Origin of the sequence: Stenotrophomonas sp. CFBP 13718, from assembly GCF_014842145.1 — a bacterium.
Classification (GTDB): domain Bacteria; phylum Pseudomonadota; class Gammaproteobacteria; order Xanthomonadales; family Xanthomonadaceae; genus Stenotrophomonas.
In genome coordinates, this window is the sequence record NZ_JACYVC010000002.1 from 227,139 (window position 1) to 342,481 (window position 115,343).

Below are 115,343 nucleotides of genomic sequence, written 5' to 3' on the forward strand. Positions count from 1 at the left end.
CGTGGAATGGTGTACGCAACTACCAGGCGCGCAACTTCATGCGCGACGGCATGCACGTCGGCGACGGCATCCTGTTCTACCACTCCAATACCAAGGTGCCCGGCATCGTCGGGGTGGCCACCGTGGCAAGTGCCGCCTATCCCGACGACACCCAGTTCGATCCGACATCGGACTACCACGACCCGAAGAGCACCCGCGAAGAACCGCGCTGGATGCTGGTGGACGTGGCCTTCGAACGAAAGCTGGCCCGGGTGATCGCGCTGGACGAGATCAAGCAGCACACCGATGAACTCGGCGAGGGCTTCCCGCTTACCGCCAAAGGCAATCGCCTGTCTGTGTTCCCGGTGACGGCCGCGCAGTGGAAGCTGCTGTTGTCGCTGGAAAAGAAAGCCTGACGCCGCCCCGCCTGCTGCGACCTGTCCGCCTCCCTCCCGCCATTCCCCTCCTGAGATTCTCCGCATGTCCGAAGCCAAGCGCCTGGCCGCCGAAAAAGCCATCGAGTACGTTGAAGACGGCATGATCGTCGGCGTCGGCACCGGGTCTACCGTGGCCTATTTCATCGACGCACTGGGCCGTATCCAGCACCGTATCAAGGGCGCCGTGTCCAGTTCCGAGCAGAGCACCGCGCAGTTGCGGAAGCATGGCATCGAGGTGATGGAACTCAACCACACCGGCACGCTGTCGCTGTATGTGGATGGTGCCGACGAGTGTGATCCGGGCAAGTGCCTGATCAAGGGCGGTGGTGCCGCACTGACCCGCGAAAAGATCATCGCCGAGGCCAGCGAGCGCTTCATCTGCATCGTCGACCCGAGCAAGCAGGTGCCCGTGCTGGGCCGGTTCCCGCTGCCGGTGGAAGTCATCCCGATGGCGCGCAGCCTGGTCGCCCGGCAGATCCGCGACATGACCGGCGGGCAGCCGACGTGGCGCGAAGGCGTGGTGACCGACAACGGCAACCAGATCCTGGACATCCACCATCTGCAGATCACCGATCCGGAGAAGCTTGAGCGCGAGCTCAACCAGTTGCCGGGCGTGGTGTGCGTCGGCCTGTTCGCACGGCGCCGTGCCGACGTGGTGATCATTGGCGGCGAACCGCCCGTGGTGCTGTGAATCCTGCCCGCTCCCCCGAAAAGGTAAACACGATGTCGATCCGTACCCTGCTCCTGCTGCCCCTTCTTGCCTTGGCCGGCTGCGCCACCGGCGCGCCCCAGCACTGGGTGGAACTGGAAGGTGCCCGTTACCAGGTGGAGCTTGCGCAGAACGACGAGACGCGTGCGCGCGGCCTGATGTTCCGCGACAGCATGCCCGAGGACCACGGCATGCTGTTCATCCATGACCGCGAGGAACAGCAGGCGTACTGGATGAAGAACACCAAGCTGGGCCTGGACATCCTGTACTTCGACAGCGCGCGCAGGCTGGTCAGTCAGCAGCGCGATGTGCCGCCCTGCTCGGCGGGCGACATGTGCCCGCCGTACCCGAGCACCGGGCCCGCACGTTACGTGCTGGAGCTCAATGCGGGGCAGGCCGAAAAGATGAAACTCAAGGATGGCTCGGAACTGAAGTTCGGTCCCGGCATCCCGTAACCGCGGTTGCGGCGCGGCCTGATTTCACGCCGCGCAGCTTGAATACCGAGGGCGATGCCTCCAGTCTGTCTGCATGCAGGACTGGATGACATTGCCCGACTGGGATTCGCTGGCCGAACTCGATGACGAGTCGTTGCCCCTGTTGCCGACCGCCCTGCTGATCGCCCGCGATGAGTATCCTGGGCTGGATCCCGCACGCTACGACGCCACCCTGCAGGGCTATGTCGAGCATCTGCAGGCGGAGGTGGACACGATTACCGCCGCGCCGCTGAAGATGGCCGCCATCAACCGCCATCTGTTCGACGAGCTCGGCTTCAGCGGCGACCACGACGAGTACTACGACCCGCGCAACAGTTACCTCAACGAAGTGTTCGAGCGTCGTCTCGGCAATCCCATCTCGCTCGCCCTGGTGCAGATGGAAGTCGCCCGCCGGCTGGGCATTACCCTGGATGGGATTTCGTTCCCAGGACACTTCCTGGTCCGCCTGCCGATGGACGAGGGGGTGCTGGTCATGGATCCCTTCAACGGTGGCCGGCCCCTCAGCGTGGAGGAGCTCCGCGAGCGCGCCAGTTCGCATCTGGGTGGCCAGTTGCCCGATGACCAGGTGCTGGCGCAGATACTGGATCCTGCCCCCAGCCGCGCGATCCTGATGCGCATGCTGCGCAACCTGCACGGCGTCTATGCCGAGAACCATCAGTGGGATCGCGCCGCCCGCAGTGCGGATCGCCTGCTCAAGCTCGCGCCGGACAGCGGTGACGCCCTGCGTGACCGCGGTTTGGCGTACCTGAAACTGGATTACCTGGCCGGTGCGCGTCGCGACCTCGGCCGCTACGTCCAGCGCAACCCGGACGCGGGCGACGCCCAGGCCTTGCGGGAGAAACTGGTCGACCTGGGCGGGCCGCGCACGCGGCTGCATTGACCGCCGCCAGGCTGGGCGCGCAGCGTCGCGTCGCGTCGCGTCGGGGCTCAGTCGATCTCGACCATCTCGAAGTCATCCTTGCCGACGCCGCAGTCCGGGCAGGTCCAGTCTTCCGGCACGTCGTCCCACGCCGTTCCCGGGGCAATGCCCTCTTCGGGCAGGCCATCCACTTCGTGGTACAGGAAGCCGCAGACCACGCACATCCACGTGCGTGCCGCGTTCGGGCGACCCTCGCTCATCGCACGTTATCCTTAAAGATCACATTACCCTTCAAGATATGGCCTTGCCTCTGCATCCTGCGGCCATTGTCCCACTGCGGCCGCACAACCGGTAGCCATCCATGACCCGAGCCCCTGTGGCGCCTCGCGGCGTCTATCTGATCACCCCCGACGAAGCCGACACAGCGCGCCTGCTGGTTCGCGTGGCCCCGTTGCTGGCGGCGGGTGCGTGCTGGCTGCAGTACCGTAACAAGTCCGCCGATGCAGTGCTCCGCCACGAACAGGCCGCCGCCCTGCAGGCCCTGTGCGATGCGCATGGCGTGCCGCTGATCATCAACGATGACGCGGTGCTGGCCCAGCGCATCGGCGCTGCAGGCGTGCATATCGGCGAAGACGACGGCGACATTGCCGCCGCGCGCGCCCTGCTGGGCCCCCGGGCCATCATCGGCGCCTCCTGCTATGACGACCTGGGCCTGGCCGAACGTGCCGTGGCAGCGGGCGCCAGCTACATTGCCTTCGGCGCCTTCCATCCCAGCAGAAGCAAGCACACCACCCGTCGTGCACACCCGGACCTGCTGCGGCAAAGCGCCGCACTGGGTGTACCGCGGGTGGCGATCGGCGGGCTGACGCCGGACAATGTCGGTCCCGTCATCGCCGCCGGCGCCGAGCTGGTGGCCGTGATCAGCAGCGTGTTCGAGGCCGACGATCCGGTCGCCAGCCTGCACGCCTACCTTGCATGTTTCCAGGATTCCCGCGCATGAACCACGATCAGTCCCACGCCCTGTTTACCCGCGCCCAGGCGCTGCTGCCCGGCGGCGTCAATTCGCCGGTGCGCGCGTTCAAGTCGGTCGGCGGCGAGCCGTTCTTCGTCGAGCGCGCTGATGGCGCTTATCTGTACGACGTCGATGGCAATCGCTACATCGACTACGTCGGCTCGTGGGGCCCGATGATCGTCGGCCACAACCACCCGGCAGTACGCCAGGCGGTGAAGAAGGCAGCCGACAGCGGCCTGTCGTTCGGCGCGCCCTGTGCGGCCGAAGTCACCATGGCCGAGACCCTGACCCGGCTGGTGCCGTCGTGCGAGATGGTGCGCATGGTCAACTCCGGTACCGAAGCCACCCTGTCCGCGATCCGGCTGGCCCGCGGTGCGACCGGCCGCAGCCGCATCGTCAAGTTCGAAGGCTGCTACCACGGCCACGGCGATTCGTTCCTGGTGAAGGCCGGCAGCGGCATGCTGACCCTGGGCGTACCGACCTCACCGGGCGTCCCCGCCGGCCTGAGCGAGCTCACCCTGACCCTGCCCTACAACGACTTCGATGCCGCCACGGCGTTGTTTGAAACGCAGGGCGAGCACATTGCCGGCCTGATCATCGAGCCGGTGGTCGGCAACGCCAACTGCATCCTGCCGCGCGAGGGCTACCTGGAGCACCTGCGTGCGCTGTGCACGCGCTTTGGCACCGTGCTGATCTTCGATGAAGTGATGACCGGCTTCCGCGTGGCGCTGGGCGGCGCGCAGGCGCATTACGGCATCACGCCCGACCTGACCACCTTCGGCAAGATCATCGGCGGCGGCATGCCGGTGGGCGCTTACGGCGGCAAACGCGAACTGATGCAGCAGATTTCCCCGTCGGGCCCGATCTATCAGGCGGGCACGCTGAGCGGCAACCCGGTGGCGATGGCCGCCGGCCTGGCGATGCTGGAACTGGTGCAGCAACCGGGCTTCCATGCCGACCTGTCCGCCCGTGCCGCACGCCTGTGTGCCGGTCTGGAGCAGGCCGCAGCCGATGCTGGCGTACGCGTCACCACCACGCAGGTCGGCGCAATGTTCGGCCTGTTCTTCACCGATCAGAAGGTGGAGACCTACGCCCAGGCGATCGCCTGCGACATCCCCGCGTTCAACCGCTTCTTCCATGCGATGTTGGAGCAGGGTGTCTTCCTCGCCCCGTCTGCCTATGAGGCTGGCTTCCTGTCCAGCGCGCACGACGACGACGTGATCGACGCCACCCTCGCCGCCGCCCGCATCGCCTTCAACGCCTGAGCAAAAAAGGGGACGGAGGGGATTAAGTCGCATCCGGCCTGCTGTTGGGCCGGATGCGACTTAATCCCCTCCGTCCCCTTTTTTATCAGCCGAACGTCAGCTTGCCTTTCATCATGGCGAAGTGGCCGGGGAAGGAGCAGAAGAAGGTGTAGTCGCCGCCCTTGCGCAAGAGCGTGGTGGGGAAGCGGAGGGTGGTGCTCTGACCGCCGCCGATCACCTTGGTATGGGCGAGTACGCGCGGGTCGGCCTTTGGCACGTAGCTGTCGGCCAGGGTGCCGCGCATGCCGACCATCGCCACTGCCTGGTAATCCGCCGTACGGGTCAGCACCCAGTTGTGCCCCATCGCCGTCGCAGCCAGCTTGCCGGTGTGGCGCAGGGTCAGGTTGACCTCGCTGCAATCGGCCGCCAGCTTGATCTCCCGGCTGCTGAAGGTCATCTGGTCGGTACTGTCGATGCTCACGGCACATACCCGCGCCATGGCGGCCGGCGCCATCAGCAGCGCCCCCATTCCTGCGATCCACACCCACGCACTGCGCATCCGTCTACTCCCGTTCTACCCAGCCTGCATTGTAGGAACTCCGGCATGACGGTGGCTGCGACAGGGGGTCGCAGCTGCGCGCTGGAGTCAGGCATGCTGCTGTGATGAATCCGCTTATCGACGTGCTGCTGCTGGATGTGGACGGCGTGCTGCTGGACTACGACGGTGCGCGGCGAATACGCCATCTTGCCGACGCCCTGCGTGTGCCTGCCCTCCGTGTTTCGCACGCGCTGCAGGAGGGTGGGCTGGACGCTGCTTACGATAGTGGCGACGTGGACACCGTCGGCTACCTGCAACGGCTGAGCACGGCGCTGGATGCCGACGTCGACGCCCCGACCTGGGTCGCTGCCCGCGTCGTGGCTAGCCGACCGTGTGATGCGGTGATACAGCGCGTGCTGGCCCTTCCTCCCACGCTGCGGATCGGCCTGCTGACCAACAACGGACCGATGATGACCGAGGTGCTGGCGCAGTTGCTGCCGACGCTGTGTGTGCGGGCGCGTGGCCACATTCTGTGCAGCGCGATGCTGGGCGGCCGCAAGCCGGATCCGGCGGTGTACCTGCGTGCCTTGGATTGGGTGAAAGCAACGCCGCGGCGGACGTTGTTCATTGATGACCTGTTCCGCAATGTGCGCGGCGCACGCCTGGCGGGCCTGCATGCGGAGACGGCAGACGATGGCCGCAGCCTGGGGCGTGTGCTCAAGCGCTACGGGCTGGCGTAGCGCTGGGCATGCAGGGGGGGTGTGGCACTGCGCCATCCCGCGCGGAGGGCTGCGCGGGATGGCGCTTCGCGGGCGGCGGGGCTGCCGGGGGGGGCCACGCGGGCTGCGGCGGGGCTGCGCGGGCGGACGGGGGGGCCGGGGGTAGAGCCGACTTTAGTCGGCTGTTTTCCGATGTTGAAGCAGCCGACTGAAGTCGGCTCTACCGGTCGGCTTTACCGGTCGGCTCTACCTCGCGTCAGCGGGCGGCGATGTAGCTCGCTACCGCCGCGTGCAGGCGCTTCAGGCCCTCGGCGATTTCTTCGTCGGTGATGTTCAGCGCGGGCACGAAGCGCAGCACGTCCGGGCCCGCCTGCAGGGTCAGCAGGCCGTGCTCGGCGGCGTGGTCCAGGATCACCCCGGCCTGGCCTGCATGCGCCTTGGACAACACGGCGCCCAGCATCAGCCCACGCCCGCGCACTTGGCCGAACACGCCGAACTCGGTATTGATCCGCTCGAACCCTTCGCGCAGTGCGTGCGACTGGCGGCTGACGTTGCTCGCGATTTCAGGCGACGCCAGCTTGCGCAGTGCCACGCGGGCCACCGCGGCCGCCAACGGATTGCCACCAAAGGTCGTGCCGTGCGCGCCGAACTGCATGGTGTCGGCCACCTTGGGACCGGCCAGCATCGCGCCGATCGGGAAGCCGCCACCCAGCGCCTTGGCCAGGGTCACCATGTCCGGCACCACGCCATCCTGCCAATGCGCGAACAGCGTACCGGTGCGGCCCATGCCGACCTGGATCTCATCCAGCACCAGCAGCGCGTCGTGCTGGTCGCACAGGTCGCGCACCCGCTTCAGGAACCCGGGTTTGGCCGGCATCACACCGCCCTCGCCCTGCACCGGCTCGAGCATCACCGCCGCCACGTCGCCGGCGGCCATCGCGGTCTCCAGCTGCACTTCATCGTTGAAGTCCACGTAGCGGAAGCCCTGCGGCAGCGGCTCGTACCCTTCCTGGTACTTCGGTTGGGCAGTCGCCGTCACGGCTGCCAGCGTGCGGCCGTGGAAACTGCCGCGGAACGTGACGATGACCCGTTTGTCGACCGGTCGGCCCTGCGAGGAGGCCCACTTGCGCACCATCTTGATGGCCACTTCGTTGGCTTCTGCACCCGAGTTGCACAGGAACACGCGCTCGGCGAAGCGGCTGGCCTTCACCAGTTCCTCGGCAAGATGCAGCGGCGGCGCGCTGTAGAACACGTTGCTGGTGTGCCACAGCTTGCCGGCCTGTTCGGTCAATGCCGCCACCAGGTCCGGATCGTTATGGCCCAGGCCACATACCGCGATGCCAGCGGCCAGGTCGATGTACTCGCGGCCCTGCGAATCCCATACGCGCGCGCCCTGGCCGCGCTCGAGCACGACCTGGCGCGGCTTGTAGACCGGCAGGTAATAGTGCGAAAGAGAAATCAGCGGATCGGTGGCAGCGGTCATGGCAGTCCGGAGAGCTTCGGAAAGTGCCCATTCTCGCCCCGCGACCCGTGCTGCACAATGGACCATGCGCCCCTTCTCCGCCCCCCAGCTCAATCCTGCCGCCGCGTCCGGCTGGCGTCGCTACTGGTTCGACATCATCTACCGGCACGACACGCCACCGTCGCGCAACTTCGACCTGTTGCTGGTGCTGGCCATCATCGGCAGCGTGATCGTGGTGATGATCGACAGCGTGCAGCACCTCCACCTGCGCTGGGCGACCGCGCTGTACGCGCTGGAATGGGCGTTCACGATCCTGTTCTCGATCGAGTACGTGCTGCGCCTGATCGTGGTGAAGCGCCCGCTGCGCTATGCGGTCAGCATCTGGGGGATCATCGATCTGCTGTCGATCCTGCCGGCCTACCTGTCCCTCTTCATCCCCGGCGCGCAGACCCTGCTGGTCGTGCGTGCGCTGCGCATCCTGCGGGTGTTCCGCATCCTCAAGCTCACGCGCTATGTCGAGGAAAGCGGCGTGCTGATGCTGGCGCTGTGGCGAAGCCGGCGCAAGGTGCTGTTGTTCCTGTTCACCGTCATCACCATCACCATCATCGCCGGTGCCTTGATGTATCTCATCGAAGGTCCCAACCACGGCTTCACCAGCATTCCCAGCAGCATGTACTGGGCCGTGGTGACGATGGCCACGGTCGGGTTCGGCGACATCGTGCCGCAGACGGTGCTCGGACGTTTCGTCACGTCGATCCTGATCCTGATCGGCTACAGCATCATCGCGGTGCCCACGGGCATCTATACCGCCGAGCTCGCCAGCACGCTGCGCGATGCCGGACACGAGCAGAAGCGCGATGCGCGCGGCTGCCCGCGCTGCGGCGTGGAGGGCCACGAACCCGACGCGCGCTACTGCCGGCAGTGCGCCGAGCCCCTGCCGGAGATCTTCAACCAATGACCGGGTGACGACATACCGTCGTCACCCGACACGCAGCGCGATCAACGCGCCATGCGGTTGCTCATGTCGACCAGATCGTTGTAGCTGGCCAGCACGGCCTGGGGGGTGCCACCCGGTGCCAGCGACGAGCCGCTCTCCAGCAGCATCTGCTCGCTGCGGTTCAACGGCTGCCCGGACTTCAGCCGCTCGATCCGACGGCCGCCTTCGCTGGCCAGTTTGTCGGCCGCGCGCTCCATGTGGCCCCACATTGCATCGCCCTGGCCCACCTTGGCCTTCTGCGCCTCTTCCAGGGTGGCCTGGTAGCGCGACAGCTGCGCGGTTGCCGCAGCGACGTCCGGTGTTTCGGCGTTGAGCAGCTTCACCAGCTGCTTGCCATCGCCGATGATCTTCAGGTGGTAGTACGAGGCGTTGCGGCCCTCTTCCTTCTCGATGGCTTCAATCTGCGCCAGGCGGCGCGTGTCTTCGTTCTGCTCCAGCGCTGCGTCCATCGCATCGCTGGCTTCGAAGAAGGCCGCGTACGCCTGCATCAAGGGCGCATGGCGCTGCTTCAGCCCTTCACCGCCGTCGCGCTTGTAGTCCTCACGGGTGTAATAGCGCCCCGCGTCCTCGATGCGCTCGTTGAGCGTGGCAAAGCGTTCCTGATAGGTCTTCGCCACCGGATCCAGGAGGGGGTTGGCCGGTGTCTGCGCCAGTGCGGCGGTCATCGGCGCGCCGCACATTTCGACACGGTGCGACAGCACGGTACCCGGCGCACGGATGGTGCTTTCCTTGCCGGTCGGCCCCGTTTCCGGATTGGCGATCCAGCTGACGTAGGTCTCGTAGCTTTCCTGGATGGGCTGTTGCACGCCATTGAAACAGGCGATGTAAGCGTTGATCTTCTCGGTGCCGTCGACCGCAGCGGCATCGGCGCCGTGCTTCTGGCAGCCGGCAAAGAGCGTGGCGAAGGCGATGGCCGCAGCAAGCGGCAGCAGGCGGGTCGAAGCAGTCATGGAATAGTCCCTACGGTATGAAAAATGAACGACAGGCGCCGATTTACTGGCGATTGCTCTGGAAGACAAGGTCGTTATAGGTGCGCAGCAACCGACCGGGAGATCCTTCCGGCGCCAGCGTGGGACTGTCCAGCCACCCCTTCTCCATCTGCGTGTAGGCGGTCTTTTCGCTCACGCGCTTGACCCGCGCCTTGCCTTCGCGACGGAATTTCTCTGCGGCCGTTTCGAAGCTGTTCCAGTCCAGCTTGCCCGGCTCGGCGTCAGCCACCTTGGCGTGCGCTTCGTCGGACAGTTGGTTGAAGCCTTCCAGCAGCGCCGTGGCGCGCGCGACATCGAAGGCGTCCTCCTGCAGCAGCCCCACGATCACCTTGGCGTCGAGCATCATCGCCAGACGGTAATACTCGCGGGTACGCCCCTCCGCCTGCTCGAGTATCTTCAACTGCGCACGCTGCGCCGCGTCGTTCTGTGCATCCAGCTCCGCACTGAAGGCTTCACTGGCCTCGACGAACGACGACAGCGCGCGCATCAGCGGGTCATGCAGCTGCTTGCCCTTGGCGAACTGGTCGTCTTCGTGGTCCTGCCGCTCGTAGTAATCGTGCACCTGGTGGCTGAGCGGCTGCAGGGTCATCAGTGCGTCGCGATAGCGTCCGGCGGCCGCGTCAAGCGCTGGCAACGCCGGTGTCGCGGCGATCGCACCCGACAGCGGGGCATCGCACAGCTTCATGTCGTGGTCGCTGATGTCATACGGCGCATAGACGGTGGCCTCCTTGCCGGACGGTCCCTTAGCCGGGTCATCCATCCAGCCCGTGTAATGCCCTGCGCCGGTGTGCACCCGCGCATCCACCTGGTTGAAACACGCGATGTAGGCATTGAGCTTGGCGGTCAGCGCCTGGTCTGCATCGGCTTGCGGCGCGGCGACATCGGCCGTGGACGCGGCAGGTGCGGTACCGGTATCACCGCTGCAGGCAGCCAGAAGTGTAGATACGGCAGCAGCCAGCACGGCAATGCGAAGGGTCGGGAGCATAGGAAACATCCTTGTTGAAAACGATTTCAGCCGCGCACCATAGCAAAAATCGTTGTCGACGCCCCGTGTAGTCAGTCGAGGAACAGATCCGGCAGCAACGGCTGCGCGGGATCCACCGCATAGCCGGAAAGATCAGTGATGCCGGCATCGGCCAGCACCTCGTCGTCCAGCAGGAAGTGACCATGGAACCCCGCGGCCTCACGTACCAGCACCGCATGTGCGGCATCGGCGACGATCTGCGGCGTGCGGCAGCCGGCCACGTCCACGCCGGGAATCATGTTGATCGCATCGGTGGCGATCACGCTGCGCGGCCACAACGCATTGACCGCCACGCCCCGCGGACCGAACTCCGCAGCCAGCCCCAACGTGACGAAGCTCATGCCCATTTTGGCGAGGGTGTAGCCGGTGTGCGGCGACCACCACTTCGGGTCCAGGTTCGGCGGCGGCGCCAGGCTGAGGATATGCGGTTTGGGTGCTTCCAGCAGATGGGGCAGGCAGGCCTGCGCGCACAGGAAGCTGCCACGCGCATTGACCTGCTGCATCAGGTCGAAACGCTTCATCGGCGTCTCCAGGGTGCCGCGCAGCCAGATCGCGCTGGCATTGTTGACCAGGATGTCGATGCCGCCGAAGGTATCCACGGTGGCCGCCACGGCCGCGCGCACCTGGTCCTCCTCGCGGATATCGCACTTCAGGGCAAGCGCCTGGCCGCCAGCGGCGGTGACTGCCTGGGCGGCACTGTGGATGGTGCCGGGCAGCTTCGGGTTGGCCACCGATGACTTCGCCGCGATCGCCACGTTGGCACCGTCACGCGCGGCACGTAGCGCAATGGCCAGACCGATGCCGCGCGACGCACCGGTGATGAAAAGGGTCTTGCCCTGCAGCGTGGCCATCGTCTTTTACCCGCGAACCGGCCGTAGCCTGATGGGGCATTATGCCCCGCCTCGACGCGCGCTTAACCGCGGTCGCCGATACTCCCGCTGTCCCGTGCAAAGGCAGCGTGCCATGCAGATTCGGTATCAACGGCTTCTCCTGCCTGCCTGCGTACTGCTGCTGGCGGCGTGTCAGGACCGCACGCCCCCGTCGCCGCCGTCCGCGCCTCCCCCCGCTGCGGACGCCACGGCAGGCGGCGCCCAGCCGGCCGCAGCGACTCCATGGAGCAGTCACAGCGTGTGGAACGGCGATCTCAATGCCTGCCGGCAGGGCGACGCAGCCGCGACCCGCGACTGCCTGGTGCAGGCCATGCGCACCGCCGGTGCCGGTGCGGCGGCGATCAGCGCCGCCGAGCAGGTCTCCAGTGGTGGCGAGCTCGGCCATGTGTCGGCCTGGCACCCGCACGAGGGCATCGGCGTGGCAACGGTCGAGTATCCATTCCGCGCCAACACCAACCAGAGCACGCGCCTGGTCGATGCAGCCGGCAAGCGGATCGATGTCGATGCCGATCCCACAACGGGCGAGCTCGCGGCGGCCCCCGCATTGCGCTCGCTGCTGGCGTCGCATCCGGGTGCAACCCTGTTCGCTCCGGCACAATCCGTGGGCAGCGCACCGCTCGACGGCGGCGGCGTTCGCCTGATCTACCAGACGCCGCTACGCGACTGTCATGCGTGTGCGGATGTGGCGATGCTCAAGGTGGGGTATGACTTCGACGCGCAGCGGCGCTTCGTGGGCAAGGCGCTGGTGGAATGAGCGGTTGGGCATGACCGCCAACGGACCTGATCTGCGCGGGTGCGCGCTCAGGGCTTTGGCCCCTGCCCTTCGTTGTCTTCCCAGTGCAGGATGCGCCGTGTAACGAAGCGATAGACCGGCTTGCCCGTGGCGAACCAGACCTCGCGTACCCACGACGTCCGCTTGAGCAGGCGTTTTTCCACCGGCGTCAGCGCCTCACGGCAGTACATGCGTTTGTGTTTCAGCAGATGGCGCAGGTCTTCCCGCGCCAGCAGACGCATCCAGCGGGAGCGAGGCGCGCCGATCACCGCCAGCTGGAAGTCGATCAGCGCCGGACGGCCGTCTTCCGTCACCAGCCAGTTCGCTTCCTTGGCCAGGTCGTTGTGCGCGACGCCACGGCGGTGCAGCGTCTGCAGCAGCCGGCGCGCGGCGCGGAACCAGGCCAGATCGCCGCGTGGTGGCCGCTGGTACATCGCATCGCCGGCCATGAAGCTGCGATCCAGCCACCGCCCATCCCACGCCAGCAGCCGTGGCACGTCGTGCATGCCCTCGATGTGCTGCAGCGCGCGTGCTTCGCGTCGCGCCAGCCACCAGGCGGGCACCCGCAGCCACCAGGGGGTGGCGCCCAGGTCACGCCGCACGAAGCGACGCCCGCCCTCCTCCACCAGCAGGATGCGGCCGAAGCTGTCGGACTTGAGCGCATGCTGCGCAGAGTGGGGGTGATCGGCCATGGCCCATTCTATTTGATAGATCGGCTCATCGCCGGGGGACTACGGGCAGGCACCCAGTCACCCATGGCCCTCTATAATCGGGCGGATGGACTCTTCATGGATCGACGCCACGCTTGCGTGGATTGCCGCCCATCCGGTACTTGCCGGCGCGGCCATCTTCCTCATCGCCTTCTGCGATGCGGTCATCATTCTGGGTGCGATCGTGCCCGCCCTGCCGCTGTTGTTCGCTGTGGGTGTGTTCATCGGCCTGGGCCAGATCTCCGGACCGTACGCCGTGGCCTGCGCGGCAGTGGGTGCACTGGCCGGCGACGGCATCAGTTACTGGATCGGACGCCGCTGGGGTGACCGCCTGCGCGGCGTGTTCCCCTTCAGCCGCTATCCGCAGCTGCTTGATCGCGGCGAGACCATGTTCCGCCGCAATGCCTTCAAGAGCATCCTCGTCGCCCGCTACGTCGGTGCCATCCGTCCCTTCGTGCCGGCCATCGCCGGCATGATGAAGATGCCGGTGAACCGCTACCTGCAGGCCAGCGGCATCGCCAGCATCTCCTGGGCAGTGCTGTTCCTGCTGCCGGGCTGGGTCCTGGGCGGCGCCTACGATGCGGTCGCGGCGGTTGCCGGTCGACTGGTCGTGGTGGTGGGTCTGCTGGCCGTGATCCTGGGGCTGGTGTGGGCCATCGTGCTGTACGGCTACCGCTGGTCGGCCGCGCGCATGGACAGCTGGTTGGCGCGCCTGCTGGCCTGGTCGCAGCGCCATCCCACGCTCGGTCGATACTCCGTGTCCGTGTTCGATCCACAACGCCGGGAATCCGTGCCGCTCGCCATGCTGGCGCTGATGCTGCTGATGCTGGGCTGGGGCTGGTTCGTGCTGCTGACGGTGGTGGTCGCCCATGGTGAGCCGCTGCGTATCGATCTGGCCGTGCACCAGGCCATGCTGGCGCTGCGCAATCCCTTGGCCGACTACCCGATGGCCGCCTTGGCCTCGTTGGGCGCATGGCAGGTGCTGCTGCCCGCCACTGCCGCCGGCATGGGCTACCTGCTCTGGCGGCGGCGCTGGATGGCCGCCGCGCACTGGCTGGCCGCTCTGGCCTTCGGCCTGGCGCTGACCCTGCTGCTGGGCGCCACCGTGGATGTCGTACGCCCGCCGGACGCCAGCAGCGGCTTCGGCTTCCCGTCGGTGTCGGTCACCATGGCCACCATCACCTTCGGTTTCTTCGCGGTGTTGATTGCCCGTGAGCTGCCCGGCCGCACGCGGGTATGGCCGTACCTGGTGTCCGGTTTCGTGGTCAGCCTGATCGGCTTCGCGCGCATCTACCTGGGCGCCCACTGGCTGAGCGATGTCATCGGCGGAATGCTGTTCGGCATGTTCTGGCTGCTGGTGCTCGGCATCGCCTACCGTCGCCGCTTCAACCGCTCGTTCTGGGTCAAACCGGCCGCATGGCTGTTCTATGGTGTCTTCACCATCGCCGCCTGCTGGTACGCGCCACGCAACATCCCGGTCAAGCTGCAGCGGTTCGAACCGCATCAGGCCGCACCGGTCGCCTTGCCGTACACGCAGTGGTGGGAGCAGGACTGGAAGGCGCTGCCGTCGCGCCGCAACGAGTTCGATGATGACCAGCGCTGGCCGCTGGACGTGCAGGTAGCCGGCCCGCTGGCGCCGCTGCAGGCCCGCCTGGAAGCGCAGGGCTGGAAGGTGCAGGCCCAGGCTGGCTGGGAAGAAGCGCTGCTGATGCTGGACCAGGACACCGGTCCGGACCAGCTGCCGGTACTGCCGGCCACGCTCGACACGCAGGTGGAGAGCCTGCTGATGGTGCGCGACGGCGAGCGTGCCGACGAACGCCACGTACTGCGCCTGTGGCCTGCCGCGAAGGTGTTGCAGCCTGGCAATGTGCCGTTGTGGCTGGGCAGCGCGCAGACCCTGCGTTTCACCCGTCACTTCGAATGGATCGGCATGTGGCATCCGCTGCGGGGCGTGGACCCCGCGCTGGCGGCGGTAAAGACCTCAATCGACGGCATGCCGATGCAGGAAGACGTGCATCCGGAGAGCGGCCTGCCCGTGCTGCGCCTGCGCAGCGAATGAGCTGACAGCGTCCGCAGGGCAGACGCCGGGCATGGCGCGGCGTTACCGGGTCTTCGCTGATTGCATTAGCTGGGGGCCGTGCCCGGCGCGGTTCGTCGGATGGATCAAGGCAACCAGCCGAGCATCCGGTCCAGCCGCTCGTGCACGTCGTCCAGCTGCAGCAGCTGCAATCGCTGGGGTTCTTCCAGCGGCAACAGCTGCGCCAGCCGCCAGCCGACCCACGCAGCCTGGTCCAGCTGCGCCGGCGAGGTCGGCGCGTAGTCGCTGCCGGCCTGTTCGATGATGTGCTGCAGCAGCGTGGACAACAGCGCGTGCTGCGGCCTCAGTTCGTCGTCGTCATCTGCAGGGCACCAGCGGACCTCACCGACCACCAGACCGTTGTCACGCACGCGTGTCTGCTCCACATGGAAACGCCGGGCGCCGCGCAGTCGCAGCTGCAGTACGCCGTCGCGGCCCATGTCGAAATCCTCGACGCGCGCTTCCACGCCGAACGCGGCAGGCAGCGCCGCTGCACCCACTTCCTCGCCCTGCAGGATGAGGCACGAACCAAAACTGCTGCCTTCGCGGCTGCAGTCACGCAGCATGTCGAGGTAGCGTCGCTCGAACACCCGCAGGCCGATGCTCGCGCCCGGCAGTAACACCGCGTGCAGCGGGAACAGCGGTAGTGCAACACGCCCGCTCATCGTGCCTGCAACTGCGCAAGGAAACGACGCGGCGCGGCATCAAAGCCGCCGTTGGACATGAACACCACATGGTCGCCGGGCCGGGACGACGCCTGCAGACGTGCGAGCAGGGCATCGGTGTCAACCACGGCATGCGCCGTGCCGCGCACCGCTTTCACCACGCTTGCCGCATCCCAGGCCAGCTCCGGCCGGTGCAGGAATACCACTTCATCTGCCAGCGCCAGCGACGGTGCCAACGCATCCGCGTGCGCGCCCAGCCGCATCGAATTGCTGCGCGGCTCCATCGCCACGACGATCCGTGCATCGCCTACCTTCGCGCGCAGACCCTCAAGCGTGGTCGCGATCGCCGTCGGGTGATGGGCGAAGTCGTCGTACACGGTGATGCCGCTGGCCTGTCCGATGACCTCCAACCGGCGCTTCACACTGCGGAAGCCCGACAGCGCCGGCAGCACCGTCGCCAGCTCTACGCCGACGGCATGGGCGGCGGCCAGGGCAGCCAATCCATTCAGCACGTTGTGCCGCCCCAGCAGCGGCCAGTGCACCTCGCCGACGCGCTCGCCATGATGATGCACGGTGAACGCACTGCCATCGGCGCGGATCAGCTCGGCGTGCCACTCCAGTGCCGGATCGAATCCAAAGCGCTCCACCGGGGTCCAGCAGCCCATCGCGAGGACTTCTGCCAGGTAGGCGTCTTCACCGTTGACGATCAGGCGACCACGCGCCGGCACCGTGCGCACCAGATGGTGGAACTGCCGCTGGATCGCGGCCACGTCCGGGAAGATGTCGGCATGGTCGTACTCGAGGTTGTTGAGCACGGCGACCAGCGGGCGGTAGTGCACGAACTTGCTGCGTTTGTCGAAGAACGCCGTGTCGTACTCGTCAGCTTCGACAACGAACTCGCGGCCTTGACCAAGGCGGGCCGATACCCCGAAGTCTTCAGCCACCCCGCCGATCAGGAAACCCGGCGAACGGCCCGCCGATTCCAGCAGCCAGGTCAGGATGGTGGTGGTGGTGGTCTTGCCGTGCGTACCGGCGACCGCCAGCGTATCGCGGCCCGGCAGCACCTGTTCGCTGAGCCACTGCGCGCCGGAGATATAGCGCTGTCCCGCATCGAGTACCGCCTCGACAGCCGGGTTGCCGCGCGAAAGCGCATTGCCCACCACCACCTCATCGGTACGCGGCGGCACGCTGTCGGCGCGATAACCCTGGTCCAGCTGGATGCCCAGCGTTTCCAGCTGCGTGGACATGGGCGGATAGATCGCCTGGTCGCTACCACTCACTGCGTGGCCGAGTTCCCGCGCCAGCGCCGCCACGCCGCCCATGAAGGTACCGGCAATTCCGAGGATATGTAGGTTGCTCATGCATGACATTGTCACCGATCATCTGGCGCTGCGTGCAGGGGGTCAGGCGGTCATGGGTAAGAAAAATCTGACCTTTCGGTGAGGAAAAGCCAAGCACATGTCAGGGAATTCCCGATAGCGGCAAAGTATGAACACGGACACAATTCATCTCGCCAGCCGCAGTTCCCAACCGGTCCTACTCCCCAAGTGACCATCCCCATGGGAGCTCACGCTGCGGGGCCCTGAGCAAGCCCACCTGCTGGCACCTCAAACGACACAGGCCTGGTCCGAACGGACCAGGCCTGTGTTTTTTGGATCGGGCGCGGTATGAACGACGGAAAGGCTGACGGGCGATCTGCTGACGGGCGATCTGCTGACCGTCGATCCGCTGGCGGTCGCTCGGCGGACGGTCGATCTGCCATCGGTCGATCTGCTGGTGGTCGCTCCGTGGACGATCGATCTGCCATCGATCGATCTGCTGGTGGTCGATCCGTGGACGGTCGATCTGCCATCGGTCGATCTGCTGGTGGTCGATCCGTGGACGGTCGATCTGCCATCGATCGATCTGCTGGTAGAGCCGACTTCAGTCGGCTGCTCCACCGCACGGCAGCCGACTGAAGTCGGCTCTACCATGAGCTCCAGCATCAGGCAGCCGACTGAAGTCGGCTCTACCATGAGCTCCAGCATCAGGCAGCCGACTGAAGTCGGCTCTACCGGCCACTCTGCCGTTGGCCCTGCCCTCGTGCGTCAGGCCTTTGGCAGCGCAGCGTGGATGCGTGCTTCCACTTCATCCAGTTCGCCGATGCCGTTCAGCCGCGACAGCGTGCCGCGTGCCGCATAGAAATCCACCACCGGCGCGGTCTGCTCGGTGTAGACCTGCAGGCGCTGGCGTACCGAATCCGGATTGTCATCGGCGCGGCCCTGCTCCTTCGCACGTCCGGCGAGGCGCTCGATCAGCTGATCAGCGTCCACGTCCAGTTGCACCACCGCGTCCAGCGGCTGCTTGATGTCGGCCAGCACCCCGTCAAGGGCCTGCGCCTGCGCCACGTTGCGCGGATAGCCATCCAGGATGAAGCCCTTGGCCACGTCGTCCTGCGCCAGTCGCGAACGCAGCATGCCCAGCAGGATGTCGTCGGACACCAGGTTGCCTGCATCCATCACTGCCTTGGCCTGCTTGCCCAGATCGGTGCCGGCAGCGACTTCAGCGCGCAGCAGATCGCCGGTGGAGATGTGGGCGATGCCGAGCTTTTCCTTCAGGCGGGTGGCCTGCGTACCCTTGCCCGAACCGGGCGGCCCCAACAATACCAATCGCATCGAGCTGACTCCAACGTGTTGAAATTCATGAAAGTGCGAGGACCGGACGGGCCGGTATCGCTGCACTGCAATACCCGCACTTTACCGCATCCGGGTAATGTCCCTGCAATGTCCCTCCCCCGATATGGAGTTTCCATGCGCCAAGGCACCCTGCTGTACGCCCAGTCCGGCGGCGTTACTGCCGTCATCAATGCCACCGCATCGGCGGTCATCCAGGAAGCCCGCGCCCGCGGCATCAAGGTGCTCGCTGCCCGCAACGGCATCCTCGGCGCGCTGCGGGAGGACCTGATCGATACGTCGCGCGAGTCGATCGCCGCCATCCGCGCCCTCGCCCACACCCCCGGCGGCGCCTTCGGTTCGTGCCGCTACAAGTTGAAGTCACTGCAGGATGATGGCGCCCGCTACGACCGCCTGCTGCAGGTCCTGCAGGCCCACGACGTGCGCTGGTTCCTCTACAACGGGGGCAACGACTCGGCCGATACCGCGCTGAAAGTGTCGGAGCTTGCCCGCTCGCGCGGCATCGAACTGACCTGCGTGGGCGTGCCGAAGACGATCGACAACGACCTGGCGGTCACCGATACCTGCCCGGGCTTCGGCTCGGCCGCCAAGTACACCGCGGTGTCGGTGCGCGAGGCCGCACTGGATGTGGCGGCGATGGCCGAGACATCCACGCGTGTCTTCATCTACGAAGCGATGGGCCGCCACGCGGGCTGGCTTGCCGCCTCCGCCGGGCTGGCGGGCACGGGTGAAGACGACGCGCCGCACCTGATCCTGCTGCCCGAGCGCGCGTATGACGAGAAGGCGTTCCTGGCCAAGGTCGATGCCGTGGTCAAACGCGTGGGCTACTGCGTCGTGGTCGCATCCGAAGGCATCGCCACGGCAGACGGCACCTTCGTCGCCGATGCCGGCGGCGGCAAGGATTCGTTCGGCCACACGCAGCTGGGCGGGGTGGCGGCGCATCTGGCCGCACGCGTCAAGGCCGGACTCGGTTACAAAGTGCACTGGACCCTGCCTGACTACCTGCAGCGCTCGGCCCGTCATCTCGCTTCGAAGACCGACTGGGACCAGGCCCAGGCCGTAGGCAAGGCGGCCGTGCGCTTGGCGCTTTCAGGCCAGAACGGGGTGATGCCGGTGATCGTGCGCACCAGCGACAAGCCGTACCGCTGGAAAATCGAAGCCGCGCCGCTGGCGAAGATCGCCAATCATGAAAAGAAAATGCCGGCCGGCTTCATCCGTCGTGATGGCTTCGGCATCACCGAAAAAGCACGCGCGTACCTGCAACCGCTGATCAAGGGCGAAGCGCCACTTCCCTACGGCCCGGATGGACTGCCGAAGTACGTCACCCTGAAGAACCTCGCGGTGAAGAAGAAACTGGACGCGTTCGCCGGGTAAGCATGCGGGGGCGTCGCCGCCGAGCATGGCGCGGCGCTTACCCGTGCATCAGTTGCAGGCCTTGCCTTCCATGCTCAGCTGCGCGGCGAACATCGTCACCGGCGGCACCTTGCCGCTTGCGGCCAGCTTCTTCGCGTCTTCCAGATAGATGCGCGACTGGCCCTGGCCGTCGCGCTCTGCAGTCGGCGTCACCGGCAGGCGCCACACGCGGACCACCGCCTGCCGCGAAGGACAGGCCGCCGCCGGCACCCGGATCACGTCATTCAGCTTCCAGCCCTTGTCGCTGGTGGGCTGCGCCTTGGCGTAGTCGACGAACCGGGCACGTGGCTGGCACTGCTCACTGGTACGCACCGGGGCGAATCGATAGGGCTGCGCCGCGTCACCGGTGAAGGTGCCTTCCAGCCGTGCACAGGCTTCGGGGATCTGCCGCAGTGTATGCACCGCGCCCACCGCCTGCGCCGCGCCGACCGCACGCTGCAGCTCGGGCGTTTCAGCGGCCAGCACCGGCAGGGACGGCAACAACAGGGACATCATCAACAAAGTCAGGCGCATTGGCGTTCTCCACGGCAGGAATGGCCGAACAGTCGCAGCCTCCGGCTTAACGGCGCGCAAAGACGCTGGCGCCCCCGCACGGCGGCCCGCATACTGCGGCCACCAGGGAATGCTGAACACCGCCATACGTCGGACGACCGCCAAGGTCGGCACGGGTCGGTTCCAACGTTGCAGCCCGTCGTCCCCCTCGTGGTGAAGTTCACCACCGCTGGATGCCTATCATCCACCTCGGAGGGGTCATGCTCGAACGTCATGGACTGTCATTGGCGCTGGTCTGCGCCGTCATCGCCATTCTTTACGGCATCATTTCGGCGCGCTGGATCCTGCGCCAGCCCAGCGGCAACGCGCGCATGGCCGAGATCGCCGAAGCCATCCAGGAAGGCGCGCGCGCCTACCTCAATCGCCAATACCTGACCATCGGCATCGTCGGTGCCGTGCTGTTCGTCCTCGTCGGCTTCTTTCTGAGCTGGTACACGGCAATCGGCTTCGCCCTCGGCGCGGTGCTCTCCGGTGCAGCGGGCTACATCGGCATGAACGTGTCGGTCCGCGCCAATGTGCGTACCGCCGAAGCGGCGCGCCACGGGATCAGCGCCGCGATGGATGTCGCGTTCCGCGGCGGCGCCATCACCGGCATGCTGGTGGTGGGGCTGGGCCTGCTCGGCGTGGCCGGCTACTACGCGCTGCTGCTGCGCCTGGGGCTGGATGTCGCCCAGGCCCTGCATGCACTCGTGGGTCTGGCGTTCGGCTCGTCGTTGATCTCGATCTTCGCCCGCCTCGGCGGCGGCATCTTCACCAAGGGGGCCGATGTCGGTGCTGACCTGGTGGGCAAGGTGGAAGCGGGCATCCCCGAAGACGATCCGCGCAACCCGGCGGTGATCGCTGACAACGTCGGCGACAACGTCGGCGACTGCGCAGGCATGGCGGCCGACCTGTTCGAGACCTATGCCGTCACGGTGATCGCGACGATGCTGCTGGGCAGCCTGATGATCAGCGAAGCCGGGCGCAATGCCGTGTTGTACCCGCTCGTGCTGGGCGCGGTATCGATCCTCGCATCGATCGTCGGCGCGATGTTCGTCAAGGTGAAGGACGGCGGCTCGATCATGGGCGCGTTGTACAAGGGCGTGATCGTGTCTGCGGTGCTGGCGGCCATCGCGTTCTACCCGGTCACGACCGCGTTGATGGGTGACAACGTGCATGGACCCTACGCGCTGTACGGGTGCGCGCTGATCGGCCTGGTGCTGACAGGTCTGATCGTCTGGATCACCGAGTACTACACCGGCACCCAGTACAAGCCGGTGCAGCATGTTGCGCAGGCATCGACCACCGGGCACGGCACCAACATCATCGCCGGCCTGGGGATTTCGATGAAGTCGACCGCCTTGCCGGTGATCGCGGTATGCGCCGCGATCTGGGGCGCGCATGCGCTGGGCGGGCTGTACGGCATTGCCATCGCGGCCACGGCGATGCTGTCGATGGCGGGCATGATCGTGGCACTGGATGCCTACGGACCGATCACCGACAACGCGGGCGGCATTGCCGAGATGGCCGAACTCCCGCCCGAGATCCGCGCCATCACCGATCCGCTGGATGCCGTGGGCAATACCACCAAGGCAGTGACCAAGGGCTATGCGATCGGCTCTGCCGCACTGGCGGCGCTGGTCCTGTTCGCCGATTACACCCACAACCTGCAGGCGGCGAATCCCGGCCAGGAGTTCCGTTTCGATCTGTCCGACCACACGGTGATCATCGGCCTGTTGATCGGCGGGCTGATTCCCTACCTGTTCGGCGCGATGGCGATGGAAGCCGTGGGACGCGCAGCGGGTGCCGTGGTGGAGGAAGTGCGTCGCCAGTTCCGCGAAATCCCCGGCATCATGCAGGGCACCGGCAAGCCCCAGTACGACCGTGCGGTGGACCTGCTTACCCGCTCGGCGATCCGGGAGATGATCCTGCCGTCGTTGCTGCCCGTGGTGGTGCCGGTGGTCGTCGGCCTGCTGCTGGGGCCGCGTGCGCTGGGCGGGCTGCTGATCGGCACCATCGTCACCGGCCTGTTCGTCGCCATTTCGATGACCACCGGAGGCGGTGCCTGGGACAACGCCAAGAAGTACATCGAAGACGGTCACTTCGGCGGCAAGGGCAGCGAGGCACACAAGGCAGCGGTGACCGGCGACACCGTCGGTGACCCCTACAAGGACACCGCAGGCCCAGCAATCAATCCGTTGATCAAGATCATCAACATCGTGGCGTTGCTGCTGGTTCCGCTGCTGTAACCCCGTCAGATGCCGGGCGACGGATGGCTGTCCGCCGCCCGGCACTGCGCACATCCGTCACATCACGGCGTCGCGGCCGCCCGGCATAATGCGGGTCGATACTGAAAATGAGACTGACGCCACGATGATCACCACCGAACCGAACATGACCAACCTGTTCCTGCAGCTTGGACTGGATGAAAGCGAAGAAGCCATTGCGGCGTTCATCGTCGGCAATCAGCTGCCCTCGGACGTGAAGGTCACCCAGGCATCGATCTGGAGCGAGAGCCAGCGTCAGTTTCTGTCCGAGTCGCTGAAGTCCGACGCGGCGTGGGCCATCGTCGTGGATGAATTGAACGAAGCGCTGCATTCCGATGCAGACAAGGCGTCATCCGGGCACTGAACGCCGCTGGCGATCACAGGCAATCCGTCAACGCGTCGTAGGTACTGATATCGCGACCGGGCAGACGCGTGTCCAGCGCATCGCGTCCGCTGAGCGTGCTGAGCAGCACCGGCAACGGCGTTCCCGGTGCAAGCGGCACACGACAGATCCACGTTCTGGCCTCCACCACCGGCAGCGGATCGTTGTCGGTGACGGCGGCATGGCTGCCCGCGAAGCTCCACGCGCACTCCGCTACGATGCCGCTCCGGGCGGTGACGGCACAGCGCAGTTGCAGCGCGCGCAGATTGCCGTAGTCGCCTTCGCAGAACGTGTCGCCACAGATGTCATCGAACCCGCGCACCAGGGCCTGCTCCATGGCCGCAAAGGCCGCGGCGCCCTGGCCAGGCAGAGGGTAATCTCGCGCGTCCACATACGCCGGTGACGGCGACATCGCGGCGATGACCAGCATCAGCAGGGGCGTCATGTGCGGCTCCCCGGCGCCGCCAGGCAGTCCTGCACGCCCTGCCGCAACGTGGCGGATGCCCCGGGCAGGCGTACCGACAACGGGTCCTGCACCTCCAATGCCGCATGGAACTGCTCCACCGCGATGGATGTCGGCAGCGGCAGCAGGCACCGCCAGACGATGACGTCGGGCGTGATGCGGCCCGCCGCGCTTACCGTCAGATGGCTTCCTGCAATGACCCAGGCGCAGGCGGCCACCGTGGCCTGCGGCGTCTGCACCGAGCAGCGCAACTGCATCGGCCAGAGGAAACGGCGCGGCGCACAACCGCCATCGGCACAGGCGTCATGGAAAGCGCCGGCCAGGCGATCTTCCAGCGAATGGAAGCGGTCCCAGTTGGCCTCCTGGGTCGGGTAGTCGATGAGGTCGACGAACGCGACGGGGGAACCGGCCGCTGGCACGATCGGCGGCGAAGGGGCGATGGCGGCCAGCAACGCCACCCCGCCCATCCGCTGCAAGCCTTTGAACGAAAACATGAAATAGCCCCCTCTGCGGTGACTGTCAGCATCCCCCTTGCAGAGCCGCAGCACGATCGGCACAGGGCCCTGCGCGCCGTGGGTGCCGCGCACCCGACGCTGTCGGACGTTGCCACGACACGTGGCGCGGCAAAGGCATAAAATGGAGCTCTTTCGCCCCCCGTAATCGGAGCACCGCAATGGGTCTGGAACTCGTATCCCCCGGCAAGAACCCGCCGGAAGAAATCAACGTCATCATCGAGATCCCGAAGGATTCCGAGCCGGTCAAGTACGAAGTGGACAAGGACACCGGCGCGATCTTCGTTGACCGCATCCTGTCCACCCCGATGCGCTACCCGTGCAACTACGGCTATGTGCCGAGCACCCTGTGTGGCGATGGCGATCCGGCCGACGTGCTGGTGGTGCTGCCGCTGCCGCTGATCCCCGGCTCGGTGGTCCGCTGCCGTCCGGTCGGCGTGCTGAAGATGAGCGATGAAGCCGGCAGCGACGAAAAGATCCTGGCCGTGCCGATCTCCAAGGTGTTCAGCGGCTACGCCCACGTGGAAGACATCGCCCAGGTGTCGAGCCACTGGCTGGAGCGCATCGGCCACTTCTTCGAGCATTACAAGGACCTGGAAAAGGGCAAGTGGGTCAAGCTGGACGGCTGGGCAGGCGCGGCTGAAGCCAAGGCCATCCTGGTCGAAGCCCACCAGCGTTACCTGGACGGAAAGGCCTGATCGAACGGCCTGCAGGCGCTCTGGCGGACCCCGCCAGAGCGATGCAGCGCACGTTTCGGCCTTGTGGCACATCCCCCGTCACGCAGGATCGGTTAAATTGCGACACTTCACATCGACCATGGCCGTTGCCATGGTCCGCCAGGGGAACGTGTCGTGCGCATTCTGTTTGTTGGGGACGAAGCCAGCCTGCCGGCTGAGCTGAGCGAATTCATTGCCGATCTTGGGGAAGACTGGCACACCACTACGGTGACCGATGGGCATGCGGCGATGGCCGCGGTGTCGGCTACCGCGCTGGATGCGGTGATTGTCAGCCCGTACCTGCCCGACATGGACGCGACCATGCTGCTGGGGCAGATCCGTACCCTGCGGCCGCAGACCATCCGTGTGGCACTGATCGATGCACAGCAGGGCACCCGTCCGCCGCCGGCGCGATTGATCGGCGTGGCCCATCGTTTCCTGCCGCTTCCGCTGGCCCCTGAGGTCCTGCTCGAAGCGCTCAGCAGCCTGGAAGAGCTGCGCGAACTGCTGGACAGCCCGCGCCTGCGCGATGCCATCGGCCGCATCGAGAAACTGCCCTCGCCGCCGCACCTGTACATGAGCCTGACCCGCGCGCTGGAGCATGACGACGACGCCGACACCGCCGAAGTCGCCAAGCTGGTCGCCGCCGACCCCGCGATCGCGGCCAAGGTCCTGCAGTTGTCCAATTCGGCGTTCTTCAGCAGCGGCCGTACGATTTCCGACCTGCGCTCCGCCGTCACTCGGCTGGGCTTGGCCACTCTGCGCGATCTGGTGCTGGCCAGCGAAGTGTTTTCCACGCCCACGCTGCCGGTGTCGGAGCGCAATGCGCTGCAGCAGCGCGCGCTGATGGCCTCACGACTCACCGCGCGCCTGCTGCCGGCCTCCAGTGCCGAACTGGGTGCCACCGCTGCGCTGCTGGCCGACATCGGCCTGCTGCTGCCGGGTGTCCGCAACGAGCGCACCGAGCCAGCCGGCGACGAGGATGCGCGGCCCGGCCACGCCGAGGCCGGTGCCTACCTGCTGGGCCTGTGGGGCTTGCCGATGCCGATCGTGGAAGCCGTGGGTTTCCACCTGCAGCCGCAGCGCTCCAACACACGCAGCTTCTGGGTGACCGGCGCGGTGCATGTCGCACTGGCGCTGGTGAACGGCGAAGCGGTGGACGAAGACTATCTGCAGCGCGCCAACGTCCTGCACAAGCTGCCTGAGTGGCGCGAGCAGGCGAACGCCCTGATGGGGTTGAGTACGGCCGAGGCGTGATCGGCTGAAGCGGGCCAAGGGCGCGGCGCGGTGTAACCGCGTACGGCCCGCTGCGCTCGCCGACCATGGGTCGGCGCTACCGGTTCCGGACGCTGTTGTAGCGCCGAGCCGTGCTCGGCGGAAGGTAACCGCGGACAGCCCGCTGCGCTCGCCGACCATGGGTCGGCGCCACCGTTTCCGGACGCTTCTGTAGCGCCGAGCCACGCTCGGCGGAAGGTATCAGCGGGCAGCCCGCTGCGCTCGCCGACCATGAGTCGGCGCTACCGGTTCCGGGCGCTCCTGTAGCGCCGAGCCACGCTCGGCGGAAGGTATCCGCGGACAGCCCGCTGCAAACGAACAAAAAAAAGGGCGGGCCTTGCGGCCCGCCCTTCTCATTCATGCACCACTGCTTCGATGGATCAGAAGCGCTGGGTGTACTTCATGTACATGAAACGACCCACGTCGAAGCCGCCGTAGTAAGCGAAGCTGCTGTTCGGTGCGGTGTACTGCAGCGCACCGCGGTGGTCGAACACGTTGTTGGCACCAACGGCGATCGTGGCATTCCACGGCGCGTTGTAGCTCACCTGCAGGTCGTGGAAGGTGTTCGAGCCGGTCTTGCGGATCGGCGCGGTCTCACCATTCTGGAAACGATCCGGGTTGGTGCAACCGATCGCGATGCAGTCTTCCTGGATGCCCGAGTAGTAACGCGCGGTCCAGTTGACGCCCAGGTCACCCTTGGTCCAGCTCAGGGTGGCGTTGGAACGAACGCGGAACAGGCCCGCTTCGCCCACGCGACCGATGGTGATGGTGTCACCGGCGCTGTTCTGGCCTTCTTCGTCATACGACGACAGGTAGCTGGTCTGCCAGTCGATGGCGAAGTTGCCGACCGCGAATTCCGGCAGACGGTACTTCACGCCCAGATCCCAGCCCTGCGTTTCCAGCTTGCCGAGGTTGGCAGTACCGTAGGTCAGTGCGGTGATGTTGCCGGCCGGACCGCGGACGACGCTGGCGCAACGTGCGGAATCACCCAGCACGTAGCAGTCACGCAGGATGCGGTCGACGCTGTCAGCGATGATCATGTCGCTGATTTCGTACTTGTACCAATCCAGCGACACGTCCAGGCCCTGCACCCAACGCGGGCTCCAGACCAGGCCGGCGGTGGTGCTCTTCGACGTTTCCGGGTTCAGTTCCGGGTTGGCGCCGGAGATGAACTGGTCGTTGGTGGCGCACGGCAGGGTCAGGCAGGGCTGGTTGCCCTGGCCGAGCTGCGCGTAGTTGGCCGGCACGCCAGCGGCGAGGCAGGCGGCATTGCCTGCAACGCTGCCCGGAGCGCCGACGCCGCACGGATCGGTGTAGCTTTCGAAGCTGGAGCTCAGGCCGCCGTACAGATCGCTGATGGTCGGGGCACGGAAGCCTTCGGCGTACGTACCACGGACCAGCAGTTCATCCAGCGGACGCCAGGTGATGCCGAACTTGCTGTTGACGGTGTCGCCGAAGTTGCTGTAGTCCGAGTAACGGCTGGCCAGGTTCAGGCTCAGTTCCTTGGCGAACGGCATGTCCGACAGGATCGGCACGTTCAGTTCGAGGTAGACCTCGTCCAGATCGTACTCACCGCGGGTCGGCTTCTGGCCCAGGCCGGTCGACTGACCCGACTGTGCGAACGCGTCCGGCACGTAGCTGCCTTCTTCCTCACGGTGCTCCACGCCCACGGCGAAGCCGAGGTCGCCGGCCGGCAGGGTCACGATGGAACCGGCCAGGTTGGCGGTGAAGCTGGTGGTCTTGGTCTCACCACGGGTGGTGAAGGTCGGGAACAGGTATTCCTGCAGCGCCGGGTCAGACAGCGAGCCCTGACCCGCGACGCCGAACGGCAGCAGCGGGTTCCACGGCACGCAGTCGGCGATCACCGGGCCACCGGCAACACCGCAGGTCGCCACGCCGGCGCCATTGATGTACGACGGGCCCAGGGCCTGTGCGGTGGAGATCAGGCTGGCATCGCCACGGCTGGTGACGATGGTCTCGTTGCGGTTGTACAGCGCGCCGACATCCCAATCGAAGGTCTTGCCGGCGAAGTCGAAGAAGCCGCTGACGGTCGGCGCGAAGCGCGTGGTCTTCAGCTGGCTGTCGGTGGTGCGCGGCACTTCCCACAGGCGGCGACGGAACTCGACGTTCTGGCCGACAGGGTTGAACGCACTGTCAGCCGACAACGGGGTGTCGAAGGCCTGCGACTGGTACGGATAGCCGGCCAGCTGAGCGAAGGTGTTGCGCTCGTTGTACAGGAAATCGGTGTTCAGGCTGATCGAATCGGTGAAGTCGTAGGTGCCGTTGATGTAGACGGACTTACGTTCGACACCGGTCAGTACGGTCATCTGCTCATTGGAGTTGGCGAACTCGCTCGGCGTGATGACGTGGTAGTCAGCCGGGTTCCTCGGATCGCCGCCCGCATTGAGGGTCTGCCACACCGAGGTGGTGGAGGTCGGCGAGCAGTCATAGACCAGCGGGTTGCAGAAGCTGCCGTTCTGGCTCAGTGCGCTCCAGGAAGCCGGGGTGGAGTTCGGACCACGGTTGCCGTCACGGCTGTACCAGCGGTTCTTCGCCCACACCGGATCGGCCTTGGAATACTCAGCCGCCAGGGTCACGCTGCCGCGCTCGCCGGTGGAGCCCAGGGTCATGGAGTACTGGCTGGTGTCGCCGTCGCCTTCGCCGTACTGGCCGAAGTACGCGGTGGCTTCGCCACCTTCAACATTCTTGCGGGTGATCACGTTGACCACGGCGGCAATCGCGTCCGAACCGTAGATGGCCGAAGCGCCATCCTTCAGGACTTCGATGCGCTCCACGGCGCCGATCGGAATCTGGCTCAGATCCTGCAGGCCCGAGGTGCTGGCACCCAGGCGCTTGCCGTTCATCAGCACCAGGGTGCGCTCGGCGCCCAGGTTACGGATATCGACGTAGTAACCGCCGACGTTCTCGCCAGATGCCAGTGCGTCCGAACGCGAGATGGCCGGCGAGCCGGCCGAGGTCAGGTTGTTCAGCACTTCGGCGACCGAGGAGAAGCCCTGCTTTTCCAGGCTTTCGCGGCTCAGGGTCAGCACTGGCTGCTGCGTTTCGACGTTGGCTGCGCGGATGCGCGAGCCGGTAACCGAGATGCGGTCCAGGTCGGTGGTGCCTGCTGCGGCTTCCTGCGCCGAGGCAAAGCTCGGGCTCAGCGCCAGCGCAATGCCGGCAGGCAGCATGCCCAGCCGCACGGCGGGGTTACGAAAATTCATGTCTCTCTCCAAGGTACGTTAGTGGCGTGTTAAAGCGCCCCCAAACGTTACGATTGTGTTGCGGTCCTTGGTTTGCGTGAGGCAGCGAGAGACTTTGCCGACTGTGGCGACAGCTTGTCTGCGTTCACACGGAAGTGGGACGCTGACGTACCAAAACGGGCACGAAACGCCCGCGCAAAGCTGCAACAGTTGTCAAAACCGCTGGCTGCAGCCACTTCGCCGATCATCATGTCGGTATCACGCAACAGGTCAGCTGCGCGCTCCAGGCGCAGGCGTGCGGAAAGCGACTGCGGGCTTTCTTCGTACAGACTCTGGAAGGTCTTGGAGAGGTACCAGCTGGAGAAGTTGGTCAGCTCGGCCAGTTCACCGATCCGCACCACGCGGTGGCTGTTGCCTTCCAGGTACAGGCGCGCGCGCTGCATGCGGCCGAATACCTGGCGTTTGCGACTGCGCGAACGGCCAGGGCAGCGCTGTACGGTACCGGCCATCGTGCGCTGCAGTGAAGCCAGATGCAGCAGCATCGGGCGCAGGGCCTGCGCTGGCAGGCCGCTGTCCAGTGCGTCGCGCCACAAGCGCAAGGCGACCCGCAGCTCCGAGCGGTTCATCTGCCCGCGTCCGGCATACAGCCCGCAATCAGCCAGTTCCATCAGCATGCGCAGGGCATCGGTATTGAGCGCAAGGCCGACGCACAGGCCATCGCGTCCGGCCTGGACCAACGGCCGCGATTCCTTCTCGAAGGCGATCCACTCGCCGCGCCGCAGGCGGAAACGCCCTTCCTTGGCCTCCACCCATGCACTGCCCCGCACCTGGATCCAGACCGTGAAGCAGCTGCCGGCCGTCTGCAGGCTGCCCAATCGGGCGACGCTCAGGCAGATCGGCGTGGCGTCGTCGAGCGACTTGTCGAGGGAGAGGGACTGGCCGCGATCGGCGAGGGCGAGCTGACGCATAGGGGCACCACGGGTTTGCCAATACAGGGCATCCGTTTTGCCAAATGAGCTGCCAGCGGTCAGGACGTTGCGACGACTTCGCCACGAAATCGACACGAGGAGCCGACGAAAAACTTACGAAAGAAACTAGTCTTTCAGAATCAATGGCTTGATGAAGGCGGGGAACACTTCACCCGTCAATTCGGGCAGCTGCATCACGCCGACATCCGCACCATCGGATACCGCGAGGGCCACGTACAGGTCACTTCCGTCAACGCTGGTACTGAATCCGTTGCCTGAACTCAGGCGACGCGCATCCAGGCAGCGCGTAAGTGGCTCGGCGCCCGTGGTGAGGCGCTGCAGGCCGGTACTGCATCCCGCCCATGCGTCCACATAATCGATGCTGCCATTGCCGGCCACGCTCCACGTGCGGTAGCGCCAACGCGATGGCCTGTCCGCGCTGACCTGCTGCACGCTGGCGGCGGTCAGAGCATCGTCCACCGACCACAAACCGCCCGCCCCGAAGCGGGTGAACAGCACACGCCGACGTGCCGCGTCGAACCGCGCCTGCGACACCCCATCCAGAGTGGCCAGCCGCTGCCACGGCGTACTGCGCCGGTCGTACAGGATGAGTCGCGTGCGCTGCTCGTCATCGCGCTCGATCACCAGTACCCGGCCAGGATCGGCCGTATACAACGCCTGAAGGGGGCGCGACGCGGGAACCGGCAGTTGGGTGACCTGCTCGTCCCGGGGGGTGATTTCGTACACATGCGGCTCGCCATGGTCGTCACGCCCCAAGGCCAACAGGTGGCGGCTGTCCGGCGACCAGTCCGGTGGCTGGCGCGCCTCCGGCCGCAGGCCTTCGATCGGGCGCAGCGACTGTGGGTGCTCTTTGTCTGCCCACCACAACGCATAACTGCCGGAGCGATCGGAGGCGAACACCAGATGCCTGCCGTCCGGCGCCAGCATCGGCTGGCTGTCACGGCCATTGGAGGCGAAGATCCGCTCGGCCTTGCTCACATCCTGCAAAGGCACTTTGTAGAGGGCGAACTGGGCCTTGCGATGGACGAAGGCCAGCATGTTGCCGTTACGCGCCACGGCGGGCCACTGTGCATCGTCCAGGCCGACATCGCGCAGCAGGCGGCTTTCAGTATCCAGGCGGTACAAGCGGACTTCACTGTCCACGCGCCGCCCGAACACGATCTCCCGGCTGTCGCTGAGCCAGGCCCAGCCGCGGATCTCGGCGGAATCATCGGTCAACTGCTCCAGTGGTCCTCCGCCGGCCGGCATCCGCCACAAATCACCGACCTGCGGATTACGTACGAACACCAGCCAACGACCATCCGGCGAAATCCGTGGCGCATAGTCGAAGTCATCGTCCCGGGCGGCGTACGCCAGCGGCTTCCACGCACCGGTGGCCAGGTCCAACAGGCGGATGCCGCGATGCGCGTAGGCGCCGACCATGCTGCCGAAGACCAGCGAACGGCCGTCCGGTGCCCAGTCGAAGCTGAGCAGCTCGGTGCCATCGCAGCGCGTGGCCTGGCGCAGGTTGCCACCGGTCGCGCTGGAAATCAGGACTTCGCAGCGGCCGTCGTCGAAGAAGCGGGCGAAGGCGATCTCGCGACCGTCCGGCGACCAGCTCGGGAACCGGTCCGTTGCCCCTGGCGGACGCTCGACCAGGTCACGCGCCGGGGCATTGCCCGAGGTCTGCACCTTGATCTGGCCGCCCTCCTCCTCATCGCTGGCCTCGTAGGCCACCTGCGATCCGTCCGGCGACAAGGTCGGATAGGTCTCAAACCCGGCCGTAGCGGTGATCAGTCGATAGGGCCGCTGCGGGCTGCCGATGACACGCGTCCCGTTCTCCACGGCCGCATCGACGGGTGACTGCTGCGGAGTGCGCTGCAGCAGCCACGCCATCACACACAGGGCCACCAGCATCGCGACCCCTATCGCCAACAGCACCCACCGGCGCACGCGCCGCCAGGTACCCCGCCGTGAAGCGGGGACCGGCGGCGGCAGATCGGCATTCGGGCGCGTTGCAGCGACGGGCTCGCCTACGGCGGCACCCTCCAAGGCGACGGCGCGTAATTCGGATGGCGCGTCATCGATGATCGCGGCAGGTTCTTCGGCCTCTACCACGCTCACGGCGGCCAGCAGGCGATACCCGCTTTTGGCGATGGTCTCGATATAGGCGGTGGCGCCGTCCTCATCACCACTGAAGGCCTTGCGCAGCTGGGTCACCGCCTGCGTCAGCACATCGTTGGTCGGCAGCGTATCGGGCCACACTTCGGCAAACAGCTCATCGCGGGTGACCACGCGGCCACCGCTGGTCACCAGCACACGCAACACCCCTGCTGCCTTCGGCGTAAGCCTGCGCAGACGACGCACGCCCGGCACCTGCACTTCACGCGACGAGAAGGTCACGGTGCATTCGCCTATGCGCAGGATGTCCGCGTCACGCAGGGAGTTGTTGCTGATGTTCATGTATCTCGAACGTAGGGGCGCACGGGTCGCGGTACAGCCGTGCAGTCATTCCAGGACGTGGAAACCGAACGGCCAGACTCTGCACACACCATGGACGCAAACCGCAAAAAAACTGGAGCGCGCGAATACTAGCCTATGCAGGTTGACCGCACATGCAGCGTCAAACATCCGGCACTCTCTCGCCTACGTATTCAGATAATAAGTTTCATCATTCGCGCTCTCCGGGGCGCGATTTTTTTATCTGGCATTCATTTTCGAGGGTGCTGCAGCATGGTCAATCCCACCAGCCGGGATACCACCAATGCCACGTACATCACCCCGGAAAACTGCGCCAGCATTACCAATGCGCGCGCCTGCGGGTGCACGGGAACCACGTCACTCAGCCCGACCCCGGACAATAAACTGAAGCTGAGATAAAGCAGCTCCATCCACGTGCGGAAATCCGTGCTGCTCGCCGCCAGGAAACTGCCGGGGTACCACTGCTGGCACACGGAAAATGCGAACGCGAACGCCCACGCCAACAGAGTGAACGTGGCACCTGCGGCGAACAGTTCATCGCGCGTGACTTTATGGTCCTGCAGCATGTAGGCGATCAAGGCGCCTGCCGTATAGAAATACAGCAGGCTCTCCAGCAACTGCGCCGCCGTGCCCAGGCCTGTATTGCCCAGCAGCACCGCGGCGATGGAAAACACCACCGACGGCACCGCCAGCAACAGCGCCAGCCAGGTTCCCAGCGGGCTGCGCTGCACCACCCACAGGGCAAGGCCAAGCACCGCGATGCCGAAGGTGCCCACCGCCGCACGCCCTGCGGCTGTCTCGTCCATCGCCGGATACATCAGCACGCCGAGCAGTTGCACGCCGAGCAGCCACGCAGAGGGGTGGCGACGGGCAATGGCCAGCCAGCGAAGGGTGGGCGGAATGGGCATGGGCGGGCCTCTCGGAGCGATCGCGGCAGCATACCCATGAAGGGCGTGATGGGGTCATCCAGCCTGGTCACGCACCTCCTGGCTGATCTTCATCGAGCAGAAGTGCGGCCCGCACATCGAACAGAAATGCGCACTCTTGTGCGCGTCCTTCGGCAGGGTCTCGTCATGGAAGGACTTCGCCTTCTCTGGATCCAGGCCGAGATTGAACTGGTCCTCCCAGCGGAACTCGAACCGCGCCTTGCTCAAGGCGTTGTCGCGCACCTGGGCACCGGGATGGCCCTTGGCCAGGTCGGCGGCATGCGCGGCGATGCGGTACGCCATGATGCCGTCACGCACGTCCTCGCGGTTCGGCAGTCCCAGGTGCTCCTTCGGCGTGACATAGCAGAGCATGGCCGTGCCGTACCAGCCGATCATGGCCGCGCCGATCGCACTGGTGATGTGGTCATAGCCCGGAGCGATATCGGTGGTCAGCGGCCCCAGGGTGTAGAACGGCGCTTCGCCGCACACCTGCAACTGCCTGTCCATGTTCTCCTTGATCAGGTGCATCGGCACGTGGCCCGGCCCTTCGATCATCGTCTGCACATCATGTTGCCAGGCGATCTTTGTCAGTTCGCCCAGCGTGTCCAGTTCAGCGAACTGCGCCGCATCGTTGGCGTCGGCGATACAGCCCGGGCGCAGGCCGTCACCCAACGAGAACGTCACGTCGTAGGCTTTCATGATCTCGCAGATCTCTTCGAAGTGCGTGTAGAGGAAGTTCTCTTTGCCATGCGCCAGGCACCACTTGGCGAGGATGCTGCCACCGCGCGAGACGATCCCGGTCACCCGGTTGGCGGTCAGCGGCACATGGCGCTGTAGTACCCCCGCGTGCACGGTGAAATAGTCCACGCCCTGCTCTGCCTGCTCGATCAGCGTGTCGCGGAAGATTTCCCAGCTGAGTGCTTCCGCCTGTCCGTCGACCTTTTCCAGTGCCTGGTAGATCGGCACCGTGCCAATAGCTACCGGCGAGTTGCGGATGATCCACTCGCGGGTCTCGTGGATGTGCTTGCCGGTTGACAGATCCATCACCGTATCGCCGCCCCAGCGGATCGCCCAGACCAGCTTCTCCACCTCTTCGGCGATGCCCGAAGACACCGCACTGTTGCCGATGTTGGCGTTGATCTTGGTCAGGAAATTACGGCCGATGATCATCGGCTCACTTTCCGGATGGTTGATGTTGTTCGGCAGCACCGCCCGCCCGCGTGCGATCTCGTCGCGGACGAACGCCGGGGTGATGCTCTGCGGAATCGAGGCACCAAAGGCCTGCCCGCGATGCTGCTGCAGCAATCCGGCATCCCGCACCTCCTGCAGCCGCTGGTTCTCGCGGATCGCCACGAACTCCATCTCCGGGGTGATGATGCCGCGCCGTGCGTAGTGCATCTGGGTGACGTTGGCGCCGACGACCGCGCGGCGCGGTGGGTTGCGGGAGCCGAAGCGAACGGCATCCAGGCGCGCGTCGAGCTCGCGCGAACGACCGAAGGCGGAGGTGACGCGGCACAGCGCTTCCGTATCGCCGCGCTCTTCCACCCAGCCCGCCCGCAACGCCGGCAAGCCCTGGGACAAGTCGATGCGCACATCGGGATCGGTGTAGGGACCGGACGTGTCATAGACCGTCAGCGGCGCATTGTCCGCGCCGCCGAACATCGCCGGGCTGGGTGCCAGCGTTATTTCGCGCATGGGCACCTGCACATCGTCGCGGGACCCCGCGACGTGCACCTTGCGGGATCCGGGAATGGGCCGGGTTACGGCGGCGGAGAGCTGCTGTGCCTGCTGCTGCAGGCTGTCATGCGGTGCGTTCATCGGGCATCGTCCAGTAAGGTCAGGGACGAAGCGGCGGCGCACTGGCGCACGCGCACGGACACGCCAGGGCGGACTCCACGCACGGTCGGCATTGCGAAGCTTCCCTACGCCGGTATCAGCCGGATCAGGTTCCAAGGGACTATCTCAACCGCAGCCCTATGGCCGCGGTACCCCCGCTTCGGCGCGCATTACAGCACACAAGCGCTGTCGCCAGCGACACTGACAGCGCCGTGACGATGCAGCACGTACACTGCGCCCGCGCGTTCCTGCGCCTGCCCTCTGGTCCCAACCGCTGGCAATCCGTCTGCATTGCTGGCTTTTCGCTGGCATTGCGCTGCAAGCTTCTGCTCGCTCCCTCATGTCCTGAACGGAGAAGCCCCTTCATGGTGTTTCGAATTTCCATCGCACTGGTCGCCGTACTGGTGCTGCTCGCCGGCCTGATGCCCGGCCCTTTCAATTCCGTCGTACAGACGGTGCTCGCTGAAGTAGTGCGCGGGGCGGGCTGGCTGTACCTGCTGGTCGTGTTCCTTACCCTCTCCTTCCTGCTCTATCTCGCGTTTGGCCGGTTCGGCGCTCTGCGTATCGGCGGAGAAGACGCGGAGCCGGATTTTTCCCGCGCCAGCTGGATGTCGATGCTGTTTGCCGCAGGCATGGGCATCGGTCTGGTGTTCTGGGGCGCTGCCGAGCCGGTATCGCACTTCGTCAAGCCACCGGAGGGCCTGGAGCCGCTTGGCATGGAGGCCGCACGCGCGTCGATGCGCTACTCCTTCTTCCATTGGGGCCTGCACCCGTGGGCGATCTACGCGCTGATCGGCCTGTCGATGGCGTGGTTCCAGTTCAACCGCAACGGGCGCGGTCTGGTCAGTGACATGCTGCAACCGATCATCGGCCACCACCATCGTGGCTGGATCGGCCAGATCGTCAACATTGCCGCCGTCGTGGCGACCGCCATCGGCGTGGCGACCACGCTGGGCTTCGGCACCATCCAGATCGCCGCCGGGCTGGAGCGGGTGTTCGGCATTCCGGCCAGCATCCCGACCCAGATGGTCATCATCGCCGTCGCCTTCGTGCTGTACATGGCCTCGACCATGAGCGGCGTGGACCGCGGCATCAAGTGGTTGTCCAACTTCAACCTGGGCCTGGCCGCCCTGCTGCTGGCCATGGTGCTGGTGCTGGGCCCGACCGGCTTCATCTTCGATACGTTCACCACCACGCTGGGTTCCTACCTCAACCAACTGGTGACGATGAGCCTGCGCATGTCGCCGTTCTCGGGCAGCACGTGGGTGGCGGACTGGACGATCTTCTATTGGGCGTGGTGGATCGCCTGGGCGCCCTTCGTGGGCTCGTTCATCGCGCGCATTTCCCGCGGCCGCAGCGTGCGCGAGTTCGTCATCGGCGTGGTGATCGCGCCGACCGTGCTCGGCTTTGTCTGGTTCTCCGTCTTCGGTGGCACGGCGTTGTGGTCGCAGTTGTTCGGCCACGTGGACCTGGTGGCAGCATTGGGCAACGGCTACGAGACCGTTCTGTTCACGATGTTCGACAGCCTCCCGATGCCGACGGTACTGGCCAGCGTTGCGCTGGTGCTGCTGATGATTTTCTTTGTGACCTCGGCGGATTCCGCCGTGCTGGTGCTGGCCAGCATGTCGACCGACGAAGCCGGTGATCCGCCGCTGAAGCGGAAGATGGCGTGGGGGGTGGCGATTGCCTTGATCGCCGGGGCCCTGCTGCTGGCCGGTGGGTTGTCGGCCCTGCAGGGCATGATCACCATCGCCGCGTTGCCCTTCGCCCTGCTGATGATCCTGGTGATGATCTCGCTGTACCGCGTGCTGGACCAGGAATGGACACGTGAGCGGCGCAAGGCACAGCGCGCGCGGCACATGATCGAATCCTGGATCGAACGCGAGATGGCCGCACAGGAAGAGACCCGCGAAGAGTCTGCACGGGCCGCAGCGCGCGACTGATCGGTGTGGGGGTGGGTGCCGGGCTTGCAGCCCGGCGGCCCGCTTGAAGCAACGGCCACTGCAAGTGCAACTGCAACTGCTGTGCAGTGCTGCTTGCTGGCGGGGCGGGGTGGGTTGGCGGGGGGCGGCAGAAGCCGCATCCTGCGGGCCTCGTTTCGCGCCATCCATGGCGCGGGTCCACGTCATCGCTTCGCGCTGCCGCTCCCACGCTTTGCTTCGCAAACCGTGGGCCCCGTCTCACCAGCACCCACACCCCGCCGCTTCGCGGCCGCCCCTGACTCAGGGGCTCCCTCCACCCGACGCGGTCAACGAGGCCTGCGGTAGCGCCGAGCCGTGCTCGGCGGAATGTTTCCGCCAACGGCCCGCTGCGCTCGCCGACCATGGGTCGGCGCCACCGCTTTTCTCTTCTTTACTACGCGGCTGGCGGCCACGGAATCTGTCAGGGCCGGGTGGGGGAGGCTGGGCGGGGGCGTTGAGTGCCATGGATGGCACGAAACGAGGCACGCATGGATGCAGCTCTTGCCGTCCCCCGACCAGCCTCCCCCAACCGGCCCAAGCTCAGCTGTGGCTCTCCCGCCCGCCACGAGGGGGTCTCACCCGTTCGACGTCAGTAACCCGCCGCCTGCCCGTCCTTGCGGCTCTCCGACGCGCCGTAATACACGCCGGTATCGGGGTCGCGCATGATCGCCTGGTAGCCACCGTACGGACCGTCTGCGAACACGACCCGATGGCCCTTGCGCATCAACGCCCGGATCGTGTCATACGCAAATCCGGTCTCCAAGTTCACCTCGCCCCCGTCGATCATCGCCGTCGCCTGGCCCGTCGGCTCGGTTGACCCTTCGTGCTGGATCCGCGGCGCATCGCCGGCTTCCTGCAGGTTCATGCCGAAGTCCACCAGGTTCATCACGATCTGCGCATGGCCCTGCGGCTGCATCGCACCGCCCATCACCCCGAAACTGGCGTACGGCTTGCCGTCCTTGGTGATGAAGCCCGGAATGATCGTCTGGAAGGGCCGCTTACCCGGCGCATACCCGTTGGGATGGTCCTTCTGCAGCACGAACATCTCGCCACGGTCCTGCAGGATGAACCCCAGTCCCGGCGGGGCCATGCCGCTGCCCATTCCGCGGTAATTCGACTGGATCAGGGAGACCATCATCCCGTCCGCATCGGCGACGGTCAGATAGATCGTATCGCCTTCCTCCAGTTGCTTCGGCGTGCCCGGCTGTACTTCCTTCAATGCCTTGTCCATCGAAATCAGCGCGCGTCGCTCGGCCGCGTACTCCTTGGAAATAAGCCTGGCCACCGGTGCGGCGGGCTGGAATGCCATGTCGGCATAGAAGCGCGCGCGATCGGCGAACGCCAGCTTTTTCGCTTCGACGAACAGGTGCACATGCTCGGGCGAGCCAAACGGAATCTTCGAGAAATCGTAGCCTTCCAGCACGTTGAGGATCTGCAGCGCGGCGATGCCCTGGCTGTTGGGCGGCAGCTCCCATACATCGAAGCCGCGATAGTTGCTGCTGACCGGCTCGATCCATTCCCCGTGGTGCGCGGCCATGTCATCGAAGCTCAGGTAGCCGCCGTTGGCCTTGAAATAGGTACCGATGGTGCGCGCGATGTCGCCCTTGTAGAACGCATCACGCCCGCCGTCGGCGATCGTCTGCAGCGTGTCGGCCAGGTTCGGGTTTTTCCACATGTCGCCCTTGCGCGGGGCATGGCCGTCCACCGTGAACTGTTCCTTGAATCCCGGGTACACGGACAAGCGCGGCACGGAGCGATCCCAGTAGTAGGCGATCACTTCAGCGACCGGATGGCCTTCGCGCGCGTAGCGGATCGCCGGCGCCAGGTTGTCCGCCATCGGCTTGCGGCCGAACCGTTCGTGCAGCGCGAACCAGCCATCCACCGCACCCGGGACCGACACCGGCAACGGACCCGTGGCCGGAATTTCCTTCAGTCCACGGCGCTTGAACTCCGCCAAGGTGAGTGAACGGGGTGAACGCCCCGAGCCGTTGTAACCATGCAGTTTCTGCGTTTTCGGATCCCACACGATCGCAAACAGATCACCGCCTACCCCATTGCCGGTGGGCTCCATCAGGCCCAGCGCGGCATTGGCCGCAATGGCCGCATCGACGGCGCTGCCGCCGTTCTTCATCACATCCAACGCAATCTGCGTCGCAAGCGGCTGCGAGGTGGCGGCCATCGCGTGCGGGGCGATCACCTCCGAGCGGGTGGCAAACCCCTGGCCGGTAATGCGATCAGCCGCCAACGACAGTGTCGGCAAGGCAGCGAGCAGGGCGGCGGCGAGCAGGCCGCGGGCAATTCGTCGGGTCACGTCGGGGGCATCCATGAGGAAGATGATCGATAGTCGCGCGTCTGCGCGCTGCTGCCTATGCGGCATAGGTCACCCTGGGAAGGTGGGCGCTGGGGATATCGCGCGGATGACGCGATCGACGTTTGCGAGACCATGGCTCACAGGTCGTTTCAGGCGCAACAATGCAGGCCCGACAAGGGTTTCGCATGGATGCACGGGTAACCAATCCGCGTGTTCCGCGAAGGGTTGACAGACCCCGTCGCGCATGTTTTCCTCGAACCCATGTTGCAGCGCCACACGCCACCGCCGACGAACTCCGAGCCCGCCATCACCGGCGCCGCCTCGCTGCGTTCGCTCCTCGTACTCGTACTTATTAGCCAGCCCACCGGAGCGGGACGAGCCAGCGTGTAAGCAACAGACACACAGGTACTCGATCAAAACCCGCACCGGTCCCGGCGCGGGTTTTTTCGTTTCAGAACATGGCAACACCCTCCCTCCTTACCCAACACCTCTGCAAGGAACCACCACGATGAGCACCAACGACCTGCCCCAGACCAAGATCGCTGTCGTCGGCTACGGCAGCCAGGGCCGCGCGCATGCGCTGAACCTGCGCGAATCCGGCTTCGACGTGGTGGTGGGCCTGCGCCCCGGCGGTCCGACCGAAGTAAAGGCACAGGCCGATGGCTTCACCGTCAAGGCACCGGCGGAGGCCGTCAAGGACGCTGACCTGGTCGCCGTGCTGACCCCGGACATGGTGCAGAAGAAACTCTACGAGGACGTGCTGGCGCCGAACATGAAACAGGGCGCGGTACTGCTGTTCGCGCATGGCCTGAACGTGCATTTCGACATGATCACCCCACGCGATGACCTGGACGTGGTGCTGGTCGCGCCCAAGGGACCGGGTGCGTTGGTCCGTCGCGAATACGAGATCGGCCGCGGCGTACCGTGCATCTGGGCCGTCCACCAGGACCGCAGCGGTAACGCCGCCGCGCATGCGTTGGCCTATGCCACCGGCCTGGGTGGCGCACGCGCCAATCTGATCCAGACCACGTTCAAGGAAGAGACCGAGACGGATCTGTTCGGCGAGCAGGCCGTGCTGTGCGGCGGTGCCTCGGCGTTGGTGCAGGCAGGATTCGAGACGCTGGTGGAAGCCGGCTACCAGCCGGAGATCGCGTACTACGAGGTGCTGCACGAGCTGAAGCTGATCGTCGACCTGTTCTACGAAGGCGGTATCTCGCGGATGTTGGAGTTCATCTCGGAGACGGCGCAATACGGTGACTACGTCAGTGGCCCGCGGGTGATCGATGCCGGCACCAAGGAGCGCATGAAGGAAGTCCTGAAGGACATCCAGGATGGCACCTTCACCAAGAACTGGGTGGCCGAGTACGAAGCGGGCCTGCCGAACTACAACAAGTTCAAGCAGGCCGACCTGGATCACCCCATCGAAAAGGTAGGCAAGGAACTGCGCGCCAAGATGGTCTGGTTGCAAGGTCAGGCCGCGTAACCCGCGCGGCCCTCCCCCACCCGCTCTGCAAGGTTTCCCATGAACAACCCCGCACCACGCAGCGCGCCGCCCAACGGCGCGCGCTGGCTGACCCAGGCCCTGGAGGCCGAAGGCGTGCAGACGCTGTTCGGCTACCCCGGTGGCACCATCATGCCGTTCTACGATGCACTGGTGGATTCGCAGCTGAAACACGTGCTGGTCCGCCACGAACAGGGCGCTGCGCTGGCTGCCAATGGCTTCGCCCGTGCCAGCCGCCGCGTCGGGGTGTGCATCGCCACCTCCGGACCGGGTGCGTCCAACCTGATCACCGGCATCGCCGATGCGATGCTGGATTCGGTCCCGATGGTCTGCATCACCGGCCAGGTCGCCACGCCGCTGCTGGGCACCGACGCATTCCAGGAACTGGACGTGTTCGGGCTGACCCTGCCGATCGTCAAGCACAGCTGGCTGGTCCGCAGCGTCGATGATCTGCCGCGCGTGGTCGCCGATGCCTTCCGCATCGCCCGTGAGGGTCGCCCCGGGCCGGTGCTGATCGACCTGCCCAAGGATGTGCAGGTCGCCGACGCCAGCCATCTGCCGGCGCACGTGCCGGCCGCCGTGGAGCCGCCGCCGGCTCCCGCCGAGCAGGCCATCGCCGACGCCATTGCCGCGATCGCCGCGGCGGAAAAGCCGGTGATCTATGCCGGCGGCGGCATCGCCCTGGGTGATGCGGTGCAGGCCCTGCGCGATTTCGCCGAGGCCAGCGGCATCCCTGCCGTGCTGACCCTGCGCGGCCTGGGCGCCCTGCCCGCCGGCCATCCACAGTCGCTGGGCATGCTGGGCATGCACGGTACCCGGGCGGCCAACATGGCCACCCAGGAAGCCGATCTGCTGCTGGTGCTGGGCGCACGTTTCGATGACCGCGCCACCGGCAAGCTGGGGGAGTTCGCACCGTTCGCCCGGGTCGTGCACATCGACGCGGACGCCTATGAAATCTCGAAGCTGCGCACGGCTGACATCGCCGTGCCCGGCAACGTGGCCCATGCAATCCGTGCCCTGCACGCGGCCTTCCCGGCGCCGCTGGCCAACCACGCCGCATGGCGCGCGCGCTGCGCGCAGAACCGCGAGAAGTTCATCGCGCGCTACGACGCCCCTGGCAAGCACATCTACGCTCCGGCGCTGCTGAAGCGGCTGAGTGAACTGGCGCCGGCCGATGCAGTGATCGCCTGCGATGTCGGCCAGCACCAGATGTGGGTCGCCCAGCATTGCCGCTTCAACCATCCGCGCAACCACCTGACCAGCGGCGCCCTGGGCACGATGGGCTTCGGCCTGCCGGCGGCAATGGGCGCGCAGTTCGCCTGCCCCGACCGCACCGTGGTGCTGGTGTCCGGTGACGGCAGCTTCATGATGAACGTCCAGGAGCTGACCACCATCGCCCGCTGCCGCCTGCCGGTGAAGATCGTGCTGCTGGACAACAGCTCGCTGGGCATGGTCCGGCAGTGGCAGGAACTGTTCTTCGCCGAGCGCTACAGCGAGATCGACCTGTCCGACAATCCCGATTTCGTCGCCTTGGCCAAGGTGTTCGGCATTGCCGCCACACGCATCGATGCGCGTGACGATGTCGAAGGCGGCCTGGCCGCGCTGCTCGCCGAGCCGGGCCCGGCGCTGCTGCATGTCGGCATTGATGCGCGCGCGAATGTCTGGCCACTGGTGCCACCGAACACCGCCAACAGCACGATGCTGGAATCCAACCCCGCCCATGTCAGCCAGGAGACCCCCAATGCAATACCGGCTTGATCTGGTGCTGCACCCGGCCGAAGGTGCCCTGCTGCGGGTGATCGGCATGGCCGAGCGCCGTGGCTTCGCACCGCGCGCCATCCATGGCGCCCCCGATGCGCAGGACCAGGGCCGCTGGCACCTGCAGTTGGTGGTGGACGGTACGCGCCCCCCGGAGACGCTGTGCCGCCAGATCGAAAAGATCTACGACTGCGTATCGGTGCAGGTCACCGCACTGGGAGTCGCCGCATGAACGCCCGCACCTCCAATGGGGTGCTGGCACGGGGGCGTCTTCTTCGCCGCCCGCCGCCGTCACCGTTCGCGCCGCGCGTGGATCGTCATGCCCGCCCCTGACCGCGCTGCCAGCGAGCCCGACGTAGGCGATGTAACCGTCGCCGACGTGCTGGCCGCGCAGGCCCGCCTGCGCCGCTTCCTGCCGCCGACGCCGCTGCACCATGCAGAACGCTTCGGCACCTGGCTGAAGCTGGAGAACCTGCAGCGCACCGGTTCCTACAAGGTGCGCGGCGCACTGAACGCGCTGCTGGCCGGGCGCGAGCGCGGCGACGCACGGCCGGTGATCTGCGCGTCGGCCGGCAACCATGCCCAAGGCGTGGCGTGGGCCGCTCACCGGCTGGGCGTACAGGCGATCACCGTGATGCCCCATGGCGCACCGGCCAACAAGATCGCGGGCGTGGCCCATTGGGGCGCCACCGTCCGCCAGCACGGCGACAGCTACGACGACGCGTGGGCGTTCGCCGTGGAGCTGGCCAAGCAGCACGACTATCGCTTCCTGTCTGCGTTCGACGACGCCGATGTCATCGCCGGTCAGGGCACGGTCGGCATTGAACTGGCCCCCTATGCACCGGATGTGGTGATCGTCCCCATTGGCGGCGGCGGCCTGGCCTCCGGCGTCGCACTGGCACTGAAGTCGCAGGGCGTGCGCATCGTCGGCGCACAGGTCGAGGGCGTCGATTCGATGGCCCGCGCCATGCGCGGTGACATCCGCCCCATCGCACCCGTTGCGTCACTGGCTGACGGCGTGCGGGTGAAGATCCCCGGCTTCCTGACCCGCCGCCTGTGTGCCTCCCTGCTGGACGACGTGGTGATCGTGCGCGAAGCCGAACTGCGCGAGACCTTGGTGCGGCTGGCCCTGGAAGAGAACCTGATCGCCGAAGGCGCCGGTGCGCTCGCGCTGGCTGCTGGCCGCCGCGTCGCCGGCCGACGCAAATTTGCCGTCGTCTCCGGCGGCAACATCGATGCCTCCGTGCTGGCCGGCCTGCTGACCGACGTGCGCCCACGCGCGCCGCGCAAGCCGCGCCGCCGTCGCCCTGAAACCCTGCGAGCGCCTGCCATGGCCGTCGCCCTTCCCCCTTTGAAACCTGCTGCTTCCCCTTCCCATTTGAACGCCGCACTGCCCGTTGTCGAGGAGACCTCCCCATGAACACGCCGACCATCGAACGAATTACCCCGCCGCGCATCCGCATCTTCGATACCACCCTGCGCGACGGTGAACAGTCCCCGGGCTGCAGCATGAGCCCGCAGCAGAAGCTGGTGATGGCGCGCGCGCTGGACGAGCTGGGCGTGGATGTGATCGAAACCGGCTTCCCGGCCAGTTCGCAGTCCGACCGCGAAGCAATGACGATGATCGGCCGTGATGTGCAACGCCCCATCCTGGCCGTGCTGTCGCGCTGCCTGGCCGCTGACATCGAAACCTCGGTACGCTCGCTGGATTCGGCGGCGCATCCGCGCCTGCACGTCTTCCTGTCCACCAGCCCGCTGCACCGTGAGCACAAGCTGCGCATGACCCGCGAACAGGTGCTGGAGTCGGTGCGCAAGCACGTGGCGCTGGCGCGCTCGTACATCGACGATGTCGAGTTCTCCGCCGAGGATGCAACCCGCACCGAACTGGATTACCTGATCGAGGTATCACGCGTCGCCATCGCCGCCGGGGCCACCACCATCAACCTGCCCGACACCGTGGGCTTCACCACCCCGGAAGAGATCCGCGCGATGTTCCAGCAGGTCATCGCCGGTGTAGCCGACGTCACCGGCGCCGACCGCGTGGTGTTCAGCACCCACTGTCACAACGATTTGGGACTGGCCGTGGCCAACTCGCTGGCCGCCATCGAAGGTGGCGCACGCCAGGTGGAGTGCACGGTGAACGGCATCGGCGAGCGCGCCGGCAATTGTGCCGTGGAAGAAATCGCCATGGCGCTGAAGGTGCGACAGGCCTTCTACGAGCAGGACACCGCGATCAACACCCAGCGCATCGTATCCACGTCGCAGCTGCTGCAGCGGCTGGTCGGCATGCCGGTGCAGCGCAACAAGGCCATCGTCGGCGCCAACGCGTTCGCGCATGAATCGGGCATCCACCAGCACGGCATGCTGCGTCATCGCGGCACCTACGAAATCATGCGGCCCGAAGACGTGGGCTGGGAGGATTCGCAGATGGTGCTGGGTCGCCACAGCGGCCGCGCGGCCGTCGAGCAGCGTCTGCGCGCACTGGGCTTCTGGCTGGAAGAAGACGAGCTGAAGCTGGTGTTCGAGCAGTTCAAGGCGTTGTGCGAGCAGCAGCGCGTGGTCACCGACGCGGACCTGCAGACGCTGATGCAGGGCGGTGCCAGCGCCCCCGGCTATCGCCTGGCCTCGATGACCATCAGCGATGTCGGCAGCCGTGCCAATGCCCTGGTCGAACTGTCCGACGCCGATGGCAACCGCGTGGCCGAGACCGCCCAGGGCGACGGGCCGGTGGATGCACTGTTCGGCGCGCTGTCCTCGGCCACCGGCGTCAGCCTGCAGCTGGACAGCTACCAGGTGCACAGCGTGGGCATCGGCGCCGACGCGCGCGGCGAGGCCAACCTGAGTGTGCGCAACGGCGATGAGGTCTTCGAGGGGACCGGCACCAGCCGCGACATCATCGAAGCCTCCGCCCTGGCGTGGCTGGACGTCGCCAATCGACTGCTGCGCCAGCGCGATGCCGTTGTGGCCAGCAACGAAGCCCCCCACCCCGCCACGGCCTGAGGACACTTCGATGAACGCTTTCGACACCGCCGCGCCACCTGTGGATGCCGGCCAGCGCTGGAACGCGCAGGACTACGCCATCGATGCCGGGTTCGTTCCGGTGCTCGGCGGTGCCGTGGCACGCCTGCTCGATGCGCGCAGCGGCGAACGCGTGCTCGACCTGGGCTGCGGGGACGGCGTGCTCAGTACCGAACTGGCGCTGACCGGCGCCCGGATCACCGGCGTCGACGCATCGCCCGAGCTGGTGATCGCCGCCCGTGCACGTGGCCTGGACGCGCAGGTGATGGACGGCCATGCCCTGACATTCGACGGAGAGTTCGATGCGGTGTTCAGCAATGCAGCACTGCACTGGATGCGCGAGCCGGACCGCGTGCTGGCTGGCGTGCGCCGCGCGTTGAAGCCCGGCGGACGCTTCGTCGCCGAATTCGGGGGACAGGGCAACGTGGCCACCATCGTCGGTGCCATCCAGGCCGCACGCGTGGCCCACGGTCATGGCGAAAGCCCGTTCGCCTGGTACTTCCCTACCGCTGACACCTACAGCGACCGCCTGCGCCAGCATGGATTCCATGTGCAGTTCGCCGAACTGATCGAGCGCCCCACGCCCCTGCCCACCGGCATCGAAGGCTGGTTGCGCGTGTTCGCCAGCCCCTTCCTGGATGACCTGCCGCCTGGCGCCGCCGCGCGCGTGCGCGAGGGCGCCGCCGCACTGCTCAGCGAACTGCCCCGGGATGCGTCCGGACAGCCGTTGGCCGACTATGTGCGCCTGCGGGTGCTCGCGCGTCGCCGCTGACCTTGACCGCTTCCCGTTCTGCCTTGATGTTCACCACCGTATCAACCTGCCAGGCCATCGCATGACCCCCGCACCCCGCACCCTGTACGACAAACTGTGGGACACCCACGTGGTCGTCCCCGAATCCGACAGCGCACCTGCCGTGCTGTACATCGACCTGCACCTGATCCACGAAGTCACCTCGCCGCAGGCATTCACCGAGCTGCGCGAACGCGGTCTGTCGCCGCGCCGGCCCGACCTCACCAAGGGCACCATGGACCACTCCACGCCGACGCTGCCCGCGCGCGCCGATGGCTCCCTGCCCTACGCCAGCGCCGCCTCCGAAGCCCAGGTGGCGATGCTGGCGCGCAACTGCGCCGAGTACGGGGTTGAACTGTTCGACATGGCCTCGGCCAGCCGCGGCATCGTGCATGTCATCGCGCCGGAACAGGGCTTCACCCAGCCCGGCATGACCATCGTCTGCGGCGACAGCCATACCTCCACGCACGGCGCCTTCGGTGCGCTGGCCTTTGGCATCGGCACCAGCGAAGTCGGCCACGTGCTCGCTACGCAGTGCCTGCTGCAGCGCAAGGCCAAAACGATGGCGATCACCGTCGAGGGCGCCCTCCCCCCCGGCGTAGGTGCCAAGGACGTGGTCCTGCACATCATCGGCGTGATCGGCGTCAACGGTGGCACCGGCCACGTGCTGGAGTTCCGCGGCAGCACCATCGCCGCCATGGACATGGAGCAGCGCATGACCCTGTGCAACATGTCCATCGAGGCCGGTGCACGCGCCGGCATGGTGGCCCCGGACCAGATCACCTTCGACTGGGTCGCCGCCACCCCGCGCGGGCCCAAGGGGGCTGATTTCGATGCCGCCGTGGCGCGCTGGTCGCAGTTGCGCAGCGATGAAGGCGCACGCTTCGATGCCGAGGTGTCGATCGATGCAGCGGACATCCGCCCCACGTTGACCTGGGGCACGCATCCCGGCACGGCCATCGCCGTGGATGCACCCATTCCCGCCGCCCACGATGCCGCCGCGCAGAAGGGCCTGGACTACATGCAGTTCCATGCCGGTGACACCCTCGAAGACACGCCGGTGGACGTGGTCTTCGTCGGCTCCTGCACCAATGGCCGCCTGAGCGACATGCGCGAAGTCGCGCACGTGCTGCAGGGCCGTCGCGTGGCCGACCGCGTGCGCATGCTGGTGGTCCCCGGTTCGGAGATCGTCAAGCGCCAGGCCGAAGCCGAAGGCATCGACGCGATCGTGCGTGCGGCCGGGGCCGAGTGGCGCGAGCCAGGCTGTTCGATGTGCATCGCCATGAACGGCGATCTGGTCGCGCCGGGCCAACTGGCGGTGAGTACCAGCAACCGCAATTTCGAGGGCCGCCAAGGGCCGGGCTCGCGCACCCTGCTGGCTTCGCCGATGACCGCCGCGTGGGCGGCGGTGAACGGCCACGTTGCCGACGTCCGTGACCTGTTCACCCAGGAGGTGGCGTGATGCCCGGCTTCCGTACCCTGAGCTCGGCCAGCGTCGTGCTGCGCCAGACCAACATCGATACCGACCAGATCATCCCGGCGCGCTTCCTGTCCACGACCGAGCGTGCCGGCCTGGGCCGCAATGCCTTCAATGACTGGCGCTGGACCGCCGACGGCACGCCCAATCCGGATTTCGCCTTCAACCAGCCAGAGAATGCAGGCCGCAGCATCCTGCTGGCCGGCCGCAACTTCGGCTGCGGCTCCTCGCGCGAGCATGCGCCGTGGGCCCTCACCGATCTCGGCCTGCGCGCGATCATCAGCAGCGAGATCGCGGATATCTTCCGGGGCAACGCGCTGAAGAACGGCCTGCTGCCGGTAGTGCTGGACGAGGCCGACGTGCAGGCGCTGATGCAGCGCCCGGACGATACCCTGACCCTGGACATCGCCGCGCGCGAGGTCCGCACCCCCGATGGTCGCGTCTACACGTTCCCGCTGGACGGCTTCTCGCAGACCTGTCTGCTGGAAGGTGTCGACCAGTTGGGCTACCTGCTGGGCCGTGTCCCCGACATTGAACGTTATGAGAGTGAACATGCACGCTGAGATCGTCGTATTGCCCGGTGATGGCATCGGCCCGGAAGTAGCTGCTGCCGGTGTCGCCGTGCTGGAAGCCATTGCCACCCGTTTCCATCACAGCTTCAGCTTCAAGGAACACGACATCGGCGGCATCGCCATTGATCGCCATGGCGCGCCGCTGCCGGCCAGCACCCTGGATGCCTGCCGTGCCGCCGACGCGATCCTGCTGGGTGCCGTCGGCGGCCCGAAGTGGTCCGATCCCAACGCCACCGTGCGACCCGAGCAGGGCCTGTTGGCAATCCGCAGGGCGCTGGGCCTGTACGCGAACCTGCGCCCGGTACGCACGCACGAAGCCGCGCTGCACGCTTCGCCGATCAAGCCCGAGCTGCTGCGCGGCGTCGACTTCGTGGTGGTTCGCGAGCTGACCGGCGGCATCTATTTCGGTGAGAAGACCCGCACCGCGGATGCGGCCAGCGACCTGTGCAGCTACAGCGTGGTGGAGATCGAGCGCGTGCTGCGCAGCGCGTTCCAGCTGGCACGCCAGCGTCGCGGCAAGGTCACGTCGGTGGACAAGGCCAACGTGCTGGAAACCTCCCGCCTGTGGCGCGACGTCGCCACCCGTCTGGGCCGCGACGAGTTCGCCGACGTGTCGCTGGAGCACCAGCTGGTCGATTCGATGGCCATGCACCTGCTGGCCAAGCCGCGCGAGTACGACGTGATCGTGACCGAGAACATGTTCGGCGACATCCTGACGGACGAAGCGTCGATGCTGGCCGGCTCACTGGGCCTGCTGCCGTCGGCATCGCTGGGTGAACCCGGCGCGGTCGGCATCTACGAGCCGATCCACGGCTCGGCACCGGACATCGCCGGCAAGGGCATCGCCAATCCCTACGCGACGATCTTCAGCACGGCGATGCTGCTGCGCCACTCGTTGGGGCTGGACGCGGAGGCCGCTGCGGTGGAAGCGGCGGTGCACGCGGCGCTGGATGCCGGTGTGTTCACGGCGGACCTGGCAGCGGCCGGTGCGGCGGTGTCGACGCAGCAGGCTACGGCGGCGGTGGTCGCACGACTGCAGGGCTGAGGGGGTTGCCGGGCTGCGCCCGGCACCCGCAGAGGCAACTGCAAGTGCAACTGCAACTGCAAGTGCAACTGCAACTGCAACGTCAACGTCAACGTCAACGTCAACGTCAACGTCTGCAGGGTCGTGGGTTGGTGGGGCGGGGTGGGTTGGCGGGGGACGGCAAGAGCTGCATCCATGCGGGCCTCGTTTCGCGCCATCCATGGCGCTCAACGCCCCCGCCACCCCACCCCACCCCACCATTGACAGGTCCATGGCGGCCACGGAACGTTCGGGCCTGCGGCCATCGGTAGCGCCGAGCCGTGCTCGGCGGAATGTTCCCGCCAACGGCCCGTTGCGCTCGCCGACCATGGGTCGGCGTTACCGGTGACAGTAAATCGTCTGGTGGGGGGAGCCCCTGAGTCAGGGGCGGCCGCGAAGCGGCGGGGTGTGGGTGATGGTGAGACGGGGCCCACGGTTTGCGCAGCAAAGCGTGGGAGCGGCAGCGCGAATGCGATGACGTGGACCCGTGCCATGGATGGCACGAAACGAGGCACGCATGGACGCAGTTTTTGCCGTCCCCCGCCCAGCCCCACCGCCCGGCCCACCCGCAGATGCAACTGAACGTAGCCAACCGCGAGGGGGCTCAGCCCGTTCGACCGTCTTCCTTCCGCACCCGGAACCACGCCGCGTACAACGCCGGCAGGAACACCAGCGTCAGCACCGTGCCGACGATCAGTCCGCCCATGATCGAAATCGCCATCGATCCGTAGAACGCGCTGCGTGACAGCGGAATCATCGCCAGCACCGCCGCCAGCGCGGTCAGCACGATCGGCCGGAAGCGGCGAACCGTCGCATCCAGGATCGCATCCCAGCGGTCATGCCCAGCATCGATGTCCTGCTGGATCTGGTCGATCAGGATCACCGAGTTGCGCATGATCATGCCCGCCAGTGCGATCGTACCGAGCAGCGCGACGAACCCGAACGGCACCCGGAAGATCAACAGGAACAACGTCGCGCCGATGATGCCCAGCGGTGCGGTGACCAGCACCATCGCCGCGCGGGAAAAGCTCCGCAACTGCAGCATCAGCAACGTCGCCACCACTACCAGGAACAACGGCATGCCGGCCTTGATCGAGTCCTGGCCGCGTGCCGAATCTTCCACCGTACCGCCGGTTTCCAGCAGGTACCCACTGGGCAGCTCGCTGCGCACGTCATCCAGGGTGGGCAGGATCTGCTGCACCACGTCCAGCGGCTGCATGCCATCGCCGATGTCGGCGCGCACCGTCACGGTCGGCAGGCGGTCGCGGTGCCAGATGATGCCATCCTCGAAGCCCTGCTCCAGCGTCGCCACTTGCGACAGACTGATGCTGCCGCCGCTGGCGGTCGGCATCGACAGGCTGGCCAGCAGCGCCAGATGGGCACGCTCGTCGGCCGGGCCGCGTACCAGCATTTCGATCTGCCGGTTGCCCTCGCGGTACACGCTCACGCTCTGCCCGGCCAGTGAACTGGCCAGGAACTGGCTGACCTGCGCACTGCTCACCCCCAACGCGCGGGCGCGGTCCTGATCGATCACCAGCCGCACCACCTTGCTCGGCTCGCTCCAGTCCAGGTTGACGTTGATCGTATGCGGATTGGCGCGCACCTTTGCCTCGACCTGGCGGGCCAGCGCTTGTACCTGGGCCACATGTTCGCCCGACACACGGAACTGCACCGGGTACCCGACCGGCGGACCGTTCTCCAGCCGCGTCACCCGCATCTGCACGTCCGGGAACTGCGGGATCACCTCGTCCATCAACCAGTCCCGGGTGGTTTCGCGCGCTTTGGTGTCGTTGGCCAGCACGACGAACTGGGCGAAGTTGGTGGCCGGCAGTTGCTGGTCCAGCGGCAGGTAGAAGCGCGGTGAACCGGTGCCGACATAGGCCACGTAGTTGCGGATGCCCTCACGACCCGCCAGCAGCTTCTCCAGCTTGATGGCCTGGTCACGGGTGGCGTTCAACGACGCGTCTTCGGCCAGTTCGATGTCCACCATCAGCTCCGGCCGGGTGGAATCCGGGAAGAACTGTTGCGGTACGAAGCGGAACAGCACCAGCGAGCCGACGAACAGCAGCGCGGTGGCGGCGATGACCCACCAGCGGTGGCGCAGGCAAGCGTCGAGGAAGCGGCGGAAGCGCACATAGAACGGCCGCTGGTAGGGATCATGGTCGTGCCCGTGCTGCGGCGGCGCGACCAGGTTCGATACGGCCGGCCAGCGGTCCGCCCACGCCTGCCGGCGTGCATGCCAGCGCGCGGTGAAACTGCCCGGTTTCGGCGGCTGGCGGTTGAACAGGTCCGGCAGCATCTTGTCGCCGAGGTAGGGAATGAACAGCACTGCTGCGATCCACGACACCACCAGCGCGATGGTCACCACCTGGAACAGCGAACGGGTGTACTCGCCGGTGCTGGAGGCCGCCGTCGCGATCGGCAGGAAGCCGGCCGCGGTGATCAGCGTCCCGGTCAGCATCGGGAAGGCGGTGGACTCCCACGCAAAGCTGGCCGCACGCAGGCGATCGTAGCCCTGCTCCATCTTGGTGGCCATCATCTCCACCGCGATGATCGCATCGTCCACCAGCAGGCCGAGCGCCAGCACCAGCGCACCCAGCGAAATCTTGTGCAGGCCGATGCCAAAGTAATGCATGACGAAGAAGGTCATCGCCAGCACCAGTGGAATGGTCACGCCTACCACCAGCCCGGTGCGCAGGCCCAGCGAGAAGAAACTGACCAGCAGCACGATCACCACCGCTTCGGTCAGCACCTGCACGAACTCACCCACCGACTCTTCCACCGCCTTGGGCTGGTCGGACACCTTGCGCAGCTGCATGCCCGCCGGCAGGGTCTTCTGCAGTCGTTCGAACTCCGCATCCAGATGCGCACCGAGGGCGAGGATGTCGCCGCCATCCTTCATCGCCACCGCCAGACCGATCGCATCGGCGCCCATGAAGCGCATCTTCGGCGATGCCGGATCGGCGAAGCCCCGCTTCACCTCGGCGAGGTCGCCCAGGCGCACGGTACGTTCACCGGCACGGATCGGAAACGCGCGTATCGCCTCGATGCTGTCGAACTGCCCGCTCACCCGCAGCTGCACGCGGTCGGTGGCGGTTTCGAAGAAGCTGGTGCCGGTGATCGCGTTCTGGTCGGCCAGCGCCTGCTGCACCTGCTGCATCGACACCCCCAGCGTGGCCAGCTTGGCGTTGGACAGCTCGATCCAGACCTTTTCATCCTGCAGCCCGACCAGGTCGACCTTGCCCACGTCCGGCACCCGCTGCAGCTCCAGCTGGATGCGGTCGGCGTAGTCGCGCATCACCGCATAATCGAAGCCTTGGCCCGTCAGTGCGTAGATGTTGCCGAAGGTATCGCCGAACTCATCATTGAAGAACGGACCGACGATCTCCCGTGGCAGCGTGGCCTGGATGTCGCCCACGCGCTTGCGTACTTGGTACCACAGGTCTGGGATCTGCTTGGAGCGCAGGTCGTCGCGGGCCATGAAGATCACCTGCGATTCGCCGGGGCGCGAATACGAGCGGATGAACTCGAACTCGCCGGTGTTCATCAGCGCTTTTTCGATCGGCTCGGTCACCTGCCGCGACACCTGCTCGGCCGTGGCACCGGGCCACAGCGTGCGCACCACCATCGCCTTGAACGTGAAGGGCGGATCTTCGGACTGACCCAGATGCTTGTAGGACCACACCCCGATCAGGGCGAAGGCCAGCATGGCGAACAACACAAGCGGGCGGTTGGCCAAAGCCCATTCGGAAAGATTGAAACGGCGCACGGGCTTACTCCTTGCCCTTCGGCGCAGGGGCAGGACCGCGGACGGCCGGCTTCAGGACCGGCTGGTTCTGCCGGTCCACGGCCACCACCGGTTGTCCGGCGCGCAGCAGATGGCCTCCGGCGGCAACCACCCAGTCCTGCGCGGTGATACCGCTCGACACGGGCACGCTGTCGCTGCCGTAGGCACCGGTGGTCACGCTCACCGCCTTCAAGGTGGCGGTGTCGGGATCCACCACCCACACGCTGGCACGGCCGTCGGCACCGCGCTGCAGCGCGGCCAGCGGAAGTTGCAGGGCACCGGCACCGGAGCCCGAAGGCGCCACATGCACGCGCGCGCTCTGCCCCAGGCTCACCTCGGCCAGCGCATCCGCCGCCAGGCTGACGCGCGTGGCATAGGTGCGCGACTGCGGATCAGCGGCGGCGGCGATCTCGCGGATGGTGCCCGGCAACATCGACCCGGCACGGTTCCACAGGTCCACCTGCACGGCCTGGCCCACGGCAAAGTCACGCAACGTCGCTTCCGGCAGATCGATCAATACCTCGCGCCCCCCATCGGCGGCCAGGTTGAAGATGGTCTGCCCGGCCGTCACGACCTGCCCGGCTTCGGCCTCGCGGCTGGCAATCACCCCGTCCGTCGGCGCGCGCAACTGCGCATAGCCGGCCTGGTTGCGCAGCACATCGAGATTGGCCCGCGCCGCATCCGCCTGGCCCTGCGCCGCTTTCAACGCAGCGGACTGCTGGTCCAGTTCGGAGCGGCTGACCAGCTGCTGCGCGGCCAGTGCCTCATAGCGCCGATGGTCGTCGCGTGCGCGCACCAGGTCGGCCTGGGCGGCGGCCAGCTGGGCCTGCGACGCACGCGCCTGCAGGGCGAAGTCGGCCACATCGAGCTCGGCCAGGACCTGGCCTTTGCTGACGCGTTGGCCGGCATCGACGTCGCGTTTGACCAGGTTGCCGCCCACCCGGAACGACAGCGCGCTTTCCTGCCGCGCGCGGACTTCACCGGGGAACACGGTGCCGCCCTGACCGGTCACCACGCCAGGATGCACGACGAGCACCGGAACGGCAGCAACCGCCTCCTCCTTGTTGCCCGAGCAGGCAGCGAGCACAGCCACACCCAAGGCAAGTCCCATCCAGCGCACGATCTTCATCGATAGTCGTCCTGATAACGCGTTCAAAGTGGTGGCGGCCACGCGGTGCGGGGCGCCGGGCGATTAGTAAACCCGGCGGTATAGTATAAATATCGAACCGATTGGTCTAGTATTAGCGTGATGATGTGTCCCTTCTCCCCCAAGCGTGGCGCGAAACCTGCTGGCAAGACGGCAGGTCCCGGTCGTCCCAAGGACCTGGGCAAGCGCGCCGCGATCCTTGATGCCGCCAAGGCGCTGTTCGTCGAGCAGGGCTACACCGGTGTCAGCATGGATACGATCGCCGCCCAGGCCGGTGTCTCCAAGCTCACCGTCTACAGCCATTTCGGCGACAAAGAAGCCCTTTTCACCGAAGCGGTGAAGTCCAAGTGCATCGAGATGTTGCCCGATACCCTGTTCGTGGCAGAGGCCGAAGGTCCCCTGCGCGACCAGTTGCTGGGGATCGCCCACGCCTTCTTCGACATGGTCACCTCCGATGCGGCGGTGTCCGTGCAACGGGTGATGATGGCGCCGGAGACCGACGACCGGCTGCGCGAAATGTTCTGGCAGGCGGGCCCGAAGCGCACCACGGATGCGCTGGCCGAGTTCCTGCGTGCCCGCGCGACGGGCGGTGAGCTGGAGATCGACGACTTCCCGACGGCCGCGCTGCAGTTGATGACGCTGGTCAAAGGTGAGCTGCATACGCACCTGATGTGCGGCCTGATGCCGGCGCTGGCGGCCTGCGATGCCCGCACCCATGTTGCGGCCAGCGTGGACTTCTTCCTGCGTGCCTACGCGCCGCGCCCCGTGGCCGCGGCACCCGGCGGTGGCTGATCCGTACAACCTGAACAAGCCGGAGGTCGCGATGACTTCCGGCACTGCGTCCCCGGCCGCCCTGAATACATGCTCTGGGCGCGCCGACGGCCTCCGGCACCGGTAAAATGGCCGGCCCACTGCGCTGGATTGGAACCTCATGACGATTGACTACGCACACGCCCGTGAACTGATGGTGGAACAGCAGATCCGTCCCTGGGACGTGCTGGACATCAAGGTGCTCGACGTCCTGGCCCGCCTGCCGCGCGAAGCCTTCGTGGCTGAAGCGCACCGCGCGCTGGCTTATGCGGACATCGAGCTGCCGCTCGACGGCGGGCAGAAGATGATGAAGCCGGTGGTGGAAGGCCGCACGCTGCAGGCGCTGGATCTGCAGCCGGGCGACGAAGTGCTGGAAATCGGCACCGGCAGCGGCTACCTCTCGGCCTGCCTCGGCGCGCTCGCGCGCGACGTACTGAGCCTGGAGATCGACCCGGAGCTGGCCGCCACCGCGCGTGCGCGACTGGACAGCACCGGGCTGGGCACCAATGTGCGCGTGGAAGTGGCCGACGCCCTGGCGTGGCAGACCGAGCGCCGCTTCGATGTGATCTGTGTCACTGGCGCAGTGGACAAGGTGCCGTCACAGTTCGCCTCGTGGCTGCGTCCCGGTGGTCGCCTGTACATCATCCACGGCCGTTCGCCGGTGATGGAAGCGATCCTGGTCAACGCCGATGGCAGCACCGAATCGCTGTACGAAACCGATATCGATTACCTGCGCGGTGCCGCGCCGGCCCCCCAGTTCCACCTCTGAGTCCAAGGAAGCCGCAATGATCCGCCGAACCCTCGCTATTGCGCTGGCCACCGTCCTGCTGCCGTTGTCCGCCCATGCCGCCGACCTGCTGCAGGTCTACGAAATGGCCCGCAATGGCGATCCGCAGCTCTCGGCTGCCGAGTCCACCCGGTTGTTCGACAAGGAAGGCGCCGTGCAGGCACGCGCCGCCCTGCTGCCGCAGATCAACGGCGTCGCCTCGTTGAACCGCTCGCGTACCGAAGACCGGGGCAACAACACCGGCACCTTCGAAAGCCGTCGCCGCACCTACACCATCGATGGCAGCCAGACCCTGTTCAACTGGAGCCAGTTCAGCACGCTGCGTGCGCAGCGCGAGCTGAGCAAGGCGGCTGATTTCACCCTGGATTCGGCCAACGACAACCTGATCGTCCGCACCTCGGCCGCCTACTTCAACGTGCTGGTGGCGATCGAATCGCTGAACGCGGCCAAGACCAACGAAGAAGCGGCCAAGAAGCAGTTCGATTTCGCCGACAAGCGTCTGGAAGTCGGCCTGGCACCGATCACCGACGTGCATGAAGCGCGCGCCCAGTACGACCAGGCACGTGCCAACACCATCGTCTCGCAGAACACCCTGGCCGATGCCTACCAGGCGTTGACCGAACTGACCGGCCAGCCGGTGACCAACCTGCGCGGCCTGCCGGAAGACTTCCGTCCGGAAGTGCCGGCCAACCGCGGCAACGTCGACCAGCTGGTACAGAGCGCCGTCGCGCAGAATCCGGCGCTGAAGGCGCAGGAACTGCAGGTCAGCGCCTCCGAAGCCAGCGTGCAGTCCGCACGTGCCGGCCACCTGCCGACGCTCGCGCTGGGCGCCAGCGTGGGCCAGGGCGCAACGTGGGGTGACAGCGTCGGTTCGGGTGGCCTGAGTCCGGACACGCGCACCAACAGTGTCGGCCTGACCTTGAACGTACCGATCTTCTCCGGCGGCGCCACGCAGTCCGCGGTGCGCCAGGCGCTGGCCCAGCGTGACATCGCCCAGGACGGCTACGAGCAGCAGAAGCGCGCGCTGGACCGCAACACGCGTAATGCCTACCAGACCCTCGTGGCCGGCATCAGCGAAGTCGAAGCGCGGCGTCTTGCCGTGGTGTCCGCGCAGAGCGCGTACGACGCCTCGCAGGTCGGCCTGGAAGTGGGTACGCGCACCGTGCTGGACGTCATCCAGAACCAGCGCATCCTGTTCTCCGCGCAGCTGGACTACGCGAACGCGCGTTACACGTTCCTGCAGAACCGCCTGCTGTTGAGCCAGGCCGTGGGTGGTCTGGACATCGCCGAGCTGCAGGAGATCAACCGCCTGCTGACTGTCGATGCCGGCAACCCGAGCACCACCGTCGGCAACTGATCACCGCTGCGGTGTGAAAACACGAAAGCCACCCGCATGCGGGTGGCTTTTTTCGTCATGACGGCTGCAGGCCGTCAGCCCATCACCAGACCATGTTCACCGCGACCTGCGGCACGACCACCGCACTGCTGTTGCGTCCGGCAAGCGACACCTGCGCGCCGGCCACCAGGGCGACATTGTCGTTCCAGTGATACTGCACCGCCGGCACGACCGAGAAGCGCCAGCTCGACGGGTCACGCCGATGGAATTCCTCGCGCCCGGCCGCTGCCGGCTGCGTGCCATGCAGACTGCTCTCACTCTCACGCTCGTGCAGCAGTTCGCCCGCCAGCACCCAGGTGCGCGACAGGCTGTACTCGGCGGCCAGCAGACTGGTCATCGCCGCCCCCATCCGCACCCGCCCATCGAAACCGCTCGGGGTACCGAAGGCGCTCTGGCCGCGGACACCGGCGTTGGCACCTGGCGTGCGCCACAACGTGCTGGCGCGCAGGCGCAGATGGCCATCGACGAAATACGCCTGGCCGTGCAGACCGAAACTGGTAGCCCCCACGCCGGTACCGCTGGCCACCGAAATAGGGCGCTCTTCCAACCGGTCGTGATGGCCGGTGGCGATGCTCTGGCGCACGGCGAGGGTCAGCGTCGGGCGGTTCGGGCCGTCGCCTTTGTACAGCCCGATCAACGCCGACAAGGTCGTATCGCCGATGTCGAACGCACGCGAGTGATCGCCATCGCGGTTGTACGACGCGTTGAAACTCGCGGCGACGGTGACCCGCTCGTGCAGGCCGTATTGCACCGGCACGGCCAGGTACCACCCGTCCGGACCACTCGCATCGTGTCGATCACCTTGCCCGTCATACACACCGCGCAACTGGCTGTTGATCAGGTACGGCTCGATGTTGAGCATGCCCACCGGCAGCGGGGGCGCAGGACTCAGCAGAGGACCGGCGAAACGGGGCGACGATTCGGCGAAAGCGGCAGGCGTCGTCATGACGCTGCCCAACAGCAGCAGGCAGGCGCGTGACACGTGCTGCCGGGTGGTTCGTTCGTGCATGGTGTTCCTCTCTCCAAATCAGGCGTTTTTGCCTGCGCTGACGACGCTAGAGCGCGAGGCGCCGGGCGGACATGGGGAAAGTTGGAATATGAAAATACGAACTCTATCGAAAGGCACTAAACCGAACGTCACCGCTATCGACGGCATCCCACAGCGCAGACAGCATGGCGCTGCCATGTCGTATATGACGCCTCGCGACAGGTGGCAGTGGCCTGCCATTACGCAGATTCGTGCCGCATCGCACGGATATGCGCGCTTTGCAGGGTTTCTGCTTGACCTGCGCTGGTCCAACTGACCACCATGCGCGCACTTCATCGCCCCGGGGGCCCCTGCTTGGACAGTCACAGTAGATTCTGCTTTTACTGAGCGGATCCGACACTGCCAGGCAGGTCGCGTCCGCCAGGACGAGGCCCTGCGCCGTCCCTTGCCGACGGCCTGATCTTCGAACATCGCATTCTTTACCTTCGGCCCAAGTGGGAGCCGCTGGCGTATCCGTTTTGTTTTCCGGAGTACGACCATGCGCTTCACCTCTCTTCGCCTTGCCCCGCTGTGGGCGACCCTCACCGTCAGCGGCCCCTCGCTCGCTGCGGCCAGCCTGCTGGTGGACGACGCCGGCACCACGCCCGAATCCAGCTGCCAACTGGAAAGCTGGATCCGCAACACCACCGGCCATAGCGAACGCACCGCCGTGCCGGCGTGCACCGTGGCAGGCACGGAGTGGTCCTTCGCGCTGAGCCATCTGCGCGGTAGCGGTGATACCCCGTGGGCCATTGGTGCCAAGCGTACGCTGCGCGGTTGGCACGCTGACCGGATCCAGTTGGCCGGTGCCCTCCAGACCGGGGGTGACCTTCGCCACGGTGGGGCCCGCGGCTGGGCAGTCAACGTCCCGTTGAGTATCGCGGTGGATCGGCAAGGTGACGTGTTGATCCATGCCAACACGGGCTGGGTGCGATCACGCACCGAGCGCGGGCTGACCTTCGGCGCCGGCACTGAAATCCGGATCGCACCGCGCTGGTCCGTGCTGGCCGAGCAGTACCGCGATGCCGCTCGCCAACGCAGCAGCCAGTTCGGCGTGCGCCGCCTGCTACGCAACGACGCCTCGCTGGATCTGCTCGTCGGCCGCCAGCACGGCGCGGCCTCTGATTCGTGGCTCACGGTGGGTCTGAACCTGCCACTGAGCCGATAACCCTTCCCCATCAACGCCGCTGTTCGCGGCTACCTGCCTATCGCACCCTGTCCAGGAGACTTCCCATGAACCGCGAAGAGATGATGTTCGCCGTCCGCCGTTTCGCCCACGCCCCCGATCGCGCGGGCTTCGCCGAACTGGTCCGCACCTGCCACCCGTCCGATCTCGCCGATGCCCTGCAGGCGATCAGCGTCCGCCCTGCTTCGACCTTGCTGCAGCTTCTGGAGACGCCACAGCGCGCGATGCTGTTCTCGCACTTCGACGCCGAACGGCAGGATGCGCTGGTTGCCGTGCTGCCGGCCAAGGAGCTTTCCGAGCTGTTCGCGCAGATGCCAGCCGACGACCGCGCCGACCTGTTCAACCGGCTGGATGCCCCGGGAAAATCCGGGCTGTTGGACGGCCTGGATGAGATCGAGCGCGATGACGTCCTGGCATTGTCCGCCTACCCGGAATCCGCCGTCGGCTCCGCGACGACGTCGGACTTCGTGGCCATCGGCAGCAGCATGACCGTCAGCGCAGCACTGGACCATATCCGCGCGACGGCGCCGGACAGCGAAACGGTCTATGTGCTGTACGTGCTCGATGCCCAGCGGCACCTGCAGGGGACGGTGTCCCTGCGCGACCTGGTGGTGGCGAAGCCCGACACCCGCGTGGCCGGACTGCTGCGGCCGGATGCGGTTTTCGTGCGTGCGGCGTGGCCACGCGTGCAGGCCGCTGACCTGATCCGCCGTTATGACCTGCTCGCGGTACCCGTGCTGGATGACAAGGACCGCATGATCGGCATCGTGACCGTGGACGATGCGATGGACATCGACAAGCAACAGGATGCCAATCAGCTCGCACGCTTTGGTGGCACGTCCACCGGCAAGGGGGGCGACCTGGATGTGATGACCACCCCCCTGCGCAGGATGTTCAGCGTGCGCGTGTTCTGGCTGGCCGTGCTGACCTTCTTCGGCATCATCACCAGCACCTTCGTCGCCGCCCAGGAGGAACTGCTGAGCCAGGCCATCGTGCTGGCCGCCTTCATCGCCCCCATTGTCGACATGGGCGGCAATACCGGCAGCCAATCCGCCACGCTGGTGATCCGCGGCATGGCGCTGGGTGAGCTGGGATTGAACTGGCGCCACGTGGGGTTCGTGATCCGCCGTGAACTGCCGGTGGCGGCCATGCTCGGCATCACCATCGCCCTGCTGGAAGCCGTGCTGGCGTACTTCAGCAAGGGCGTGGGCACGGACGTACTGCTGGTGGTGGGCCTGAGCATGCTGGTCTGCACCGCACTCGGCGGCGTCATCGGCGCACTGCTGCCGTTCCTCGCGCGGCGCTTGGGCACCGATCCGGCGACGCTGTCCTCGCCGCTGATCACCTCGGTCATGGACCTGATCGGCGTGTTCGTCTACTTCGGCTTTGCGTGGGCGTTCCTCGGTGACCAGCTGACCGGGGCGGCGGGCTGATGCGCCTGTTGCAGCACCTGGACGTTACCGCCACGCTGGATACCGTCACCAGCCTGTCCTTGGCCTTCCTGCTGGGGGGCCTGGTGGGCCTGGAGCGGCAGTATCGGCAACGCACTGCCGGCCTGCGCACCAACGTGCTGGTTGCCGTCGGTGCGGCGCTGTTCGTCGACATCGCGATGCGTTTCCACGCACATTACGGCGGTACGCCGAACCCGCTGCAGGTGGTGGCCTATGTCGTATCGGGCGTGGGCTTCCTGGGGGCCGGCGTGATCATGCGCGAGGAAGGCAACATCCGCGGCATCAATACCGCCGCCACGTTATGGGGGTCGGCCGCGATCGGCGTGGCCGCAGGCACCGGCATGCTGGCAGAGGCCGTGCTGGGAACGGTATTCGTGCTCGCCGCGAACACCCTGCTGCGGCCGATCGTCAACGCGATCAACCGCCGTCCACTGGATTCGGACACGGTGGAAGTGACCAACATCGTGCACGTGATCGTAGGACGCCACCGCCAGCGCGAACTGATGGCGGCGCTGGAAAGCGCGCTTGAGCGGCACGCCTATCCGGTCACCGATCTGCAGGTGACCGCGTTCGGCGAAGAGGACGTGGAGATCGAAGCCGTCCTCACGGCAACGTCCGTGGATGCCGATGCCATGGACGGCATGGTGCATGCGTTGCAGTCGCTGCCTGGCGTGCGCCAGGCATTCTGGAGTCCAAGCACGAGTGGCTGATGGGCGCCGCGCCGCTACCTTCATGGCAGCGGCGCGGCCGGCATGGCGGGGATCAGAACGCGACGTTCAACGCAACCTGCGGCGCCACGATGGCACTGGCGTTGCGCCCGGCAACGCCCACCTGCACGCCTCCGATGACGCCGACCTGGTCGCTGAAGTGGTACTCCACCGCAGGCAGTACAGACAGCCGCCATGAGGTGGGATCCCGCCTGTCCAGCGCCTCGCCCTCAGCCATCCGTCCGCTTACATGCGCGCCACGATCCTGTTCGTACAGGGCCTCGGCCACCAGGGTCCAGTGCGGATGCACGCTGTATTCGGCTGCGACGCTGGAGCTGAAGGTGCTGCCCAGCCGCGCCGAACCGCTGAATCCGGCGGCAGTACCGTATACGCTCTGCCCGCGGATGCCGGCGCGGCTGCCTGGAAGGCGCCAGCCTGCCACGGCGCGTGCGCGCAGCATGCCGTCCAGGAAGTAAGCCTGGCCCTGCACGGAAAGCGCCGTGGTCTGCGCACCACTGCCACTGCCTGCGCGGTCGGTGTACTGCAGGCGATCATGGCGCCCGGTGGGCAGGCCACGCTGCGCGGTAACCGCCCACGCCGTGCGGTGGCCCCCTGTACTGGCATACACCGCGTACTGGGCTTTGACTGACGTATCGCCAATGACCAGATCACGCCGTCCATCAGCGCCCTGATCGTACTGGCCAGCGAGGGTGGTGCCGAGGGTCAGTCGATCGGTGACGCCCACGTTCATCGGCACGACCAGGTCCCACTGCGCGGGCGCATCACGGTCGAGCCGATGACCGTCCGCATCGAAGCGGGACGACGATGTGCTGTTGATCAGATAGGGTTCGATATTGACCATCCCTTTCGGCACCGGCTGGCCGCCACTGGCCAAGGGACCGAGGAATCGGGGGTGTGCGTCGTCGTTGCGATCCTGCGCCAGCAGTGAGGCGGGCAGCAGCAGGGCAGACAGCACGCCGATACGGACGTGCGACACGGGTGAGAGGTACATCGGCTTCTCCGGGAGACGCAGCCGGTGGCTGCTCTCCCGAAGCTAGGCAGGACGCGTGGACCAGAAAATCGGAAAAAGCCTAAAAACGCGGTAATCGAGCCGATTACAACTCAAGTGCTGGCGGCAGGTGGGGTTCCACCAACGCGATCGTCCGCTTCAACGCACCGCGTCCATTGCTCACCAACGCACAACCGGCCTGCGCCATGTCTTCACGTGCCGCCGCGTCAGCTAACAGGTGATGCAGGTGATCACCCACCGCCTGCGGGTCATTGCCGACAAGCAGCGCGCCGGCTTCAAGCATGCGCCGCGATATCTCGGCGAAATTGTGCAGGTGCGGCCCGGTCACCGCCGCTGTGCCCATCGCGGCCGGCTCCAGCAGATTGTGGCCGCCGATGGCCTGCAGGCTGCCGCCGACGAAGGCCACCTGCGCGCACGCATAGAACGACATCAGCTCACCGAGTGTGTCGATGACGAAGACGTCGTCGCCTCCGCCGGGCCACTGCTGCGCGCGGCGGGTGGTCACCTGCCAGCCCTGGTCGCGGGCCAGCGTTTCCACCCGGGCGAAACGCTCTGGGTGGCGCGGGGCCCAAAGCAGCAACAGCCCGGGATGCTGCAGGCGCAACTGTCTGTGCAGTTCGATCACGGCCTGCTCTTCGCCCTCGTGCGTGCTTGCCGCGATCCACACCGGCCGATCACCGGCAACGGACTGCTGGAAGCGTTCGACGAATGCCTGCACGTTGGGCGTGGCGATATCGAACTTCAGGTTGCCCAGCGCCTGCACCTGCGACGGCGACGCGCCCAGCTGGATGAAACGCTCTGCATCGTCATCGGACTGGGCTGCAACGCAGGTGACCGTGCGCAGCGCGCGGCGGATCAACGCCGCCAGTACCCGGTACCCGCGCAGCGAACGCGCCGACAGCCGGGCGTTGAGGATGTAGACCGGAATGTCGCGGCTGCGGCAGCCGAACAACATGTTCGGCCACAGCTCGGTCTCCAGGATCAGCGCCAGGCTCGGCTGGAAATGATTGAGGAAGCGGCCCACGCTGCCCGGCACGTCGTAGGGCAGATAGACGTGGTCCACCGCCTCGCCCCACAGCGAGCGCACCCGCTCCGACCCGGTCGGCGTGATGGTGGTGATCACCCAGCGGATGTCCGGGCGCAGCGCCCGCAGCGCATTGACCAGCGGCGCCGCCGCGTTGACTTCCCCGACCGATACCGCGTGCAGCCACACACGGGGCTGGCAGCTGGAGTGGGGATAGGAGGCATACCGCTCGTCCCAGCGCCGGAAGTACTCGCGGACCCGGAAGCCGCGCCAGACCAGGTGGTACACGGTGATCGGCAGCAGCAGGTAGAGCACGGCCGAGTACAGGCCGCGCAGGATCCATTCGACGGGGTCTTTGCGCATCGCCAAAGGATACGGGAGCCCTACCGGAAAGACACGCAGCGCGCCCGCAGCGCCTTGCTAGAATGCGGGTCATGTCTGATGCCACCACCGCCCCCCGTCCGTCGCTGCGCGAACCGCGCAACTGGCCCATGTTCGCCGCCATGTTCGGTGCCTTCGCGATCGCGCGGCTGCCGTGGTTGCTGCAGCGTGCGCTGGGCCGCGGCGTCGGCTGGGTGGCCTGGCGGCTGGCCGGCAGCCGTCGGCGCGCGGCCGAAGTGAACCTCGCTCTGTGCTTTCCCGAAAAAGATGCGGCGTGGCGCCAGCGCCTGCTGCGCGACAGCTTCGATGCGCTGGGCGTGGGCATCTTTGAATTCGCCCGCGCCTGGTGGGGCAGCATCGATGCGATCCGCCCGCGCGTGCACGTGGAAGGGGTTGAACACCTGCATCGGCTGAAGGCCGAAGGCCGCGGCGTGCTGCTGGTGTCGGGACACTTCATGACCCTGGAGATGTGCGGGCGCCTGCTGTGCGACCACGTCGAGCTGGCCGGCATGTACCGCAAGCACCGCAATCCGGTGTACGAGTGGGCGGTGAAGTTCGGCCGCCTGCGCTACGCCAGCGCGATGTTCGCCAACGAAGACATCCGTGCGAGCGTGCGCCACCTGAAGAAGGGGGGGTTCCTCTGGTACGCACCGGACCAGGACATGCGGGGCAAGGACACCGTATTCGTGCCGTTCTTCGGCCATACCGCCTCCACCATCACGGCCACCCACCAGTTGGCGCGGATGACCGGCTGCGCCGTGGTGCCGTACTTCCACCGTCGCGAAGGCGGCGATTACTACCTGAAGGTGGGCGCGCCGCTGGAAGATTTCCCGACCCAGGACGTCGAGGCCGACACCGCGCGGGTCAACCAGGCCATCGAACAGATGGTGCGCGAAGCACCTGACCAGTACCTGTGGATCCACCGGCGCTTCAAGCGACAGCCGGGCGGCCGCAGCGATTACTACCAATCATAGGTAGAGCCGACTTCAGTCGGCTGCCGCTGCTCGGTAGAGCTGACTTCAGTCGGCTGCCTTCGCTCCGGTAGAGCCGACTTCAGTCGGCTGTCTCCGCTCCGGTAGAGCCGACTTCAGTCGGCTGCCTCTGTTCCGGTAGAGCTGACTTCAGTCGGCTGCCTTAGCCAATGCAGCCGACTGAAGTCGGCTCTACCCCCGCCCGCCGCCCCCCCGCCCGCCCGCCGCATCTACCGTGCGCTTGGCGCCTCTTCGTCCCGTGCCAGCAGGCTGCCGGCATACAGGGCCGCGAGCAGCACCGTCAGGCCGCCCCAGAACGTGGAGTGGAAGGCCAGGTGGGTGTTAAAGGGGAACACGGTAACCGCCAAGGCCAGCATGGCCGGACGCGCCCGTTCGCGCGCCTGCGGTGGGGCAAATCGCCACGCGCGCCACGCCTGCGCGAAGGCGGCCAGCCACAGCAGCAGGCCGATCACACCGGTTTCGGCAAGGATTTCCAGGACGATCTGATGGGCGTGCAGGGCCGGACCTTCGCCCCAGACGCCCTGCGTCCCGGCCTGCGGATCACAGGCGGGATAGGCATCGCGGAACCCCCGCGCGCCGACGCCGTTGATTGGATGCGCCCGGATCATGCAGCCCGCCGCGGACCATATCCGTCCGCGCCCGGACAGCGCCTGCTCCACGCCATCGTCGTTGCCTTCCCAGGCCTGCGCGGTGCGCACCACGCGGTCGCGCAGCTGCGGCACGCTGTACGCCAGCCCCGCGGCCAACACCGCCCCCAGCGCACCCAGCAACACCAGCTGTCGTCCGCCCAACACGCGCCAGCCGCTGTACACAGCGACCAGGCCGAAGGTGATCCATGACGCACGCGACCCGGCCAGCAGCAGCACGATACCCACCGCGCCTGTGGCCAACAACCAGCCGGGACGCCCGAAACGCGCAGCGACCGGCAACAGAAGGAAGGCGGACAGACTGGCCAGCACCTGGCCGAACTTCAGATTGCAGGGACCCAGTGCACCGCTGAGGCGGTCGGCCAAGGCCGCTTCCGCCGGGCTGCACAAGCCGTGCCCGCTGACCAGCTGCTTCACCTGGTCCAGCGACCAGAACCACGGGCTGGTACCGGCCACTGCCTGCACCACCGCATCCAGCGTCCACGCCGCGGTGATCACGGCGAGGCCACCGAGGGTCAGCGCGCGTCGTTGCGGACTGGCCACGGCAATCGCCACCAGCCACATGAAGGGGAGATAGCGCAGCCCGGCGGCCGCCTTGGTCCAGGCCGCGGCGGGGTCCACGGCATCCGGTGCGGAGATTGCCTGCGGCAGCCAGTACCCCAGGAACAGGATGCTGGTCAGGGCCCATGCCGCTGTACTGAGCAGGTGCGGTTGGCCGCGCAGGCGTCGCATCACCATCCGCGTGGCGGCGTAGATCGCCCCCAGCGCCAGTACGCCTTCGGCGATGCCGGGCAGCGGCCACAGGGCCACGAACGCCAGCACCACCCACGGGGCCCAGCGACCGGCGCGGTCGTCGATCAGGGCAGAGCGGGAGTCAACCGGCGAGGTCGGCATAGAGTCGGAGCGTGTCGCGTTGCATGGCCTGCAGCGTAAACGGGATGCGGCTCGGCAGCGACGGGGGCTGTGCAAGCAACGCAAGCGCGCGTTCACCCAATGCCTGCGCGTCACCCAGCGCGACCGCGCCCGAGGGCTGAAGCTGACGCAGCAGTTCGCCCACCCCGCCGTGGTCCCAGCCCAGCACTGGCCTGCCCACTGAGAGGGCTTCCACCACGGTGCGACCGAACGCTTCGGGCTTGTCCGACAGCTGCAGGACCAGGTCGCAGGCGGCGTAGGCCTGGGCGATGCGCGAGGTGGGCGGGCTGATGTGCAGCGCCGCCTCCACGCCCAGCTGCTGGGCCTGTGCACGCAGTTCGGTCAGATACGATTCCCGCCCGGGTTCATCGGTCCCCAGCATCCACAACCGTGCAGGCACGCCGGCCGCGCGGATCCGCGCCAGCAACGCCAGTGCATGGACGTGGCCCTTCAGGCGGGTGCCCCGTCCCGGCAGCAGCAGCAGGGGGCCCTGTTCTTCAAGCAGCCACGGGAGGTCCTTCGCCAGCGCCTGGCGGGGCCGCAGGTCGTTGCGCGCCACGCGCGGAAACTGGGCGGTATCCACACCGCGCGGTATCACCTGCAGGCGTTCGGCCGGCACCGCGGGGTAATGCTGCTGGACGAAGCGGCGTACGGTGTCCGATACACAGATCACGCGCTCGCCGGTGGTCATCACCGCGCTGTAGCGACCCGGCGTGTTGAGCCCATGCACCGTCGTTACCCAGTGCGGGCGACGGTCCACGGGCAGGCCGCGCACCGCATGCAGCCCCAGCCACGCCGGCAGTCTGGAGCGCGCATGGACGATGTCCGCTCCTGTTTCGGCGAACAACCGCCGCAGGGTCGGCATGTGCCGCAGCGTCAACAGCGACTTGCGGCCGATATCCAGGGTGAGATGTTCGGCGCCACTGTCCAGCAGCGGCTGTACCAGGCGTCCTCCCGCCGACACCACCACGGCGCGGTGGCCGGCGGCGACCAGCGCGGCGGCGATTTCCAGCGTAGAACGCTCTACCCCGCCGGAGTGCAGCGCCGGCAGCAACTGCACCACGGTCAATCGACGCATCGGTGCGCGCTTCCGCTCAGTCGGCCAGCACGAAGACGGCGCCGCAGTAAGCGCACTTGGCCTCGCCGTTGGGTTCGTCTTCGATCGGCAGGTAGACGCGCGGATGTGAGTTCCACAGCGCCATCTCCGGGGTCGGGCAGCTCAGCGGCAGGTCGCCGCGGTGCACGGTGTAACGCTTTTCAGCGTTGGCGGGAGCAGTGGCGGTATGGCTCATGGCAGGCATCGTGAAGGGAAGTACGAGGACGATGATTCTAGCATCCGCGTCGGCGCGAGGCCGTCCCGCTTGCCATGCGGTCCGCAACCCCGAATCGACACATGGATCGATCCATATGGCGCGCCGCAGCATCCGCTTGAAACAGCAACGCAGCGATTTGGATCGAACCAAATGCACTTGTCAGCGCCAACTTGCCTGTAGCAGGATGGTCCGCGTTGCTCTGGGAGGAGAACGCAATGCCCCTGTCTGTGCCCCACCGTGCGCGCCGTGCGCCCCTGTTCGTTGCACTGGCCCTTGTGCTGGTTCCGGTGGCTCACGCTGCCCCGTTGCTGACCTCGTTCGAGCCCGGCCAGCCATCGCTGGTGTCCGGCCAAGCCGGTCCGCTGCAACTGCGTGTCGGCGCGGGCCCCCGCGATCCGTACGCGGCCAAGGCCGGAATGGGCTACACCGGGCTGCACGCAGTGCACTACGCCAGCCCCGGCGGCGCGGCGCGGCAGGTACTGCTGCAGACCGACCAGGTGATCGAGGCGGACACCACGCTGAGTTGGCTGGTGCTGCCGGAGATCGTCGACGGCGACACGGTGTCTTCCACCTACGCGTCGCTGGACCTGCTGTTGGACGATGGCCAGCGTGTATCGGCCAGCGCAGCGCGGGACCAGCATGGGGTGGCGCTGGGCGCGCGTGCACAGGGCGACTCCAGGACGTTGTATCCGCAGCAGTGGGCGCGCAAGGCGGTGCGGTTGGGCGATGTGCCCGGCCTGCAGGGACGCCGCGTGGTCGCCGTGGAGCTGGAAGTAGCCAGCGCCGCAGGTGCGCCGGTGTCGGGCTGGATCGACGACGTGCAGCTGGCGCCGCAGCCCATGCGGGCCCCGCAGCGCCCTTCGGACTGGGTCCTGACCACGCGCGGCACCCAATCGAACGGCCGGTTCTCGCGCGGCAACAACATCCCCGCGACGGCGGTACCGCACGGCTTCAACTTCTGGACGCCGGCCACCGATGCCGGCGTGATCAACTGGCTGTACCGCTGGAACGAGCACAACGACACCGACAACCGGCCCCGCCTGCAGGCCCTGTCGCTGAGCCATCAGCCCAGCCCGTGGATGGGTGACCGCCAGACGTTCCAGGTGATGCCGTCCGCCAGCCGCGGTGTGCCGGAGGCAGACCGCCGCAAGCGCGCGCTGGCCTTCAGCCATGACCAGGAAACGGCGCGCCCGCATCGCTATGACGTGCGCTTCGACAATGGCATCGGCGCGTCCATCGCGCCGACCGACCACGCGGCCCTGTTCCGCTTCGAGTTCCCTGCAGAGGGGGATGCCAATCTGTTGTTTGACAATGTGGATGCGCGCGGCGGGTTGACGCTGGATGCCGCCACGCAGACGCTTACCGGCTACACCGACGTGCGCAGCGGGCTGTCCAACGGCGCCACGCGGATGTATGTGGTGGCCAGCTTCGACCGGCCATGGCGCAGCAGTGGGGCGATTGAAACCGGACGTCCCACCGGCTACATCAAGTTCGATCCGGGCAGCGAGCGGCGCGTGCACATGCGCATCGCCACGTCGTTGATCTCGGTGGAGCAGGCGCGACACAACCTCGCCCTTGAACTGGCCAGCGACGATGACATCGAGCGCGTGGCCGGACGCGCGCAGGATCTGTGGGATGCACGGCTGGGCGCCTTCGACATCGGCGATGCCAGTGCGGACCAGAAGACCACGCTGTACTCCAACCTCTACCGGCTGTACCTGTACCCGAACTCGGGCCACGAGAACGTGGGCAGTGCGCAGTCGCCGGAATGGCGTTACGCCAGCCAGGCCAGCGCTGCGGAAGACAATACCGATGGCAGCGCGGTGCGCAGCTTCGCGCCCATCCGCGATGGCCGGGTGTACGTCAACAACGGCTTCTGGGATACCTTCCGCACCACGTGGCCGGCCTACGCCCTGTTCCGCGCCGACGACGCCGGCAACCTGGTGCAGGGGTTCCTCGAACAGTATGCCGCTGGCGGCTGGGTGGCCCGCTGGTCTTCTCCGGGCTATGCCGACCTGATGGTCGGCACCAGTTCCGACGTGGCCTTCGCCGACGCCTGGCTGAAGGGCGTACGCGGTTTCGACGTCGATCAGGCCTATAACGCGGCGCTGAAGAACGCGACCGTCGTTCCGCCGGACCGCCATGTCGGACGCAAGGGCATGGACCGCTCCACGTTCCGTGGCTTCGCCAGCAGCGATGTGCACGAAGGCATGTCATGGACCATGGAAGGCGCGCTCAACGATTTCGGCATCGCCAACATGGCGAGCGCACTGGCGACGTCTGCCAGCACGCCAGCGCAGCGCGAACGCCTCGCCACCGAAGCGGACTATTTCCGCCACCGCGCGGCAGGCTACGCGACGATGTTCGATGCCACCGCAGGTTTCTTCCAGGGCCGCCGTGAGGATGGCAGCTGGCGCGTGCCATCGAAGGACTACGATGCCCGCGTCTGGGGCCACGATTACACCGAATCCAACGGCTGGACGTTCGCGTTCACCGCCGCGCACGATGGCGAAGGACTGGCTGCGTTGTACGGTGGACGCGAAGCCCTTGCAGCGAAGCTGGATGCATTCTTTGCTACCCCGGAGACTGCGGATCCCGCCCTGGTCGGCTCGTACGGCGGCGTCATCCACGAGATGACCGAGGCCCGCGATGTACGCATGGGCATGTACGCGCACAGCAACCAGCCTTCTCACCATATCCCCTGGATGTACCTGTACACCGGGCAGCCGTGGAAGACGCAGAAGCATGTGCGCGAGATCCTTGCACGCTTGTACGTGGGTAGCGAGATCGGCCAGGGCTATCCGGGCGATGAAGACAACGGCGAAACCTCCGCGTGGTACCTGTTCGCCTCGCTCGGCCTGTATCCGTTGCGCATGGGTGCGCCGGAGTATGCGATCGGCTCGCCGCTGTTCCGCCATGCGAAGGTGACGCTGCAGGATGGCGCGGTGTTGACGGTGAATGCCGCCGACAACTCACCGGAGAACGTCTACGTGCAGTCGCTGAAGGTCAACGGCAAACCATGGACGAAGACCTGGCTGCCGCATGATGTCATCGCTGCCGGCGCAACGCTGGACTTCCAGATGGGCCCGCAGCCCTCACGCTGGGGAACCGGCGCGGGCGATGCGCTGCCCTCGCTGACCCCGCGTGGTGCCCGCCCTGCCCTGCTGCACGACCTGCTGGCACGTGGTGCGAAGGCCGCGCTGGAAGACGGACGCGCGCTGGACGCCCTGCTGGATGATGATGCCGGCACCGCGGTTCCGCTGGGTGCGAAGGCGTCCGTGGTGTTCACCGGTGCGGCAACGGGTGTGCCGTCGATGTATACGCTGACCAGCGGTGACGGCGCGATCCGCGGTGGTGAGTGGACACTGGAAGCGCGTACCACGAACGGCCGCTGGACCACGCTGGACGCGCGCAAGGCGGAAGATTTCGCCTGGGCTCGACAGACCCGGCCATTCCGCATCGCCAAACCCGGTCATTACGCCGAGTACCGGCTGCGCATCAACGCACCCGGTCGCCTGCAACTGGCCGAGGTGGAACTGCTGGCACCGGGAGCCACGCCGTGATCCGCGTCGCGCGTGCTGCCCTACCGCTCAGTCTGGCTACGTTGGCCCTGTTTGCCTCTGGGGCTGCGTACGCATTCGAGGCGACCCAGCGCCAAGGCGACGTGACCCTGCACTATCAGGACGCCAGCGACGCTGTTCCGGAGGGCGTCCGCACGCGGATCATCGATACGTTCTTCAAGGCGTATCTGCCGCAGCGCGCGGACTTCCATCCGCACGCCGCCTCCGAGTTGGCAATCGTCATCGATCCGGCTTACGACGGCATCGCCTACGTCGGCGAGAAGGCCAAGGCGTCGACGATCACCCTCAATCCGGCCTGGCTGTCCAAGCATCCGGGTGACACTGATCTGGTCACCCATGAAGCCATGCACATCGTGCAAGGCTACCCGGAATACGCCAACGCACGCGTCCCGGGCTGGCTGGTGGAAGGCATCGCCGACTACGCGCGTGACCGCTACGGGGTCGACAACGCCGCCGCCGGATGGGCACTACCGCTGACGGTGAAGGAAGGACAGACCGCCGAGACCGGTTACCGGGTGACGGGCGCCTTCCTGAAGTGGAGCGAAGCCGCCCACCCCGGACTGGTGAAGGCCCTGGACGGCGCACTGCGCAGCGGGCGCTACACCCCCGCCCTGTGGCAGACGCACACCGGCCACACCCTGCCGGACCTGTGGACCGCGTACGCCAAGGCGGCCACGCGGTAGAGCCGACCGGTAGAGCCGACTTCAGTCGGCTGCGCCCAGCGGACCGAATACCTGAAGCCAGCCGACCGGTAGAGCCGACTTCAGTCGGCTGCGTCCAGCGGATCGAATACCTGAAATCAGCCGACTGAAGTCGGCTCTACCTTCCCCGTCCAGCGGATCGAATACCTGAAGCCAGCCGACCGGTAGAGCCGACTTCAGTCGGCTGCGTCCAGCGGATCGAATACCTGAAGCCAGCCGACTGAAGTCGGCTCTACCGGTTCCGCTGCGAAAAAGGCCGTCAGGCCTTTTTCTCGGCTTCCAGCTGCTTGCGGATCTGTGCATCCACCGCCGCAATCGCGGTCATGTTGAGGATGCGGCGCGAGGTCGCGCTGCTGGTCAGGATGTGTGCCGGCTTGGCCACGCCCATCAGGATCGGGCCGATCGCTACGCCGTCGGTGAACACGCGAACCAGGTTGTAGGCAATGTTCGCCGCTTCCAGGTTCGGCAGCACGAACAGGTTCGCACGACCGGTCAGCGTGGAGCCCGGCAGCAGCTTCTGGCGCAGCGCTTCATCCCACGCGGTGTCGCCCTGCATCTCGCCATCCACGTTCAAACGCGGGTTGCGCTTGAGCAGCATCTCGCGGACCTGGCGCATCTTCAGCGCGTCCTTCGAATCGTGGCTGCCGAAATTGGAGTGCGACAGCAGCGCGACATTCGGCTCGATGCCGAACAGCTTCATGCGGTAGGCCGCCTGCAGCGTGGCTTCGGTCAGCTGCTCGGCCGTCGGATCTTCCTGCACGTGGGTGTCCACGAAGAAGAACACGCCCTGCTGGTTGATCACACCGGTCATCGCCGAGGTCGAGGTGACCTTCGTTTCCAGCGGCAGCACGCTGCGCACATAGCCCAGCTTCTTGTGGAAGCGGCCGACCACGCCGGTCAGCAGCGCATCGGCTTCACCGCGCGCCACCATCACCGCAGCGATCAGCGTCGGCCGCGAGCGCATCAGGTTCTTCGCCGCCGCCACGGTCACGCCACGGCGACCCGTCAGCCCGTGGTAATACTGCCAGTACTCGTTGAAGCGCGGGTCGTCATTGATGTTGGTGACCTGGATGTTCTCGCCGATCTTAAGGCGCAGGCCCAAGCGCTGGATACGCGCCTCGATGACGTCCGGGCGGCCGATCAGGATCGGGTGCGCCAGGTCTTCGTCCACCACGTTCTGCACGGCCTGCAGCACGACTTCTTCTTCGCCTTCGGCGTACACCACGCGCTGCTTGTCGGTGCGCGCGCGGTCGTACACCGGCTTCATCATCAGGCTGGTGCGGTACACGAACTCCGACAGCTTCTGCCGGTAGGCGGACATGTCGGCGATCGGCCGCGACGCTACACCGGAATCCATCGCGGCCTGGGCCACCGCGGCGGACAACTCCACCAGCAGGCGGCGGTCGAACGGACGCGGGATCAGGTACTCACGGCCAAAGCTCGGCGTTTCACCGCCGTACGCCGAGCCCATGTCGGTGGCGGCACGGCGTGCCAATGCGGCGATGGCGCGCACGCAGGCGATCTTCATTTCTTCGTTGATCGCGGTGGCGCCCACGTCCAGCGCACCGCGGAACAGATACGGGAAGCAGAGAACGTTGTTGACCTGGTTCGGGTAATCCGAACGGCCGGTGCCGATGATCGCGTCGGCGCGTACCGCGCGCACGTCTTCCGGCATGATTTCAGGCGTCGGGTTGGCCAGCGCGAAGATCACCGGATCCGGCGCCATCGTCTTGACCATGTCGGCAGTGAGGATGCCCGGCGCCGACAGGCCCAGGAAAATATCCGCGCCGTTGACGATTTCAGCCAGCGTGCGCTTGTCCGTGTCGCGCGCATAACGCAGCTTTTCCGGATCCAGGTCGGTACGACCGGTATGGATCACGCCCTCACGGTCGAAGGCCAGGATGTTGTCCGGCTTCAGGCCGAGCTGCACCAGCATGTTGACGCACGAGATGCCAGCCGCGCCCATGCCCGTGGTCGCCAGCTTCACTTCTTCGATCTTCTTGCCGGTGATCGCCATGGCATTCAACACCGCTGCACCGACAATGATCGCGGTGCCGTGCTGGTCATCGTGGAACACCGGGATCTTCATCCGCTCGCGCAGCTTGCGCTCGACGATGAAGCACTCCGGCGCCTTGATGTCTTCGAGGTTGATGCCGCCAAAGGTCGGCTCGAGCGAGGCGATGATGTCGACCAGCTTGTCCGGATCCATCTCGTCCACTTCGATGTCGAACACATCGATGCCGGCGAACTTCTGGAACAGCACGCCCTTTCCTTCCATTACCGGCTTGCCGGCCAACGGGCCGATGTTGCCCAGGCCGAGCACGGCGGTGCCGTTGGAAATCACAGCGACGAGGTTGCCGCGCGCGGTGTACTCGCTGGCCATCGCCGGATCGGCCTTGATGGCTTCGCACGCATACGCGACGCCGGGCGAGTAAGCCAACGACAGATCACGCTGGGTCAGCATCGGCTTGGTCGCCGTGACCTTGATCTTGCCCGGCGGCGACATGCGGTGGTAATCGAGGGCGGCCTGCTTGAAATCTTCGTTGGACATCGACGTTGGGCACATGAATGGGCAAGAGGGACAGGGGATCATACCCCCGTTGTACGTTGCGGACCTGTCGCTGGGCTGTCGCTGCGGATGCTGCAGCGCACCACCCGAGGGATTCTGCCCGCATGCCGCGCGTGGTCCGGCGCGGCGGGTCAGCTCTGAAAAAAACGGCGGGGCCACGTCATCACTGACGGGCCCCGCTTCCTGACGTGGAAGGGGTCAGATGTTCGCGGTCACGGCGGGCAGGGGCGCATCCACCGGCGGCGGCAGCTCGCTTTCGCGGCCGTCCAGCGCCAGTTTCAGGCGGTCGCGATCCAATGCGCCTTCCCAGCGCGAGACCACTACCGTCGCCACGGCATTGCCGATGAAATTGGTCAGCGAGCGACACTCGCTCATGAAGCGGTCCACCCCCAGGATCAGGGCCATGCCGGCCACCGGCACTTCCGGCACCACGGCCAGCGTGGCCGCCAATGTGATGAAGCCGGCGCCGGTAACGCCTGCGGCGCCCTTGGAGCTGAGCATCGCCACCAGCAGCAGGGCGATCTGGTGACCCAGGGTCAGTTCGGTATTGGTGGCCTGCGCGATGAACAGCGCCGCCAGGGTCATGTAGATGTTGGTGCCGTCCAGGTTGAACGAGTAGCCCGTGGGGACCACCAGGCCGACCACCGACTTGCTGCAGCCTGCACGTTCCATCTTTTCCATCAGCGAGGGCAGCGCCGACTCGGAAGAAGACGTGCCCAGCACCAGCAGCAGCTCGGCCTTCAGGTAACGGGCCAGCTTGAAGACCGAGAAGCCGCACAGGCGCGCCACCGCGCCCAGGATCACCGCCACGAACAGGAACGCGGTCAGGTAGAACGAACCGACCAGCCAGGCAAGGTTGATCAGCGAGCCGACGCCGTACTTGCCGATGGTGAACGCGATGGCGCCAAACGCACCGATCGGGGCGGCCCGCATGAGGATGTGCACCAGCTTGAACACCGGGGCGACCAGTGCTTCGAGGAAGGACAGCACCGGCTTGCCCTTCTCACCGACCAGGGCCAGTGCGATACCGAACAGCACCGCCACGAACAGCACCTGCAGGATGTTGCCATCCACGAACGCGCTGACCAGCGTTTTCGGGATGATGTCCATCGCAAAGCCGACCAGGGTCAGGTCGTGCGACTTTTCCACATAGCTGTTGACCGCGCTCTGGTCCAGGTCGGCCGGATTGATGTTCATGCCGGCACCGGGCTGCACCACGTGCGCCACGATCATGCCCACCACCAAGGCCAGGGTGGAGAAGAACATGAAGTACGCCATCGCCTTGGCGAAGACCCGGCCCACGGTGCGCAGGTGGGTCATGCCGGCGATGCCGGTCACGATGGTCAGGAAGATGACCGGCGCGATGATCATCTTCACCAGGTTGATGAACGCATCACCGAGCGGCTTCATCTTTTCGCCGACCAGCGGCTCGTAATGGCCAAGAACGGCGCCCAGGACGATGGCGACCACCACCTGGAAATACAGTTGGCGATAGAACGGCAGCGGCTTGGTGGGCACCGGTGTGGCGGTGGGAACGTGCATGACGAGCTCCGGTAGGTGAAAATGGCGCTTCCGGCACGTTGCGTGCGTGGCGCGGCATCTGATGGCGCTCTTTGTACGCGCCCGGGGCCCGGTAGCAGATAGCCTATTGGTACTACCCCCCCGGTTCAGGAAGATTCCCTGCCGGTTCTGCCCCTACACTGCGCCGGTCGCGACGTACCCGCCCACGCGGATGACGTGTTGTTCCACTTCCCGAATAGAGATCCGCCGTCCCATGCGAATGACCCCTACCCTGCTTGCCCTGTCCCTGGCCGCGAGCCCCCTGCTGGCCAACGCGGCCGGCTTTGACAACTGGCCGACCAAGGTGGCGTTCGCTGACGGCACCGAGTTGGCCGCCACCGGCAACATCGCCTACGACTGGAACAACTTTTCCGGCGACATCGAAAACGCCGACGCCGTGCGCCGCAAGGAATTCGGCGCCACGCTGAAGAAGAAGGGCCTGTACGACGCCATGGTGTACTACGACTTCCAGTCCGACACCTGGCTGGACGTGTTCCTGCGCGTGGAAAGCAAGGCCTTCGCTGGCCAGGATATCGGCAAGTTCCGGGTCGGTTACATGAAGACCCCGGTCGGCCTGGATGCGGTGACCAGCTCGCGTGCCGGCAGCTTCATGGAGTACGCGATGCCGGTGCAGGCGTTCTATGCCGGCCGTCGTACCGGTCTCGACTGGGTGCTGGAACGTCCGGCCTACCTGCTGCAGGCAGGCGTGTACGGTGGCAAGGATCTGCAGGGCGACAACCCCGGCACGATGCAGGCCGTGCGTGCGGTGTGGACGCCGGTGAAGGCCGAAGCCAACGTGTTGCACCTCGGCTTGGCGCTGTCGCAGGAAAACCCGCGCGGCTGGCGTGATGGCCGTGATGTGCACCATGAGGCCACCGCCCGTTTCCGCGCGCGTCCCGAGGCGGGCCTGACCGATCTGCGTCTGGTGGATTCCGGTGCGCTGGTCACGGCGGACAAGGTCAATCGTGCAGGCCTGGAAGGCATCTGGATCCGCGGACCGTTCTCGGTGCAGGCCGAGGCGCTGCAGGCCACGATCACCCGCGAGGGCAAGCCGGATTACACCGGCAACGGCCAGTACGTGATGGGCAGCTGGGTGCTGACCGGCGAGTCGCGCCCGTACAGTGCCGGCAGCGTGTCCAACATCAAGCCGGCGCGCGAATACGGCGCGGTTGAACTGCTGGCGCGTTACAGCCGACTGGACCTGGACGATGCCGACGTGCTGGGTGGCCGTGAACACAACTGGACCATCGGTGCGAACTGGTACCTCACCAGCCACTTCAAGTTCCAGGCCAACTACGTGAAGGCCGATGCCAGCCGCCGTGGCGTGCACACCACCCCGGAGATCTTCGAAGTCCGCGCGCAGATGCATTTCTGATCCGATGCCGACGGGCAGGTCGGGTCAACGACCTGTCCTGCCCGTAGACTCGGCACATGTACCGGCTCACCCGCTACCGCAAGCTGGCCATGACCCTGCTGGTGCTGATCGGTGGGACCGTGCTGTGTGCGGTCTCCGCCGGCCATTTCGCAGGCCAGCGCGCGCTGGCGGGCGAAAGCGCGCAGGTACAGCGCCAGCTGCAGTTGTACGCCCAGGGCCTGCAGCAGCGGATCGATCGCTTCGGCACCCTGCCGCAGGTGATGGCGCTGGACCCGGATCTGCTGGACGCGCTGCGCCACGCGCCCGACGATGCAGACCGCCAACGGCTGAACCTCAAGCTTTCGCAGGCCAACCAGGTCACCCGCGCGTCGACGCTGACCCTGGTCGGCCGTGACGGCGTGGCGGTTGCAGCGAGCAACTGGGACCAGCCGTCCAGCAATGTCGGCGAAGACTACAGCTACCGGCCGTATTACCGGCAGGCCATGGCCACCGGACACGGCCGGTTCTACGGCATCGGCATGACCACCGGGGTGCCTGGCTACTTCCTGTCCCACGCCATCGACGATGCAGACGGCATCCGGCTGGGCGTGGTGGTGATCAAGATCGAACTGTCCGCGCTGGAACAGGAGTGGCTGACTACCTCCGATATCGTGCTCGCCAGCGACAACCATGATGTGGTGTTCCTCGCCAACCAGGACGCTTGGCGGTATCGCCTGCTGCGTGAGCTGGGGCGCGGTGAGCGCAGCGAAATGCTGGCCAGCCGACAATATGCCGACCGTGCGCTGCAGCCGTTGCGCGCGCGTACCGAGCGCGTGCTGGACGACGGCGGCCGCATCGTGCGCATGGCCGACCCGGCCATGCCGCGCTCGCTGCTGTGGCAGACCGTCGACCTGCCGGAAGAAGAGTGGCACCTGCACCTGCTGCATGACGCCAGTGCGGCCAGCGCCGTGGCCCGCAGTGCCGCGATAGGCGGCGGCGCGGCCTGGATGGCGCTGGGCTTCCTGGCGCTGTTCATCCAGCAGCGACGACGCCTGTCCGCGCACCGCCAACGCAGCCGCCGCGAACTGGAGACCCTGCTCAAGCAGCATGCGCAGGAGCTGCGCAGCGCGCAGGACGGGCTGCTGCAGGCGGCGCAGGATGCCGACCGCGGCTTGAGCCGCAGCCTCGAGCACTTGCCGCAGGGTGTGGTGATCATCGACCGTGAGCAGCGTCTGGTCGCCTGGAACTCGCGCTATCTGGAGCTGTTCCGCTTTCCCTCCGGGCTGATCCAGGTGGGTCGCCCCATTGAAGAAATATTCCGCTTCAACGCGCGTCGCGGCCTGCTGGGACCAGGCCCGATCGACGAAGCCATCGAACGCCGGCTCAACCACCTGCGCAGTGGGCGGCCGCATATGCGCGAGAGTGAAAAGGATGACGGCACCGTGCTGGAAATCCGCGGCAACCCGCTGCCCGACGGCGGCTTCGTCACCAGTTACGCCGACATCACCAGCTACAAGAACGCCGCACGCGAGCTGCGATCGCTGGCCGACGCCCTGGAGCATCGCATCGTCGAGCGCACGCACGACCTGGACGAGGCGCGCCGCGAGGCGGAACAGGCCAACCGCTACAAGACCCGCTTCGTGGCCTCCGCCGTGCATGACCTGCTGCAACCGCTGAACGCCGCGCGCATGTTCGTGTCGGTGCTGCGCGGGAAGCTGGCGGACGCCGAGCAACACCAGACCGTTGATCACATTGAAGCCGCGTTGTCGGCACAGGATGCGATCCTGGTCAGCCTGCTGGACATCTCCCGGCTGGAATCGGGAAGCCTGCAGACGCGGGTACGCTCCTTTGCGCTCAATCCCCTGCTGGAAACCATGGCACGCGAGTTCGGCATCGCCGCTGAAGGCCGCGGGCTGCAGCTGCACTGGGTGCCCACCCGCGCCGTGGTGGTCAGTGATGAAGACCTGCTGCGGCGCATCCTGCAGAATTTCCTGTCCAACGCCCTGCGCTATACACCGCGCGGCCGCGTGCTGCTGGGATGCCGCCGCGACGGCGCGCGGCTGTGGATCCAGGTGCATGACCAAGGCCCGGGCATTCCGGAGAGCCTGCACAAGGAGATCTTCGAGGAGTTTCGACGGCTGCATGACGGACAGGAGCGCGGCACTGGGCTGGGCCTGGCCATCGTGGAACGCATTGGCCGCCTGCTGGGGCATCCGATCCGGCTGCGCTCGGTACTCGGCAGCGGCACGATGTTCGAAGTCGCGGTGCCGTTGGGCCACTCAGGCGATGTCGTGGAATCGGCGGTGACCCGCGCGCCGGTGGTGCTGGAAACTACCGCAGACAGTCCTCTGCGCGCACGCCGTGTGTGGGCCATCGATGACGATGCGCATGTCAGCGCCGCTACCCGCGCGCTGCTGGAGAAGTGGGGCTGTGAGGTGGAACAGTCCGATGGACCGCAGGCGGCGCTGGAGGCTGCACGCGCGGGGCACGCGCCGGAACTGCTGCTGCTGGACGTGCGGATGGGCGAGTTCCATGGGCCGCACCTGTACGAAGCGTTGTGTGAGCGGTGGGGCAGCCGCCCCCCCGTGGTACTGGTCACCGCCGAGCGCGATGATGCGCTGAAGGCGCTGGCGTCGGCGAATGGCTGGGGGTTCCTGTCCAAGCCGGTGCGCCCCCCTGCGCTGCGCGCCCTGATGACCCAACTGCTGCTGCGGCACCAACGGTAGCGCCGCACCATCGTCGTCCCATTTCTGGCGCGGGAACGGACGGTTTCCGCCGAGCATGGCTCGGCGCTACCACGGCGTCAGGCATCAGGCATCGGCTTCCCCGGTAGCGCCGAGCCACGCTCGGCGAGCGCGCAGCGCGGCATCAGGCATCAGCTCCTCCGGTAGCGCCGAGCCACGCTCGGCGAGCGCGCAGCGCGGCGTGTGCCTGCACCCTGCACGCCCCTACACCAGGCTGGCGTCGCCTTCCGGCTCCAGCGCCTTCACCAGCACGGCAGCCTGCGTGCGGCTGTGGCACTCCAGCTTTCTCAGGATCGCGGTGACGTGCACCTTCACGGTGTTCTCGGCCAGCCCCAGGGTGTAGGCGATCTGCTTGTTCAACAGGCCATCGGCCAGGCACAGCAGCACCCTGAACTGCTGCGGCGTCAGCTGGGCCAATCGGCTGGCCAGCAGTGCATCGGCATCGGAGCGCTCAGCAGCCATTGCCGGAAACCATAAGCCGCCATCCAGGACGGCCACTACCGCTTCGCTGATCGTTTCCGGCGGCACCGACTTGGGAATGAAGCCGGCTGCACCGAACTGCTGCGCCCGCCGGATCACCCGCGGATGGTCGTTGGACGACAGGATGACCACCGGGATGTCGGGGTGCGAACCGCGTACATGCAGCAGCGCCGAGAAACCGTGCGCGCCCGGCATGGTCAGGTCCAGCAGCACCAGGTCAACGTCCGGCTGCTGATCCAGCGCCTGTTCCAGCGCCTCGGCACTGGCCACCTCGCGCACGTTGACGTGCGGCATCCCCTGCCGCAGCGAATGCACCACAGCGGCACGCAGCAGGGGGTGGTCATCGGCCACCAGCAGGTTCAGTTCGCTCATGCCACCATTGTAGAGCCGACTTCAGTCGGCTGCCTCCACAGGCTGCCTGCAAAGGCTCCCTCCAAAGGCTGCAGTCAAGGACTGCCCCCAGCGCATCGTCTACCGCGCCGGACGCACGCTGCTGTTCCATGCATCCAGGAACTGCCGGCGCTTGAGCGCGTCCAGGTACACCAGCAGCCCGGGGCCGAGCTGGATCGGCCGCAGGCTGCGCTCCGGGCTGCCATTGCCGATGCCGCCGCCGCGCACGATGGGCATCAGCCGCGCCTCGCGGGACAGCACCTGCTGGCCGCGCGGCGACAGCAGATAGTCCAAAAAGCGGCCGGCCTCGGCGCTGTTGCGTGCGGTGCGCGGGATCAGCGCGGTGCGCAACATCACCAGCGTGTAGTCCTCCGGCTCGACAATGCCGAGCGGCTGGCCATCGTCGATGCGCGCCTGCGCGTAGGACCCCAGCACGTTGTAGACCAGCGACAGTTCGCCGCTGCTCACCTTGTCCAGCAACACACCGGTGCGTTCTTCCAGCACGACGCGGTTGTCACCCAGCGCACCCAGCAGCGCACCGGCGATGCTGCCGCGCTGGGCATCCTGCGTGGCCAGCAGATAGCCCACGCTGCTGCGGTTGATGTCATAGGTGCCTACCCGCCCGCGCAGTGGCGCATCCGGCGCGCGCAGCAGGTCCAGCAATTGCCGCCGCGTGCGCGGCACGCGCGATGCAGGCAGCGTGCGGGTGTTGTAGACGATCGCCACCGGCTCGTAGCTGATGCCGAAGGCTTCGTTGCGCCATTTCGACCACGCGGGAAGTGTGTCGGCCTGCGCCGAACGATGAACCAGCGCGTGGCCGTCGTTCACCAGCTTGGCCTGCAGGTCCATGCCACTGGAAATCAGCAGATCGGCGGACGGCGCGCGCGTGCGCTCACCCAGGTAACGCGCGTGCAGGTCCTGGGTGATGATGTCTTCGTAGATCACCTCCGTGCCCGGATGCAGGCGCTGGTAATCAGCGATCACCACGGCGAACACCTCGATGTCCGTGCTGCCATGGATGCGCAGGGCCGCCGTGGCAGGCCCGGTCGCCGGGAAGCGCTGCACGTCCCCCGGCTCGGCGTGCGCGGCAAGGGGGCTGAGCAGCAGCAACAGGGCAGCCAACAGACGGCTCATGCATGACTCCGGGGCAGGGTGATGGTGGCGACCAGCCCGCCTTCGCGGCGGTTGGCCAGGTCGATGTGGCCGCCATGGGCATCGACTACCCGCTTAACGATGGCCAGGCCCAGCCCGGCACCACCCGCGGCAGCGCCTTCCCCGCGGGCGAAGCGCTCGAAGACCCGCTTTGCATCGGCAGCGGCGATGCCGGGGCCATGGTCGGCGATCGTCAGCACAGCACTGTTTCCCTCGGTCGTCAGCGCCACCTGCAATGGCGCGGCCGCACTGTACTTGATGGCGTTGTCGATCAGGTTCTTGATCGCCTCGCGCAGCAGCAACGCATCGCCCTGCACCCACACCGGTCCAGCGGTGACCAGCAACTGCACCCGCGGAATCGGATCCACCTGTGGCACTGCCTCATGCAAAGCCTGGTGCACGGTCTCGGCGAGATCAACCGGCGCGTAACGCTGCAGGTTCGACCGGTGGATGACGCTGGCGTCACTCAGCAGCTGGTTGAGCAGGCGGCTCATGTGGCTGGCGTTGCGCTCGATGGCCTGCAGACTCCGACGCATGTCTTCCGGGTCGTCATCGTCCAGCGCCAACTGCGCCTGCGCGCGCAAGGCGGCCAGCGGCGTGCGCATCTGGTGGGCGGCCTCGGCCATGAAGGAGCGCAGCGTTTCGTTGCTGCTGGACAGGCGTTCCATGAAGCGATTCAGCGCCGCGACCATCTGGTCCATCTCGCGCGGCACGTGCGCATCCAACGGTCTCAGGTCGGAGGGCTCCCGGCGCGACAGCTCGCGCTCCACGCGCACCAGCGGACGGAATGCACGGTGTACGCCTACGCCGACCAGGGCCAGGGACAGCAGCGACAGCACACTGATGGCCAGCAGGGCACGGTTGACCATTTCCTGTGCCAGCGCTTCGCGCGCACGCCGCGTCTGCCCTACCTGCACGCGTACTTCTCCCTGCGCGGACGGCGAAGACAGGGTGCGTGCCACCACGGCGAAGCGCACGGTCTCGCCACTGTAGGGGGCATCGAACAGCTGCGGCGCCGGGCCTTCCCGCGTGGCACTGCGTGGCGCCGGTGGCAGGTCGCCGTAGCCGGTGATCAGGCTGCCGCGGCTGTCGGCCACCCGATAGAACACCCGGTCTTCCGGTGCCATGGCCAGCAGGTCCAGGGCGGCATAGGGCAGGTCGACCTGCCACTGGCCATCCACCAGCGCCACCGAATCGGCGATGGACAGCGCCGAGGACACCAGCAGGTGATCATAGGATCGGTTCGCTGCGCGTTGGCCATAGTCACGTGCAGCGAACAACAGGGCCACGGCGAACACCCCCAGCAACACGCCCAGGTACAGCGTCAGCGTGCGGCGCAGCGAAGGCGGCGCCGTTCGCTCACGGCGCTTCATCGATGTCCCCGGTGGCGGACTGGGCCGCCTCGAGCATGTAGCCCACGCCGCGCACGGTGACGATCCGCAGCGGCGCGGCCGCCAGTTTGCGGCGCAGTCGTCCGATGTACAGTTCGATGGCGTTGGGTCCGGCTTCGTCGTCGAAACCGAACAAGCCGTTGCCGATTTCGTCCTTGCCCACCACTTGTCCCCTCCGTCCGACCAGGATCTCCAGCAGGCGGAACTCACGGTTGGGCAGTTCGATGAGCTCGCCGTCCAGGCTTACCCGGTGCGCGGCGTTGTCGAACTGGAAGCCGCCGATCTGCACCAGTTCGCTGGCCTGGCCGCGGCCCCGTCGCAGCAGGACGCGGCAGCGGGCCTCGAACTCGCGGAAATCGAACGGTTTGCCGAGGTAGTCATCGGCGCCCACATCCAGTGCCTGCACGCGGTCTTCGATGCCATCGCGTGCGGTCAGCATCAGCACGGGCGTGCTGTCGCCGCGTTCTCGCATGCCCGCCAGCACGCGCAGTCCGTCCAGCTTGGGCAGGCCGATATCCAGCACCACCAGGTCGAAGGCCTGGTAGCGCAGGACGCTGGCCGCGGCCAGGCCGTCAGCCTGCCAATCCACGGCGTGCCCGTTGCGGCGCATGCGGCGGATGATGGCATCGGCGAGGTCCGGGTTGTCTTCGACCAGCAGCAGGCGCATGCGGTTGTCGGGTGCGGGGGAGTTGAGATGCTAACGCACGGGGAGTGGGTCGAACGGGTGAGACCCCCTCGCGGCTGCCCTGAAGCTGGACTACGGGTTGGCGACGGGCGGGGTGGGTATGCGGGGCACGCGCAAGTACGTCCATGTAGCTCTTCGCGGCTCCTGCCGCTCAAGGCCCCGCATACCCACCCCGCCCGTCGCCCTGACGGTTTCCCGGTTGCTGCCGGCCGCGTATGAAGAAATGAAGAAAAGCGGTAGCGCCGAGCCGTGCTCGGCGGCGCGAATGCGGGGAGTTCGCTGCACTGCACAAACCGCTGACAGGCGCATGACAGCTTGCGGGGAAGAGACTGCGGCCTCGCACCTGTTTCGGGTGCCCACGTTGGCCGCGCGCCGGGCGCGCACCTGGGAGGGTTTGTGGAAGAGTTTTCTGTTCGTTGGGCGGGCTTCGGTTGTCGTGCGCTGGTCGGGGCGGCGTGCTTGTCCGCTGCTGCACCGGTGTTTGCTGCGGATGATGAGCGCCCGGTCACCGCTGCAATCGGTGGCCGTCTGCATCTGGATTTCGCCACGTTCGACAACGATGGGCGCGGCACGCCGAACAAGGACGACACCGAAGTGCGGCGCGCGTGGATTGACGTGTCCGGCAAGTTCTTTGTCGTCGATTACAAGATGGAAGCCGACTTTTCCGGCGACCGTGTCGAAGCCAAGGATGTCTACCTGAGCCGCGGCTTCGGCGATGCCGGCCGGCTCACCGTCGGTCAGTTCAAGCAGTACTTCTCGCTCGATGACCGCACCGGCTCCAACTACGGCAGCTTTCTGGAGCGCGGCAACGCGGGCACCTCGCTGGCGCCGTTGTATCGCCGGGGCGCGTCCTGGCAGGCCAATCCGGGTGACTTCACCTGGGCGGCCAGCCTGTACAGCCTGGAGAGCATCGACGCGTGGCAGGTCAAGGGTCGCGCCGCCGGCGGCCGTGCCACGTGGGCGCCGAGTCCTGCGGCCGGCGACGTCCTGCACCTGGGTATTTCGCTGGCGCGCGAGCTGTACGACAACCCCGGTGCCAGCGGCGCCCCGGGGCTGCGCATCCGCCCACGCCCGGCAGGCCACCTGTCCGATGAAAGCCGGTTGACCCTGGTCGACTTCTCCGCCGGACGCGATACCGATGTGGACAAGTGGTCGCTGGAGTATGCGCAGGTGCGCGGTCCGTGGTCGTGGCAGGGCGAGTTCAGTGGGGCCACGTTCGACGACGGCCTGCAGCACGGCAAGGTGCTGGCCGGCTACGGGATGGTGAGCTGGTTCGTCACCGGTGAGTCGCGCGGCTACGACCGCAAGACCGGGCGCTTCGCGCGCATCCAGGATATCCGGCACAAGGCCGGCGCGTTCGAGCTGGCACTGCGCTATGACCAGATGCGGGGTGACCAGCATCTCATCGGCTTGCCCGACCTGCGCGATGGCAGCACCGAGGCATGGACGCTGGGCGGCAACTGGTACCTGCGCGACAACCTGCGCTTCATGCTCAACCTGATCGAGAGCCGCAACCGCGATCGCTTGGCCGACGTCACCGTCGACCGTACGCGCGCGGTTACCGGGCGCCTGCAGTTCGACTTCTGACCCCTCCCCTTCCCTTCCCCTCCCGCCCTTTTCCGCAAGGAGTCCGCAGATGATGCTCAGCATCCTCGGCTTTGGCATGGTCATTACGTTCATGTACTTGATCATGAGCAAACGACTGTCGCCGCTGGTCGCCCTGATCACCGTCCCGATCATCTTCGCGTTGCTCGGTGGCTTCGGTGCCGGCATCGATGAAATGATGCTCGACGGCATCAAGAAAATCGCGCCCACCGGCGTCATGCTGATGTTCGCCATCCTGTACTTCGGGGTGATGATCGACGCCGGCCTGTTCGATCCGCTGGTCCGCATCATCCTCAACGTGGTGAAGGGTGATCCGCTGAAGATCGTCATGGGCACGGCCGTTCTGGCGATGCTGATCTCGCTCGATGGTGATGGCTCGACCACCTACATGATCACCGTCTCGGCGATGCTGCCGCTGTATCGGCGGTTGGGCATGAACGCATTGAACATGACCTGCGTGACCATCCTGGCGGGCGGCGTCATGAACCTCACCCCGTGGGGCGGCCCGACCGCACGTGCCGCCACCGCGCTGCATGTCGACCCGGCCGATGTGTTCGTCCCGCTGATCCCTTCGATGGTCATCGCCTGCGCCGGCATTCTGGTGCTGGCCTGGTACCTGGGCATGAAGGAGCGCCGCCGCCTGGGCGTGGTGTCGCTGCCGCAGGGCGGCTCATGGATGGATTCCAGCGTGTCCGATGATGGCGATGCGCTGCCCACTGTTGAAGACGCCGAAGACATCAAGCGGCCGAAGCTGTTGTGGGTGAACTTCGGTCTGACCGCCGCGCTGATGGCCGCCCTGATCATGGGCCTGCTGCCGATGCCGATCCTGTTCATGGTGGGCTTCGCCATCGCCCTGGTGATCAACTACCCGAACCTGGCTGAGCAGCGCCGCCGGGTGGTCAACCACGCAGGCAACGTGCTGTCGGTGGTGTCGCTGATCTTCGCGGCCGGCATCTTCACCGGCATCCTCAACAACACCGGCATGGTGGAAGCGATGTCACACAGCTTCCTGGCGATCATTCCGGAGAGCTGGGGGCCGTACCTGGCGGTGATCACGGCGCTGGCCTCGATGCCGTTCACGTTCTTCATGTCCAACGATGCCTTCTACTTCGGCGTGCTGCCGATCCTGTCCGAGGCCGCCGGCAACTACGGCATCACGCCGGTCGAAATGGCACGCGCTTCGCTGGCCGGCCAACCCGTACATCTGCTCAGCCCGCTGGTGCCCTCAACGTACCTGCTGGTAGGACTGGCCAAGGTGGAGTTCGCCGACCATCAGAAGTTCACCCTGAAGTGGGCGGTGTTGATTTCCCTGCTGCTGATGGCGGGTGGCCTGTTGTTCTCGCTGTATCCGCTGTCCGCCTGAGGCGGCCCGTATTCCGCAACCTGGAGAAACCAATGACGCTTCGCATCGCATACGTCACCAGCGGCATGGGCAGTGTCGGCACCGCGATCTGCCAGACCCTGGCACGCTCGGGCCACACGGTGGTCGCAGGCTGCGCGCCGAACTCGCCGCGCAAAGCCGGTTGGTTGCGTGAACAGCGCGATCTCGGCTTCGATTTCATCGCATCGGAAGGCAATGCCACCGACTGGGCCTCCACCGCGACTGCGTTCGACAAGGTGCGAGCCGATGTTGGCGCGGTGGACGTGCTGGTCAACAACTCGGGCGGCAGCCGCGATGTGCTGTTCCGGCAGATGAGTGCCGATGACTGGAACGCGGTCATCGCGTCCAACCTCAACTCGCTGTTCAACATCACCAAGCAGGTCGTCGACGGCATGACCACGCGTGGCTGGGGGCGCATCATCAACATCGGCTCGGTCAGCGCGCACAAGGGGCAGATCGGCCAGGTCAACTTCGCCACCGCCAAGGCCGCCATGCACGGCTTCAGCCGTGCACTCGCCGCAGAGACCGCAGCGCGCGGGGTCACGGTCAACACCATCTCGCCCGGTTATATCGCCAGCCAGGCGATCAGCAGTTTCCCGCCCGATGTGCTGGACCGGCTGGCGGCCTCGGTGCCGATCCGCCGCTTGGGCAAACCGGAGGAAGTGGCGGCGTTGTGCGGCTGGCTGGCCTCGGACGACGCCGCGTACGTGACCGGGGCGGACTATCCGGTCAACGGCGGTCTGTACATGGGGTGATGCGATGCGGTGGCACGCGGGGGGTGACGACGGGTGGTCGTCACGCCCTTTCCGCTGCGCTCGCCGAGCATGGCGCGGCGCTACCCTGGGTGCCAGCGTGCGTTCCCGTTGCATAAAGCGAACAGCGTCGCAGTTACAACGAACGTTCGCTTTACCGTCAAAAAGCCGTCATTTCCGCTTTGCATAGTGGTTGGTGACCTGCAGCACGCAGGCCTTCCCCCATGCAACGGACCGACATGCAGACCCGACACCTGACGATTGCCGTGGCGATCGCGCTTTGCGCCGCCAACGCCCACGCCGCCGGCGAAACCCTCGCCGATACCGCCGTCACGGCGCAGACCCTGGACGCCGTTTCGGTGATCGGTCAAGGCGAAACCCGCCAGGTGCAGCGCATAACAGCCGTGGACAAGCAGGTACTGCCGCCCGGCACCAGCGGACAGAAGATCCTGGATCGCCTGCCCGGCGTGTCGGTGCAATCCAACGATGCGTTCGGGGCCAATGAGGAATCACAGACCATCAGCCTGCGCGGGTTCGACAAGAGCCGCCTCGGTTACACGCTGGACGGCATCCCGCTGGGCGACAACAGCTACGGCAACTACAACGGCCTGAGCATCGCCCGTGCACTGATCGCCGAGAATCTTGCCGGCGCCGAGCTCTCGCAGGGCATCGGCTCGCTGGGGGTCGCGTCCACCAGCAACCTGGGCGGCGCCATCCAGTACTTCTCGATGGACCCCTCCACCGAGTTCGGTGGTCGTGCCAGCATCACCGCCGGCGATGACAACCAGCGTCGCGGCTATCTGCGCGTGGACACCGGCGACCTCAACGGTTTTTCCGCCTATGTGTCCGGTGTGCACCAGGACGCCGACATGTGGGCCGCACCGTATCAGAACCAGACCACGCGCCAGTTCAATGCGAAAGCCGTATGGCAGGTCGGCGACAACCGTTTCGGCGCCTTCGCGGCGACCTCGCGCGCCAGCCAGGCGAACTATGCGTACCTGTCCAAGAGCATGCTGGAACGTGGCTTGGGCTATGACTGGAACATCTACGCGCCGGACTGGGACCGCGCGGTTGCCGCCGCGTACTGCGCACCGGCCACGCGCGATCCGGCACGCTGCGCCTTCAGCGGCGGCGTCAACAGCATCGATGATGCGTACTACCAGAGCCGTGCGCTGCGCGACGACAACCTGTACGCGCTGGATGCCGACGTCAAACTGGGCGAAGCGGCCGGGTTGAAGCTGCTGGCCTACCACCACGAGAACCGCGGCCAAGGCCATTGGTGGGCGCCGGGCCAGCCCTCCCACCCCGGCACCGATCGTGCGCTGCCGATATCGATCCGCAGCACCAATTACACCATCAACCGCCAGGGTCTCACTGCAGCGCTGACATGGCGCGTGGGTCTGCATGAGCTGGAGGCCGGCCTGTGGTACGAGAAGAACGACCACAACGTCGAACGCAACTTCTACTACATCGATGGCCCGTTCCTGGACGACACGTACCTCAACCATCCGGATCGCCGCCTGTTCGACCAGGACTTCGACATCCGCACGCGGCAGTTCTACGTGCAGGACCGCATGCGCTTCATGGACGATCGCATGACCGTCGATGTCGGCATCAAGAGTCCGAACACCCGGATGACTGCACGCGCCAAGCCGGGCACCGAATCGCTCTATGCCTCCGGCACGTTGACCGCAAAGGAATCGGTGCTGCCGCAGGCCGGCATCAGCTTCAAGCTGAGTCCCCAGCAGGAAGTGTTCGCCTCGTATGCAGAGAACATCGCAGCCTTCGTCGGCGGCGGCAGTGGCGGTCCCCTGCAGGTATCCCCGGAGTCCTTCGCTGCCAGCGTGGATGACCTGGAGCCGGAGAAGTCACGCACGTTCGAGGCAGGGTTCCGTCGCTTCGGCGAGAAGTACCAAGCGTCCCTGGCGGCCTACCACGTGATGTTCGACAACCGCCTGCTGTCGCTCAACCCGTGCACCAGCATCGAAGTCGGCACGCGGCCGGAATGCATCACGCGCTTCATCAACGTCGGCTCGGTCAAGAGCCAGGGCGCCGAGTTGACCTTGATCTTCAAGCCGATCGACGGCCTGCAGTGGTACAACGCGCTGTCCTGGAACAAGACCACTTACGAAGACGACTACACGTCCGGCGGCGCCATCGTGCCGGTGGCCGGCAAGATCACCGTCGACACCCCGCAGCGCATGGCCTCCAGCGAACTGAGCTGGAACCGCGACGGCTTCTTCGCCAGCGTACGTGCCAAGTACACCGGCAAGCGCTACTACACCTACACCAACGACCAGTCGGTGCCGGGCGTGACCACCTTCGATGCCGGACTGGGCTATTCCTTCGGACCGGGCATGGGCCTGCGCGACATCAAGGTATCGCTCAACGCGACCAACCTGACCAACAAGCGCTATGCCGGGCAGTTGAGCTCGTTCGCCCCGACCGATCCGACCGGAACCCGCTACGCGATCCACGCCAGCGCACCACGCCAGGTGTTCATGACAGTGGGTGTGGATTTTTAACCTTCGGCGGGTGTTTGGTTTCGTGGGTTGAGGCGGGGCGAGGGAACCATGCAGGACACGCCGCAAGTACGTCCATGTAGGCTCCTTTCGCCCCGTCCGGGGGCTCAAGGGTCCTGCATGGCTCCCTCGCCCCGCCTCCGGACAGTAGGCCGCCCCCGCCGGGTTGGGGGAGAGAGAAGAGCAAAAGCAAAAGCAAAAGCAAAAGCCGCCGAGCATGGCTCGGCGCTACCGCTTTTCTTTCTTTTTTAACGTGGCGGGCGGCCACCGGAATCTGTCAGGGCCGGGCGGTGGGGCTGGGCGGGGGCGTTGAGCGCCATGGATGGCGCGAAACGAGCGCTACATGGACGTACTTGTGCGCGTCCCCCGACCAGCCCCACCGCCCGGCCCACCCACGGCTCCTGCTCGAAAGCCCGCCACGAGGGGGTCTCACCCGTTCGCCGCACTCACTCCGGCAACAGCTGATCCATCCGTATCCGATTGGCGAACAGGGAAAACGCCAGCATTCCCGCCAGCCCATTGGCGCGGCTCACCCACTGTGGCAACCAGCGCGGCGGCTGCAGAATGCCCGCCTCGAACAACGGTGCGAAGGTGATCGCATCGGTCAGCGTCATCTTGCCAGCGAACAACCACCGGCAAACCTGTAGGCGATCCTCGGCCAGCATGTGGCGGAAGAACGTGTGCACCGACACCAGCCCGCGCAGGTACACCGTGTCCTTGGTGAAGGCCATGCCACCGCTGGGCGGTACACCGCGGAACACCCGCTGTGCAGAGGCAAAGCTCTCTTCCGCGTTCTGCCCCGCCGCGCAGAAGTAACGGTAGACCTCGATGAAGTCCGCGCCCTCCCGTGCCATCGCAATGGCCTCCGTCCGCAGGCTGATGCGCTTCAGGCGCTGGATGTCGATGCTGCCGGTGATCTGCTCGGCAAAGGTCGCCAAGCCTTCCTGGGTGGCGGTGACGCGCGGCGAGGACAACGCCAGGCTGGGCAGCACAGATTGCTCACGCCCGTTGAGCGCGGTCAGTGAATGCACCAGCGCTTCATGGTGGAACAACTGCGCGCGGTCATAGGCACTGAAGCGCGCACTGGTCCGCAGGCGGAGGCGGGTAGCACCGGCAGCGGCCTTGGAAACCAGCTGCGGATCCAGTTGCACCTGGATGATGCGCGACTCGAAGAAGGCATCCAGATCGCCCTGCAGCTGCAACTGCAGCGCCGTCGCCGAGACCGGCACCTGTTCTTCCGGCGCCAGCAGTTCGTGATCCAGTTCAGTGGCGATCTGGATGAAATGCCGGGCCGCGTCGCGGGTGCTCGGTCCGTTTCCCGGCAGCGGCTGCTCGGGCGACCCGAACAGCCGCACCGAGCAGGCATCGACCGCGGCCGTGCCCAACCCTTCCAGCAGCTGCGCGGCAACATCCCAGCTCTGCGCCGACTCGGCGACATAGCGACCCAGCGGATGATCGGCATCGCACTCGGCGGTCAGCGCGGCCAGCGTACGTCGCGCATCGCTGAAATCCAGCGTGGGATACTCCACGTGCGGCAACCGCGGCTGGCCACTGGCCATGCTCGCCAGGAACGGGGATTGCAGGGCGGCGGGCCAGCTGGTGAGGCTCAGCAGCCGGATGCCACCGACGGCCTCGACCAGCCGCGCATCAAGCGCAGCGTGGTGGGCCACTTCGCGATCCAGCGTCGTGCTCTGGTCCATGAGCAGACTATACGGCAGTGATGGCCGCTGGCCATCAACAGGAGGGGCTGACGGCCAGCGGCCGTCACCATCCCAACGGGCGTCAGCGCCGGCGTGGTTTGCCGGCGCCGCGGCGTGCGGCCGTACGTCGTTCCTGCGCCGTCTCCGCTTGGCGTACCGCCAGCTTGGCGGCGGCGGCAGCCACTTCGTCCTTCAGCTTGAAGTAGTTCAACACGCGGGTTTCTTCGATCGTGCCGTCCTCGATCGCCGCGCGTACCGCGCACCCGGGCTCCTGCTGGTGCAGGCAGTTGCGGAACCGGCACTGCTCGGCCAGGGCCTCGATATCGGCAAAGCCCCCTTCGGCCAGCGTCTCTTCGCCGGTCGGCTTGAGCTCGCGCATGCCAGGCGTATCGATCAGGCAGGCGCCCATCGGCAGCGGCATCAACGCGCGGTGCGTGGTGGTATGGCGGCCGCGCGAGTCATTGGAACGCACGCTGTTCGTCTTCATCCGCTGCTCGCCCAGCAGCGTGTTGGTCAACGTCGACTTGCCGGCTCCGGAGGACCCGACCAGCACCACCGTGTGGCCCGCGCCCAGCCACGGATGCAGCGTGGCGACACTGTCCGCATCCAGTCCGTTCACCGCACGCAGGGCGATGCCCTGCGCTTTCAGTTCATCCAGTACCGCCAGCGCATCTTCGCTGTACTCGGTCTGGTCGGCCTTGGTCAGCACCACCACCGGCACGGCCCCGCCTCCACCGACCAGCAGCAGATACCGTTCGATACGGCGTGGATTGAAATCCGAATCCAGTCCGCAGACGATGAACACCGTATCGACGTTGGCGGCGATGACCTGCTGGTGATAATGCTCGCCCGCCGCGCCGCGCTTGATCGCGGTACGACGCGGCAGCAGCGCGACGATGCGCACCCCCTCCAGCAGGACCCAGTCGCCGACGGCGGGCCGCTCATGGCTGGGGAAGCGCGGGCGCTGCCATTCGGGAAGCGATTCGGCCTTGATTGACGCATCGGGACCGTCTGCCACCACATAGTGCGTCCGGTGCTGCTCGATCACACGCGCCGGCCGCGCCTGCGGATGCGCCTCCATCGCGGTGTACCAGTCGGCCTGGTCGTCCGCCGTGGGTGCTCCCGGCCAGGGCCAGCCAATGGTCTGCAGGGCGTTGTAATCAGGGGTCTCGGTCATCCTGCGCATTCTACCGGCAGCGGGGCATGCGGGCGCGGCGTCAGGCGCCACGCCCCCTTGCCATGCGCTGCAGCAATTCAGCTAGTATGGGCTTTCCATGCCCATTGACGGCCCGTCTGCCATGTCCACCCCCACGCCCAAGCCCCTGGCCATCCGTGAACGCCTTTCCGAAGTGCGCTACGAGATCCGAGGAGAGCTGGCGCGACGAGCGCGGGAACTGGAAGCGCAGGGCCGCACGCTGATCAAGTTGAACATCGGCAACCCGGGCAATTTCGGTTTCCGTGCACCGCAGCACCTGCAGCGCGCGATTGCCGATGACATGGGCCGCACCGACCCGTATACCCACCAGCAGGGGCTGCCTGTGGCCCGCGAGGCGATCGCCGCGGCCTACGCCCGCCGTGGTGCACCCGATGCCCACCCGGACCGCGTATTCGTCGGCAATGGCGTCAGCGAACTGATCGACCTGTCCCTGCGCGCCCTGCTCAACCCGGGCGATGAAGTGCTGGTGCCCTCGCCGGACTATCCGCTGTGGTCGGCCGCCACCATCCTCAACGACGGTCGCCCGGTGTATTACCGCTGCGCGCCGGAAAACGGCTTCCAGCCCGATCCGGACGAGATCGAAGCCCTGGTGTCTTCGCGCACCCGCGCCATCGTGCTGATCAACCCGAACAACCCCAGCGGCGCGAGCTATCCGCGTGAGCTGCTGGAGCGCATCGTCGCCATCGCGCGCAAGCACAACCTGCTGCTGATGGTTGATGAAATCTACGACCAGATCCTGTACGACGACGCGGTCTTCCAGCCGGTGGCCCCGCTCGCCGGCGACCTGCCCTGCCTCACCTTCAGCGGCCTGAGCAAGGTGCATCGCGCCTGCGGCTGGCGGGTGGGCTGGGCGATGCTGTCCGGCGAGGCGGAACGGCTGGGCGACTTCCGTGCGGCGATGGACCTGCTGAGCGCGTTGCGCCTGTGCGCGAACGTGCCGGGCCAGTACGCGATCGACGCGGCCGTGAACGGGCCCGATACGATCAGCCCGCTGTGCACGCCGGGCGGCCGCCTGTACGAAACCCGTCGTGCGGTGATCGACGCCTGTGCCGCCAGCGAGCATCTTTCGCTGGTCGCTCCCGCCGGCGCGCTGTATGCCTTCCCCGCCATCGTCGGTGATGCCGCGAAGGGGGTGGATGACCATGAATTCGCGCTCGATCTGATGAACAATGAAGGGGTGCTGGTGGTACCAGGCTCCAGCTTCAACGTGCCGTACCGCCATCATTTCCGGGTCACCCTGCTGCCGGAAGCGGCAGTGATGCGCGATGTATTCGCGCGCATTGATCGCGCCCTGGCGCGCCGTGCAGAGGCCAACCGCAAGGTCGTGCCGCTGAAGCGACGCCGTTCGGCGGTCGCCTGACCGTCATGACGCTGCGCTGGCTGGCCCTGGGTGATTCCTACACCATCGGTGAAGGCGTACCGGTGGCCGGTCGGTGGCCGCAGCAACTGGCGGCGCTGCTGCGTGCCCGCGGGATTGCGCTGACCGATCCGCATACCATCGCCACCACCGGGTGGACGACCGACGAACTGGATGCCGGCATCGATGACGCTGCGCCCCGTGGTCCCTTCGACTTCGTCAGCCTGCTGATCGGCGTCAACAACCAGTACCGCGCGCGCGCCGTGGATGCGTACGCGGTGGAGTTCACCGCGCTGCTGCAGCGCGCGCTTGCCTTCGCCGGCGGCAACGCCGGGCGGGTGCTGGTGCTGTCGATCCCGGACTGGGGCGTCACCCCGTTTGCCGAGGGCCGCGACCGCGCGGCGATCGCACGGGCGCTGGATGACTACAATCGTGCGGCCGAGGAGATCTGCAACGCGCACGGCGTGGTTTTCGTGGATATCACCGACCTGTCCCGCCAGCACGGGGCCGAACCGGCCATGCTGGTCGACGATGGGCTGCATCCTTCCGCCGCGCTGTATGCGCTGTGGGCGCAGCGCGCCCTGCCGCTGGCCGAGCGCCTGCTCGCCCGCGACGCCTGATCGGGTGACCGGCGCGCCGTCCTCCGCAGCGCACCTGCCCTCGCCGCTGACGCCGTCGCAGGCACGCATGATCGCCACCGCCTTTCTGCCCGACAGCCGCTGGGGCAACCGCAGCCGCTATTACTACGTGCAGGCCAAGCTGCGCAGCGACCCGCTGTATCACGGCGTACTGCAGGCCTTGCCGACCGATGCGTTGCCCGTACTCGACCTGGGCTGCGGTCTGGGCCTGCTGGGCCACGTGATGCGCCTGCAGGGTCATGCGCAGGGGTATGTCGGGCTGGATGTCGATGCGGGCAAGATCCACCACGCCCACCAGGCGCTGCAGCGTGCCGGGCTGGTCGACGCCCGTGTCGATCCGCTGGACCTGCGACGCCCCCTGCCAGCGCACTGCGGGCACGTCGCCGTGCTGGATGTGCTGCACTACCTGGACGCGCCGTCGCAGACCCTCCTGCTGCGTGCGGCCGCCGCGCGGGTGGCCGCAGGCGGACGCCTGCTGCTGCGCACGCCGTTGGACACAGGCGATGGCCGTGACCGCACCACCCGGCTCACCGACCGGCTTGGATGGCTGTCAGGCTGGATGCGCACCCGGCCGCGCCACTACCCCCGACCGGAGGCGCTGACCGAGGTACTGGTCGAGGCGGGTCTTGAGGTCGAGCGTCCGCGCGCCCTGCATGGGCGAACACCGTTCAACAGCTGGCTGCTGGTGGCCCAGCGCCCCGCCGGCTGACGGCCGGAAGGCGCTGTGGCCGGCGGGCGGGCCCCATCATTCCGCAGGCAGACGGGCCTTCAGTCCACGCGCGTCCAGCGCCTGCAGCACGCCTTCGATGATCGTCAGGTTGTGCCCATGCGCACTGCCCTCGTGCAGCAGCACGATCGCCCCTGCCCGCAGATCAGGCGCCAGCCGCGCCAGCACCTGCGCCGGCGTGCAGGACACGCCGTCGAAACCGCGCGCACTCCAGCCGACGCGGGTCAGGCCGTGCTGTCGCAGCAACGGGGCGACGAACGGATTGGTCATGCCGACCACCGAGCGGTACCAGCGCGGCGGCTGCCCGGTCAGCGCCTGCAGGGCGTACTGGCACCGACCCAGTTCGGCTGCCATGGCCGTCGCCCCCAGACGCCAGAAGCGCCGCTCCGGGTGCGTGTGGCTGTGGTTGCCCAGGTCGTGCCCGCGCGCCACGATCTCGCGCACCAGCTCCGGCTGGGCCAGTGCGCGCTCACCGACCAGGAAGAAGGTCGCCCGTGCCTGGTGCCGGTCCAGCAGGTCCAGCACGCGGCGCGTATCCGGTCCCGGTCCATCGTCGATGGTCAGCCAGACCGCGTCGACCGCAACCGGCAGCCGGCTGACGACCGGGGCGTAGAAGCGGCTGTTCGGCAGGAATACCGGCAGCAGGAACAGCGCATGGCTGGCCAGCAGCAGGCATAGGCCCCAGGCCCAGCCAGCCCACAGCCACACCCCCAGCGCCAGCACCTGGGACACGGCGAACGCGGCCAGGGCATGCCATGGCCAGCGCGGGGGGCAATGCAGCGTTTCCACAGCGGTCATGCCCCATGATGCCACGGGGGGTAGAATCAGCGGTTCGATATCACCGGATTTCAACCGCCATGTCCCTCGATCCCGCCCTGCGCTCGCGCATCGACACCATTCTCGCCAACGACCGCGTCGTGCTGTTCATGAAGGGACAGCCGGCCATGCCGCAGTGCGGCTTCTCGGCCAAGGCCGTGGGCGCGCTGCAGGATCTGGGCGTGGAGTTCGGCCACGTCAACGTGCTCGCCGACCAGGACATCCGCGAAGGCATCAAGCAGTACGGCGACTGGCCGACCATCCCGCAGCTGTACATTGATGGCGAACTGGTCGGCGGCAGCGACATCATCCTGCAGATGGCCTCCAGCGGCGAGTTGAGCAGCGTGCTCGGCCTGGCCGCGCCGGATCGCACCCCGCCGTCGATCACCGTCACCCCGGCCGCCGTGGAGATGCTGAAGGGCGCGCTGGCCGATTCGCCCGGCGCGTCGCTGCAGCTGGGCATCGATGCCCGCTTCCAGCCGAACTTCCAGCTGGCCCCGTTCGATGCCAATGCCATCGCTGCCGAATCCAACGGCCTGCGCGTGCAGTTCGACCTGGCCAGCGCGCGCCGCGCCGACGGCGTCACCATCGACTGGGTGGACGACATCCGCGGCAAGGGCCTTGCCATCGACAACCCGAACGCCCCCAAGGCGATCACCGAGCTGTCGGTGCGCGATGCCGATGACCTGGTGCGTGCCGGTACGGTCGTGCTGGTCGACGTGCGCCCCGCCGAAGAGCGTGCGATCGCTGCCGTCGGCGTGCCGTTCAAGGTGTTCGATGGCAACGGTCGTGCCGAGCTGGAAGCGTTGCCGAAGGACACCGCGCTGGCCTTCCTGTGCCACCACGGTGGCCGCAGCGCGCAGGCCGCCGAACAGTTCCGCGCATTGGGTTTCAGCAAGGTGCACAACGTGACCGGCGGCATCGATGCGTGGTCCGACGACGTCGACAACGGCGTGCCGAAGTACTGAGCCCTCCCCGGATGGCGGGCCGCTGTGCCCGCCTTTTCAAGGTAGCGCCGAGCCATGCTCGGCGAACCGGGCCACGGCATCGCGGTTGACGGGCCCCTCCTACCCGCTGAAACCGCCCTCTGCCAGATAGTCCAGCTCGTCCAGCGTCGGCATCCGGCCGAGCACCGCATTGCGGTGCGGGAAGCGCCCGAAGCGCTGGATCAGCTCACGATGCAGTTCGGCGAACTGCAGGTACTCCTTGTCACCCAGCACGTCGAACATCGACACCGACCGTTCCTGGTCCTGCGGGTCTTCGGAGTGCTCGAACGGCAAATAGATGAAAGCGCGCAGTTTCGGCACCAGCTGCAGGTCCAGTCCCTCCTCCACTGCCCGCATGGCGTAGTGCCTTGCCAGTCCATCGGTGGCATACGAGTGGGCGGTGCCGCGGAAGCAGTTGCGCGGGAACTGGTCCAGCAGGAGCATCAGCGCCAGCGCGCCCTCCGCCGTGGACAGCCAGTACTCGCGTGCCCGTGATGCGGCAGCATGATGCTCCTCAAGGAAAAGACGCCGGAAGTGGGCATCGAACGCATCATCGCGCGCGAACCACTTCGCCGGACCGGCTTCGGTCCAGAACGCCACGACCTGTGCTGCCATGTCCATGTCCTGCTCCACCGGTTGGAGGGGGAACTGCGTGCTCTTCATGGGGCGATTCTACGAGACACAACGGGCTGTGCGTGACCCTGCCCGCAGCACCGCGCTGGCGGCGCCAGGCCGAAGGTCACTTGGCAAGCGGCGGTCCACTCCGCTAGCGTCAGCGACCTGCACCACCATGCTTACGGGGACATCATGCACAACCTGCTGCGCGCCGGCATCGGCCTGGCGCTGCTGTCGCTGGCCGCTGCGCCGGCCACCGGCGCTTCGCGCTTCATCCAGGATCCGTATCCGAGCACGTACCAGCCGCGCAGCAGCGAAGCCGTGCTGATCCACAACGCCACCGTCCTTACCGGTACCGGGCAGCGCCTGGACGATGCGGACGTGCTGCTGCGTGATGGAAAAGTGGCGGAGGTCGGCCGCGGCCTGCAGGCCGGCACCGACGTCCGCCGCATCGACGCGCGCGGCCGCTGGGTGACGCCGGGCCTGATCGACGTGCATTCGCACCTGGGCGTCTACCCCAGCCCCGGCGTCAGCGCGCACAGCGATGGCAACGAGATGACCGCCCCCGTCACCGCCAATGTGTGGGCCGAACATTCCGTGTGGCCGCAGGACCCCGGTTTCGCCGAGGCACTCGCCGGCGGCGTGACCAGCATGCAGGTCCTGCCCGGTTCGGCCAATCTGGTGGGCGGGCGTGGCGTGGTGCTGAAGAACGTACCGACCACGACCTACCAGGCCATGAAATTCCCCGGCGCCCCCTGGGGACTGAAGATGGCCTGCGGCGAAAACCCCAAGCGCGTCTACGGCGGCAAGGGCACCGCGCCCGGTACGCGCATGGGCAATGTGGCGGGATACCGCGCCGCGTTCATCGATGCCAGCGAGTACATCGCCAAGAACACCAGCAAGCCGGCCAAGCCCAAGCGCTGGTTCGGTGGTGACAAGGAAGACAGCAGCGGCGACAGCGGCGGCAAGCGCGACCTCAAGCTGGATACGCTGGCGGGCGCCATCCAGGGCGACATCCGCGTGCACATCCACTGCTACCGCGCCGATGAAATGGCGACGATGCTGGATCTGGCCGACGAGTTCGGCTTCAAGATCGCTGCCTTCCACCATGGCGTGGAAGCCTACAAGCTGGCAGACCGGCTCGCCGCAGAGGGCGTCTGCGGCGCGCTGTGGGCGGACTGGTGGGGCTTCAAGATGGAGGCCTTCGACGGTATCCAGGAGAACATCGCGCTGGTGGATCGGCCCGCCAACAGCTGCGCCATCGTGCACTCGGATTCGCCCGAAGGCATCCAGCGCCTGAACCAGGAAGCGGCGAAGGTGATCGCTTCGGCCCGCCGGGCCAACATGCCGGTCATCGCGCCGGAACGGGCCATCACCTGGATGACCTACAACGCGGCGAAGGCGTTGGGCATCGAGCAGCACACCGGCACGCTGGAGGCCGGCAAGAACGCCGACGTGGTGGTGTGGAACGGCAATCCTTTCAGTTCGTATGCATTGGCCGACGAGGTGTTCATCGACGGCCACCGCTACTTCGACCGCGCCGATCCGGGCAGCAAGCCGGTGTCTGATTTCCGTCTTGGCCAGGAGGTGCGGTGATGGGTAGTCGTTCGACCATGAAGATCAAGCGGCAGCGGGCGTGGCTTGCCCCGGCGATGGCGTTCCTCGCCGCGGCCTCCGTGCTGCCGATGACGGTCACAGCGCAGGACCTGCTGATCCGCAATGCAACCGTGCATACGGTGGGTGCGCGCGGCAGCCTGGACAACGCCGATGTGCTGGTCCGTGCCGGGCTGATCCAGTCCATTGGTACGGGCCTGGCCGCACCGGCCGGGGTGCCGGTGGTGGAAGCCAACGGCCGCCCCCTGACGCCGGCCCTGTTCGGTGGCATCACCGAGATCGGCATCGAAGAGGTGTCGGGCGAAGAGAGCACCGTGGACAGCACGCTGACCCTCGATTCGCAGCCGCTGCGGCCTGAGTTCGACGTTACCCTGGCCTACAACCCCGCCTCGATCCTGGTGCCGGTCGCCCGCGTGGAGGGCATCGGTTTCACTGCACTGGGTGCGCATACCGGCGGCGGCTTCGTCGCCGGCCAGGGCGGCGTGGTGCGACTGGACGGCAGCGCCGATCCGATCGGCCCCCGTGCGCTGTACCTGCGCCTGGGGTCGGCTGCCGCCGAGCTGACCGGCAAGTCGCGCGCCGCGCAGTGGATGCTGCTGCAGCAGATGATCGACGAAGCGCGTGGCCGGGTCGGCACCGATTCACCGCATGCCCTGCTCACCGCCGCGGGGCGCCGCACGCTGGCCGATTACCTGGCGGGCAAGGGCCGCATCATCATCGAGGTGGACCGCGCATCGGACATCCGCCAGTTGCTGCGCTGGTCCGCACGCGAGAAGGTCAAGATCGCGATCGTGGGAGGCGCCGAAGCCTGGCAACTGGCCGCAGAACTCGCGCAGGCACGCGTGCCCGTGTTCGTCGACGGCCTGGGCAACCTGCCCACGACCTTCGACCAGATCGGCGCCACGCTTGAAAATGCCGCCCGCCTGCGCAAGGCCGGCGTGGAGGTCAGCTTCGCGCAGAGTGGCGATGCCTCGCACAACGCGCGCAAGATCCGCCAGTTGGCCGGCAACGCCGTAGCGCATGGACTGCCCTGGGCGGACGGCCTGGCCGGTCTGACCCGCGTACCGGCCCAGGCACTCGGTGTCGGCGATCGCATCGGCAGCATCGAAGTGGGCAAGCTGGCGGACCTGGTGTTGTGGGAAGGCGATCCGCTGGATGTGGCCCACTATGCCGAACAGGTGTGGCTGGGCGGGCGAGCGATGCCCATGCGTTCGCGCCAGACCGAGCTGCGCGACCGCTACCTGCAGCGCACCGCACAGCCCTGACCCCGACGGAGACGATGCAATGGCGCTGCGCTGGTACTTCGATTTCGTCTCCCCGTACGCCTATCTGCACTGGCAGAAACTGAAGACCCTGCCGCAGTTCCCGCGCATCCAGCCGGTCCCCATCGCCCTGGGGGCCGTACTGCATCACCTGGGCAACCTGGGGCCGGCCGAGATCCCGGCAAAGCGGCGCTTCGCCTATCGGCAACTGCTGTGGACGGCGCAGCAGGAAGGGGTGGCCCTGCGCTTTCCACCGGCCCATCCGTTCAATCCGCTGCCCGCCCTGCGCCTGTGCATCGCTGCCGGCTGCACCACGGCAGCCGTTGATGCGCTGTTCGACTGGATCTGGGCTCAGGGCCGCGCTGCCGATGAGGCGGCTGCACTTGCCCAGCTGGCGGAGGTGCTGGACGTGGAGGATGTCGCCAGCGCCATCGCCGCGGTGGAGGTGAAGGAGGCCTTGCGCCGGAATACCGATGCCGCGATCGCGGCCGGGGTATTCGGCGTGCCGACGCTGTCGGTCGATGGCGAACTGTTCTGGGGCAACGATGCGCATCGGTTGATGGCAGCCGTGCTGGACGATCCGGCCCTGCTGATGCAGCCGGACTGGCAGGCCGTGCTGGACCTGCCCACCGCCGTGCACCGGAATCGCTGAACGTCCGGCACGCGCGCGGCCCTCCATTTTGCGATAGCGTTCACGCTTTCAAGCCAGCAAACGCGCCTGGAGGGGGCCTGCGAATGCGTATAGGAATCGTCGTCGACTCGGCCTGCGACCTGCCGCAGGACTTCATCACCCAGCACAGGATCGTCCTGCTGCCCATCACCGTGCGGATCGGTGAAGCCATCCTGGCCGACCACCGTGACGAGCAGGCCACCCTGAGTTTCCTGCATGCCCACGTTGCCGAGCATGGCGCCGAAGCGGAGACCATCCCCTTCAGCGTGCAGCAGATCCGCGACCTGTTCCTGCAGCGCCTGGTCATCGATTACGACCACGTGTTCTGCATGACCATCACCAAGACGCGCAGTCCGATCCACGACAACGCGATGCAGGCCAGCTTCGCCATCCTCAACGATTACAAACCCGTCCGGCAGGCGGCGGGCTTCAACTCGCCCTTCGCCCTGCGGGTGATCGACACGCAGAACCTGTTCGCCGCCCAGGCGGTGACCGCGATCGAGGCCGTGCGCCTACGTGAAAGCGGCGCCAGCGTGCAGCAGATCCGCGAGCGGCTGGAAGAACTGGCCGGCAACGTGCATGGCTACATGATCACACGCGACCTGTATTACATGCGCGCGCGGGCCCGGCACAAGGGCGATCGCAGCGTCGGATTGCTCAGTGCGGCGCTGGGTAGCGCGCTGGACATCAAGCCGGTACTGCACGGGTATCGGGGCGAAACCGGCCCGGTGGCCAAGATCAAGGGCTTCGACAACGCCGTGACCAAGCTGTTCGATGTGGTCGGCCAGCGCGTACGTGCCGGGCTGATGACTCCGACCGTGTGCCTGAGCTATGGCGGCGAACTGGACGAACTGCGTGCCCTGCCTGGCTATGCATCGCTGCGCCAGGTCTGTGGGGACCATGGCGTGGAGGTCTATGAAACGGTGATGAGCCTGACCGGCATGGTCAACGTCGGCAAGGGGGCGCTGACCGTCGGCTTCGCGGACGGTCCGCATCGTTTCGAATGATGAGGCCAGAGCACTCTGCACACGGTTTGCACTTCGCCCCTGCAACGCTTGGCACATTGAACGGAGATCCCGATGACCACGTACTACATCAGCCTGCCTGACCCGGCCAAAGCCCGCGGCAACGACACCGCCCTGTCCTTTCATTCGCAGGGCGCGCAGGGATTTGCTGAAGAACTGCAGGCCGCGTTGACTTCCACGGCACTGTTCGACAAATGGAAGGCAAAGCAGAACGACCCCGATGCCGTCCCCGCACAGTGGGGCGTGACCGATCCGGGCGCCACCGTGAGCGGCACCCAGGATGACCTGCGGATCAACCTGCAGGTGACCACCAGCATCAACGGCGACGTCTTCCGCCAGCGCATGGGCCTGCTCGCCGGCCACCACTGGGAACTCCGCGAAGTCCGCTGAAACAAAAGGGGACGGAGGGGATTAAGTCGTTTTCGGCCATGCCGCCTGCGCCTTGATCCCCTCCGTCCCCTTTTTGCGGCGGGTGGCCGCAGCGGCGGGAAGGTGCGAAAATCCCCCTCTTTCTGGCCAGCCATTGGCGTCGGCCGCCCCACCGAGGTTCCGTGAAGACCCCCCCAGGCTTGCAGTCGCTGATCGACGACGGCGTTATCGATGAAGTGCTGCGTCCGCTGAAAAGTGGCAAGGAAGCGGCTGTGTACGTGGTACGCAGCGGCGACGACGTGCGCTGCGCCAAGGTCTACAAAGACATGGCCCAGCGCAGTTTCCAGCAGCGCGTGCAGTATCAGGAAGGCCGCAAGGTCCGTGGCAGCCGCGAATCCCGCGCGGTGGGCAAGGCCAGCAAATACGGCCGCAAGCAGCAGGAAACCGCTTGGAAGAACACCGAAGTGGACGCGCTGTACCAGTTGCGCGACGCCGGCGTACGTGTACCCGAGCCCCACGGTTACTTCCATGGCGTGCTGGTGATGGAGCTGGTGACCGATGCGGACGGCTTCTCGGCGCCCCGGTTGGGCGAAGTCGAACTGGAACCGGACCAGGCCCGTGAGTTCCATCAGGTACTGGTCCGCCAGGTCGTGCGCATGCTCTGCTGCGGCCTAATCCACGGCGATCTGTCGCCCTACAACGTACTGGTCGGCCCCGATGGACCGGTGGTGATCGACTTTCCGCAGGTGGTCAGCGCGGGCGGCAACAATGCAGCCCGGACGATGCTGCTGCGCGATGTGAACAATCTCACCGCCTACCTCGGCCGCTTCGCCCCGGAGCTGCTGGACAGCTGGTATGGCGAAGAGATGTGGGCCCTGTTCGAGGCCGGCGATCTGCTGCCGGACAGCCCGCTGACCGGCATCTTCGTCCATGACGAATCCACCATCGACCTGGACAGCGTGCGCCACGCCATCAACGATGCCCGCGAAGAAGCCCTGATCCGCCAGCAGGGCCGCGAAGCCGCCGAAGAAGACGACGACTGAAGAATGCAAAAAAGGGGACGGAGGGGATTAAGTCGTTTCTGGCCGTCAGGCCGGAAACGACTTAATCCCCTCCGTCCCCTTTTTTTTCAGCGGGCGTGGTGGGCGATGTGCTCGCCGATGAAGGTGGCGATGAAGTAGTAGCTGTGGTCGTAGCCGGGCTGCATGCGCAGCTGCAGCGGGTGGCCCGCGGCTTCGCAGGCGGCCTGCAGGCGCTGGGGTTGCAGTTGTGCACCCAGGAACTCGTCTGCGTCGCCTTGGTCGATCAGCAACGGCAGCCGCTCGCTGGCGGTCGCGACCAGTTCACTGGCATCCCACTGTGCCCAGCTGCTGCGGTCTTCGCCGAGGTAGGCGGTGAACGCTTTCTCGCCCCACGGCACCTGGCTGGGCGCGACGATGGGAGAAAACGCAGACACGCTGCGGTAGCGGCCCGGGTTGCGCAGTGCCAGCACCAGCGCGCCATGTCCGCCCATCGAATGGCCGCTGATGCCCCGTTGGTCGGTTGCCGGGAAATGGGCTTCGATCAGCGCCGGCAGCTCCTCAACAATGTAGTCGTGCATCCGGTAGTGCGCCGCCCACGGATCCTGGGTGGCATTGAGGTAGAAACCCGCGCCCTTGCCAAGGTCGTAGCTTTCCGCATCGGCCACGTCATCGCCACGTGGACTGGTGTCCGGCGCGACCAGGATGATGCCGTGCTCGGCCGCGTAGCGCTGCGCGCCGGCCTTGGTGATGAAGTTCTGCTCGTTGCAGGTCAGTCCGCTCAGCCAATACAGCACCGGCAGCTTGCGCGTCGCCGCCTGCGGGGGCAGGTACACCGCGAACTTCATCTCGCAGCCCAGCACCTCTGACTGATGCTGGTATACGTCCTGCCAACCGCCCGCGCAGGCGCGGTGTTCAATGCGTTCCATCAGGGTGTCTCCGGTTGTCCAGAAAGCGCCGGCACGAGGCCGGCGCGCGCTTCAGAAATGCACGACCGAGCGGATCGATTTGCCTTCATGCATCAGCTCGAAGGCGTCGTTGATCTGCTCGAGGTCCATGGTGTGGGTAACGAACGGTGCCAGCTCGATGTCGCCCTTCATCGCATCCTCGACCATGCCCGGCAGCTGGCTGCGGCCCTTGACGCCACCGAAGGCACTGCCCTTCCAGCTCCGGCCCGTCACCAGCTGGAACGGACGGGTGGAGATCTCCTTGCCGGCACCGGCGACGCCGATCACCACTGACTGTCCCCAGCCGCGGTGTGCGCATTCCAGCGCCGCGCGCATCACGTTGACGTTGCCGATGCACTCGAAGCTGTGATCAACGCCCCAACCGGTCATTTCCACCACGACCTGCTGGATCGGCGCTTCATGATCATTCGGGTTCACACAATCGGTGGCACCGAACTCGCGTGCCAACTCGAACTTGGACGGGTTGGTGTCGATGGCGATGATGCGGCCGGCCTTGGCCTGGCGCGCGCCCTGGATCACGGCCAGCCCGATGCCGCCCAGGCCGAACACCGCCACGCTGTCGCCTTCCTGCACCTTCGCGGTGTTGTGGACGGCACCGATGCCGGTGGTGACGCCGCAGCCCAGCAGGCAGACCTGCTCCGGGTTGGCGTCCGGGTTGATCTTGGCCAGCGATACCTCGGCCACCACGGTGTACTCGCTGAAGGTCGAGCAGCCCATGTAGTGGTAGATCGGTTCACCGTTGTAGCTGAAGCGGGTGGTGCCATCAGGCATCACGCCCTTGCCCTGGGTGGCACGCACGGCGACGCAGAGATTGGTCTTGCCGCTTTTGCAGAACAGGCACTCGCCGCACTCGGCGGTGTACAGCGGAATCACGTGATCGCCCGGCTGCACGCTGGTCACGCCCTCGCCGACTTCCACCACGATGCCGGCGCCTTCGTGGCCCAGCACGGCGGGGAACAGGCCTTCCGGATCATCCCCGGACAGCGTGAAGGCATCGGTATGGCAGACGCCGGTATGGGTGATCTTGACCAGCACCTCGCCCTTCTTCGGCGGGGCGACGTCGATCTCGACGATCTTCAGCGGCTGGCCGGGGCCAAATGCAACAGCGGCGCGGGACTTCATGGTGGATTCTCCAGAGGACAGGCAAGGACAAGGGTAGGCAGGTGCGCGTTTCGCGCTTGTTTACGAGGGCCCGCGCGGCGGGCCAGGTTCATTTCAGATAGGAACGGATCAGCGCGCTCATGTCGCGCACGCGCTCGGTGCGCTGTGCATCGGACGCTGCCGGCTGACCGAACTCTTCGCGCAGATGCGCTTCCATCACTTCGGACATCAGCCCGTTGACCGCGCCACGGATGGCGGCGATCTGCTGCAGCACGGGCGCACACTCGGCGCCGGCCTCCAGTGCGCGATCCAGGGCATCGCACTGGCCGCGGATCCGGCGCACGCGAGCCAGCACTTTCTTCTTCTCTTCGAGGGAATGCGGCATCGGGGATCCAGACTGATGAACTATACTGGGGGATAGTATACACAGCGACGCGGATTCAGCGCAAAGGCACTCCCGGCGCGCCGCGTCGTCACACCCCTATCCCCCTGCGCATGCAACAAGTGAGTACATTCCGCGGTCATCGTCGCCGCTATCAGGATCTTCCATGCTTCAGGTCCTGCGCGTTCTCGCTCGCTGGTCACGCCAGCGCCGACGTCTCTGGCGCCGCTTGCGCCAAGCCACCGTCAGAACGCCGATTCAAGTAGAAGAGCCCCTCCGCGCGTCGTTGTTCAACGTTGAGCAGATGGAACGCCACGGCCATGCCCTGGCCCGCTCGCACACCGTGCACTCGCGCCCCAGCCAGGAACGCCTGCTGGGCCGACTTGCAGAGAACGAAAGCCTGCTGTCCGATGCCTTCAACCTGCTCACTGCCATGGTGCAGGAGGAGATGCGCATCACGCCTGCGGGCGAGTGGTTGCTGGACAACTACTATCTGGTTGAAGAGCAGATCCACACGGCGCGCCGACACCTTCCCACCGGCTACAGCCGCCAGCTGCCTTCGCTCACCCAAGGCCCGTCGGCCGGGTTGCCGCGCGTGTACGCGCTGTCCCTGGAAGCCATCGCGCACGGTGATGGGCGTATCGATGGTGAAACGCTCAGCCGCTTCATCGCGGCGTACCAGACGATCGCGCCGTTGAAGCTGGGCGAGCTGTGGGCGATCCCGATCATGCTGCGCCTGGCCCTGATCGACAACCTGCGCCGGATGGCCGTGCGCGTGGTGCACGACGGTGCCGACCGCAGGCTGGCCAATTCCTGGGCCGCACGGCTGAATCAGGTCGCCGCGACCAGCCCGAAGGACGTGGTGCTGGTGATTGCCGATCTGGCGCGCTCGCGTCCGCCGCTCTCTGGCGCGTTCGTGTCCGAGCTTTCACGGGGGCTGCAGGGCCGCGGCGGCGTGTTCGCGATGCCCATCACCTGGCTGGAGCAATGGGCCGCCGCCGAGGGCCATCGTACTGAAGAGCTGGTCCACCTGGAGAGCCAGCAGCAGGCGGCGGACCAGGTGTCCATCAGCAACAGCATCGGCAGCCTTCGCTTTCTGGCCACGATGGACTGGCGCGACTTCGTGGAAAGCATGAGCGTGGTCGAACGCGGGCTGCGCCAGGATCCCGCAGGCACCTACCCGCTGATGGACTTCAGCACGCGCGACAGCTATCGCCACGTTGTCGAACGGATCGCGCGGCTGGGGCGCATCGACGAGCGCATCGTCGCCGATTGCGCGGTGGAGCTGGCCCGTGCCGCGGCGCAGACGACGCCAGGCGACTTCCGTTCCCACGTCGGCTTCTATCTTGTTGACGATGGGATGCCGCAACTCAAAGCGCGGCTCTCGCAGACACGGTCGGGGTCCACGCGCCTTCGCCTGCGACCGCAGCGGATCCCGCTGGCCGTCTACCTGCTGCCGATCGCCACCATCGTCGGCCTGCTGACCTGGGGCCTGCTGGCCACCGCGCTGCCGTTGCACGGCGCGCTGCTGGCCTTGGTGGCCACGCTCGCCGTGCTCGCCTTCAGCGAGCTCGGCATCGTGCTGGTCAACTGGGCCGCTACCGTACTGGCGTCTCCACAGCGGCTGCCCCGCATGGACTTCTCGACGGGAATAGCGCCGCAGGCGCGCACGCTCATCGTGGTGCCGAGCATGCTGGGGAGCCTCCAGGAGGTGGACAGCCTGGTCGAAGCACTGGAAGTCCGCTTCCTCGCCAACCGCGATCGCTACCTGCATTTCGCACTGTTGACCGACTTCCTCGACGCCGATCAGGCCAGCCTGCCGTCGGACACGGCGCTGCTTGAGCGCGCCGCGCACCAGATACACCAACTCAACCAGCGCTACGTGGCAACCCAAGCCCATGGCGATGAAGACGACCTGTTCTTCCTGCTGCACCGACCCCGCCAGTGGAATGCCAGCGAGCAGCGCTGGATGGGCTACGAACGCAAGCGCGGCAAACTGGCCGCATTGAACCGCCTGCTCCGCGAGGGCGCCACGGAGGACTTCCTGCAGGTCACCGGCAGGATCGCGGTGCTGGCCGACGTGCGCTATGTGATCACGCTGGATACCGACACCCGCCTGCCACGCGATGCCGCGCGGGAACTGATCGCCACCCTGGCGCATCCGCTCAACCAGGCCCAGTTCGACCCGACCCGGCGCCGCGTGGTGCGAGGCTACGGCATCCTGCAACCGAGCGTGGGCACCAGCCTGGGCGGGCGGCGCAGCTCGCGCTATGCCCGCATGTTCGGCAGCGAGGGCGGCATTGATCCGTACACGCGCACCGTGTCGGACGTCTACCAGGATCTCTTCGGCGAGGGCTCGTTCGTGGGCAAGGGCATCTACGATGTCGATGCGTTCGAGCTCGCTCTGGCAGACCGGTTCCCGGACAACCGCATCCTCAGCCACGATCTGCTGGAAGGCTGCTACGCACGGGCAGGGTTGATCAGCGACGTGCGCTTGTACGAGGACTACCCGACCCGTTACGCCGCCGACGTCAAGCGTCGGCACCGCTGGATCCGCGGTGATTGGCAGCTGTTGCCGTGGTTGCTGCCGTGGGTACCGCGCAAGGACGGCAGCTACGAACGCAATCCCCTGTCGTGGTTGTCACGGGGAAAGCTGCTCGACAACCTGCGCCGCAGCCTTGTGCCGATCGCCATGACGGTCCTGCTGGTACTGGGCTGGTTCATCGCACCGGCGCCGCTGGCATGGACGGCATGGCTGATCAGCCTGTGGCTGCTGCCAGTGCTGATTCCTGCACTGCGTGACCTGTTCCTGATGCCCGTGGACATGCCCATGGAGGCCCATCTGGTCCGCCTCGGCCAGGCCACGTCGCAGCAACTGCTGCGCGCGGCGGTCAACCTGGCCTGCCTGCCTTACGAAGCGCTCTTCAGCCTGACGGCCATCGGCCGCACACTGTGGCGAAGCCTGGTCAGCCGTCGCCATCTGCTGCAGTGGAATCCCTCAAGCGAGGTGGAGCGCAGCCTGGGCAATGGCATGCAGGCGGAGCTGCGCAGCATGGGACCGGTTGCGTTGGCATCGCTGGGCCTGGCCGCGGTGATCGCCGCACGGCAGCCTGCCGCGCTGTGGGTCGCCCTGCCCTTCCTTATCCTGTGGGCCGGTGCGCCGCTGATCATGGCGCGGCTCGGTCGACCGGCGTTGCACCGCGACGCGAACCTGTCCACGCTGCAGGTCGCGTTCCTGGGCAGGCTCGCACGGCGTACGTGGGCATTCTTCGAAACCTACGTCCGTGCAGAAGACAACTGGCTACCACCTGACAATGTGCGTGAGCACCCCACCCACGTGGTGGCCCGACGTACGTCACCGACCAACATCGGCCTCTCGTTGCTGGCCAACCTGTCGGCGCACGACTTCGGCTATGTGCAGGCCAGGACGGTGCTGGAGCGGACCCAGCGGGTGTTCTCCACGCTGGACGCGTTGCCACGCCATCGCGGGCATTTCTACAACTGGTACACCACCGACACCCTGCAGCCGCTTCCTCCCGCGTACATCTCCACCGTCGACAGCGGCAACCTTGCCGGCCACCTGCTGACCCTGCGCCAGGGCCTGCTGGCGCTGGCGGATGCGCCGGTGCTCGCGCCTGCGACCTTCGCGGGGCTGGCCGATACGCTCGGCGTGCTGGAGGAAGACCGGCTTTCCGGCCACGCGGACAATGCCGCCCTGTCCACTGCGGTCGGCACGTTCCGTGCGCTGCTCACGCAGGTCCAGCAGCAGCCTCCCGGCACACTGGGCACGGCAGCCGACAGCCTGGCGTCGTTGGCGCGGCACGCCGAGGCGATTGCGGAGGCGTGGCCTGCTGCGGCTCCCGCCGACGTCCCGGTTCCGCATTGGCCCACGGCGCTGGCCAACGCCTGCACCGACGCGTTGGCCGAACTCCAGTACTTTGCCGGCACGGCGATGCCCGCAGACGCGGCACTGCCCAGCCTGCGCGACCTTGCCGCGCAGGTGCTCGACCCGGCCGCCGCCACACGTGCGCGCGAGACCATCCGCGAGATGGAACGACTGGCGCATGTCGCGGGTCAGTTCTCCCTGATGGAACAGGCCTTCCTGTACGACCGGTCACGGCATCTGCTGTCGATCGGCTACAACGTCGACGAACGCCGCCTGGACAGTGGCTGCTACGACCTGCTCGCCTCTGAAGCACGCCTGTGCAGTTTCGTGGCCATCTCGCAGGGGCAGGTCCCCCAGGAAAACTGGTTCGCGCTCGGCCGCCTGCTGACCGAGGTCAATGGCAACGCCACGCTGCTGTCGTGGAGCGGCTCGATGTTCGAGTACCTGATGCCGCAGCTGGTCATGCCGAGCTACCCGGACACGCTGCTTGACCAGACGGCACTGCACGCCGTCCAGGCGCAGATCGCCTACGGCGCACAGCACAACGTGCCCTGGGGTATTTCCGAGTCCGGCTACAACACCGTCGATACACGGATGAACTACCAGTACCGTGCCTTCGGCGTACCCGGCCTGGGACTGAAGCGTGGGCTCGGCAAGGACCTGGTGATCGCCCCGTACGCAAGCATGATGGCCCTGATGGTCGCCCCGGAGGCTGCCTGCCTCAACCTGCAGCAGATGGCCGCGCTGGGCTTCAGCAGCGATTTCGGTTTCTACGAGGCCATTGATTACACCCCGGCACGCGTACCGCACGGGCAGGACCATGCCGTGATCCGCGCGTTCATGGCACACCACCAGGGCATGGGGCTGCTGTCGCTGGTGTATCTGCTGAGACAGCAACCCATGCAGCAGCGCTTCGTTGCCGACGCGGAGTTCCAGGCCTCGCTGCTGCTGCTGCAGGAGCGCGTACCACGCAGCGGCATCTTCCACCCGCACCAGGCGGAGGGTGTCGGCGAGCCAGCCATGAACGCGGAAACCGAAACGCACCTGCGCATCTTCCACAACCCCGGCACGTCCAGGCCGGCCGTGCAATTGCTGTCCAATGGCCGTTTCCACAGCCTGGTAACCAGTGCCGGTGGCGGCTACAGCCGGCAGCGCGACCTGTCCATCACCCGCTGGCGCGAAGATGGCACCCGCGATCATTGGGGCACCTTCTGCTATCTGCGCGATGTACAGAGCGGTGATTTCTGGTCGACCTCGCTGCAACCCACCTGCGCGCCGGTAGACCAGTACGAAGCCATCTTCTCCGATGCGAAGGTGGAGTTCCGTGGACGCCGGCAGCGCTACGAAAGCCATCTCGAGATCGCCATTTCGGCAGAGGACGACATCGAGCTGCGCCGACTGCGCCTGAGCAACCGCAGCCGGAACACCCGCACCATCGAGATCACCACCTATGCCGAAGTCGTGCTGGCACCGGCGGCGGCGGATGAGCAGCATCCTGCCTTCAGCAATCTGTTCGTGCAGACCGAGATCGTGCGCGACAAGCAGGCTCTGCTGTGCACGCGGCGGCCGCGCTCGCATGATGAAGTCCCACCGTGGATGTTCCACCTCGTGGCAGTGCACGATGCCGACATCGGCGCGATCTCGTACGAGACCGACCGTGCGCGCTTCCTGGGACGGGGCAACACGCCGCGTGCTCCGCACGCGCTGCTGGCCGTTGACGCGCTGTCGGACAGCGAAGGCTCGGTGCTGGATCCCATCGTGGCGATCCGCTGCCGGATCGAGCTGGCCCCTGGGCAGACGGTGATGGTCGACATGGTGCAGGGCGTTGGCTCCGATCGTGATGCGTGCATCGCGCTGGTCGACAAGTACCGGGATCGGCGCTTGGCTGACCGCGTCTTCGATCTCGCCTGGACCCACAGCCAAGTAGTCCGCCGCCAGATCAATGCCTCGCAGACGGATGCCCAGTTGTACGAGCGGCTGGCGGGGCTGATCGTGCATGCCAACCCGTTGCTGCGTGCCGACCCCGCCGTCCTGCTACAGAACCAGCGTGGTCAGTCGGGGCTGTGGGGGCACGGGATATCCGGCGACCTGCCGATCGCCCTGCTGCAGATCGCGGACGCCGACAACATCGAACTGGTGCGGCAGATGGTGCAGGCGCATGCGTATTGGCGCCTGAAAGGACTGCGTGCGGATCTGGTGATCTGGAACGAGAGCCAGCCGGGCTATCGCCAGCTGCTGCAGGACCAGATCCTGGGCATGATTTCGGCGGATCCAGAAGCCAATGTGCTGGATCGTCCCGGCGGCATCTTCGTGCGGCCGGGTCACCAGATGTCGGCGGAGGATCGCGTGCTGCTGCAATCGGTGGCGCGGGTCATCATCAGTGATCAGCGTGGCACGCTGGCCACCCAGGTCGGCCGTCACGAGCCCGCTGACCGACTGCCGCCTGATCTCGTCATCGACGCGCCGGCAAAGACGGCCGACGAGGTGACCGGATGGGTGGATCCGGGCAACACCGCCTCCTATCCTGAGACGGTCATCGGCACGGCGCCGAGCCCCTTCCGCGACGTCGCTGAGGGGCGGCTGCAGGACAACGGCATCGGTGCCTTCTCGGCCGACGGCCGCGAATACATCATCACCCTTCGCGAAGGAGCGCCGACGCCGGCCCCCTGGTCCAATGTCCTGGCCAACGAGAAGCTGGGAACCGTGGTCAGCGAAAGCGCGCCGGGGTACACCTGGTACGAGAACGCGCACGAGTTCCGCCTGACGCCATGGCACAACGATCCGGTGTCGGACAGCGGCGGTGAGGCGTTCTACCTGCGCGACGAAGAAACGGGACATGTCTGGTCGCCCATGCCGCTGCCCTGCCGTGGTCGCGGTGACTACCGTGTGCGCCACGGGTTCGGCTACAGCGTGTACGAGCACACCGAAGACGGCATCGCCTCGGCCCTGTGGATCTATGTCGCCGTGAACGACGCGGTCAAGTATTCGGTACTGAAGCTGCGCAACGTGTCCGGTCGTGCACGCCGCCTGTCCGCAACGGGGTACGTGGAGTGGGTGCTGGCAGACCTCCGCGGGAAATCACAGATGCACATCGTGTGCGAGCAGGACGCCGAGACCGGCGCACTGACTGCACGCAATCCCTACAACACCGACTTCAGCGGTCGGGTCGCGTTCTTCGACACCGATGCCCGCGACGGCAGCCACACGGCCAGCCGCACCGAGTTCCTCGGCCGCAATGGCAGCGTGGCCTACCCTGCCGCGTTGCGGCGCGAGCGCCTGTCCGATCGCCTTGGCGTTGGACTGGATCCGTGCGCGGCGCTGCAGGCACCGGTGGTGCTGGACGATGGCCAGGAACAGGAAATCATCTTCCGCCTGGGCATGGGCAAGGACCGCGAGGAAGCGCTGCAGCTTGCACGCGCGGTGCAGGGCAGCCGCAGCGCCCACGATGCACTGGACGCGCTGCACACCCACTGGGAGGGATTGCTGGGTGCGGTGCAGGTTGAAACGCCCGACCCCAGCGTGGACGTGCTGGTGAATGGCTGGCTGATGTACCAGACGCTGGGCTGCCGCTATGTCGCACGCAGCGGCTACTACCAGTCCGGTGGTGCATTCGGCTTCCGTGACCAGCTGCAGGACACCATGGCCACCGTGCATGCCGATCCTGCATTGAGCCGCGCCCATCTGCTGCTGTGCGCTGCCCAGCAGTTCCCGCAGGGCGACGTGCTGCACTGGTGGCATCCACCGCAGAACCGCGGTGTGCGCACGCGCTGCTCCGATGACTACCTCTGGCTGCCGTTTGCCGCCTGCCGCTACGTGCAGGTCACCGGCGATCAGAGTGTGCTTGATGAGGTCGTC

General features: G+C 66.6%; 91 protein-coding genes, 1 pseudogene and 1 riboswitch (2 of these 93 cut by a window edge). Of the genes and pseudogenes, 52 read left to right on the top strand and 40 right to left on the bottom strand.

The features are described 5' to 3' along the window. From IFT58_RS04590 to IFT58_RS04605, 4 genes are all read left to right on the top strand, one after another. Positions 1-395 carry the 3' portion of an EVE domain-containing protein gene (locus IFT58_RS04590; RefSeq protein WP_188326277.1) on the top strand. It extends 85 nt beyond the left edge of the window, so the window shows 395 of its 480 coding nt (coding positions 86-480); its start codon lies beyond the left edge, outside the window; the stop codon is at positions 393-395. Positions 396-459: 64 nt separating this feature from the next. After that, positions 460-1,107, top strand: coding sequence for a ribose-5-phosphate isomerase RpiA (gene rpiA, locus IFT58_RS04595; protein WP_188326276.1), 648 nt, complete (start codon positions 460-462; stop codon positions 1,105-1,107). Positions 1,108-1,139: 32 nt separating this feature from the next. Continuing rightward, complete coding sequence (locus IFT58_RS04600; RefSeq protein WP_188326275.1) at positions 1,140-1,580, top strand: DUF192 domain-containing protein; 441 nt, start codon at positions 1,140-1,142, stop codon at positions 1,578-1,580. 73 nt (positions 1,581-1,653) lie between these two features. Then, the gene (locus IFT58_RS04605) at positions 1,654-2,499 is read left to right on the top strand and encodes a SirB1 family protein (RefSeq protein WP_188326274.1); all 846 of its coding nucleotides are present in this window, start codon (positions 1,654-1,656) and stop codon (positions 2,497-2,499) included. A gap of 47 nt (positions 2,500-2,546) precedes the next feature. Here IFT58_RS04605 and IFT58_RS04610 read toward each other — a convergent pair whose 3' ends face one another. Further along, entirely contained in the window at positions 2,547-2,738 is a 192-nt protein-coding gene (locus IFT58_RS04610; protein WP_192081337.1) for a rubredoxin, read from the bottom strand. 101 nt (positions 2,739-2,839) lie between these two features. On the opposite strand from IFT58_RS04610, the gene thiE reads away from it, so the two are divergent. Both thiE and hemL read left to right on the top strand, forming a co-directional pair. Next, the gene (gene thiE / locus IFT58_RS04615; protein WP_192094036.1) at positions 2,840-3,478 is read left to right on the top strand and encodes a thiamine phosphate synthase; all 639 of its coding nucleotides are present in this window, start codon (positions 2,840-2,842) and stop codon (positions 3,476-3,478) included. Next, positions 3,475-4,755 (top strand): glutamate-1-semialdehyde 2,1-aminomutase, encoded by a 1,281-nt coding sequence (gene hemL, locus IFT58_RS04620; RefSeq protein ID WP_192094037.1) that lies wholly within the window; start codon positions 3,475-3,477, stop codon positions 4,753-4,755. Before thiE ends, hemL begins: the two co-directional genes overlap by 4 nt. Before the next feature lie 85 nt (positions 4,756-4,840). On the opposite strand, the gene azu is transcribed toward hemL, so the two are convergent. Further along, entirely contained in the window at positions 4,841-5,293 is a 453-nt protein-coding gene (azu, locus tag IFT58_RS04625) for an azurin (protein ID WP_249405594.1), read from the bottom strand. Between the two features lie 104 nt (positions 5,294-5,397). Here azu and IFT58_RS04630 point away from each other — a divergent pair, with 104 nt between their 5' ends. Then, complete coding sequence (locus tag IFT58_RS04630) at positions 5,398-6,012, top strand: HAD-IA family hydrolase (protein WP_192094038.1); 615 nt, start codon at positions 5,398-5,400, stop codon at positions 6,010-6,012. A 235-nt stretch (positions 6,013-6,247) separates the two neighbouring features. Here IFT58_RS04630 and IFT58_RS04635 read toward each other — a convergent pair whose 3' ends face one another. After that, positions 6,248-7,474: an acetylornithine transaminase gene (locus IFT58_RS04635; RefSeq protein WP_192094039.1), complete on the bottom strand. Its 1,227-nt coding sequence runs from the start codon at positions 7,472-7,474 to the stop codon at positions 6,248-6,250. Positions 7,475-7,538: 64 nt separating this feature from the next. On the opposite strand from IFT58_RS04635, the gene IFT58_RS04640 reads away from it, so the two are divergent. Next, positions 7,539-8,411, top strand: a complete 873-nt coding sequence (locus tag IFT58_RS04640) for an ion transporter (RefSeq protein ID WP_188326268.1) — start codon at positions 7,539-7,541, stop codon at positions 8,409-8,411. 41 nt (positions 8,412-8,452) lie between these two features. Here the strand turns inward: IFT58_RS04640 and IFT58_RS04645 are convergent, their stop codons facing one another. From IFT58_RS04645 to IFT58_RS04655, 3 genes are all read right to left on the bottom strand, one after another. Next, positions 8,453-9,400: a YiiG family protein gene (locus IFT58_RS04645; protein ID WP_192094040.1), complete on the bottom strand. Its 948-nt coding sequence runs from the start codon at positions 9,398-9,400 to the stop codon at positions 8,453-8,455. A gap of 43 nt (positions 9,401-9,443) precedes the next feature. Next, positions 9,444-10,424, bottom strand: a complete 981-nt coding sequence (locus tag IFT58_RS04650) for a YiiG family protein (protein ID WP_192081331.1) — start codon at positions 10,422-10,424, stop codon at positions 9,444-9,446. 71 nt (positions 10,425-10,495) lie between these two features. Then, positions 10,496-11,314 (bottom strand): NAD(P)-dependent oxidoreductase, encoded by an 819-nt coding sequence (locus IFT58_RS04655; RefSeq protein ID WP_192094041.1) that lies wholly within the window; start codon positions 11,312-11,314, stop codon positions 10,496-10,498. A gap of 112 nt (positions 11,315-11,426) precedes the next feature. Between IFT58_RS04655 and IFT58_RS04660 the strand changes: the two genes are divergently transcribed. Next, on the top strand, positions 11,427-12,107 hold the full coding sequence (locus tag IFT58_RS04660; RefSeq protein ID WP_197974547.1) for a hypothetical protein: 681 nt from the start codon (positions 11,427-11,429) through the stop codon (positions 12,105-12,107). Positions 12,108-12,154: 47 nt separating this feature from the next. Here the strand turns inward: IFT58_RS04660 and IFT58_RS04665 are convergent, their stop codons facing one another. Beyond that, positions 12,155-12,817, bottom strand: coding sequence for a serine/threonine-protein kinase (locus IFT58_RS04665; RefSeq protein WP_188326264.1), 663 nt, complete (start codon positions 12,815-12,817; stop codon positions 12,155-12,157). An 85-nt stretch (positions 12,818-12,902) separates the two neighbouring features. Here IFT58_RS04665 and IFT58_RS04670 point away from each other — a divergent pair, with 85 nt between their 5' ends. Beyond that, a complete protein-coding gene (locus tag IFT58_RS04670) occupies positions 12,903-14,894 on the top strand; it encodes a bifunctional DedA family/phosphatase PAP2 family protein (protein WP_192094042.1) in 1,992 nt (663 codons plus the stop codon). A 104-nt stretch (positions 14,895-14,998) separates the two neighbouring features. Here the strand turns inward: IFT58_RS04670 and IFT58_RS04675 are convergent, their stop codons facing one another. The 3 genes from IFT58_RS04675 to IFT58_RS04685 all read right to left on the bottom strand — a co-directional run bounded on the left by IFT58_RS04675 (position 14,999) and on the right by IFT58_RS04685 (position 18,231). Then, positions 14,999-15,577, bottom strand: coding sequence for an LON peptidase substrate-binding domain-containing protein (locus IFT58_RS04675; RefSeq protein ID WP_192094043.1), 579 nt, complete (start codon positions 15,575-15,577; stop codon positions 14,999-15,001). Then, complete coding sequence (gene mpl / locus IFT58_RS04680) at positions 15,574-16,947, bottom strand: UDP-N-acetylmuramate:L-alanyl-gamma-D-glutamyl-meso-diaminopimelate ligase (RefSeq protein ID WP_192094044.1); 1,374 nt, start codon at positions 16,945-16,947, stop codon at positions 15,574-15,576. The genes IFT58_RS04675 and mpl overlap by 4 nt, the downstream gene beginning before the upstream one ends. A gap of 717 nt (positions 16,948-17,664) precedes the next feature. Continuing rightward, a complete protein-coding gene (locus IFT58_RS04685; RefSeq protein ID WP_188326260.1) occupies positions 17,665-18,231 on the bottom strand; it encodes an adenylate kinase in 567 nt (188 codons plus the stop codon). A 135-nt stretch (positions 18,232-18,366) separates the two neighbouring features. Between IFT58_RS04685 and IFT58_RS04690 the strand changes: the two genes are divergently transcribed. After that, entirely contained in the window at positions 18,367-19,623 is a 1,257-nt protein-coding gene (locus IFT58_RS04690) for a 6-phosphofructokinase (RefSeq protein WP_192094045.1), read from the top strand. Between the two features lie 48 nt (positions 19,624-19,671). On the opposite strand, the gene IFT58_RS04695 is transcribed toward IFT58_RS04690, so the two are convergent. After that, entirely contained in the window at positions 19,672-20,175 is a 504-nt protein-coding gene (locus tag IFT58_RS04695) for a hypothetical protein (RefSeq protein ID WP_192094046.1), read from the bottom strand. A 239-nt stretch (positions 20,176-20,414) separates the two neighbouring features. Here IFT58_RS04695 and IFT58_RS04700 point away from each other — a divergent pair, with 239 nt between their 5' ends. Continuing rightward, positions 20,415-22,442 (top strand): sodium-translocating pyrophosphatase, encoded by a 2,028-nt coding sequence (locus IFT58_RS04700; RefSeq protein WP_192094047.1) that lies wholly within the window; start codon positions 20,415-20,417, stop codon positions 22,440-22,442. Between the two features lie 124 nt (positions 22,443-22,566). Then, a complete protein-coding gene (locus IFT58_RS04705; RefSeq protein WP_188326256.1) occupies positions 22,567-22,824 on the top strand; it encodes a DUF2789 domain-containing protein in 258 nt (85 codons plus the stop codon). Positions 22,825-22,837: 13 nt separating this feature from the next. Here IFT58_RS04705 and IFT58_RS04710 read toward each other — a convergent pair whose 3' ends face one another. Together IFT58_RS04710 and IFT58_RS04715 are read right to left on the bottom strand one after the other, a co-directional pair. Continuing rightward, positions 22,838-23,287 carry a hypothetical protein gene (locus tag IFT58_RS04710; RefSeq protein ID WP_192094048.1) on the bottom strand — a complete coding sequence of 150 codons (450 nt, stop codon included), beginning with the start codon at positions 23,285-23,287 and terminating at the stop codon, positions 22,838-22,840. Beyond that, complete coding sequence (locus IFT58_RS04715; protein WP_192094049.1) at positions 23,284-23,799, bottom strand: hypothetical protein; 516 nt, start codon at positions 23,797-23,799, stop codon at positions 23,284-23,286. Before IFT58_RS04715 ends, IFT58_RS04710 begins: the two co-directional genes overlap by 4 nt. Before the next feature lie 179 nt (positions 23,800-23,978). Between IFT58_RS04715 and ppa the strand changes: the two genes are divergently transcribed. Both ppa and IFT58_RS04725 read left to right on the top strand, forming a co-directional pair. Continuing rightward, positions 23,979-24,515: an inorganic diphosphatase gene (ppa, locus tag IFT58_RS04720; protein ID WP_042614993.1), complete on the top strand. Its 537-nt coding sequence runs from the start codon at positions 23,979-23,981 to the stop codon at positions 24,513-24,515. Between the two features lie 153 nt (positions 24,516-24,668). Then, on the top strand, positions 24,669-25,790 hold the full coding sequence (locus IFT58_RS04725; protein ID WP_192094050.1) for an HDOD domain-containing protein: 1,122 nt from the start codon (positions 24,669-24,671) through the stop codon (positions 25,788-25,790). Positions 25,791-26,188: 398 nt separating this feature from the next. On the opposite strand, the gene IFT58_RS04730 is transcribed toward IFT58_RS04725, so the two are convergent. From IFT58_RS04730 to thiC, 5 genes are all read right to left on the bottom strand, one after another. Beyond that, complete coding sequence (locus tag IFT58_RS04730; RefSeq protein WP_192094051.1) at positions 26,189-29,032, bottom strand: TonB-dependent receptor; 2,844 nt, start codon at positions 29,030-29,032, stop codon at positions 26,189-26,191. A 47-nt stretch (positions 29,033-29,079) separates the two neighbouring features. Further along, entirely contained in the window at positions 29,080-29,979 is a 900-nt protein-coding gene (locus tag IFT58_RS04735; protein WP_188326251.1) for an AraC family transcriptional regulator, read from the bottom strand. A 126-nt stretch (positions 29,980-30,105) separates the two neighbouring features. Next, on the bottom strand, positions 30,106-32,442 hold the full coding sequence (locus tag IFT58_RS04740; RefSeq protein ID WP_192081319.1) for a winged helix-turn-helix domain-containing protein: 2,337 nt from the start codon (positions 32,440-32,442) through the stop codon (positions 30,106-30,108). Between the two features lie 248 nt (positions 32,443-32,690). After that, the gene (locus IFT58_RS04745; protein WP_188326249.1) at positions 32,691-33,368 is read right to left on the bottom strand and encodes an ion channel; all 678 of its coding nucleotides are present in this window, start codon (positions 33,366-33,368) and stop codon (positions 32,691-32,693) included. A gap of 54 nt (positions 33,369-33,422) precedes the next feature. Further along, complete coding sequence (thiC, locus tag IFT58_RS04750; protein ID WP_192094052.1) at positions 33,423-35,204, bottom strand: phosphomethylpyrimidine synthase ThiC; 1,782 nt, start codon at positions 35,202-35,204, stop codon at positions 33,423-33,425. A gap of 83 nt (positions 35,205-35,287) precedes the next feature. Continuing rightward, a riboswitch (TPP riboswitch) is annotated at positions 35,288-35,389 on the bottom strand. A 198-nt stretch (positions 35,390-35,587) separates the two neighbouring features. On the opposite strand from thiC, the gene IFT58_RS04755 reads away from it, so the two are divergent. Continuing rightward, positions 35,588-37,165 (top strand): BCCT family transporter, encoded by a 1,578-nt coding sequence (locus IFT58_RS04755; RefSeq protein ID WP_192081317.1) that lies wholly within the window; start codon positions 35,588-35,590, stop codon positions 37,163-37,165. Positions 37,166-37,772: 607 nt separating this feature from the next. On the opposite strand, the gene ggt is transcribed toward IFT58_RS04755, so the two are convergent. Continuing rightward, the gene (ggt, locus tag IFT58_RS04760) at positions 37,773-39,494 is read right to left on the bottom strand and encodes a gamma-glutamyltransferase (RefSeq protein WP_342029536.1); all 1,722 of its coding nucleotides are present in this window, start codon (positions 39,492-39,494) and stop codon (positions 37,773-37,775) included. A 508-nt stretch (positions 39,495-40,002) separates the two neighbouring features. Here ggt and ilvC point away from each other — a divergent pair. The 9 genes from ilvC (at position 40,003) to leuB (ending at position 49,655) form a co-directional block, all read left to right on the top strand. After that, complete coding sequence (gene ilvC, locus IFT58_RS04765) at positions 40,003-40,977, top strand: ketol-acid reductoisomerase (protein ID WP_192081316.1); 975 nt, start codon at positions 40,003-40,005, stop codon at positions 40,975-40,977. Positions 40,978-41,016: 39 nt separating this feature from the next. Continuing rightward, positions 41,017-42,753: an acetolactate synthase 2 catalytic subunit gene (gene ilvG, locus IFT58_RS04770; RefSeq protein WP_192094053.1), complete on the top strand. Its 1,737-nt coding sequence runs from the start codon at positions 41,017-41,019 to the stop codon at positions 42,751-42,753. Beyond that, positions 42,737-42,985, top strand: a complete 249-nt coding sequence (locus IFT58_RS04775) for an ACT domain-containing protein (protein ID WP_188326245.1) — start codon at positions 42,737-42,739, stop codon at positions 42,983-42,985. The genes ilvG and IFT58_RS04775 overlap by 17 nt, the downstream gene beginning before the upstream one ends. Before the next feature lie 87 nt (positions 42,986-43,072). Further along, positions 43,073-44,173 carry a threonine dehydratase gene (locus IFT58_RS04780; protein WP_192081314.1) on the top strand — a complete coding sequence of 367 codons (1,101 nt, stop codon included), beginning with the start codon at positions 43,073-43,075 and terminating at the stop codon, positions 44,171-44,173. Continuing rightward, entirely contained in the window at positions 44,170-45,753 is a 1,584-nt protein-coding gene (locus IFT58_RS04785) for a 2-isopropylmalate synthase (protein ID WP_192081313.1), read from the top strand. Before IFT58_RS04780 ends, IFT58_RS04785 begins: the two co-directional genes overlap by 4 nt. Positions 45,754-45,763: 10 nt before the next feature. Then, positions 45,764-46,543, top strand: coding sequence for a class I SAM-dependent methyltransferase (locus IFT58_RS04790; RefSeq protein ID WP_192081312.1), 780 nt, complete (start codon positions 45,764-45,766; stop codon positions 46,541-46,543). A gap of 61 nt (positions 46,544-46,604) precedes the next feature. After that, positions 46,605-48,023, top strand: a complete 1,419-nt coding sequence (gene leuC, locus IFT58_RS04795) for a 3-isopropylmalate dehydratase large subunit (RefSeq protein ID WP_192081311.1) — start codon at positions 46,605-46,607, stop codon at positions 48,021-48,023. Then, on the top strand, positions 48,023-48,601 hold the full coding sequence (gene leuD / locus IFT58_RS04800; protein WP_192081310.1) for a 3-isopropylmalate dehydratase small subunit: 579 nt from the start codon (positions 48,023-48,025) through the stop codon (positions 48,599-48,601). Before leuC ends, leuD begins: the two co-directional genes overlap by 1 nt. Next, positions 48,591-49,655 carry a 3-isopropylmalate dehydrogenase gene (leuB, locus tag IFT58_RS04805; protein WP_188326239.1) on the top strand — a complete coding sequence of 355 codons (1,065 nt, stop codon included), beginning with the start codon at positions 48,591-48,593 and terminating at the stop codon, positions 49,653-49,655. The genes leuD and leuB overlap by 11 nt, the downstream gene beginning before the upstream one ends. 622 nt (positions 49,656-50,277) lie before the next feature. Here the strand turns inward: leuB and IFT58_RS04810 are convergent. Together IFT58_RS04810 and IFT58_RS04815 are read right to left on the bottom strand one after the other, a co-directional pair. Next, entirely contained in the window at positions 50,278-53,442 is a 3,165-nt protein-coding gene (locus tag IFT58_RS04810; protein WP_192094054.1) for an efflux RND transporter permease subunit, read from the bottom strand. Positions 53,443-53,446: 4 nt separating this feature from the next. Continuing rightward, a complete protein-coding gene (locus IFT58_RS04815) occupies positions 53,447-54,589 on the bottom strand; it encodes an efflux RND transporter periplasmic adaptor subunit (RefSeq protein WP_192094055.1) in 1,143 nt (380 codons plus the stop codon). Positions 54,590-54,712: 123 nt separating this feature from the next. Here IFT58_RS04815 and IFT58_RS04820 point away from each other — a divergent pair, with 123 nt between their 5' ends. The 3 genes from IFT58_RS04820 (at position 54,713) to IFT58_RS04830 (ending at position 57,561) form a co-directional block, all read left to right on the top strand. Next, entirely contained in the window at positions 54,713-55,399 is a 687-nt protein-coding gene (locus IFT58_RS04820) for a TetR/AcrR family transcriptional regulator (protein WP_192094178.1), read from the top strand. A gap of 139 nt (positions 55,400-55,538) precedes the next feature. Continuing rightward, positions 55,539-56,186: a protein-L-isoaspartate O-methyltransferase gene (locus tag IFT58_RS04825; RefSeq protein ID WP_188326235.1), complete on the top strand. Its 648-nt coding sequence runs from the start codon at positions 55,539-55,541 to the stop codon at positions 56,184-56,186. Between the two features lie 16 nt (positions 56,187-56,202). Next, entirely contained in the window at positions 56,203-57,561 is a 1,359-nt protein-coding gene (locus tag IFT58_RS04830) for a TolC family outer membrane protein (protein ID WP_192081306.1), read from the top strand. An 82-nt stretch (positions 57,562-57,643) separates the two neighbouring features. Here IFT58_RS04830 and IFT58_RS04835 read toward each other — a convergent pair whose 3' ends face one another. Further along, positions 57,644-58,609, bottom strand: a complete 966-nt coding sequence (locus tag IFT58_RS04835; protein ID WP_192081305.1) for a hypothetical protein — start codon at positions 58,607-58,609, stop codon at positions 57,644-57,646. Between IFT58_RS04835 and IFT58_RS04840 the strand changes: the two genes are divergently transcribed. From IFT58_RS04840 to IFT58_RS04855, 4 genes are all read left to right on the top strand, one after another. After that, a complete protein-coding gene (locus IFT58_RS04840; protein WP_192094056.1) occupies positions 58,608-58,904 on the top strand; it encodes a hypothetical protein in 297 nt (98 codons plus the stop codon). The genes IFT58_RS04835 and IFT58_RS04840 overlap by 2 nt on opposite strands. A 222-nt stretch (positions 58,905-59,126) precedes the next feature. Beyond that, positions 59,127-59,795: a hypothetical protein gene (locus IFT58_RS04845; protein ID WP_192094057.1), complete on the top strand. Its 669-nt coding sequence runs from the start codon at positions 59,127-59,129 to the stop codon at positions 59,793-59,795. A 65-nt stretch (positions 59,796-59,860) separates the two neighbouring features. Further along, on the top strand, positions 59,861-61,246 hold the full coding sequence (gene mgtE / locus IFT58_RS04850) for a magnesium transporter (protein ID WP_192094058.1): 1,386 nt from the start codon (positions 59,861-59,863) through the stop codon (positions 61,244-61,246). Beyond that, positions 61,246-61,974, top strand: coding sequence for an MgtC/SapB family protein (locus IFT58_RS04855; RefSeq protein WP_192094059.1), 729 nt, complete (start codon positions 61,246-61,248; stop codon positions 61,972-61,974). Before mgtE ends, IFT58_RS04855 begins: the two co-directional genes overlap by 1 nt. Before the next feature lie 52 nt (positions 61,975-62,026). Here IFT58_RS04855 and IFT58_RS04860 read toward each other — a convergent pair whose 3' ends face one another. Both IFT58_RS04860 and waaA read right to left on the bottom strand, forming a co-directional pair. Continuing rightward, a complete protein-coding gene (locus IFT58_RS04860; RefSeq protein WP_192094060.1) occupies positions 62,027-62,983 on the bottom strand; it encodes a hypothetical protein in 957 nt (318 codons plus the stop codon). 103 nt (positions 62,984-63,086) lie between these two features. After that, entirely contained in the window at positions 63,087-64,388 is a 1,302-nt protein-coding gene (gene waaA / locus IFT58_RS04865) for a lipid IV(A) 3-deoxy-D-manno-octulosonic acid transferase (RefSeq protein ID WP_192081300.1), read from the bottom strand. A gap of 71 nt (positions 64,389-64,459) precedes the next feature. On the opposite strand from waaA, the gene IFT58_RS04870 reads away from it, so the two are divergent. Then, positions 64,460-65,380 (top strand): LpxL/LpxP family Kdo(2)-lipid IV(A) lauroyl/palmitoleoyl acyltransferase, encoded by a 921-nt coding sequence (locus tag IFT58_RS04870; protein WP_192081299.1) that lies wholly within the window; start codon positions 64,460-64,462, stop codon positions 65,378-65,380. A gap of 227 nt (positions 65,381-65,607) precedes the next feature. Here IFT58_RS04870 and IFT58_RS04875 read toward each other — a convergent pair whose 3' ends face one another. The 3 genes from IFT58_RS04875 to IFT58_RS04885 are packed head-to-tail and all read right to left on the bottom strand — an operon-like array spanning position 65,608 to position 68,249. After that, positions 65,608-66,939 carry an O-antigen ligase gene (locus tag IFT58_RS04875; protein ID WP_192094061.1) on the bottom strand — a complete coding sequence of 444 codons (1,332 nt, stop codon included), beginning with the start codon at positions 66,937-66,939 and terminating at the stop codon, positions 65,608-65,610. Then, the gene (locus IFT58_RS04880) at positions 66,920-68,035 is read right to left on the bottom strand and encodes a glycosyltransferase (RefSeq protein WP_192094062.1); all 1,116 of its coding nucleotides are present in this window, start codon (positions 68,033-68,035) and stop codon (positions 66,920-66,922) included. Before IFT58_RS04880 ends, IFT58_RS04875 begins: the two co-directional genes overlap by 20 nt. A gap of 16 nt (positions 68,036-68,051) precedes the next feature. Beyond that, complete coding sequence (locus IFT58_RS04885) at positions 68,052-68,249, bottom strand: zinc-finger domain-containing protein (RefSeq protein ID WP_042614687.1); 198 nt, start codon at positions 68,247-68,249, stop codon at positions 68,052-68,054. Between the two features lie 236 nt (positions 68,250-68,485). Here IFT58_RS04885 and IFT58_RS04890 point away from each other — a divergent pair, with 236 nt between their 5' ends. Then, positions 68,486-71,833: a GH92 family glycosyl hydrolase gene (locus IFT58_RS04890; RefSeq protein WP_192081296.1), complete on the top strand. Its 3,348-nt coding sequence runs from the start codon at positions 68,486-68,488 to the stop codon at positions 71,831-71,833. A 41-nt stretch (positions 71,834-71,874) separates the two neighbouring features. Further along, the gene (locus tag IFT58_RS04895; protein WP_249405129.1) at positions 71,875-72,534 is read left to right on the top strand and encodes a basic secretory family protein; all 660 of its coding nucleotides are present in this window, start codon (positions 71,875-71,877) and stop codon (positions 72,532-72,534) included. A 277-nt stretch (positions 72,535-72,811) separates the two neighbouring features. Here IFT58_RS04895 and IFT58_RS04900 read toward each other — a convergent pair whose 3' ends face one another. After that, on the bottom strand, positions 72,812-75,103 hold the full coding sequence (locus IFT58_RS04900) for an NADP-dependent malic enzyme (RefSeq protein WP_192081294.1): 2,292 nt from the start codon (positions 75,101-75,103) through the stop codon (positions 72,812-72,814). A gap of 216 nt (positions 75,104-75,319) precedes the next feature. Then, entirely contained in the window at positions 75,320-76,663 is a 1,344-nt protein-coding gene (locus IFT58_RS04905; protein WP_188326221.1) for a dicarboxylate/amino acid:cation symporter, read from the bottom strand. A gap of 232 nt (positions 76,664-76,895) precedes the next feature. On the opposite strand from IFT58_RS04905, the gene IFT58_RS04910 reads away from it, so the two are divergent. Then, positions 76,896-78,056, top strand: a complete 1,161-nt coding sequence (locus tag IFT58_RS04910) for a porin (RefSeq protein ID WP_192094063.1) — start codon at positions 76,896-76,898, stop codon at positions 78,054-78,056. 56 nt (positions 78,057-78,112) lie between these two features. Further along, positions 78,113-80,761 carry a PAS-domain containing protein gene (locus tag IFT58_RS04915; protein WP_192094064.1) on the top strand — a complete coding sequence of 883 codons (2,649 nt, stop codon included), beginning with the start codon at positions 78,113-78,115 and terminating at the stop codon, positions 80,759-80,761. A gap of 222 nt (positions 80,762-80,983) precedes the next feature. On the opposite strand, the gene IFT58_RS04920 is transcribed toward IFT58_RS04915, so the two are convergent. The 4 genes from IFT58_RS04920 to IFT58_RS04935 form a co-directional block, all read right to left on the bottom strand. Beyond that, positions 80,984-81,631, bottom strand: coding sequence for a response regulator transcription factor (locus tag IFT58_RS04920; RefSeq protein WP_192081292.1), 648 nt, complete (start codon positions 81,629-81,631; stop codon positions 80,984-80,986). Positions 81,632-81,730: 99 nt separating this feature from the next. After that, positions 81,731-82,783, bottom strand: coding sequence for an ABC transporter substrate-binding protein (locus tag IFT58_RS04925; RefSeq protein ID WP_192081291.1), 1,053 nt, complete (start codon positions 82,781-82,783; stop codon positions 81,731-81,733). Continuing rightward, complete coding sequence (locus IFT58_RS04930) at positions 82,780-84,174, bottom strand: sensor histidine kinase (protein ID WP_192094065.1); 1,395 nt, start codon at positions 84,172-84,174, stop codon at positions 82,780-82,782. Before IFT58_RS04930 ends, IFT58_RS04925 begins: the two co-directional genes overlap by 4 nt. Continuing rightward, the gene (locus IFT58_RS04935; protein ID WP_192081289.1) at positions 84,161-84,859 is read right to left on the bottom strand and encodes a response regulator transcription factor; all 699 of its coding nucleotides are present in this window, start codon (positions 84,857-84,859) and stop codon (positions 84,161-84,163) included. Before IFT58_RS04935 ends, IFT58_RS04930 begins: the two co-directional genes overlap by 14 nt. Positions 84,860-85,318: 459 nt before the next feature. Here IFT58_RS04935 and IFT58_RS04940 point away from each other — a divergent pair, with 459 nt between their 5' ends. The 4 genes from IFT58_RS04940 (at position 85,319) to IFT58_RS04955 (ending at position 91,140) form a co-directional block, all read left to right on the top strand. Next, positions 85,319-86,464 (top strand): porin, encoded by a 1,146-nt coding sequence (locus IFT58_RS04940; RefSeq protein ID WP_192094179.1) that lies wholly within the window; start codon positions 85,319-85,321, stop codon positions 86,462-86,464. A gap of 52 nt (positions 86,465-86,516) precedes the next feature. Further along, entirely contained in the window at positions 86,517-87,845 is a 1,329-nt protein-coding gene (locus IFT58_RS04945) for a CitMHS family transporter (RefSeq protein ID WP_188327188.1), read from the top strand. Between the two features lie 32 nt (positions 87,846-87,877). Next, the gene (phbB, locus tag IFT58_RS04950) at positions 87,878-88,618 is read left to right on the top strand and encodes an acetoacetyl-CoA reductase (protein WP_188326214.1); all 741 of its coding nucleotides are present in this window, start codon (positions 87,878-87,880) and stop codon (positions 88,616-88,618) included. 236 nt (positions 88,619-88,854) lie between these two features. Next, on the top strand, positions 88,855-91,140 hold the full coding sequence (locus IFT58_RS04955) for a TonB-dependent receptor (protein WP_192094066.1): 2,286 nt from the start codon (positions 88,855-88,857) through the stop codon (positions 91,138-91,140). Between the two features lie 443 nt (positions 91,141-91,583). Here IFT58_RS04955 and IFT58_RS04960 read toward each other — a convergent pair whose 3' ends face one another. Further along, on the bottom strand, positions 91,584-92,837 hold the full coding sequence (locus tag IFT58_RS04960; RefSeq protein ID WP_192094067.1) for a flavohemoglobin expression-modulating QEGLA motif protein: 1,254 nt from the start codon (positions 92,835-92,837) through the stop codon (positions 91,584-91,586). An 82-nt stretch (positions 92,838-92,919) separates the two neighbouring features. Next, entirely contained in the window at positions 92,920-94,014 is a 1,095-nt protein-coding gene (rsgA, locus tag IFT58_RS04965) for a ribosome small subunit-dependent GTPase A (protein ID WP_192081286.1), read from the bottom strand. A 121-nt stretch (positions 94,015-94,135) separates the two neighbouring features. Between rsgA and IFT58_RS04970 the strand changes: the two genes are divergently transcribed. From IFT58_RS04970 to IFT58_RS04980, 3 genes are all read left to right on the top strand, one after another. After that, positions 94,136-95,413 (top strand): pyridoxal phosphate-dependent aminotransferase, encoded by a 1,278-nt coding sequence (locus tag IFT58_RS04970; RefSeq protein ID WP_192094068.1) that lies wholly within the window; start codon positions 94,136-94,138, stop codon positions 95,411-95,413. Positions 95,414-95,418: 5 nt separating this feature from the next. Further along, positions 95,419-96,030, top strand: a complete 612-nt coding sequence (locus IFT58_RS04975) for an SGNH/GDSL hydrolase family protein (protein WP_192094069.1) — start codon at positions 95,419-95,421, stop codon at positions 96,028-96,030. Positions 96,031-96,097: 67 nt separating this feature from the next. Further along, positions 96,098-96,757, top strand: coding sequence for a methyltransferase domain-containing protein (locus tag IFT58_RS04980; RefSeq protein WP_192094070.1), 660 nt, complete (start codon positions 96,098-96,100; stop codon positions 96,755-96,757). A gap of 36 nt (positions 96,758-96,793) precedes the next feature. On the opposite strand, the gene IFT58_RS04985 is transcribed toward IFT58_RS04980, so the two are convergent. After that, on the bottom strand, positions 96,794-97,573 hold the full coding sequence (locus IFT58_RS04985; protein WP_192094071.1) for a polysaccharide deacetylase family protein: 780 nt from the start codon (positions 97,571-97,573) through the stop codon (positions 96,794-96,796). A 59-nt stretch (positions 97,574-97,632) separates the two neighbouring features. Here IFT58_RS04985 and grxD point away from each other — a divergent pair, with 59 nt between their 5' ends. After that, complete coding sequence (gene grxD, locus IFT58_RS04990) at positions 97,633-98,559, top strand: Grx4 family monothiol glutaredoxin (protein ID WP_188326206.1); 927 nt, start codon at positions 97,633-97,635, stop codon at positions 98,557-98,559. A 99-nt stretch (positions 98,560-98,658) separates the two neighbouring features. On the opposite strand, the gene IFT58_RS04995 is transcribed toward grxD, so the two are convergent. After that, complete coding sequence (locus tag IFT58_RS04995) at positions 98,659-99,198, bottom strand: DUF924 family protein (protein WP_188327187.1); 540 nt, start codon at positions 99,196-99,198, stop codon at positions 98,659-98,661. 186 nt (positions 99,199-99,384) lie between these two features. Here IFT58_RS04995 and IFT58_RS05000 point away from each other — a divergent pair, with 186 nt between their 5' ends. The 6 genes and pseudogenes from IFT58_RS05000 to IFT58_RS05025 all read left to right on the top strand — a co-directional run bounded on the left by IFT58_RS05000 (position 99,385) and on the right by IFT58_RS05025 (position 105,175). After that, on the top strand, positions 99,385-100,788 hold the full coding sequence (locus IFT58_RS05000) for an amidohydrolase (protein ID WP_192081283.1): 1,404 nt from the start codon (positions 99,385-99,387) through the stop codon (positions 100,786-100,788). A gap of 104 nt (positions 100,789-100,892) precedes the next feature. Next, a pseudogene (locus IFT58_RS05005) lies at positions 100,893-102,071 on the top strand (amidohydrolase family protein); the annotation flags it as partial. Between the two features lie 19 nt (positions 102,072-102,090). After that, the gene (locus IFT58_RS05010) at positions 102,091-102,720 is read left to right on the top strand and encodes a DsbA family protein (RefSeq protein ID WP_192094073.1); all 630 of its coding nucleotides are present in this window, start codon (positions 102,091-102,093) and stop codon (positions 102,718-102,720) included. Between the two features lie 83 nt (positions 102,721-102,803). After that, positions 102,804-103,745: a DegV family protein gene (locus tag IFT58_RS05015; protein WP_188326202.1), complete on the top strand. Its 942-nt coding sequence runs from the start codon at positions 102,804-102,806 to the stop codon at positions 103,743-103,745. Positions 103,746-103,817: 72 nt separating this feature from the next. After that, the gene (locus tag IFT58_RS05020) at positions 103,818-104,153 is read left to right on the top strand and encodes a hypothetical protein (protein WP_188326201.1); all 336 of its coding nucleotides are present in this window, start codon (positions 103,818-103,820) and stop codon (positions 104,151-104,153) included. Positions 104,154-104,314: 161 nt separating this feature from the next. Further along, entirely contained in the window at positions 104,315-105,175 is an 861-nt protein-coding gene (locus tag IFT58_RS05025; RefSeq protein WP_188326200.1) for a PA4780 family RIO1-like protein kinase, read from the top strand. Positions 105,176-105,261: 86 nt separating this feature from the next. Here the strand turns inward: IFT58_RS05025 and fghA are convergent, their stop codons facing one another. The 3 genes from fghA to IFT58_RS05040 all read right to left on the bottom strand — a co-directional run bounded on the left by fghA (position 105,262) and on the right by IFT58_RS05040 (position 107,605). Next, positions 105,262-106,080 (bottom strand): S-formylglutathione hydrolase, encoded by an 819-nt coding sequence (gene fghA, locus IFT58_RS05030; protein WP_192094074.1) that lies wholly within the window; start codon positions 106,078-106,080, stop codon positions 105,262-105,264. Positions 106,081-106,131: 51 nt separating this feature from the next. Then, positions 106,132-107,241 carry an S-(hydroxymethyl)glutathione dehydrogenase/class III alcohol dehydrogenase gene (locus IFT58_RS05035; protein WP_188326198.1) on the bottom strand — a complete coding sequence of 370 codons (1,110 nt, stop codon included), beginning with the start codon at positions 107,239-107,241 and terminating at the stop codon, positions 106,132-106,134. An 88-nt stretch (positions 107,242-107,329) separates the two neighbouring features. Then, positions 107,330-107,605, bottom strand: coding sequence for a metal/formaldehyde-sensitive transcriptional repressor (locus IFT58_RS05040; RefSeq protein WP_192094075.1), 276 nt, complete (start codon positions 107,603-107,605; stop codon positions 107,330-107,332). A 301-nt stretch (positions 107,606-107,906) separates the two neighbouring features. Between IFT58_RS05040 and IFT58_RS05045 the strand changes: the two genes are divergently transcribed. After that, on the top strand, positions 107,907-115,343 hold the 5' portion of the coding sequence (locus IFT58_RS05045) for a glucoamylase family protein (RefSeq protein ID WP_192094180.1). It continues 1,137 nt past the right edge of the window; 7,437 of the gene's 8,574 nt are visible here — the first part of the coding sequence; the start codon lies at positions 107,907-107,909; its stop codon lies beyond the right edge, outside the window.

Excerpts from the sequence above, each read along its gene's own strand:
- leuD (WP_192081310.1), top strand. The coding sequence starts at position 48,023 with ATGCCCGGCTTCCGTACCCTGAGCTCGGCCAGCGTCGTGCTGCGCCAG.
- IFT58_RS04775 (WP_188326245.1), top strand. The coding sequence starts at position 42,737 with ATGCAATACCGGCTTGATCTGGTGCTGCACCCGGCCGAAGGTGCCCTG.
- IFT58_RS04675 (WP_192094043.1), bottom strand. The coding sequence starts at position 15,577 with ATGAGCGGGCGTGTTGCACTACCGCTGTTCCCGCTGCACGCGGTGTTA.
- IFT58_RS04910 (WP_192094063.1), top strand. The coding sequence starts at position 76,896 with ATGCGAATGACCCCTACCCTGCTTGCCCTGTCCCTGGCCGCGAGCCCC.
- IFT58_RS04875 (WP_192094061.1), bottom strand. The coding sequence starts at position 66,939 with ATGCCGACCTCGCCGGTTGACTCCCGCTCTGCCCTGATCGACGACCGC.
- IFT58_RS04645 (WP_192094040.1), bottom strand. The coding sequence starts at position 9,400 with ATGACTGCTTCGACCCGCCTGCTGCCGCTTGCTGCGGCCATCGCCTTC.
- IFT58_RS04915 (WP_192094064.1), top strand. The coding sequence starts at position 78,113 with ATGTACCGGCTCACCCGCTACCGCAAGCTGGCCATGACCCTGCTGGTG.
- IFT58_RS04745 (WP_188326249.1), bottom strand. The coding sequence starts at position 33,368 with ATGCCCATTCCGCCCACCCTTCGCTGGCTGGCCATTGCCCGTCGCCAC.
- IFT58_RS04905 (WP_188326221.1), bottom strand. The coding sequence starts at position 76,663 with ATGCACGTTCCCACCGCCACACCGGTGCCCACCAAGCCGCTGCCGTTC.
- IFT58_RS05015 (WP_188326202.1), top strand. The coding sequence starts at position 102,804 with ATGCGTATAGGAATCGTCGTCGACTCGGCCTGCGACCTGCCGCAGGAC.
- fghA (WP_192094074.1), bottom strand. The coding sequence starts at position 106,080 with ATGGAACGCATTGAACACCGCGCCTGCGCGGGCGGTTGGCAGGACGTA.
- IFT58_RS04840 (WP_192094056.1), top strand. The coding sequence starts at position 58,608 with ATGGTGTTCCTCTCTCCAAATCAGGCGTTTTTGCCTGCGCTGACGACG.
- IFT58_RS04925 (WP_192081291.1), bottom strand. The coding sequence starts at position 82,783 with ATGAGCCGTCTGTTGGCTGCCCTGTTGCTGCTGCTCAGCCCCCTTGCC.
- mgtE (WP_192094058.1), top strand. The coding sequence starts at position 59,861 with ATGAACCGCGAAGAGATGATGTTCGCCGTCCGCCGTTTCGCCCACGCC.
- IFT58_RS05040 (WP_192094075.1), bottom strand. The coding sequence starts at position 107,605 with ATGCCGCATTCCCTCGAAGAGAAGAAGAAAGTGCTGGCTCGCGTGCGC.
- IFT58_RS04735 (WP_188326251.1), bottom strand. The coding sequence starts at position 29,979 with ATGCGTCAGCTCGCCCTCGCCGATCGCGGCCAGTCCCTCTCCCTCGAC.
- IFT58_RS04715 (WP_192094049.1), bottom strand. The coding sequence starts at position 23,799 with ATGTTTTCGTTCAAAGGCTTGCAGCGGATGGGCGGGGTGGCGTTGCTG.
- IFT58_RS04605 (WP_188326274.1), top strand. The coding sequence starts at position 1,654 with ATGCAGGACTGGATGACATTGCCCGACTGGGATTCGCTGGCCGAACTC.
- IFT58_RS05035 (WP_188326198.1), bottom strand. The coding sequence starts at position 107,241 with ATGAAGTCCCGCGCCGCTGTTGCATTTGGCCCCGGCCAGCCGCTGAAG.
- IFT58_RS04600 (WP_188326275.1), top strand. The coding sequence starts at position 1,140 with ATGTCGATCCGTACCCTGCTCCTGCTGCCCCTTCTTGCCTTGGCCGGC.
- IFT58_RS04945 (WP_188327188.1), top strand. The coding sequence starts at position 86,517 with ATGCTCAGCATCCTCGGCTTTGGCATGGTCATTACGTTCATGTACTTG.
- IFT58_RS04705 (WP_188326256.1), top strand. The coding sequence starts at position 22,567 with ATGATCACCACCGAACCGAACATGACCAACCTGTTCCTGCAGCTTGGA.
- ilvC (WP_192081316.1), top strand. The coding sequence starts at position 40,003 with ATGAGCACCAACGACCTGCCCCAGACCAAGATCGCTGTCGTCGGCTAC.
- IFT58_RS04650 (WP_192081331.1), bottom strand. The coding sequence starts at position 10,424 with ATGCTCCCGACCCTTCGCATTGCCGTGCTGGCTGCTGCCGTATCTACA.
- IFT58_RS04830 (WP_192081306.1), top strand. The coding sequence starts at position 56,203 with ATGATCCGCCGAACCCTCGCTATTGCGCTGGCCACCGTCCTGCTGCCG.
- IFT58_RS04815 (WP_192094055.1), bottom strand. The coding sequence starts at position 54,589 with ATGAAGATCGTGCGCTGGATGGGACTTGCCTTGGGTGTGGCTGTGCTC.
- IFT58_RS04980 (WP_192094070.1), top strand. The coding sequence starts at position 96,098 with ATGATCGCCACCGCCTTTCTGCCCGACAGCCGCTGGGGCAACCGCAGC.
- IFT58_RS05000 (WP_192081283.1), top strand. The coding sequence starts at position 99,385 with ATGCACAACCTGCTGCGCGCCGGCATCGGCCTGGCGCTGCTGTCGCTG.
- IFT58_RS04970 (WP_192094068.1), top strand. The coding sequence starts at position 94,136 with ATGTCCACCCCCACGCCCAAGCCCCTGGCCATCCGTGAACGCCTTTCC.
- leuB (WP_188326239.1), top strand. The coding sequence starts at position 48,591 with ATGCACGCTGAGATCGTCGTATTGCCCGGTGATGGCATCGGCCCGGAA.
- IFT58_RS04635 (WP_192094039.1), bottom strand. The coding sequence starts at position 7,474 with ATGACCGCTGCCACCGATCCGCTGATTTCTCTTTCGCACTATTACCTG.
- IFT58_RS04695 (WP_192094046.1), bottom strand. The coding sequence starts at position 20,175 with ATGCGCCTGACTTTGTTGATGATGTCCCTGTTGTTGCCGTCCCTGCCG.
- IFT58_RS04665 (WP_188326264.1), bottom strand. The coding sequence starts at position 12,817 with ATGGCCGATCACCCCCACTCTGCGCAGCATGCGCTCAAGTCCGACAGC.
- IFT58_RS04885 (WP_042614687.1), bottom strand. The coding sequence starts at position 68,249 with ATGAGCCATACCGCCACTGCTCCCGCCAACGCTGAAAAGCGTTACACC.
- IFT58_RS04900 (WP_192081294.1), bottom strand. The coding sequence starts at position 75,103 with ATGTCCAACGAAGATTTCAAGCAGGCCGCCCTCGATTACCACCGCATG.
- IFT58_RS04670 (WP_192094042.1), top strand. The coding sequence starts at position 12,903 with ATGGACTCTTCATGGATCGACGCCACGCTTGCGTGGATTGCCGCCCAT.
- IFT58_RS04975 (WP_192094069.1), top strand. The coding sequence starts at position 95,419 with ATGACGCTGCGCTGGCTGGCCCTGGGTGATTCCTACACCATCGGTGAA.
- IFT58_RS04785 (WP_192081313.1), top strand. The coding sequence starts at position 44,170 with ATGAACACGCCGACCATCGAACGAATTACCCCGCCGCGCATCCGCATC.
- ilvG (WP_192094053.1), top strand. The coding sequence starts at position 41,017 with ATGAACAACCCCGCACCACGCAGCGCGCCGCCCAACGGCGCGCGCTGG.
- IFT58_RS04790 (WP_192081312.1), top strand. The coding sequence starts at position 45,764 with ATGAACGCTTTCGACACCGCCGCGCCACCTGTGGATGCCGGCCAGCGC.
- leuC (WP_192081311.1), top strand. The coding sequence starts at position 46,605 with ATGACCCCCGCACCCCGCACCCTGTACGACAAACTGTGGGACACCCAC.
- IFT58_RS04855 (WP_192094059.1), top strand. The coding sequence starts at position 61,246 with ATGCGCCTGTTGCAGCACCTGGACGTTACCGCCACGCTGGATACCGTC.
- phbB (WP_188326214.1), top strand. The coding sequence starts at position 87,878 with ATGACGCTTCGCATCGCATACGTCACCAGCGGCATGGGCAGTGTCGGC.
- azu (WP_249405594.1), bottom strand. The coding sequence starts at position 5,293 with ATGCGCAGTGCGTGGGTGTGGATCGCAGGAATGGGGGCGCTGCTGATG.
- ppa (WP_042614993.1), top strand. The coding sequence starts at position 23,979 with ATGGGTCTGGAACTCGTATCCCCCGGCAAGAACCCGCCGGAAGAAATC.
- IFT58_RS04845 (WP_192094057.1), top strand. The coding sequence starts at position 59,127 with ATGCGCTTCACCTCTCTTCGCCTTGCCCCGCTGTGGGCGACCCTCACC.
- IFT58_RS04755 (WP_192081317.1), top strand. The coding sequence starts at position 35,588 with ATGGTGTTTCGAATTTCCATCGCACTGGTCGCCGTACTGGTGCTGCTC.
- IFT58_RS04935 (WP_192081289.1), bottom strand. The coding sequence starts at position 84,859 with ATGCGCCTGCTGCTGGTCGAAGACAACCCGGACCTCGCCGATGCCATC.
- IFT58_RS05010 (WP_192094073.1), top strand. The coding sequence starts at position 102,091 with ATGGCGCTGCGCTGGTACTTCGATTTCGTCTCCCCGTACGCCTATCTG.
- IFT58_RS04630 (WP_192094038.1), top strand. The coding sequence starts at position 5,398 with ATGAATCCGCTTATCGACGTGCTGCTGCTGGATGTGGACGGCGTGCTG.
- rsgA (WP_192081286.1), bottom strand. The coding sequence starts at position 94,014 with ATGACCGAGACCCCTGATTACAACGCCCTGCAGACCATTGGCTGGCCC.
- mpl (WP_192094044.1), bottom strand. The coding sequence starts at position 16,947 with ATGTCATGCATGAGCAACCTACATATCCTCGGAATTGCCGGTACCTTC.
- hemL (WP_192094037.1), top strand. The coding sequence starts at position 3,475 with ATGAACCACGATCAGTCCCACGCCCTGTTTACCCGCGCCCAGGCGCTG.
- IFT58_RS04920 (WP_192081292.1), bottom strand. The coding sequence starts at position 81,631 with ATGAGCGAACTGAACCTGCTGGTGGCCGATGACCACCCCCTGCTGCGT.
- waaA (WP_192081300.1), bottom strand. The coding sequence starts at position 64,388 with ATGCGCAAAGACCCCGTCGAATGGATCCTGCGCGGCCTGTACTCGGCC.
- IFT58_RS04880 (WP_192094062.1), bottom strand. The coding sequence starts at position 68,035 with ATGCGTCGATTGACCGTGGTGCAGTTGCTGCCGGCGCTGCACTCCGGC.
- IFT58_RS04780 (WP_192081314.1), top strand. The coding sequence starts at position 43,073 with ATGCCCGCCCCTGACCGCGCTGCCAGCGAGCCCGACGTAGGCGATGTA.
- IFT58_RS04690 (WP_192094045.1), top strand. The coding sequence starts at position 18,367 with ATGCGCCAAGGCACCCTGCTGTACGCCCAGTCCGGCGGCGTTACTGCC.
- IFT58_RS04985 (WP_192094071.1), bottom strand. The coding sequence starts at position 97,573 with ATGACCGCTGTGGAAACGCTGCATTGCCCCCCGCGCTGGCCATGGCAT.
- IFT58_RS04825 (WP_188326235.1), top strand. The coding sequence starts at position 55,539 with ATGACGATTGACTACGCACACGCCCGTGAACTGATGGTGGAACAGCAG.
- thiC (WP_192094052.1), bottom strand. The coding sequence starts at position 35,204 with ATGAACGCACCGCATGACAGCCTGCAGCAGCAGGCACAGCAGCTCTCC.
- IFT58_RS04820 (WP_192094178.1), top strand. The coding sequence starts at position 54,713 with ATGTGTCCCTTCTCCCCCAAGCGTGGCGCGAAACCTGCTGGCAAGACG.
- IFT58_RS04685 (WP_188326260.1), bottom strand. The coding sequence starts at position 18,231 with ATGCGATTGGTATTGTTGGGGCCGCCCGGTTCGGGCAAGGGTACGCAG.
- IFT58_RS04860 (WP_192094060.1), bottom strand. The coding sequence starts at position 62,983 with ATGTACCTCTCACCCGTGTCGCACGTCCGTATCGGCGTGCTGTCTGCC.
- IFT58_RS04960 (WP_192094067.1), bottom strand. The coding sequence starts at position 92,837 with ATGGACCAGAGCACGACGCTGGATCGCGAAGTGGCCCACCACGCTGCG.
- IFT58_RS04955 (WP_192094066.1), top strand. The coding sequence starts at position 88,855 with ATGCAGACCCGACACCTGACGATTGCCGTGGCGATCGCGCTTTGCGCC.
- IFT58_RS04740 (WP_192081319.1), bottom strand. The coding sequence starts at position 32,442 with ATGAACATCAGCAACAACTCCCTGCGTGACGCGGACATCCTGCGCATA.
- IFT58_RS04930 (WP_192094065.1), bottom strand. The coding sequence starts at position 84,174 with ATGAAGCGCCGTGAGCGAACGGCGCCGCCTTCGCTGCGCCGCACGCTG.
- IFT58_RS04835 (WP_192081305.1), bottom strand. The coding sequence starts at position 58,609 with ATGCACGAACGAACCACCCGGCAGCACGTGTCACGCGCCTGCCTGCTG.
- rpiA (WP_188326276.1), top strand. The coding sequence starts at position 460 with ATGTCCGAAGCCAAGCGCCTGGCCGCCGAAAAAGCCATCGAGTACGTT.
- IFT58_RS04655 (WP_192094041.1), bottom strand. The coding sequence starts at position 11,314 with ATGGCCACGCTGCAGGGCAAGACCCTTTTCATCACCGGTGCGTCGCGC.
- IFT58_RS04700 (WP_192094047.1), top strand. The coding sequence starts at position 20,415 with ATGCTCGAACGTCATGGACTGTCATTGGCGCTGGTCTGCGCCGTCATC.
- IFT58_RS04995 (WP_188327187.1), bottom strand. The coding sequence starts at position 99,198 with ATGGACATGGCAGCACAGGTCGTGGCGTTCTGGACCGAAGCCGGTCCG.
- IFT58_RS04730 (WP_192094051.1), bottom strand. The coding sequence starts at position 29,032 with ATGAATTTTCGTAACCCCGCCGTGCGGCTGGGCATGCTGCCTGCCGGC.
- IFT58_RS04660 (WP_197974547.1), top strand. The coding sequence starts at position 11,427 with ATGCAGATTCGGTATCAACGGCTTCTCCTGCCTGCCTGCGTACTGCTG.
- grxD (WP_188326206.1), top strand. The coding sequence starts at position 97,633 with ATGTCCCTCGATCCCGCCCTGCGCTCGCGCATCGACACCATTCTCGCC.
- IFT58_RS04610 (WP_192081337.1), bottom strand. The coding sequence starts at position 2,738 with ATGAGCGAGGGTCGCCCGAACGCGGCACGCACGTGGATGTGCGTGGTC.
- IFT58_RS04870 (WP_192081299.1), top strand. The coding sequence starts at position 64,460 with ATGTCTGATGCCACCACCGCCCCCCGTCCGTCGCTGCGCGAACCGCGC.
- IFT58_RS04640 (WP_188326268.1), top strand. The coding sequence starts at position 7,539 with ATGCGCCCCTTCTCCGCCCCCCAGCTCAATCCTGCCGCCGCGTCCGGC.
- IFT58_RS05020 (WP_188326201.1), top strand. The coding sequence starts at position 103,818 with ATGACCACGTACTACATCAGCCTGCCTGACCCGGCCAAAGCCCGCGGC.
- IFT58_RS04890 (WP_192081296.1), top strand. The coding sequence starts at position 68,486 with ATGCCCCTGTCTGTGCCCCACCGTGCGCGCCGTGCGCCCCTGTTCGTT.
- IFT58_RS04710 (WP_192094048.1), bottom strand. The coding sequence starts at position 23,287 with ATGACGCCCCTGCTGATGCTGGTCATCGCCGCGATGTCGCCGTCACCG.
- thiE (WP_192094036.1), top strand. The coding sequence starts at position 2,840 with ATGACCCGAGCCCCTGTGGCGCCTCGCGGCGTCTATCTGATCACCCCC.